Source organism: Microbacterium sp. EST19A, from assembly GCF_019969685.1.
Lineage (GTDB): Bacteria > Actinomycetota > Actinomycetes > Actinomycetales > Microbacteriaceae > Microbacterium.
This window is the reverse complement of record NZ_JAHXYZ010000002.1, coordinates 621,171-732,753: the sequence shown is the minus strand read 5'-3', so window position 1 is coordinate 732,753 and position 111,583 is coordinate 621,171. Positions and strand designations below refer to the sequence as shown.

General features: G+C 69.1%; 117 protein-coding genes, 1 tRNA gene and 1 riboswitch (2 of these 119 only partly in view). Of the genes, 68 read left to right on the top strand and 50 right to left on the bottom strand.

Annotation, left to right across the window (positions count from 1 at the left end):
- The 4 genes from LC452_RS13565 to LC452_RS13550 all read left to right on the top strand — a co-directional run.
- Positions 1–1,283 carry the 3' portion of a S8 family serine peptidase gene (locus LC452_RS13565; protein ID WP_223626192.1) on the top strand. It extends 13 nt beyond the left edge of the window, so 1,283 of the gene's 1,296 nt are visible here — the last part of the coding sequence; its start codon lies beyond the left edge, outside the window; the stop codon is at positions 1,281–1,283.
- A 38-nt stretch (positions 1,284–1,321) separates the two neighbouring features.
- Positions 1,322–2,875, top strand: a complete 1,554-nt coding sequence (locus LC452_RS13560) for an NAD(P)/FAD-dependent oxidoreductase (RefSeq protein ID WP_223626190.1) — start codon at positions 1,322–1,324, stop codon at positions 2,873–2,875.
- Positions 2,876–3,155: 280 nt separating this feature from the next.
- A complete protein-coding gene (locus LC452_RS13555; protein WP_223626188.1) occupies positions 3,156–4,031 on the top strand; it encodes a cation-transporting ATPase in 876 nt (291 codons plus the stop codon).
- A 13-nt stretch (positions 4,032–4,044) separates the two neighbouring features.
- On the top strand, positions 4,045–4,701 hold the full coding sequence (locus tag LC452_RS13550) for a DedA family protein (RefSeq protein WP_223626186.1): 657 nt from the start codon (positions 4,045–4,047) through the stop codon (positions 4,699–4,701).
- Between the two features lie 4 nt (positions 4,702–4,705).
- Here LC452_RS13550 and LC452_RS13545 read toward each other — a convergent pair.
- The 3 genes from LC452_RS13545 to LC452_RS13535 form a co-directional block, all read right to left on the bottom strand.
- Positions 4,706–4,778, bottom strand: a tRNA-Leu gene (locus LC452_RS13545).
- A 27-nt stretch (positions 4,779–4,805) separates the two neighbouring features.
- Entirely contained in the window at positions 4,806–5,324 is a 519-nt protein-coding gene (locus LC452_RS13540) for a glutathione peroxidase (RefSeq protein ID WP_223626184.1), read from the bottom strand.
- A 34-nt stretch (positions 5,325–5,358) separates the two neighbouring features.
- Positions 5,359–5,835 (bottom strand): MarR family winged helix-turn-helix transcriptional regulator, encoded by a 477-nt coding sequence (locus LC452_RS13535; protein ID WP_223626182.1) that lies wholly within the window; start codon positions 5,833–5,835, stop codon positions 5,359–5,361.
- Between the two features lie 103 nt (positions 5,836–5,938).
- Between LC452_RS13535 and LC452_RS13530 the strand changes: the two genes are divergently transcribed.
- The 3 genes from LC452_RS13530 (at position 5,939) to LC452_RS13520 (ending at position 9,156) form a co-directional block, all read left to right on the top strand.
- The gene (locus tag LC452_RS13530; RefSeq protein ID WP_223626180.1) at positions 5,939–7,186 is read left to right on the top strand and encodes an alanine racemase; all 1,248 of its coding nucleotides are present in this window, start codon (positions 5,939–5,941) and stop codon (positions 7,184–7,186) included.
- The gene (locus LC452_RS13525) at positions 7,183–8,496 is read left to right on the top strand and encodes a D-arabinono-1,4-lactone oxidase (RefSeq protein ID WP_223626178.1); all 1,314 of its coding nucleotides are present in this window, start codon (positions 7,183–7,185) and stop codon (positions 8,494–8,496) included. The genes LC452_RS13530 and LC452_RS13525 overlap by 4 nt, the downstream gene beginning before the upstream one ends.
- 93 nt (positions 8,497–8,589) lie before the next feature.
- On the top strand, positions 8,590–9,156 hold the full coding sequence (locus LC452_RS13520) for a LemA family protein (RefSeq protein WP_136054858.1): 567 nt from the start codon (positions 8,590–8,592) through the stop codon (positions 9,154–9,156).
- 21 nt (positions 9,157–9,177) lie between these two features.
- On the opposite strand, the gene LC452_RS13515 is transcribed toward LC452_RS13520, so the two are convergent.
- On the bottom strand, positions 9,178–10,083 hold the full coding sequence (locus tag LC452_RS13515) for a hypothetical protein (protein WP_223626176.1): 906 nt from the start codon (positions 10,081–10,083) through the stop codon (positions 9,178–9,180).
- Entirely contained in the window at positions 10,080–11,339 is a 1,260-nt protein-coding gene (locus LC452_RS13510; protein ID WP_223626174.1) for a winged helix-turn-helix domain-containing protein, read from the bottom strand. The genes LC452_RS13515 and LC452_RS13510 overlap by 4 nt, the downstream gene beginning before the upstream one ends.
- Positions 11,340–11,408: 69 nt before the next feature.
- Between LC452_RS13510 and LC452_RS13505 the strand changes: the two genes are divergently transcribed.
- Together LC452_RS13505 and ilvA are read left to right on the top strand one after the other, a co-directional pair.
- Positions 11,409–12,605, top strand: a complete 1,197-nt coding sequence (locus tag LC452_RS13505) for an AI-2E family transporter (RefSeq protein WP_223626173.1) — start codon at positions 11,409–11,411, stop codon at positions 12,603–12,605.
- Positions 12,602–13,831 carry a threonine ammonia-lyase gene (gene ilvA / locus LC452_RS13500; protein ID WP_223626171.1) on the top strand — a complete coding sequence of 410 codons (1,230 nt, stop codon included), beginning with the start codon at positions 12,602–12,604 and terminating at the stop codon, positions 13,829–13,831. The genes LC452_RS13505 and ilvA overlap by 4 nt, the downstream gene beginning before the upstream one ends.
- Positions 13,832–13,895: 64 nt before the next feature.
- Here the strand turns inward: ilvA and greA are convergent, their stop codons facing one another.
- Together greA and LC452_RS13490 are read right to left on the bottom strand one after the other, a co-directional pair.
- Entirely contained in the window at positions 13,896–14,387 is a 492-nt protein-coding gene (gene greA, locus LC452_RS13495; RefSeq protein ID WP_116636933.1) for a transcription elongation factor GreA, read from the bottom strand.
- Between the two features lie 95 nt (positions 14,388–14,482).
- Positions 14,483–14,869, bottom strand: a complete 387-nt coding sequence (locus tag LC452_RS13490; RefSeq protein ID WP_223626169.1) for a DUF4307 domain-containing protein — start codon at positions 14,867–14,869, stop codon at positions 14,483–14,485.
- A gap of 67 nt (positions 14,870–14,936) precedes the next feature.
- Here LC452_RS13490 and LC452_RS13485 point away from each other — a divergent pair, with 67 nt between their 5' ends.
- On the top strand, positions 14,937–15,221 hold the full coding sequence (locus tag LC452_RS13485; RefSeq protein ID WP_223626167.1) for a hypothetical protein: 285 nt from the start codon (positions 14,937–14,939) through the stop codon (positions 15,219–15,221).
- Positions 15,222–15,227: 6 nt separating this feature from the next.
- On the opposite strand, the gene LC452_RS13480 is transcribed toward LC452_RS13485, so the two are convergent.
- The gene (locus LC452_RS13480) at positions 15,228–15,956 is read right to left on the bottom strand and encodes a hemolysin III family protein (RefSeq protein WP_223626165.1); all 729 of its coding nucleotides are present in this window, start codon (positions 15,954–15,956) and stop codon (positions 15,228–15,230) included.
- Between the two features lie 97 nt (positions 15,957–16,053).
- Between LC452_RS13480 and LC452_RS13475 the strand changes: the two genes are divergently transcribed.
- From LC452_RS13475 to LC452_RS13465, 3 genes are all read left to right on the top strand, one after another.
- A complete protein-coding gene (locus LC452_RS13475; protein ID WP_223627670.1) occupies positions 16,054–16,833 on the top strand; it encodes an isoprenyl transferase in 780 nt (259 codons plus the stop codon).
- Positions 16,834–16,873: 40 nt separating this feature from the next.
- On the top strand, positions 16,874–17,998 hold the full coding sequence (locus LC452_RS13470) for an aminotransferase class V-fold PLP-dependent enzyme (RefSeq protein ID WP_223626163.1): 1,125 nt from the start codon (positions 16,874–16,876) through the stop codon (positions 17,996–17,998).
- Between the two features lie 237 nt (positions 17,999–18,235).
- Positions 18,236–19,540, top strand: coding sequence for a PhoH family protein (locus LC452_RS13465; protein ID WP_223627668.1), 1,305 nt, complete (start codon positions 18,236–18,238; stop codon positions 19,538–19,540).
- 116 nt (positions 19,541–19,656) lie between these two features.
- Here the strand turns inward: LC452_RS13465 and LC452_RS13460 are convergent, their stop codons facing one another.
- From LC452_RS13460 to xseA, 5 genes are read right to left on the bottom strand one after another with little or no spacing between them, the layout of a single operon-like run.
- Positions 19,657–21,051 carry an aspartate ammonia-lyase gene (locus LC452_RS13460; RefSeq protein ID WP_223626161.1) on the bottom strand — a complete coding sequence of 465 codons (1,395 nt, stop codon included), beginning with the start codon at positions 21,049–21,051 and terminating at the stop codon, positions 19,657–19,659.
- Positions 21,048–21,722, bottom strand: coding sequence for a carbonic anhydrase (locus LC452_RS13455; RefSeq protein ID WP_223626157.1), 675 nt, complete (start codon positions 21,720–21,722; stop codon positions 21,048–21,050). The genes LC452_RS13460 and LC452_RS13455 overlap by 4 nt, the downstream gene beginning before the upstream one ends.
- The gene (locus tag LC452_RS13450; RefSeq protein ID WP_223626155.1) at positions 21,719–22,363 is read right to left on the bottom strand and encodes a DUF4245 family protein; all 645 of its coding nucleotides are present in this window, start codon (positions 22,361–22,363) and stop codon (positions 21,719–21,721) included. The genes LC452_RS13455 and LC452_RS13450 overlap by 4 nt, the downstream gene beginning before the upstream one ends.
- Positions 22,360–22,602, bottom strand: coding sequence for an exodeoxyribonuclease VII small subunit (locus tag LC452_RS13445; RefSeq protein WP_223626153.1), 243 nt, complete (start codon positions 22,600–22,602; stop codon positions 22,360–22,362). The genes LC452_RS13450 and LC452_RS13445 overlap by 4 nt, the downstream gene beginning before the upstream one ends.
- A 36-nt stretch (positions 22,603–22,638) precedes the next feature.
- Positions 22,639–23,916, bottom strand: a complete 1,278-nt coding sequence (gene xseA / locus LC452_RS13440) for an exodeoxyribonuclease VII large subunit (protein WP_223626151.1) — start codon at positions 23,914–23,916, stop codon at positions 22,639–22,641.
- 112 nt (positions 23,917–24,028) lie between these two features.
- On the opposite strand from xseA, the gene LC452_RS13435 reads away from it, so the two are divergent.
- From LC452_RS13435 to LC452_RS13425, 3 genes are all read left to right on the top strand, one after another.
- Complete coding sequence (locus tag LC452_RS13435) at positions 24,029–25,072, top strand: 4-hydroxy-3-methylbut-2-enyl diphosphate reductase (RefSeq protein WP_374197780.1); 1,044 nt, start codon at positions 24,029–24,031, stop codon at positions 25,070–25,072.
- Between the two features lie 2 nt (positions 25,073–25,074).
- A complete protein-coding gene (locus tag LC452_RS22095) occupies positions 25,075–25,866 on the top strand; it encodes an IclR family transcriptional regulator (protein ID WP_223626147.1) in 792 nt (263 codons plus the stop codon).
- A gap of 253 nt (positions 25,867–26,119) precedes the next feature.
- Complete coding sequence (locus tag LC452_RS13425) at positions 26,120–26,644, top strand: DUF6264 family protein (RefSeq protein ID WP_223626145.1); 525 nt, start codon at positions 26,120–26,122, stop codon at positions 26,642–26,644.
- Between the two features lie 87 nt (positions 26,645–26,731).
- On the opposite strand, the gene fbaA is transcribed toward LC452_RS13425, so the two are convergent.
- Positions 26,732–27,760: a class II fructose-bisphosphate aldolase gene (fbaA, locus tag LC452_RS13420; protein ID WP_223626143.1), complete on the bottom strand. Its 1,029-nt coding sequence runs from the start codon at positions 27,758–27,760 to the stop codon at positions 26,732–26,734.
- A gap of 185 nt (positions 27,761–27,945) precedes the next feature.
- Between fbaA and glpX the strand changes: the two genes are divergently transcribed.
- Positions 27,946–28,932, top strand: a complete 987-nt coding sequence (gene glpX, locus LC452_RS13415; RefSeq protein WP_223626141.1) for a class II fructose-bisphosphatase — start codon at positions 27,946–27,948, stop codon at positions 28,930–28,932.
- A gap of 161 nt (positions 28,933–29,093) precedes the next feature.
- Positions 29,094–29,378, top strand: a complete 285-nt coding sequence (locus tag LC452_RS13410) for a hypothetical protein (protein WP_223626139.1) — start codon at positions 29,094–29,096, stop codon at positions 29,376–29,378.
- A 1-nt stretch (position 29,379) separates the two neighbouring features.
- On the opposite strand, the gene LC452_RS13405 is transcribed toward LC452_RS13410, so the two are convergent.
- A complete protein-coding gene (locus tag LC452_RS13405) occupies positions 29,380–30,657 on the bottom strand; it encodes a DNA recombination protein RmuC (protein ID WP_223626137.1) in 1,278 nt (425 codons plus the stop codon).
- A gap of 65 nt (positions 30,658–30,722) precedes the next feature.
- Entirely contained in the window at positions 30,723–31,316 is a 594-nt protein-coding gene (locus LC452_RS13400) for a 3'-5' exonuclease (RefSeq protein WP_223626135.1), read from the bottom strand.
- 59 nt (positions 31,317–31,375) lie between these two features.
- Here LC452_RS13400 and LC452_RS13395 point away from each other — a divergent pair, with 59 nt between their 5' ends.
- From LC452_RS13395 to LC452_RS13370, 6 genes are all read left to right on the top strand, one after another.
- Entirely contained in the window at positions 31,376–32,116 is a 741-nt protein-coding gene (locus LC452_RS13395) for a class I SAM-dependent methyltransferase (protein WP_223626133.1), read from the top strand.
- 43 nt (positions 32,117–32,159) lie between these two features.
- Entirely contained in the window at positions 32,160–33,233 is a 1,074-nt protein-coding gene (ychF, locus tag LC452_RS13390) for a redox-regulated ATPase YchF (RefSeq protein WP_223626131.1), read from the top strand.
- Positions 33,234–33,284: 51 nt separating this feature from the next.
- Entirely contained in the window at positions 33,285–33,641 is a 357-nt protein-coding gene (locus tag LC452_RS13385; protein WP_223626130.1) for a hypothetical protein, read from the top strand.
- A gap of 16 nt (positions 33,642–33,657) precedes the next feature.
- Positions 33,658–34,086, top strand: coding sequence for a DUF6228 family protein (locus LC452_RS13380; protein WP_223626128.1), 429 nt, complete (start codon positions 33,658–33,660; stop codon positions 34,084–34,086).
- 244 nt (positions 34,087–34,330) lie between these two features.
- Positions 34,331–34,987: a Type 1 glutamine amidotransferase-like domain-containing protein gene (locus LC452_RS13375; protein WP_223626126.1), complete on the top strand. Its 657-nt coding sequence runs from the start codon at positions 34,331–34,333 to the stop codon at positions 34,985–34,987.
- Positions 34,988–35,026: 39 nt separating this feature from the next.
- The gene (locus tag LC452_RS13370; RefSeq protein ID WP_223626124.1) at positions 35,027–35,608 is read left to right on the top strand and encodes a hypothetical protein; all 582 of its coding nucleotides are present in this window, start codon (positions 35,027–35,029) and stop codon (positions 35,606–35,608) included.
- Here LC452_RS13370 and LC452_RS13365 read toward each other — a convergent pair.
- Positions 35,590–36,771, bottom strand: coding sequence for a hypothetical protein (locus LC452_RS13365; RefSeq protein WP_223626122.1), 1,182 nt, complete (start codon positions 36,769–36,771; stop codon positions 35,590–35,592). The two genes, LC452_RS13370 and LC452_RS13365, sit on opposite strands and share 19 nt — an antisense overlap.
- Positions 36,772–36,913: 142 nt before the next feature.
- Here LC452_RS13365 and LC452_RS13360 point away from each other — a divergent pair, with 142 nt between their 5' ends.
- Positions 36,914–37,483 carry an alpha/beta fold hydrolase gene (locus tag LC452_RS13360; RefSeq protein ID WP_223626120.1) on the top strand — a complete coding sequence of 190 codons (570 nt, stop codon included), beginning with the start codon at positions 36,914–36,916 and terminating at the stop codon, positions 37,481–37,483.
- 21 nt (positions 37,484–37,504) lie between these two features.
- Here LC452_RS13360 and LC452_RS13355 read toward each other — a convergent pair whose 3' ends face one another.
- Entirely contained in the window at positions 37,505–37,849 is a 345-nt protein-coding gene (locus LC452_RS13355; RefSeq protein WP_223626119.1) for a LysR family transcriptional regulator, read from the bottom strand.
- An 82-nt stretch (positions 37,850–37,931) separates the two neighbouring features.
- Here LC452_RS13355 and LC452_RS13350 point away from each other — a divergent pair, with 82 nt between their 5' ends.
- The 3 genes from LC452_RS13350 to LC452_RS13340 all read left to right on the top strand — a co-directional run bounded on the left by LC452_RS13350 (position 37,932) and on the right by LC452_RS13340 (position 40,538).
- Positions 37,932–38,129 carry a hypothetical protein gene (locus LC452_RS13350; RefSeq protein WP_223626117.1) on the top strand — a complete coding sequence of 66 codons (198 nt, stop codon included), beginning with the start codon at positions 37,932–37,934 and terminating at the stop codon, positions 38,127–38,129.
- Between the two features lie 62 nt (positions 38,130–38,191).
- The gene (locus LC452_RS13345; protein WP_223626115.1) at positions 38,192–39,856 is read left to right on the top strand and encodes an ABC-F family ATP-binding cassette domain-containing protein; all 1,665 of its coding nucleotides are present in this window, start codon (positions 38,192–38,194) and stop codon (positions 39,854–39,856) included.
- Positions 39,857–39,866: 10 nt separating this feature from the next.
- Entirely contained in the window at positions 39,867–40,538 is a 672-nt protein-coding gene (locus tag LC452_RS13340; RefSeq protein ID WP_308116486.1) for a DUF1345 domain-containing protein, read from the top strand.
- A gap of 4 nt (positions 40,539–40,542) precedes the next feature.
- Here LC452_RS13340 and LC452_RS13335 read toward each other — a convergent pair whose 3' ends face one another.
- The 4 genes from LC452_RS13335 to LC452_RS13320 form a co-directional block, all read right to left on the bottom strand.
- On the bottom strand, positions 40,543–41,196 hold the full coding sequence (locus LC452_RS13335; RefSeq protein ID WP_223626113.1) for a hypothetical protein: 654 nt from the start codon (positions 41,194–41,196) through the stop codon (positions 40,543–40,545).
- Positions 41,197–41,270: 74 nt separating this feature from the next.
- Positions 41,271–41,906 carry a hypothetical protein gene (locus LC452_RS13330; protein WP_223626111.1) on the bottom strand — a complete coding sequence of 212 codons (636 nt, stop codon included), beginning with the start codon at positions 41,904–41,906 and terminating at the stop codon, positions 41,271–41,273.
- A gap of 140 nt (positions 41,907–42,046) precedes the next feature.
- Positions 42,047–42,346, bottom strand: coding sequence for a Fe-S cluster assembly protein HesB (locus LC452_RS13325; protein ID WP_223626109.1), 300 nt, complete (start codon positions 42,344–42,346; stop codon positions 42,047–42,049).
- 107 nt (positions 42,347–42,453) lie between these two features.
- Positions 42,454–42,942, bottom strand: a complete 489-nt coding sequence (locus LC452_RS13320) for a GNAT family N-acetyltransferase (RefSeq protein ID WP_223626107.1) — start codon at positions 42,940–42,942, stop codon at positions 42,454–42,456.
- A 95-nt stretch (positions 42,943–43,037) separates the two neighbouring features.
- Here LC452_RS13320 and LC452_RS13315 point away from each other — a divergent pair, with 95 nt between their 5' ends.
- Positions 43,038–43,583, top strand: a complete 546-nt coding sequence (locus LC452_RS13315; RefSeq protein ID WP_223626106.1) for a Dps family protein — start codon at positions 43,038–43,040, stop codon at positions 43,581–43,583.
- 27 nt (positions 43,584–43,610) lie between these two features.
- Here LC452_RS13315 and LC452_RS13310 read toward each other — a convergent pair whose 3' ends face one another.
- The gene (locus LC452_RS13310) at positions 43,611–44,135 is read right to left on the bottom strand and encodes a DUF6328 family protein (protein ID WP_223626104.1); all 525 of its coding nucleotides are present in this window, start codon (positions 44,133–44,135) and stop codon (positions 43,611–43,613) included.
- A 69-nt stretch (positions 44,136–44,204) separates the two neighbouring features.
- Between LC452_RS13310 and LC452_RS13305 the strand changes: the two genes are divergently transcribed.
- Positions 44,205–44,408, top strand: coding sequence for a hypothetical protein (locus LC452_RS13305; RefSeq protein WP_223626102.1), 204 nt, complete (start codon positions 44,205–44,207; stop codon positions 44,406–44,408).
- Positions 44,409–44,423: 15 nt separating this feature from the next.
- Here LC452_RS13305 and LC452_RS13300 read toward each other — a convergent pair whose 3' ends face one another.
- Positions 44,424–45,014, bottom strand: coding sequence for a 1-acyl-sn-glycerol-3-phosphate acyltransferase (locus tag LC452_RS13300; protein WP_223626100.1), 591 nt, complete (start codon positions 45,012–45,014; stop codon positions 44,424–44,426).
- Between the two features lie 23 nt (positions 45,015–45,037).
- Entirely contained in the window at positions 45,038–45,637 is a 600-nt protein-coding gene (locus tag LC452_RS13295) for a carboxymuconolactone decarboxylase family protein (protein WP_223626098.1), read from the bottom strand.
- Between the two features lie 79 nt (positions 45,638–45,716).
- Between LC452_RS13295 and LC452_RS13290 the strand changes: the two genes are divergently transcribed.
- Positions 45,717–45,863, top strand: a complete 147-nt coding sequence (locus tag LC452_RS13290; protein ID WP_223626097.1) for a hypothetical protein — start codon at positions 45,717–45,719, stop codon at positions 45,861–45,863.
- A gap of 33 nt (positions 45,864–45,896) precedes the next feature.
- On the opposite strand, the gene LC452_RS13285 is transcribed toward LC452_RS13290, so the two are convergent.
- Entirely contained in the window at positions 45,897–47,378 is a 1,482-nt protein-coding gene (locus tag LC452_RS13285; protein WP_223626095.1) for an MDR family MFS transporter, read from the bottom strand.
- Positions 47,379–47,544: 166 nt separating this feature from the next.
- Here LC452_RS13285 and LC452_RS13280 point away from each other — a divergent pair, with 166 nt between their 5' ends.
- A complete protein-coding gene (locus LC452_RS13280; RefSeq protein ID WP_223627664.1) occupies positions 47,545–49,602 on the top strand; it encodes an ABC transporter ATP-binding protein in 2,058 nt (685 codons plus the stop codon).
- Positions 49,603–49,646: 44 nt separating this feature from the next.
- On the opposite strand, the gene LC452_RS13275 is transcribed toward LC452_RS13280, so the two are convergent.
- From LC452_RS13275 to LC452_RS13245, 7 genes are read right to left on the bottom strand one after another with little or no spacing between them, the layout of a single operon-like run.
- A complete protein-coding gene (locus LC452_RS13275) occupies positions 49,647–50,420 on the bottom strand; it encodes an SDR family NAD(P)-dependent oxidoreductase (RefSeq protein WP_223626093.1) in 774 nt (257 codons plus the stop codon).
- A 21-nt stretch (positions 50,421–50,441) separates the two neighbouring features.
- Entirely contained in the window at positions 50,442–51,389 is a 948-nt protein-coding gene (locus LC452_RS13270; protein WP_223626091.1) for a glycosyltransferase family 2 protein, read from the bottom strand.
- A 23-nt stretch (positions 51,390–51,412) separates the two neighbouring features.
- Positions 51,413–52,549: a cysteine desulfurase family protein gene (locus LC452_RS13265; RefSeq protein ID WP_223626089.1), complete on the bottom strand. Its 1,137-nt coding sequence runs from the start codon at positions 52,547–52,549 to the stop codon at positions 51,413–51,415.
- A gap of 4 nt (positions 52,550–52,553) precedes the next feature.
- Positions 52,554–53,405, bottom strand: coding sequence for a carboxylating nicotinate-nucleotide diphosphorylase (nadC, locus tag LC452_RS13260; protein ID WP_223626087.1), 852 nt, complete (start codon positions 53,403–53,405; stop codon positions 52,554–52,556).
- Complete coding sequence (nadB, locus tag LC452_RS13255) at positions 53,405–54,943, bottom strand: L-aspartate oxidase (protein WP_223626085.1); 1,539 nt, start codon at positions 54,941–54,943, stop codon at positions 53,405–53,407. The genes nadC and nadB overlap by 1 nt, the downstream gene beginning before the upstream one ends.
- On the bottom strand, positions 54,940–56,277 hold the full coding sequence (nadA, locus tag LC452_RS13250; protein ID WP_223626084.1) for a quinolinate synthase NadA: 1,338 nt from the start codon (positions 56,275–56,277) through the stop codon (positions 54,940–54,942). The genes nadB and nadA overlap by 4 nt, the downstream gene beginning before the upstream one ends.
- The gene (locus tag LC452_RS13245) at positions 56,274–56,990 is read right to left on the bottom strand and encodes an NUDIX domain-containing protein (protein ID WP_223626082.1); all 717 of its coding nucleotides are present in this window, start codon (positions 56,988–56,990) and stop codon (positions 56,274–56,276) included. Before LC452_RS13245 ends, nadA begins: the two co-directional genes overlap by 4 nt.
- A 264-nt stretch (positions 56,991–57,254) precedes the next feature.
- Here LC452_RS13245 and LC452_RS13240 point away from each other — a divergent pair, with 264 nt between their 5' ends.
- The 13 genes from LC452_RS13240 to LC452_RS13180 all read left to right on the top strand — a co-directional run bounded on the left by LC452_RS13240 (position 57,255) and on the right by LC452_RS13180 (position 73,594).
- Positions 57,255–58,946 (top strand): ABC transporter substrate-binding protein, encoded by a 1,692-nt coding sequence (locus tag LC452_RS13240; protein WP_223626080.1) that lies wholly within the window; start codon positions 57,255–57,257, stop codon positions 58,944–58,946.
- A gap of 40 nt (positions 58,947–58,986) precedes the next feature.
- Positions 58,987–59,982: an ABC transporter permease gene (locus LC452_RS13235; protein ID WP_223626078.1), complete on the top strand. Its 996-nt coding sequence runs from the start codon at positions 58,987–58,989 to the stop codon at positions 59,980–59,982.
- Positions 59,975–60,958 (top strand): ABC transporter permease, encoded by a 984-nt coding sequence (locus tag LC452_RS13230; protein WP_223626077.1) that lies wholly within the window; start codon positions 59,975–59,977, stop codon positions 60,956–60,958. Before LC452_RS13235 ends, LC452_RS13230 begins: the two co-directional genes overlap by 8 nt.
- On the top strand, positions 60,955–61,806 hold the full coding sequence (locus LC452_RS13225; RefSeq protein ID WP_223626075.1) for an ABC transporter ATP-binding protein: 852 nt from the start codon (positions 60,955–60,957) through the stop codon (positions 61,804–61,806). The genes LC452_RS13230 and LC452_RS13225 overlap by 4 nt, the downstream gene beginning before the upstream one ends.
- Positions 61,803–62,666, top strand: a complete 864-nt coding sequence (locus LC452_RS13220) for an ABC transporter ATP-binding protein (protein WP_223626073.1) — start codon at positions 61,803–61,805, stop codon at positions 62,664–62,666. Before LC452_RS13225 ends, LC452_RS13220 begins: the two co-directional genes overlap by 4 nt.
- Positions 62,667–62,825: 159 nt before the next feature.
- Positions 62,826–62,921, top strand: a riboswitch (glycine riboswitch).
- 151 nt (positions 62,922–63,072) lie between these two features.
- Positions 63,073–64,257 carry a glycine cleavage system aminomethyltransferase GcvT gene (locus tag LC452_RS13215; RefSeq protein ID WP_223626071.1) on the top strand — a complete coding sequence of 395 codons (1,185 nt, stop codon included), beginning with the start codon at positions 63,073–63,075 and terminating at the stop codon, positions 64,255–64,257.
- A complete protein-coding gene (gene gcvH / locus LC452_RS13210; RefSeq protein ID WP_223626070.1) occupies positions 64,254–64,631 on the top strand; it encodes a glycine cleavage system protein GcvH in 378 nt (125 codons plus the stop codon). The genes LC452_RS13215 and gcvH overlap by 4 nt, the downstream gene beginning before the upstream one ends.
- Positions 64,632–64,692: 61 nt before the next feature.
- The gene (gcvP, locus tag LC452_RS13205) at positions 64,693–67,539 is read left to right on the top strand and encodes an aminomethyl-transferring glycine dehydrogenase (RefSeq protein ID WP_374197779.1); all 2,847 of its coding nucleotides are present in this window, start codon (positions 64,693–64,695) and stop codon (positions 67,537–67,539) included.
- A 220-nt stretch (positions 67,540–67,759) separates the two neighbouring features.
- A complete protein-coding gene (locus tag LC452_RS13200; RefSeq protein WP_223626066.1) occupies positions 67,760–69,406 on the top strand; it encodes an ABC transporter substrate-binding protein in 1,647 nt (548 codons plus the stop codon).
- A gap of 94 nt (positions 69,407–69,500) precedes the next feature.
- Positions 69,501–70,430, top strand: a complete 930-nt coding sequence (locus LC452_RS13195; RefSeq protein WP_223626064.1) for an ABC transporter permease — start codon at positions 69,501–69,503, stop codon at positions 70,428–70,430.
- A complete protein-coding gene (locus tag LC452_RS13190) occupies positions 70,420–71,361 on the top strand; it encodes an ABC transporter permease (RefSeq protein WP_223626063.1) in 942 nt (313 codons plus the stop codon). Before LC452_RS13195 ends, LC452_RS13190 begins: the two co-directional genes overlap by 11 nt.
- Before the next feature lie 8 nt (positions 71,362–71,369).
- Positions 71,370–73,025 carry an ABC transporter ATP-binding protein gene (locus tag LC452_RS13185; RefSeq protein ID WP_308116476.1) on the top strand — a complete coding sequence of 552 codons (1,656 nt, stop codon included), beginning with the start codon at positions 71,370–71,372 and terminating at the stop codon, positions 73,023–73,025.
- Positions 73,026–73,054: 29 nt separating this feature from the next.
- On the top strand, positions 73,055–73,594 hold the full coding sequence (locus LC452_RS13180; protein ID WP_223626060.1) for a PH domain-containing protein: 540 nt from the start codon (positions 73,055–73,057) through the stop codon (positions 73,592–73,594).
- A gap of 7 nt (positions 73,595–73,601) precedes the next feature.
- Here LC452_RS13180 and LC452_RS13175 read toward each other — a convergent pair whose 3' ends face one another.
- Positions 73,602–74,408, bottom strand: a complete 807-nt coding sequence (locus LC452_RS13175) for a CPBP family intramembrane glutamic endopeptidase (protein ID WP_223626058.1) — start codon at positions 74,406–74,408, stop codon at positions 73,602–73,604.
- A 101-nt stretch (positions 74,409–74,509) separates the two neighbouring features.
- On the opposite strand from LC452_RS13175, the gene typA reads away from it, so the two are divergent.
- Together typA and LC452_RS13165 are read left to right on the top strand one after the other, a co-directional pair.
- Entirely contained in the window at positions 74,510–76,423 is a 1,914-nt protein-coding gene (gene typA, locus LC452_RS13170) for a translational GTPase TypA (RefSeq protein WP_223626056.1), read from the top strand.
- 194 nt (positions 76,424–76,617) lie between these two features.
- Positions 76,618–77,496, top strand: coding sequence for a phospholipase (locus LC452_RS13165; RefSeq protein ID WP_223626054.1), 879 nt, complete (start codon positions 76,618–76,620; stop codon positions 77,494–77,496).
- Positions 77,497–77,517: 21 nt separating this feature from the next.
- On the opposite strand, the gene LC452_RS13160 is transcribed toward LC452_RS13165, so the two are convergent.
- Positions 77,518–78,066, bottom strand: coding sequence for a helix-turn-helix domain-containing protein (locus LC452_RS13160; protein ID WP_223626052.1), 549 nt, complete (start codon positions 78,064–78,066; stop codon positions 77,518–77,520).
- Between the two features lie 105 nt (positions 78,067–78,171).
- Here LC452_RS13160 and LC452_RS13155 point away from each other — a divergent pair, with 105 nt between their 5' ends.
- From LC452_RS13155 to LC452_RS13125, 7 genes are all read left to right on the top strand, one after another.
- Positions 78,172–78,903, top strand: coding sequence for an AzlC family ABC transporter permease (locus LC452_RS13155; RefSeq protein WP_223627662.1), 732 nt, complete (start codon positions 78,172–78,174; stop codon positions 78,901–78,903).
- Positions 78,900–79,214 carry an AzlD domain-containing protein gene (locus LC452_RS13150; RefSeq protein ID WP_223626051.1) on the top strand — a complete coding sequence of 105 codons (315 nt, stop codon included), beginning with the start codon at positions 78,900–78,902 and terminating at the stop codon, positions 79,212–79,214. Before LC452_RS13155 ends, LC452_RS13150 begins: the two co-directional genes overlap by 4 nt.
- 49 nt (positions 79,215–79,263) lie before the next feature.
- Positions 79,264–79,674 carry a histidinol dehydrogenase gene (locus LC452_RS13145; RefSeq protein WP_223626049.1) on the top strand — a complete coding sequence of 137 codons (411 nt, stop codon included), beginning with the start codon at positions 79,264–79,266 and terminating at the stop codon, positions 79,672–79,674.
- Positions 79,675–79,683: 9 nt separating this feature from the next.
- Positions 79,684–80,004, top strand: a complete 321-nt coding sequence (gene fdxA, locus LC452_RS13140) for a ferredoxin (protein ID WP_223626047.1) — start codon at positions 79,684–79,686, stop codon at positions 80,002–80,004.
- 3 nt (positions 80,005–80,007) lie between these two features.
- Complete coding sequence (dapC, locus tag LC452_RS13135; RefSeq protein ID WP_223626044.1) at positions 80,008–81,120, top strand: succinyldiaminopimelate transaminase; 1,113 nt, start codon at positions 80,008–80,010, stop codon at positions 81,118–81,120.
- A 191-nt stretch (positions 81,121–81,311) separates the two neighbouring features.
- Positions 81,312–82,601: a citrate synthase gene (locus LC452_RS13130; protein ID WP_223626043.1), complete on the top strand. Its 1,290-nt coding sequence runs from the start codon at positions 81,312–81,314 to the stop codon at positions 82,599–82,601.
- A 13-nt stretch (positions 82,602–82,614) separates the two neighbouring features.
- The gene (locus LC452_RS13125; RefSeq protein WP_223626040.1) at positions 82,615–83,097 is read left to right on the top strand and encodes an SRPBCC family protein; all 483 of its coding nucleotides are present in this window, start codon (positions 82,615–82,617) and stop codon (positions 83,095–83,097) included.
- A gap of 94 nt (positions 83,098–83,191) precedes the next feature.
- Here the strand turns inward: LC452_RS13125 and LC452_RS13120 are convergent, their stop codons facing one another.
- Positions 83,192–84,571 carry a DEAD/DEAH box helicase gene (locus LC452_RS13120; RefSeq protein WP_223626039.1) on the bottom strand — a complete coding sequence of 460 codons (1,380 nt, stop codon included), beginning with the start codon at positions 84,569–84,571 and terminating at the stop codon, positions 83,192–83,194.
- 239 nt (positions 84,572–84,810) lie between these two features.
- A complete protein-coding gene (gene dapD, locus LC452_RS13115; protein ID WP_223626037.1) occupies positions 84,811–85,764 on the bottom strand; it encodes a 2,3,4,5-tetrahydropyridine-2,6-dicarboxylate N-succinyltransferase in 954 nt (317 codons plus the stop codon).
- 65 nt (positions 85,765–85,829) lie between these two features.
- On the opposite strand from dapD, the gene dapE reads away from it, so the two are divergent.
- From dapE to LC452_RS13100, 3 genes are all read left to right on the top strand, one after another.
- Positions 85,830–86,903, top strand: a complete 1,074-nt coding sequence (gene dapE / locus LC452_RS13110) for a succinyl-diaminopimelate desuccinylase (protein ID WP_223626036.1) — start codon at positions 85,830–85,832, stop codon at positions 86,901–86,903.
- Positions 86,885–88,102, top strand: a complete 1,218-nt coding sequence (locus LC452_RS13105) for a hypothetical protein (protein ID WP_223626034.1) — start codon at positions 86,885–86,887, stop codon at positions 88,100–88,102. The genes dapE and LC452_RS13105 overlap by 19 nt, the downstream gene beginning before the upstream one ends.
- Positions 88,103–88,195: 93 nt before the next feature.
- Positions 88,196–88,369, top strand: coding sequence for a DUF3117 domain-containing protein (locus tag LC452_RS13100; RefSeq protein WP_017203323.1), 174 nt, complete (start codon positions 88,196–88,198; stop codon positions 88,367–88,369).
- Positions 88,370–88,438: 69 nt separating this feature from the next.
- Here the strand turns inward: LC452_RS13100 and LC452_RS13095 are convergent, their stop codons facing one another.
- Positions 88,439–89,077, bottom strand: coding sequence for an O-methyltransferase (locus LC452_RS13095; protein ID WP_223626032.1), 639 nt, complete (start codon positions 89,075–89,077; stop codon positions 88,439–88,441).
- Positions 89,078–89,167: 90 nt separating this feature from the next.
- On the opposite strand from LC452_RS13095, the gene LC452_RS13090 reads away from it, so the two are divergent.
- On the top strand, positions 89,168–89,539 hold the full coding sequence (locus tag LC452_RS13090) for a twin-arginine translocase TatA/TatE family subunit (RefSeq protein ID WP_223626031.1): 372 nt from the start codon (positions 89,168–89,170) through the stop codon (positions 89,537–89,539).
- A gap of 13 nt (positions 89,540–89,552) precedes the next feature.
- Here the strand turns inward: LC452_RS13090 and LC452_RS13085 are convergent, their stop codons facing one another.
- From LC452_RS13085 to LC452_RS13070, 4 genes are read right to left on the bottom strand one after another with little or no spacing between them, the layout of a single operon-like run.
- The gene (locus LC452_RS13085; protein WP_223626029.1) at positions 89,553–90,047 is read right to left on the bottom strand and encodes a YcxB family protein; all 495 of its coding nucleotides are present in this window, start codon (positions 90,045–90,047) and stop codon (positions 89,553–89,555) included.
- Positions 90,048–90,085: 38 nt separating this feature from the next.
- Positions 90,086–91,207 (bottom strand): Mrp/NBP35 family ATP-binding protein, encoded by a 1,122-nt coding sequence (locus tag LC452_RS13080; protein WP_223626027.1) that lies wholly within the window; start codon positions 91,205–91,207, stop codon positions 90,086–90,088.
- Complete coding sequence (locus tag LC452_RS13075) at positions 91,204–91,734, bottom strand: DUF1003 domain-containing protein (protein ID WP_223626026.1); 531 nt, start codon at positions 91,732–91,734, stop codon at positions 91,204–91,206. Before LC452_RS13075 ends, LC452_RS13080 begins: the two co-directional genes overlap by 4 nt.
- Before the next feature lies 1 nt (position 91,735).
- Positions 91,736–93,004: a magnesium transporter MgtE N-terminal domain-containing protein gene (locus tag LC452_RS13070; protein ID WP_223626024.1), complete on the bottom strand. Its 1,269-nt coding sequence runs from the start codon at positions 93,002–93,004 to the stop codon at positions 91,736–91,738.
- 86 nt (positions 93,005–93,090) lie between these two features.
- Between LC452_RS13070 and LC452_RS13065 the strand changes: the two genes are divergently transcribed.
- From LC452_RS13065 to LC452_RS13045, 5 genes are read left to right on the top strand one after another with little or no spacing between them, the layout of a single operon-like run.
- Positions 93,091–93,840, top strand: coding sequence for a general stress protein (locus LC452_RS13065; protein WP_223626022.1), 750 nt, complete (start codon positions 93,091–93,093; stop codon positions 93,838–93,840).
- A complete protein-coding gene (locus LC452_RS13060) occupies positions 93,837–94,469 on the top strand; it encodes a DUF4870 domain-containing protein (RefSeq protein ID WP_223626020.1) in 633 nt (210 codons plus the stop codon). Before LC452_RS13065 ends, LC452_RS13060 begins: the two co-directional genes overlap by 4 nt.
- Positions 94,469–95,119 (top strand): alpha/beta family hydrolase, encoded by a 651-nt coding sequence (locus tag LC452_RS13055; protein WP_223626019.1) that lies wholly within the window; start codon positions 94,469–94,471, stop codon positions 95,117–95,119. The genes LC452_RS13060 and LC452_RS13055 overlap by 1 nt, the downstream gene beginning before the upstream one ends.
- Before the next feature lie 16 nt (positions 95,120–95,135).
- Positions 95,136–95,873: a metallophosphoesterase gene (locus tag LC452_RS13050; RefSeq protein ID WP_223626017.1), complete on the top strand. Its 738-nt coding sequence runs from the start codon at positions 95,136–95,138 to the stop codon at positions 95,871–95,873.
- The gene (locus LC452_RS13045) at positions 95,870–96,256 is read left to right on the top strand and encodes a VOC family protein (RefSeq protein WP_223626015.1); all 387 of its coding nucleotides are present in this window, start codon (positions 95,870–95,872) and stop codon (positions 96,254–96,256) included. Before LC452_RS13050 ends, LC452_RS13045 begins: the two co-directional genes overlap by 4 nt.
- Positions 96,257–96,280: 24 nt before the next feature.
- On the opposite strand, the gene LC452_RS13040 is transcribed toward LC452_RS13045, so the two are convergent.
- From LC452_RS13040 to LC452_RS13030, 3 genes are read right to left on the bottom strand one after another with little or no spacing between them, the layout of a single operon-like run.
- Positions 96,281–97,189, bottom strand: coding sequence for a phosphotransferase (locus LC452_RS13040; protein ID WP_223626013.1), 909 nt, complete (start codon positions 97,187–97,189; stop codon positions 96,281–96,283).
- Between the two features lie 8 nt (positions 97,190–97,197).
- A complete protein-coding gene (locus LC452_RS13035) occupies positions 97,198–98,640 on the bottom strand; it encodes an aminopeptidase P family protein (protein WP_223626011.1) in 1,443 nt (480 codons plus the stop codon).
- Between the two features lie 37 nt (positions 98,641–98,677).
- Positions 98,678–99,700, bottom strand: coding sequence for an endonuclease/exonuclease/phosphatase family protein (locus LC452_RS13030; RefSeq protein WP_223626009.1), 1,023 nt, complete (start codon positions 99,698–99,700; stop codon positions 98,678–98,680).
- A gap of 64 nt (positions 99,701–99,764) precedes the next feature.
- Between LC452_RS13030 and LC452_RS13025 the strand changes: the two genes are divergently transcribed.
- Both LC452_RS13025 and LC452_RS13020 read left to right on the top strand, forming a co-directional pair.
- Positions 99,765–100,634 carry a PHP domain-containing protein gene (locus tag LC452_RS13025; RefSeq protein WP_223626008.1) on the top strand — a complete coding sequence of 290 codons (870 nt, stop codon included), beginning with the start codon at positions 99,765–99,767 and terminating at the stop codon, positions 100,632–100,634.
- A gap of 63 nt (positions 100,635–100,697) precedes the next feature.
- Entirely contained in the window at positions 100,698–101,633 is a 936-nt protein-coding gene (locus tag LC452_RS13020) for a DUF817 domain-containing protein (RefSeq protein ID WP_223626006.1), read from the top strand.
- On the opposite strand, the gene LC452_RS13015 is transcribed toward LC452_RS13020, so the two are convergent.
- Positions 101,620–103,143, bottom strand: a complete 1,524-nt coding sequence (locus tag LC452_RS13015; RefSeq protein WP_223626004.1) for a DEAD/DEAH box helicase — start codon at positions 103,141–103,143, stop codon at positions 101,620–101,622. The two genes, LC452_RS13020 and LC452_RS13015, sit on opposite strands and share 14 nt — an antisense overlap.
- 192 nt (positions 103,144–103,335) lie before the next feature.
- Between LC452_RS13015 and LC452_RS13010 the strand changes: the two genes are divergently transcribed.
- A complete protein-coding gene (locus LC452_RS13010) occupies positions 103,336–104,049 on the top strand; it encodes a ferritin-like fold-containing protein (RefSeq protein WP_223626002.1) in 714 nt (237 codons plus the stop codon).
- Here the strand turns inward: LC452_RS13010 and LC452_RS13005 are convergent.
- Genes LC452_RS13005 through LC452_RS12990 form a run of 4 tightly spaced genes read right to left on the bottom strand, consistent with a single transcriptional unit; the run spans position 104,046 to position 105,502 of the window.
- Positions 104,046–104,459, bottom strand: coding sequence for an NUDIX domain-containing protein (locus LC452_RS13005; RefSeq protein WP_223626000.1), 414 nt, complete (start codon positions 104,457–104,459; stop codon positions 104,046–104,048). The genes LC452_RS13010 and LC452_RS13005 overlap by 4 nt on opposite strands.
- Positions 104,449–104,964: a hypothetical protein gene (locus LC452_RS13000; RefSeq protein ID WP_223625998.1), complete on the bottom strand. Its 516-nt coding sequence runs from the start codon at positions 104,962–104,964 to the stop codon at positions 104,449–104,451. Before LC452_RS13000 ends, LC452_RS13005 begins: the two co-directional genes overlap by 11 nt.
- A gap of 18 nt (positions 104,965–104,982) precedes the next feature.
- On the bottom strand, positions 104,983–105,270 hold the full coding sequence (locus tag LC452_RS12995) for a hypothetical protein (protein ID WP_223625996.1): 288 nt from the start codon (positions 105,268–105,270) through the stop codon (positions 104,983–104,985).
- A gap of 7 nt (positions 105,271–105,277) precedes the next feature.
- Positions 105,278–105,502, bottom strand: coding sequence for a DUF3107 domain-containing protein (locus LC452_RS12990; protein WP_223625994.1), 225 nt, complete (start codon positions 105,500–105,502; stop codon positions 105,278–105,280).
- Positions 105,503–105,651: 149 nt separating this feature from the next.
- Between LC452_RS12990 and LC452_RS12985 the strand changes: the two genes are divergently transcribed.
- Positions 105,652–108,861, top strand: a complete 3,210-nt coding sequence (locus tag LC452_RS12985; RefSeq protein ID WP_223625993.1) for an ATP-dependent DNA helicase — start codon at positions 105,652–105,654, stop codon at positions 108,859–108,861.
- On the top strand, positions 108,825–111,583 hold the 5' portion of the coding sequence (locus LC452_RS12980; protein WP_223625991.1) for an ATP-dependent DNA helicase. 787 nt of this gene lie beyond the right edge of the window; 2,759 of the gene's 3,546 nt are visible here — the first part of the coding sequence; its start codon is at positions 108,825–108,827; the stop codon falls past the right edge of the window. Before LC452_RS12985 ends, LC452_RS12980 begins: the two co-directional genes overlap by 37 nt.

Here is a 111,583-nt window from a genome sequence, read left to right as displayed (position 1 = left end):
GGATGCTGCGCAATGTCACGGCCCTCGCGGTCGTGGCGGCATCCGTCCTGCTCCTGGGCGCCACGGCGACGCCCCCGCCGATCCCCGACGATCCCGCCGACCCGGTGCGCGCCTCGGAGTACTGGCTCGACGGCGCTCGCATCCGTGAGGCGTGGAACACGACCCGTGGCGAGGGCGTCACGATCGCGGTGATCGACACCGGCATCGGCAAGGTTCCGGAGACGTTCGGCGACGCGGTGGTCGGCGGCACCGATGTCTCGGGCACCGGCACCGCCGACGGTCGCACACCGGTCGGAGCCGTCGACGGCAACCACGGATCCTGGGTGGCGTCGCTCGCCGCGGGACGAGGCGCGGCTGACGGGACCGGCATGATCGGCGTCGCTCCCGAGGCGAACCTGCTCTCGATCTCGGTGGGGTTCGGCGCCGCCGCGGCGGTGCCGTTCACCGAGCAGGTGGCGAAGGCGATGCGCTGGGCGGTCGACAACGGCGCCGACGTGATCAACCTGTCGTTCACCACGAACACCCTCGACTGGGACAAGAGCTGGGACGACGCCTTCCTCTACGCGTTCGACCACGACGTCGTGGTGGTCGTCGCCGCCGGCAACCGCGGCAGCGGCACGAACATCATCGGCGCTCCCGCCACGATCCCGGGCGTGCTGACGGTGGGCGGCGTCGACCAGACCGGCACGGCCAGCATCGAGGCGTCGACGCAGGGAATCACGATCGGCATCTCCGCACCGAGTGAAGGACTGCTCGGGGTCTCCGCGAACGGCGAGGTCGTGTCGTGGAGCGGCACCAGCGGTGCGGCTCCGATCGTCTCGGGGATCGCGGCGCTGATCCGCTCCGCGCATCCGAACATCAAGGCGATCGACGTCATCAACCGGATCATCAAGACGGCCATGCCCGTCGCGGATGCGAAGAAGCCGCAGGACCCGCTGTACGGCTACGGACTCGTCGACGCCGCGGCCGCGATCTCGGCCGACATCGCCCCGGTCGACAAGAATCCGATGGGCGATCTGGCCGAGTGGATCCACTACTTCCGCCGCGCGGAGACCGAACCGCAGCCCGAGCCGACGATCACGCCGATCGCGGTCGCGCCGCTGCCGGACGCCGACGCGCCGACGGATGCCGGTTCACCGCTGCTTCCCAGCGCTGATTCGCTCCGCTACGGTACCCTGCCGCTCATCGCGCTCACAGTCCCTGGTATCCTGATAGCGCTTGGCGTCACCGCAGCTGCCCGGCGCATCCGATCGGCGCGCGTTTCTCGTACGCCACATTCCTGACTCCAAGGAGTTGTTCCCCTGTGCCTCAGAACAGCACTGTGCCCAAGATTCTGATCGTCGGTGGAGGCTACGCGGGCTTCTACAGCGCGTGGAAGCTCGAGAAGCACCTGCGCAAGGGCGAAGCGGAAGTGACCATGGTCGACCCGCTGCCGTACATGACGTACCAGCCGTTCCTCCCCGAGGTCGCCGCGGGCTCGATCGAGGCTCGCCACTCCGTGGTCGCGCACCGCCGCCACCTGAAGCGCACGAACGTGATCACCGCCAAGGTGACCAACATCAACCACGCGGAGAAGACCGCGACGATCACGCCGCCGATGGGTGAGCCGTACGAGTTCGCGTACGACCAGATCGTCGTCACCGCCGGTGCCGTCTCGCGCACCTTCCCGATCCCCGGCATCGCCGACAACGCGATCGGCCTCAAGACCATCGAAGAGGCCGTCGCGATCCGTGACCGCCTCATGTCGAACTTCGACAAGGCCGCGTCGCTGCCTGCCGGTCCCGAGCGCGACCGCCTCCTCACGGTCATCGTCGTCGGCGGTGGCTTCGCCGGCATCGAGGTGTTCGCCGAGCTGCGCTCGCTCGCCTCGTCGCTCGTGTCGAAGTACCCGCAGCTGACCTTCGACGACACGCACTTCCACCTCATCGAGGCCATGGGACGCATCATGCCCGAGGTGTCGCTGAAGACCAGCGAGTGGGTCCTGAAGGATCTCGCGAAGCGCGGCGCGTACGTGCACCTCGACACGCAGCTCACGAGCGCGGTCGACGGCAACGTCGAGCTCTCCACGGGTGAGGTCCTGCCGACCGACCTGATCGTCTGGACCGCCGGTGTCATGGCGAACCCGACCGTCGTGCGCGGCGGCGACCTGCCCGTCGAGGAGCGCGGTCGCATCCAGACCCGCGCCGACCTGCGCGTCGGCACCCCCGAGGCCTTCGTCGAGGGTGCCTGGGCCGCCGGTGACGTCTCGGCCGTCCCCGACCTCTCCGGTGGCGGCGTCGGCGGCTTCTGCGTGCCGAACGCCCAGCACGCGGTGCGTCAGGCGAAGCTCCTCGCGAAGAACATCGTGGCGGTCCTCCGCGGCGAGACCCCGCGCGAGTACTTCCACAAGAACATGGGCGCCGTGGCCGGTCTCGGCCTGTACAACGGTGTCTTCCAGTCCGGCAAGCTCGCGCTCAAGGGCTTCGTCGCCTGGGTCGCGCACCGTGGATACCACGGCCTGGCGATGCCGACGTGGGAGCGCAAGTTCCGCGTCGTCTGGGGCTGGTGGAACAACCTGTGGCTCGGCCGCGACATGGTGAACCTCGAGACGGTGCAGAACCCGCGCTACGTCTTCGAGGAGTTCGCCGCCCGTCCGCGTGCGGCTGCTCCTGCAGCTCCTGCGGCTCCTGCGGCTCCCGCCTTGCCCGGATCGCATTCGTCGGAGCCGGCGACGACCATCGCCGCCGCCGAGAAGACCCCGGATGCCGACGAGCCGGTCTCCGACGACGCCCCGGCCGCGAAGCCGGAGGGCGAGAAGGCTCCGGCTGCCAAGAAGGCCCCGGCGAAGAAGGCTCCGGCCAAGAAGCCCGCCGCCGAGAAGGTCGCCGCCAAGTAGTCCTTCGGCACTGCACGCTCGAACAGCCCTCCCGTCCGGGAGGGCTGTTCGCGTCTGTGGAGGCGACGCATAGGTCGGATCGGTAGTGTCGTGCGCGCAAGGGGAGTACTCCCGTCTGCGGCGGCGTCGTCATTACGGACATGAATCGTGTCCCGGCCCGTCGGCCCGCGAGGGCGGAGGAGACCTTGGCACCCGCGATGCGGGCTGCCTCGACTCTTGCCGTCGTCCGACGTCGTGGAATCCCGGTGGGCCGCTCCACTCCACGAAAGGGACCACGACCATGGGAAAGCTCTCCCGCCTGATCGGCCTCGCCTCCGACGCTCTCGAGAAGAACAACGGCTCCGCGCGCGGCGGCAGCCCCGCGGACGGCTCCCGCTCGTCGACGGATTGGGGCGGTGTGCTCCGGGGTGCGGTCGACGCCGTGCGAGGACCGTCGGATGCTGCCCCGCGCACTGCGGGATCCCGCACCGACGCCGCGATGCCGCCTCGGACCTCCGCCGACCCCTACGCACCGCCGCCCGCTCCCGGCGCCGGTGCAGCAGCCCGCGCCGGCTCGTCCGCAAGCGAGGCCGACCGTGCGGCGATCGCGCGCTACGACTACCTGCTGAAGACCGCCGACCCGCAGAGCGTCGAGCAGATCCACCGCGAGGCGTTCGCGCGCCTGACGCCGCAGCAGCGGACGCTCGTCGAAGAGCGGATGCGCGATGAGCTCGCACCGGGGGAGCGGCCGCGCTCCTCCTCGCCCGACGACCTCGCCCGCGCGGCGGGTCGAGCCGAAGCGATGCGACCTGGACGGATGCGCGGCCTGCTTTCTCGGGTACGCGGCGGCGGCGCGGGTGGTGCGGCCGTCATGGCCGGAGGGGCGGCGGTCGGTGTACTCGGGGCGGTCGCGGGTGGTGCGGTGCTCAGCTCCGTGGCCGGCCCGCTTCTGGAGCAGGCGGCGGGGCTCGGAGTCGATTTCACCGCGCTGGCCGAGGGCGTCGATCTGGAGGCGCTCGCCTCGGGCGTCGACATCGGGGGTTTCACGGGCGGTGCGGAAGAGCTGATGGGATCCGCGGGCGAGACGGTGTCGGGCCTCGGCGAGACGGCCACCGGCTGGGGCGAGAAGCTCGGCGACCTCGGCATCCCGGGGATCGGCGACATCTTCGGCCGTTGACGGTCGAGCATCGATGACCGCCGATCACGGCTTCACCGGACTCACCGGCTTCGCCGCCGACATCCTCACCGCGCTCGGCGACGTCGGGGTGGGCGTGCTCGTCTTCCTCGAGGTGCTCGTACCGCCGATCCCGAGCGAGGTGATCCTGCCGTTCGCGGGGTACCTCAGTCAGAGTGGGCAGCTGCACCTCGGCTGGCTGTTCTTCTGGAGCACTCTGGCATCGTGGCTGGGAGCCCTGCTGCTGTATGCGCTCGGTGCGGCGATCGGCATGCAGCGTGCGGTGCGTCTGCTCGCCGGGACCCGGCTGGTCAGCCGCTCCGACCTGGAGCGGGGAGCGGACTGGTTCGCGCGCAGAGGTGGGTGGACCGTGCTGGTGGGACGCATGGTGCCGGGTGTGCGCAGCCTGATCTCGATCCCGGCCGGAGCGTCCCGCATGGGCATCGTGAGGTTCAGCGTCTACACGATCATCGGGAGCGGGCTCTGGAACGCGCTGCTTCTCGGCGTGGGCGCCGCCCTCGGCACGCAGCACGAGCAGCTGGAGCACTATCTCGGCTACCTCGACTACGTCGTGTACGCCGCGATCGCGGTCGCGCTGGTCGTGCTGGTGGTGCGACGGGTGCGCGAGTCCGCCGGCGTTCGGCGGCAGACCCCGGATTCCGGGGAAAGCTGACGGGTGCCCCCGCTGGGACTCGAACCCAGACTGAAGCGATTTTAAGTCGCCTGCCTCTGCCATTGGGCTACGGGGGCCACGCCGTCAGCCTAGTTGCTCGCGGTTCAGGCGATATCCGAGGCGGCGGCGGCCTCGGGAGCCTCGCGCGTCCACTCGCGGATGGTCTCGACGATCTCCGGAGCGTCCGGAAGGGTCGTCGGGCGGAAGCGCTTGATCCGCCCGTCCGGATTCACGAGGAACTTCTCGAAGTTCCATTTCACGCGGCCCGCTTTCCCATCGGCATCCAGGGTCTGGGTGAGCTCGCGGTACAGGGGGTGCGCCGACCGGCCGTTGACCTTCACCTTCTCGGTCATCGGGAACGTCACGCCCCAGGTCGCCGAGCAGTACTCCGCGATGGCGTCGGAGCTCCCGAGCTCCTGAAGGAACTGGTTGCTCGGGAAGCCGACCACCGTGAAGCCTTCGTCGCCGAACGTGCGCTGCAGCTCCTCGAGCTGTTCGTACTGCGGCGCGAGCCCGCACCGCGAGGCGACGTTCACGACCAGCGCGACCTTGCCCCCGGTCAGCTCGCCGAACGTGCGGTGTTCGCCGCGCAGCGTGGTGACCTCGATATCCTGCAGATCCATCTCGGCATCTCCCTCTCTCATCGAATGGTTCGCGTCAGGCGGGGATGCCCGGGCGGACGTGCTCCGGACGCGGGAAGGCGTTCAGCCTCTCGCGAAGGTCGTGCAGACGGGTGACGAGGTCATGCGCCTCGTCGGGCTCGAGGTCGATGGCCTCGGTCATGCAGCCCTCCAACCAGCCGAGCTCAGCGACGATCTCGTGGCTGCGAGCGGTCGGCGTGACGCGCACACGCCGTCGGTCGGCCGGTGATGTCTCCCGCTCGATGAGCCCGGCGGTCTGCATCCTGCTCAGCAGTCCGGCGACGCTGCTGGTGTCGAGCATCAGTGCCGCGGAGATATCACCCGGCGTCTGCTCGCCCTCACTCCAGAGCAGGCCGAGCACCATCAGCTGCTGATAGCTCAGACCCCAGGGGGAGAGCAGCTCGCGGTAGAGCTGCAGAGTCGCGTTCATCGTCGAATACAGCGCCAGGCAGACCGCCTCGTTACGGCGTGCAGCGGATTGCGTCTCGCTCATTCCGTAAGCCTTGCACACAAGTATCTTGGGTGCAAGATAACTTCGGATGCGACGGGGTGCCGCCGAACGTGATCCGGAGTCCGGGAGGTCATAAGGTGGGGGAGTGCTCGACCTCACCGAAGAACTGAGCCCCGTCCAGGGCGCCCCCTCGGTCGCCCCCGAGTGGCAGGACCCGGCCCGCTACTGGCCGCGCCTGTCCGCAGCGACACAGCACCTCCCCGCGCCCGTCGCGGTGATCGATCGGGAGGCGCTGCGGTACAACGCCATGGATCTGCTGGTGCGCTCCGGCGGCCTGCCCATCCGCGTCGCGTCGAAGTCGGTGCGGGTGCGAGCGGTGCTGGATGCCGTGCTGAAGCTGCCCGGATTCCGCGGCATCCTGGCGTTCACACTCCCTGAAGCGCTGTGGCTCGCTGAGAGCCATGACGACATCGTGCTCGCGTACCCGACGGTCGACCGCGCGAGCCTCGAGGCGCTGTTCGCCGATGAGCAGGCGGCGCGGCGCATCACGCTCATGGTCGACGACGTCGCGCACCTCGACCTGATCGACAGCGTCAGCGGTCCTGGTACCCGTCCGGAGATCCGCGTCGCGATCGACGTCGACGCCTCGTGGAAGTCCTCACTCCTCGGGCATATCGGCGTCCGCCGCTCGGCGCTCTTCACGGCCGGTGAGGTCGCCGGATTCGCGCGGAAGGTGCTCGCGCGTCCCGGCTTCCGGCTCGTGGGGCTGCAGATGTACGACGCGCAGATCGCCGGTCAGGGTGACGACGCCGGCTCCGACGCGCCCCTGATCCGCATGGTGCAGGCACGCTCGCGCGCCGAGCTGAGAGAGCGCAGGGCGGCGATCGTCGAAGCCGTCACGGCGCTGGCTCCGATGGAGTTCCTCAACGGCGGCGGCACCGGGTCGCTCGAGTTCACCGGCAGCGACGAGTCCCTCACCGAGGCGAGCGCCGGCAGCGGGCTCCTCGGCGGCCACCTGTTCGACGGCTATCGGTCCTTCCAGCCCGCACCGGCGGCCGCCTTCGCCTTCGACGTCGTGCGACGCCCGGCCGCCGACATCGCGACCGTGCTCGGCGGCGGCTGGATCGCATCCGGCCCCGCGGTGGCGTCGCGGCAGCCCAAGCCGGTGTGGCCGGAAGGGCTCCGCACGCTTCCGCGCGAAGCCGCCGGCGAGGTGCAGACGCCGCTGCAGGGGCCTGCGGCCACCTCTCTCGGGGTCGGCGACCGGGTCTGGTTCCGGCATGCCAAGAGCGGCGAGCCGGCCGAGCGGATCGAGCAGTACCACCTGGTCTCGGGCGACGAGATCGTCGACGAGCTGCCCACGTATCGCGGCGAGGGGAAGGCTTTCCTGTGACGAGGATCGGCGGCACGTGGCAGAACTGGGCGCGCTCGGCATCCGTCCGCCCCGTGCGGGTGGAGCGGCCGCGGAGCCCGGAAGGCGTGCAGCGCGCGGTCCTCGCTGCCGTGAACCACGGGCTCACCGTCAAGGCCGTCGGCGCGGGGCACAGTTTCACGGGCATCGCCGTGGCACCCGGGGTGCTGCTCGAACTCGACGACATGCAGGGCCTGGCCTCGGTGGATGCTGCGACCGCACGCGTCACGCTGCTCGCCGGAACGCGGCTGCACCGGATCCCGAAACTCCTCGCCCCGCACGGCCTCGCGATGGAGAACCTCGGCGACATCGATCGGCAATCGATCTCGGGCGCGATCTCGACGGGGACCCACGGCACCGGCGCGGGATTCGGCGGTCTCGCGACCCAGGTCGTCGGCGTCACCGTGATCACGGCCGCGGGAGAGTTCCTGCGCATCGACGAGCAGCAGAACAGCGAGCTCCTGCCGGCCGCCGCGCTCGGGCTCGGCGCCCTCGGCATCCTCGTCGAGGTGACGCTCCAGTGCGTTCCGGCGTTCGTCATGCACGCGATCGACGAGCCGATGCCGCTCGACGACGTGCTGGACGACATCGAGAACCACGTCGCGTCATCCGACCACTTCGAGTTCTACTGGTTCCCGCACACCGACGTCGCCCTCACCAAGCGCCAGACGCGTCTGCCCGAGTCGGCCGTGCGCAAGCCTCTGCCCGCGGTGGGGAAGTGGATCGACGAGACGCTGCTCTCCAACGGCGTCTACCGGGGCGTCTGCGCCGCAGGACAGCTCGTGCCCGCCGTCACCCCGCCCTTCAGCCGCCTCGCCGTGAAGCTCACCGGCGACCGCGAGTACACCGACCTGTCCCACCGCGTCCTCACGCAGAGCCGCACCGTGCGCTTCCGCGAGATGGAGTACGCGATCCCCGCCGAGAACGTCGTGGCGGCGTTCCGCGCCGTGCGAGCGCTCATCGATCAGCGGAACTGGCGCATCGAGTTCCCCGTCGAGGTGCGCTTCGCCGCGGAAGACGATCGCTGGCTGTCCACGGCCCACGGCCGGGCCAGCGCCTACATCGCGGTGCACCGGTACTGGCGCGCCGATCCGACCGAGTACTTCGAGGCCGTCGAGGCGATCATGCGCGAGCACGGCGGCCGACCGCACTGGGGCAAGCTCCACACCCAGACCGCCGAGACGTTGCGGGAACGCTACCCGCGGTTCGACGATTTCGTGGCCGTGCGCGACCGCCTCGACCCCGACCGACGGTTCGGCAACCGCTACCTCGAGCGCGTGCTCGGTGACTGACCGCGGATTGACCGGAATCGCACGCGCCATCCCCAGTACACGTGCAGACAGCGCGTCTAGGATGAGAGAAACACGAGGAAGGGTGGGCCTCTGATGGAATGGCTCGTGCCAGTACTGATCGTCGTCGGAGTGATCCTGCTCGTCGGCATCTATCTCTGGGCCACGTACAACTCGCTGGTGCAGCTGAAGGTCCGCGTCGACGAGGCGTGGAGCGGCATCACCGTGCAGCTCAAGCGGCGAGCCGACCTCATCCCCAACCTCATCGAGACGGTCAAGGGCTACGCCTCTCATGAGAAGGCGGTCTTCGAGAACGTCACCCGTGCGCGTGCCGAGACGCTGTCGGCCAGCGGTCCGGGCGAAGCGGGCATCGCAGAGGGGCACGTGCAGCAGGCGCTGCGCAGCCTCTTCGCTGTCGCGGAGGCGTACCCGCAGCTGCAGGCCAGCCAGAACTTCCTCCAGCTCCAGCAGGCGATCGTCGACACCGAAGACAAGATCCAGGCCGCGCGCCGCTTCTACAACGGCGGCGTGCGCGAGCTGAACACGAAGATCAAGGTGTTCCCGAACAACCTCTTCGCCAAGGGTCTCGGCTTCACCGAGCGCGAGTTCTTCGAAGTCGCCGACAGCGGTGCGATCTCCGAGCCGCCGCGCGTGCAGTTCTGATCTGCTGATCGGCGAATCCGCTCACCAGGCCGTCAGTTCCAGCCCGTCCGCCGTGAACGCGATGTCGCCGCGGACGCTCCAGGAGTCGGTGCGATAGGTCGTGGTGCGCTCGGCACCGTCCTGCCCGGTACCCGTGACGGTCGCGACGAGAACCCCTCCGTCGGCGGAAAACCCGGTCGCCGTCAGCGTCACCACGGGTGCCTGCTCGATCCGAAAGCGCATCTCGGTGACGGCGCGGAACTCGGTGCCCCAGGGGATGCGGATGCCGCAGCCCTCCGGCGTCGCCTTCGCGGGCGCGGTGCACGCGTCGAGGTGCGCGTCGAGCTGCTTCTGCGCGGCATCCGTCGCCTCAGGGCGCAGGGCGACCTCCAGCGCGACATCCGCGGGCTCGCCCGGAAGAACGAGGACAGTGCTCTCTCCGTCGAGGAGCGACGCCGGAGCGGCCGAGACCGTGTACCCGGCGGGGAGCAGTCCCACACCCTCGCCGACCGGGAAGGTCGCGTCTCCGATGCCGACGAAGGCGCCGATCGTCGCGGTCGCGGTCGTCGTTCCGAGCGCGGAGGAATCGACCGTCCACCGACCGTCGTCGTTCGACAGCGTCAACTGCGCCGTGCGCTCCTCGCCTCCGAGGTTGAATGCGACGTCAGCGGTCGTCGAGCCGTCGTCGTTCTCATCGACGGCGGACACCTCCGCGTCCTCGATGAGCTCCGCAGCGTCGGCGAAAGCGTCGAGGGCCGTCGAGGCGACCGGAATTCCGGTCGCTTCGACGGCCGCGGCGTCGCCGGACTCGAGCGCGCGCAGATAGGCCGTCGCCGCCTCCTCGGCCGTGGCAGGGCGGCTCGCAGCCTGCCAGATGAGCACGCCCGCCACAGCGGCGATGACCACGGCGGTGCCGCCGCCGATCAGCCACCACCGGCGCCGGCTCATGACACGCTCTCCCTGGCGTGCAGGTGGCGCTGGATCGAGGCCCCCGTGCGGCCGCGCAGCGCGTCGTGAATCGCGCCTGTGGCGTCTCCCCAGCCCGAGACCGAGATGTGCTCCAGTCCCTGCCACGATGCGGCCAGGGCGAGCTCCTCGGCGATCCGGTCGGCGTCGTCCGCGCGCGCCTGCGGCTCCCACCACGCCGACTGCACCTGCAGTGTCGACGTGGCCCGTTCGGCCTTCAGATCGACACGGGCGACGATGCGGTCGCCGACCAGCACAGGCAGCGAGTAGTACCCGAACCTGCGTTTCTCGGCGGGCACGTAGATCTCGATGCGGTAGTCGAGCTCGAAGGCGCGCAGCGCGCGGTCGCGGAACCACACCACGGGGTCGAACGGCGTCAGGACGGCCGCCGCGTCGATCTTCCGCGGCAACACCGCATCGCGGTGCCGCCATGCCGGGAGCGGTCGGCCGCCTCGTTCCCAGCCGCGCACGTGCACCGGTTCGAGGTCGCCCGCATCGACGAGGTCGAGGATCGAGCGCGCGACGGCGGCACGATCCTTGATGCGGTAGTAGTCGGCGAGATCGGACTGCGTCGCGACCCCGCTCGACCTCGCCGCGCGACGGATCAGCTCCTGGATCGCCTCGGTGCGGGGGACCTCCCGCGAGAGGATCGCGTCGGGGATGACGTGTTCGGCCAGCGCGTAGGAGCGCTCGAATCCTCGGCGTCCGCTCACAGCCACGTCGCCGGTGCGCCACAGGTGCTCGAGCGCGAGCTTGACCTCGTCCCAGTCCCACCAGGTCCCGCGCTCGCGCGGCGCATCGGCGCGAAGGTCGGCCGGTCGCAGCGGACCGCGCGTGCGCAGTTCGTCTCGCACCCACTGCACCGTGCGGGCGTTGATACTCATCCACGAGTCCTCACCGGCCCATCGCCGACGGAAGTCGTCCATGCGGAACCGCCACAGCGGCCAGTCCTCGATCGGGATGAACGTCGCCTCGTGGGCGAGGTACTCCACGTAGTGGGTGGTGCGGGCGAGGAACACACGGTCGAGCAGGGCGGGCTCGTAGGCGCCCAGACGTGAGAAGAGCGGCAGGTAGTGCGACCGCGCGAAGACGTTCACCGAGTCGATCTGGAGCACGCCGAGGCGTTCCATCACCCGATCGACATGACGCCGCGACACGGATGCCGGGCGCGCACGGGTGAAGCCCTGAGCGGCCAGAGCGATGCGGCGCGCCTGGGCGGAGCTGAGGGTGTCGGTCACGTCGTCAGCGTATCGCCGGCCGGCGACATCTCGTCGTGAGCCTCCCGGCGACCGCCGTAGACTTGGGCGATGAGCGAGGACCAGCGACCACGGCTGCGAGACCTGTTCCGTCCGCGCCCGGTCTCCATCGACCGAATCGTGACGACCGACGCCGACGAGACGGTGCCGCCGCGACTGCGCATCACGGCCGCCTACGCCTGGCGGCTCCTGCTCATCGCCGCCGTCATCGGCGTCTTCATCTGGCTCGTCATGCTGCTCAAGCTGCTGGTGATCCCGCTCATGGTCGCCATCCTCATCACGGCGCTGCTGTGGCCGGCGTTCGAGTGGATGCTGCGCCATCACTTCCCGCGCTGGGCCGCCATCGCGATCTCGCTCCTCGGCACCGCGGCCATCGTGACGGGGCTCGTCTGGCTCGTCGTCTGGCAGGTGCGCATCGAGCTCCCCGCCGTGCAGCAGAGCACCACTGCCGCACTGGACGACTTCCAGGTCTGGCTCCACGAAGGCCCCCTGCAGCTGTCCGACAAGCAGATCGCCGACTACATCGATCAGGGCCTCGCCATGATCGAGGAGCAGACCCAGGCGCTGCTGTCCGGCGCGCTGGCGATCGGCACCACCGTGGGCCACGTCGCCACCGGTGCCCTCCTCGCGTTCTTCAGCCTCATCTGCCTCCTCGCCGACGGCGGCGGAATCTGGCGCTGGACCGTCAAGCTCTTCCCGCGCAACGCGCGTCCGGCCGTCGACAGCGCCGCCCGCAACGGCTGGCGGACGATCGTCAACTACGCGCGGACCCAGTTGTTCGTCGCGACCATCGACGCGATCGGCATCGGCCTCGGCGCGTTCCTGCTGCAGGTTCCGCTCGCTCTGCCGGTGGCGGTCCTGGTCTTCCTCGGCTCGTTCATCCCGATCGTCGGTGCGGTCGCCACCGGTGCCGTCGCGGTGTTCCTCGCGCTCGTGTACAACGGCCCGTGGATCGCACTGTTCATGCTGCTGGTCGTGCTCGCGGTCCAGCAGATCGAGGGGCACATCCTGCAGCCGATCATGATGGGCTCGGCCGTGAAGGTGCATCCGCTGGCCGTCGTGCTCGTCGTCGCGGGCGGCGCGATGATCGCAGGCATCCCGGGTGCGCTGTTCGCCGTGCCGTTGGCCGCGTTCGTGAACGTCGCCGCCGTGACGTTGAGTTCGGGATCGTGGCGCACTGGCGACGTCCCGAGTGGAGATCTGATCTGGAGCACAGTGCCGCGCGAGCGGCAACGGAGGAATCGATGAGCGCAGTCCCCAGCCTGTCCGAGTTCGAGCACGCCGCTCAGAGTCTGGCTGAGGTGATCTCCCACACGCCGACGCTGCCGTCACGGGCCCTCTCCGACGTCCTCGGCGTTCCCGTCCTGCTGAAGATGGAGAATCTGCAGCGGACGGGCTCGTTCAAGATCCGCGGCGCGACGTACCGGCTCTCGAGGCTCAGCGCCGAGGAGCGCTCCCGCGGTGTGGTGGCGGCATCCGCCGGCAACCACGCGCAGGGCGTCGCGCTCGCCGCGCAAGAACTCGGCATCCCCGCCACCATCTTCATGCCGATCGGCGTGCCGGTGCCGAAACTGCTCGCCACGCGCGGTTACGGCGCCGAGGTCGTGCTCGAGGGTGAGACGGTGGCGACCTCGCTGCGCCTCGCAGCGGAGTTCTCCGAGCGCACCGGTGCCGTGCTCATCCACCCGTTCGATCACCGGGACGTCGTGATCGGGCAGGGAACGCTCGGTCTGGAGCTGCTCGACGACGCCCCCGAGGTCGACACGATCGTCCTCGGCATCGGCGGCGGAGGCCTCATCGCCGGTGTCGCCGCTGCCGTCAAGGCACGCGCCGCCGAACTCGGCCGCACCGTCCGGATCATCGGGGTTCAGGCCGAGAACGCGGCAGCGATGCCGCCGTCACTCGCGGCGGGGGAGCCCGTCGACATCGTGACGCGGCCGACCATCGCCGACGGCATCCTCGTCGCCCGCCCCGGAGCCATCCCCTTCGACATCATCAAGGACCTCGTCGACGAGGTCGTCACGGTCTCCGACGACGATCTGGCTCGTGCCATCCTCATCCTGCTGGAGCAGTCGAAGGTCGTCGTCGAGCCCGCCGGCGCCGCCGGCGTCGCGGCCATCCTCTCCGGGAAGGTCTCCGCCACCGGCACGACGATGGCAGTGCTGTCGGGAGGCAACATCGATCCCCTGTTGCTGCAGCGCGTCGTCTCGCACGGACTCGCGGCATCGGGCCGCTACCTGACGATCCGCGTGCCGCTGCCCGACCGTCCGGGACAGCTCGCGCGAGTGTCGGAGCTCATCGCCGCGGCGGGTGCGAACGTCATCGAGGCGATGCACACCCGGCACGGTCACGGACTGCAGATCAGCGACGTCATCCTCGAGCTGAGCGTCGAGACCCGCGGGCCCGAGCACTCGGAGCACACGCTCGACACGCTGCGCCAGGCCGGCTTCGAGCCGTTCATCGTTCCGGACTGAGCCGGAAGCACGAAACGCGCCCGGACATCCGAAAGGATGCCGGGGCGCGCTTCGAGGCTGGGTGTCAGCCGGTGTACGTCTCGACGTTCACGATCTCGACGGCGATCGAGCGGCCGTTCGGCGCCTCGTACGACGACTTCTCGCCGACCTTGAGGCCGAGGATGGCCTGGCCGAGAGGGCTCGCCTCGCTGTAGACGTCGAGGTCGCTGCCGCCGGCGGCGATCTCGCGGCTGCCGAGGAGGAAGACCTCTTCGCCGCCGGCGACGACCGCGGTCACGACGGTGCCGGGCTCGACGATGCCGCGGCTGGCCGGAGCCTCGCCGACCTTCGCGGTCTTCAGCAGACCTTCGAGGGTGCGGATGCGGGCCTCCTGCTTGCCCTGCTCGTCCTTGGCGGCGTGGTAGCCGCCGTTCTCCTTGAGGTCGCCCTCTTCGCGGGCGGCCTCGATGCGCTTGGCGATCTCGTCGCGGCCGGTGGTGGACAGATGCTCCAGCTCGGCGACGAGCCGGTCATATGCTTCCTGCGTGAGGAAGGGAACCTGAGCGTCGGTGGACATGACGAAGCTCCTTCTTTCGGATCCCACCGGATACTGCGGGGGATATGCCAAGACGCCCCGGCACGTTGCCAGGGCGTCGTCTGTCTGCGATGAGTCTAAGCGACCCAGCAGGTGTTCACCAAACCTGTGGTGGCCGCGGACACGGTCGGAACGACGGTCGACATCGCCTGTGTATGGCTGTCTCCGGCGGGGATCTCGACGACCTTCCAGCCGACGACGCCGAACTCCTCGTCGAGCGCCTCGACGACGCAGACGACGTCCTTGCCCTGCACGCCGCTGACCTGGAACCGCACGTCGACGGTGTGCTCGTCGACGAGCTCGAAGCCGAGATCGTCGGCATCCACCGAGCTCATCGACTGGGCGACGATCATCCAGCCGAACGCCCCCACCACGAGCAGTGCGACGATGCCGGCGATGATCCACGGCGTCCGCCGCGTGCGCGTGCGGCCGTAGCGTTCGTCGAGCTCTTCTGCGGTCGTCACGGGGCGGTCTTCCGGTCGTTAGGCTGGTGATACCAGGTTATGCGACCTGAGTAGGAAAGGCCGACACATGCGCTCTCTGTCCGAGACTCCGATGCCGACGCCCACCATGACGGTGGCTCCCGAAGCGGTGACTCCCGGCTTCGTCGGCTTCGCGGTGATCGTGGTCATCGTCATCGCGGTGATCCTGCTCATCTGGGACATGAACCGTCGTATCCGGCGCGTGCGCTACCGCGAGGAAGTGCGGGACGAGCTCGATGCCGAAGAGGCGGCCCGCGCGGCCGACGAGGCGACCGAGACCGACGCCGATCTGCCGATCACCCGCGAGGGCGACGACGATCCGCGCGCGACCTGAGGGGCGTCAGGCGCCGAGTGAGGGGCTGAGCGGGGCCAGCGTGATCAGCAGGCACGCGGTCCAGTGGCACAGGAACGCGAGCACCGTGCAGACGTGGAAGATCTCGTGGAAGCCGAAGCGCCCGGGCCACGGGTTCGGCTTCTTCAGGGCGTAGACGATCGCCCCGCCGGTGTAGAGCAGACCGCCGATGATGACGAGGATCATCATCGAGGCGTTGGCCGCGAGCAGATCCGCCATGAACATCACGGCCGCCCACCCCATCAGCAGGTAGAGCGCCACGTACAGCCAGCGCGGCGCATGGATCCAGAAGACGCGGAAGAGGATGCCGACCACGGTTCCGCCCCAGACCAGCCAGAGGAGCAGAGCGCCCTTCTCCGGAGGGAGCGCCAGCGTCGCGAGCGGTGTATAGGTTCCGGCGATCAGCAGGAAGATGTTGGCGTGGTCGATCCGCTTCAGGATCAGCTTCACCTTCGGCTTCCAGTCGAACCGGTGATACAGCGCCGAGTTGCCGAACAGCAGCAGCGAGCTCGCCATGAACACGGCCGCCGCCCACTTCGCCGCTCCGCTCTCGGCGACGACGATGAGCACGATGCCCGCGACGATCGCGACGGGGAAGACGCCGGCGTGGATCCATCCGCGCCAGGTCGGCCGGATCTCGACCGCCGCATCCGCCGCGGCCACCTCGAGAAGCGGCAGCTGGGGGAGTTCGGGTTCGGTCGGCTCGGGAGTGCTCACGTGCTCACTCTAGGTGGGTGCGCATGCCGCGGATGGCACATATCCTCAGCCTCCGCACACAGTGCGCGGAGGCCCGACACGGTAGCGTAGGTGGGTGATGTCACGCGAGAGCCCGGGGCGCGGACCGCTGTACCGGCTCTACACCAGCCGGCTGCGACGCCAGCTCGATCCGGCGTCCGTACCGCACCACGTCGCGATGATGATCGACGGCAACCGGCGGTGGGCCCGGCAGCTCGGTTTCGCCACCCCGGCAGAGGGTCATCGGGCCGGTGCGGCGAAGATGCGCGAGTTCCTGGGCTGGTGCGATGAGCTGGGCGTGCGAGTCGTCTCGCTGTACCTGCTCTCCAGCGACAACCTGCGCAAGCGGGACTCCGCCGAGCTGGCCGACCTCATCGAGATCATCGCGGAGCTCGCGGAGGCGGTTTCGCAGGAGCAGAACTGGCGGGTGCAGCACGTGGGCCGCTCCGACATCCTCCCGACGGAACTCGCTCGTGTGCTCGCCGAGGCCGAGGCGCGCACGAAGGACCACACCGGGCTCCATGTGAACCTCGCCGTCGGCTACGGCGGGCGGCACGAGATCGTCGACGCGGTCCGCAGCATTATCACGAAGCACGAGGCATCGGGCGGCACGCTGGAAGATCTCGCGGCGCATCTGACTCCGGAGATGATCGGCGAGCACCTGTACACGGGCGGTCAGCCCGACCCCGATCTCGTGATCCGCACCAGCGGTGAGCAGCGGCTCAGCGACTTCCTGCTGTGGCAGAGCGCGCACAGCGAGTTCTACTTCGTCGAGGCGCTGGGGCCCGACCTGCGACAGGTCGACTTCCTGCGCGCGATCCGCGACTTCGCCGACCGCGACCGCCGCTTCGGCCGCTAGCGCGTTCCGGGGGCCCTGGTACCCGTGCCAGACTGACGCGGTGAGTACTTTCGACGACTACGTCGGCACGTTCGACAACGAATCCGGCTACCTGAACTGGGCCGCTTTCGGTCCGCTCTCGCCGTCGGTGCGCGAGGAGATCTTCGCCGACGCCGATCTGCTGGGCAGCGGGCGCCCCTCGTCGCTCTCGCTGGTCTGGGAGCGCGTCGGGCAGGCGCAGGAGCTCGTCGCGGAACTGCTCGGCGCCGAGCCCGCGGACGTCACGCTGCAGCCGTCGTCGACGCAGGGTCTCATGCACGCCCTGTACGGGACGACCGGCGCGGTGATCGCGAGCACGGCCGAGTTCCCGAGTGTGAGTCTGACCCTCGAGCGCGCATCCGCCGCGTCCCATCGGGCGCTGACGCCGCGTTGGATCACGCCCGACGACGGACGCGTGACTCCGGATGTCGTCGCCGAGGCGCTCGACGACGAGGTCACGGCGCTCGCCGTCAGCCTCGTCGACTTCCGTACGGGCTTCCGCGCCGACCTCGCCGCACTGCGCGAGCTCATCGGTCCCGACCGACTGCTCATCGTCGATGCCGTGCAGGCGTTCGGGGTCGTCGACGTCGACTACACGGCGGCCGACGTCGTGGTCGGACACGGGTACAAGTGGCTGCGTGCCGGACGCGGCAGTGCGTTCGCGTGGTTCTCGTCGCGGGCGAGGGAGCGCATCGCTCCGGTGCTCTCGGGCATCAGCGGAACCGCAGGCCTCTCCGTCGACGAGCTGCTCGCGCCGACGCCCTCCGCGCAGGCGTTCACGGTGAGCCCGCCTGACACGCTCGCCGCCGGCCGGCTCGCGATCGGGGTCCGCGATGTGCGCGATGCCGGTGTCGCGGCGATCGAGGCGCGGATCGCGGAGCACGTCGACACGATCGTCGAGATCGCCGACCGTCACGGGATCGCCGTCACCTCCCCCCGAGAGCGCGGGTCCCGCGCAGGCATCGTCGTGCTCTCACCCGAGGAGCCGGCCCGTCTTGCCGCGGCTCTCGCGAACGCCGGCATCGTGGTCACGGCGCGGGGCTCATCGGTGCGCATCGCGGCGCATGCCGGCACCGACGCAGCCACCCTGCAGCAGTTGGACGAGGAGCTCGGCGCGTTCGGAAACGAGACGTTCACAAGCTCGTAAGAATCGCCCGCGTGTCGACACACGGTTAAGCCCTCTCGGAGTCGTACGTTCTAGGCATCGGGCAAGGAGCCCGGTCGAGTCGGCCTTCCGGTTGACGACTCGTGGCCCCAGGTCGACTCGTTCTCAGGCGGGGATCAATCCCCGGGTCGGGAGTGGGTCGTGACCACACGTACAGCGCAGCAGTCCACCAGCACGGCGCAGCAGTCCACCCGTAAGACGACGAGGAGCGCTTCGTCGATCGAGCCGGATCAGGACCTGCGCACCTATGTGCTCGACACGTCGGTGCTGCTGAGCGATCCGCAGGCGTTCTTCCGGTTCGCGGAGCACTCCGTGGTGCTCCCCGTCGTCGTGATCACCGAGCTCGAGGGCAAGCGCCACGACCCGGAGATCGGCTACTTCGCCCGTCAGGCGCTGCGTCACCTCGACGACCTGCGCATCGAGCACGGACGACTGGACTTCCCGGTCGAGGTCGGCGAGGGCGGCACCCTGCGGGTCGAACTCGCCAACACCGATCCGTCGGTCCTGCCGGCCGGCATCCGCCTGAGCGACAACGACACCCGCATCCTCTCGGTCGCGATGCACCTCGCACAGGACGGTCAGGATGTCACGATCGTCTCGAAGGATCTGCCGATGCGCGTCAAGGCGGCATCTCTCGGCATCCGCGCGGAGGAGTACCTCGCCGAACAGGCCGTGGATTCCGGATGGACGGGCATCTCGACGCTCGACCTCAGTGGCGACGAGATCAGCGACCTCTACGAGAGCGAAGTCGGCATCAGCGAGGACGCCAGGGGCATCCCCGTGAACACCGGCCTGATCATCCACTCGGAGCGAGGTTCGGCTCTCGGCAGAGTGACCGGCGATGGCGAGTACCGTCTGGTGCGCGGCGACCGCGACATCTTCGGGATGCACGGGCGCTCGGCCGAGCAGCGGATCGCGATCGACCTGCTGCTCGACCAGGAGGTGGGCATCGTCTCACTCGGCGGCCGAGCCGGTACCGGAAAGTCGGCGCTCGCGCTGTGCGCCGGACTCGAAGCGGTGCTGGAGCGACAGCAGCAGAAGAAGATCATCGTCTTCCGTCCGCTCTTCGCGGTCGGCGGGCAGGAGCTCGGATACCTCCCCGGCGACCAGGGCGAGAAGATGGGACCCTGGGGTCAGGCGGTGTTCGACACGCTCGGCTCGGTGGTCTCGGGCAACGTCGTCGAAGAGGTCATCGAGCGCGGGCTGCTCGAAGTGCTCCCGCTGACGCACATCCGTGGACGCTCCCTGCACGACGCCTTCGTGATCGTCGACGAGGCGCAGTCGCTGGAACGCAACGTGCTGCTGACCGTGCTCAGCCGCATGGGCCAGAACTCGCGCGTCATCCTCACGCACGACGTCGGTCAGCGCGACAACCTCCGGGTCGGACGACACGACGGCATCGCCAGCGTGATCGAGACTCTGAAGGGGCACGACCTGTTCGGACACGTGACGCTGATGCGCTCAGAGCGCTCGGCGATCGCAGCACTCGTCACTGAACTCCTGGAGGGCGGAGAGCTCAGCTGACGATGGCGGGAGAGCGGATGCCGTGACTTTCGGCATCCGCTCTTCTTTTCAGCCCCGAAGACGACGGATGCCGCGAGGACCAGGTCCCCGCGGCATCCGCTCGTGCGCGTCCGGACTCAGCCGGGGTGCGTCATCGAGAGCAGGTCGAGCTTCTCGTCGAGCTGCTCGAGGGTGAGGTCGCCGCGCTCGACGTAGCCGAGGTCGATCACGGCGTCGCGCACCGTGATGCCGTTGGCGACCGAGTGCTTGGCGATCTTCGCCGCCGCTTCGTAGCCGATGAGCTTGTTCAGCGGCGTCACGATCGACGGGCTCATGCCCGCGAAGGCCGCCGCGCGCTCGACGTTCGCCTGCAGGCCGTCGATCGTCTTGTCGGCGAGCACCCGCGAGGCGTTCGACAGCAGACGGATCGACTCGAGCAGCGCGGTGCCCATGACCGGGATCGCGACGTTCAGCTCGAAGGAACCGGATGCTCCGGCCCAGGCGACCGTGGCGTCGTTGCCGATCACGCGAGCGCAGACCATCAGCACGGCCTCCGGCACGACCGGGTTGACCTTGCCGGGCATGATCGACGACCCGGGCTGCAGGTCGGGGATGTGCAGCTCGCCCAGACCCGTGTTGGGGCCTGAGCCCATCCAGCGGAGATCGTTGTTGATCTTGGTCAGGGAGACCGCGATCGTGCGGAGGGCGCCGGAGGCTTCCACGAGTCCGTCGCGGTTGGCCTGCGCCTCGAAGTGGTCCTTGGCCTCGGTGATCGGCAGCTCGGTCTCGGCAGCGAGCAGCGCGATGACCTTCTGCGGGAACCCGAGCGGGGTGTTGATGCCGGTGCCGACGGCCGTGCCGCCGAGCGGGACCTCAGCGACGCGGGGGAGCGCCGACTGCACGCGCTCGATGCCGAGGCGCATCTGGCGGGCGTAGCCGCCGAACTCCTGGCCGAGCGTGACGGGCGTCGCATCCATGAGGTGCGTGCGGCCGGACTTGACGGCATCCTTCCACAGCTCCGCCTTCGCCTCGAGGGCGACGGCGAGGTGATCGAGCGAGGGGATGAGGGTGTCGATGAGCGCCTGGGTGACGGCGATGTGCACCGAGGTCGGGAACACGTCGTTCGACGACTGCGACGCGTTCACGTGGTCGTTGGGGTGCACGGTCGACCCGAGGATGCGCGTCGCGAGGGTGGCGAGCACCTCGTTCATGTTCATGTTCGACGACGTGCCGGAGCCGGTCTGGTACGTGTCGACCGGGAACTCGCCGTCGTGCGCACCCGAGGCGACCTGATCGGCAGCCTGTGCGATGGCGTCGGCGATGGCGCCGTCGAGGGTGCCGAGCTCCTTGTTCGCCAGGGCGGCGGCCTTCTTGATGCGCGCAAGGGCCGCGATCTGAGTCGACTCCAGACCCTTGCCCGAGATCGGGAAGTTCTCGACGGCACGCTGCGTCTGCGCGCCGTACAGCGCGTCGACGGGCACCCGCACCTCGCCCATGGTGTCGTGTTCGATGCGGTAGTCCTGCTCGGTCATTCCGAACCCTCCTTGGTTGCGGGGATGGACCCCTCGGTATCGATTCCTACCGTGATCACCGGCGACGCGGTGCCCTCGGCCAGGCGGTAGTTGGCGCCGACGATGCCCAGACGGCCCTCGGTGACGGCGGTGCTGATCAGCTCGGACGACTGCAGCAGATCGCGCACGGTGTTGCGCAGGTGCTCCTCGCCGACGAGTTCGGCGTCGATCTCGGCGACGGTGGTGCCGCCGTTCTCGGCCAGCACCTTCCGGGCGGCGGGCACGATCGGGGCGATGAGGCGCCAGATGTGAGGGGGGAGCGGAGCCGCGTCGATCGCGGTGCCGTCGATCGCGGCGCGCACGGCGCCGCACGAGTCGTGCGCGAGGACGACGATGAGCGGCACTTCCAGCACGGCGACGGCGTATTCGAGACTCGCGACGATCGACTCGCCCAGCACCTGACCGGCGTTGCGCACGACGAACAGGTCGCCGAGGCCCAGGTCGAAGATGATCTCGGCCGCCAGGCGCGAGTCGGAGCAGCCGAAGAGCGTCGCGACCGGATGCTGGGCCGCGGCGAGGTCCTGACGGCGCGCGCCGTCCTGGTTCGGATGCTGGGGCTCGTCGCGCACGAAACGGGCGTTCCCCTCCTGCATCTGCTTCCAGGCTGCGGCGGGGGTGAGCGGGTGCGTCATGAAGCCTCCGAGAGGGCGCGGATCTGCGGCACGAGGGATTCTGCGAGGTCGGCGGTCGATGAGGCGGAGCGCGAGCCGTACAGGAGCACGTAGTCGTCTCCGGCCTGCGTGCCGATCGCATAGGAGACGTTGGCGTTCGCTCCCGCATCGCCGAGCTTGTACACGTCCCAGTCGAGTCCGCCGATGCTGACCTCGTCGGTGGGCGCGTTGCCGTTCAAGCGCTGCGGTGCCCACGAGGCGTCGGCGTCGAAGGCCTGGGCGATCTTGATGAAGCCGCGTTCGTCGTCGGCGGCCGGTGCGAGGGTGATTTCCCACACGACCGTGGCGCCGCTCTGCAGCTCGGCAGCGTTCACGCGCCAGAACCCGTCGACCTCGGGGACGATCGCCGGGCTGTCCATGGTCGATTCGACGCCTTCGGCGATACCCGTTACGTCGATCTTCTCGGCGGCGACCGGCTCGCCCCGCGGGACGGCGAAGATGATCACAGCGACGACGGCCACGGTCACCAGCAGCGCGGCGATGAGGTTTCGGAAGGTCTGGCTGCCGCGGTACGCCTTGCTGGATGCGGCCTTGCGCGCGGCGGTCTCGTCCGGTGTCTCGGGGCGTCCGAGCTCGGCGACGATCGGGGCGGGCTTGCTCATGATGCGCTGCCGGCGGAGTCGGAGTCGGATGCCGCGGCCCGAGCGGCGTCGAGACGGCGCTTCGCGCCCAGCAGCCACTCCTCGCAGCGGGCGGCGAGGGCTTCGCCGCGCTCCCAGAGGGCGAGCGAATGCTCGAGCGTGGGGGAGCCCTGTTCGAGCTCGGCGACGACGGTGACGAGTTCATCGCGGGCTGCCTCGAACGACAGCGTCTCGACGGGGATCTCGTTCAGGGCGCTCACTCCTCCATCTTACGGCGTGCGTGAACGGTGCCCGGCTCAGGAACCTTCCGCGATCTCGCCTTCGGAACGGGCGGCCACCGAGCCGTGGTCGACCGTGATCGTCAGGGCGCTGCCGGCCGGAGCATCCGCCGCGTCACGCAGGATCACGCCGCCTTCGAGGTGCGCGATCGCGTAGCCGCGTGCGAGGGTCGCCGCCGGCGACAGTGCTCGCAGCGAGGCCCGGAGCTCGCTGGTGCGGCGACCGGCGGTGTCGAGCTGCCGGGTGAGCGTGTCGCGTCCGCGCGACTGCAGCAGCCACAGCTCCTGCGCCCGCGCGTCGATGATCGGCGCGGGAGAGCGCAGGACCGGTCGGGAGCGCAGCTGCTCGAGCTGTGCGATGTCGTGGGACAGCCGCTGGGTGAGGCGCGATGTCGCCCGAGAACGCAGCTGGGCGATGAGGGCGCGCTGCTCGCCGACATCCGGTACCACGCGCTTCGCGGCATCCGTCGGGGTCGACGCTCGCAGGTCGGCGACATCGTCGAGGAGCGGGTGGTCGTTCTCGTGGCCGATGGCGCTGACGACCGGGGTGGATGCCGCGGCGACGGCTCGCACGAGTCGCTCGTCGCTGAATCCGAGCAGCGTCTGCGGATCGCCTCCGCCGCGGGCGATGACGATGACGTCGACCTCGGGATCGGCGTCGAGCCTCTTCAGCGCGGCGAGGGTGTCGGGCACGCAGCGGTCGCCCTGCACCGCCGCGTACTCGGTGCGGAAGCGTACCTGCGGCCAGCGCAACTCGGCGTTCCTCCGCACGTCCTTCTCGGCGTCGGACCGCTCGCCGGTGATCAGGCCGATGACGTGGGGGAGGAACGGCAGGCGCTTCTTGCGCGACGAGTCGAACAGGCCCTCCTGACGCAGCTGCAGTCGCAGCTTCTCGAGCCGCTCGAGCTGATCGCCGAGACCCACGTGCTTCATCGCGGAGACGGCGAAGCTGAAGTCGCCGGACTTGACGAAGTAATCGGCCTTCACGGCCGCCACGACGTGGTCGCCGACGCCGAGGTCGGAGGGGATGCGGCCGCGGACGCTCGACCAGATCCGGATGGAGATCTGCGCGTCGGACTGCGTGTCCTTCAGACGCGCGAACACATTGCCGGCCCGGACGTTCCAGGAGGTGATCTCGCCCTCGACCCACACGGTGTTCCACCGGGCGATGAAGTCGCGGATAGTCGCGTTCAAGCGCGCGACCGAGGTGGGCGCGTCGGACGTGGAGTCCCGGGGCGCGACGGCGTCGGCCGGAGGCGTCTCGCCCGGACCCGCCGCCGCTTCGAAGACTGTCATGTGCTCCCGTTCCGTGCCGTCGTGCCGTCTGGCGGCACCCCGGCCTTCCCCAGGAGGACGCCGGTAGAATCAAGGGGTGACTTCGACTGCCGTTCATCTCCCCATCCCGCGCATCCCACGAGTACGTGCGGCCGCCGGGCGGCTTCAGGATAACCCGATCGTCGGACACAAGCGGATTCTGCTGGCCGCTCCCCGTGGCTACTGCGCCGGGGTCGACCGGGCCGTCGTCGCGGTCGAGAAGGCGCTGGAGCGCTACGGCGCACCCGTCTACGTGCGCAAGCAGATCGTGCACAACATCCATGTCGTCTCCGAACTCGAGGAGAAGGGCGCGATCTTCGTCGAAGAGGTCGATGAAGTCCCCGCCGGAGCCCACGTCGTCTTCAGCGCGCACGGGGTCTCGCCGGCCGTGGTGAACGCGGCATCCGATCGAGGACTGCACGCGATCGACGCCACCTGCCCGCTGGTCACGAAGGTGCACCGCGAAGCCGTGCGTTTCGCCCGGGACGACTTCGAGATCCTGCTCATCGGCCACGAAGGTCACGAAGAGGTCGAGGGCACGGCGGGCGAGGCCCCCGAGCACGTGACGATCGTCAATTCGCCGGCCGAGGCCGACACCGTGCAGGTGAAGGATCCGTCGAAGGTCGTCTGGCTCTCTCAGACGACGCTGTCGGTCGACGAGACCATGGAGACCGTCAACCGTCTTCGGCTGCGCTTCCCCGAGCTCCACAACCCGCCGTCCGACGACATCTGCTACGCCACCCAGAACCGGCAGGTGGCGATCAAGAAGGTCGCGACGAACGCCGATCTGGTCATCGTCGTCGGATCCTCGAACTCCTCGAACTCGGTGCGCCTCGTCGAGGTCGCCCTCGAATACGGCGCCAAGGCGGCGTATCGTGTCGACTACGCCGAAGAGGTCAAGCAGGAATGGCTCGACGGCGTGGAGACCGTCGGCGTGACGAGCGGGGCATCCGTTCCCGAGGTGCTCGTCCGCGAGGTCCTCGAAGCGCTGAGCGACGCCGGTTACCGCGACGTCGAAGAGGTGAAGACGGCCGAGGAGGATCTGATGTTCTCTCTTCCCAAGGAGCTGCGCCAGGATTCCACCGGCCAGCGCGACGCGCGGGCGCTCGGCGGCCGTGCTTCAGGAGGAGGCGCGTAGCGGTGAACACGGCGGAGGGTGAGCCGACCCTCATCGGGTCCGTGCAACGCGCGCTCCGCCTCGTCGACATCGTCGCGAACTCGCCGCGACCGCTTCCCGCGAAGATGCTCGCCGCCGCAACCGGACTGACGCCCGGGACGACGTACAACCTGGTCCGGACGCTCATCCATGAGGGGTATCTCTCCTCCGAGCCCGACGGTCTCGTGCTCGGCACGCGATTCCCGGCCTTCCAGCAGCAGATCGATTCGCGCGGGGTCTTCCTCGCCCGTGTGCGCGGCGCCCTCCGCGAGGTGACCGAGGTGGTCGGCGCGACGGCGTACCTGTCGCGCTTCGATGACGGCGAGATGCACCTGGTCGACATCGTCGACGCCGTGCACAACCCGCGGGTGGAGCTCTGGGTGGGACTCCAGTCGAGCGCGCACGCCACAGCACTCGGCAAGCAGATCCTGGCGGAGCTGCCCGACGAGCACCGCCTCGACTATCTCGCGCGTCATCGACTCGAGGAGCTGACCCCCCGGACGATCAGCGATCGGAAGACCTTGCTGACGCAACTCGAGCATTCGCCCGGGTGGGTGCTCGATGAGGAGGAGTACGCCATCGGGGCGACCTGCGTCGCCGTGCCGGTGATCGCACCGAACATCACCGCGTCGCTGGCGATCTCCCTGCCGTCGGACCGCGCGGTCGTGGATCGGGAACTGGTCTCGAGCCTCCAGAGGATCGCCCGCAGGCTCTCCCTGCAGCTCGGCGCGGACTCGTTCGACACGGGGCCGCCCGATGTCGAGTTCACTATCTGAAGATTCCGCTCTAGCGCCGTCGGCAGATACTTTCCTATGATCAGAAAAGTAGGCGTCTGTGCAAACGGCACTACAGGTTCGCGGAGGGTCCCCAGCTCTGCGTCGAACCCACTTGGATGACGAGCGTCCCCAGCGTTCCGAATCCGCGGCCCCGAGGAGTCCCCACTCCTCCGGGGCCGCCATCATTTTCGGAGGCTTTCAGCTGTTCCGACTCCTGTGAGCCGCTCAGAGCCGCGAGGATTAGCATGGCGGGATGACCGATCAGCGCCCGCAGTACGGCGAACTCGCGACGCCCGAGGAGCAGCGGAGGGCGGCCGGCCTCCCACCCCTGGAGGAGATCGTCGCGGAGCCGGTTCTGACGGCACCGGCGTCGGAGCCCGCTGTCGACGCCGCGCCCCGCCGCCCGCATCCGGTCGACCGCGTCGTCACCGTCGGACTGCTGGCCTACGGCCTGTTCAACGTGATCTTCACGGCAGTGTCGTACCTCGACCTCACACGGGTGATGAACGAGAGCATGAGGATCCTCGGGATCGACGGGGAGTTCACGAACTACGAGCAGGGCAAGCTCTGGGGCTCCATCGCCGCCGTCGTGCTCGTCGTCGGCTGGGCGATCACCGCCTGGGCCTCGATCCGGCGCCTCCGCAGCGCGAAGATCACGTGGTGGGTGCCGCTGGTCGGCGCGGTGGTGACGATGCTCATCACCTCGATGTGCCTGGCGGTGCCGATGTTCGGCGACCCTGCCTTCATGTCGTACGTCCAGAACATGGGCGGCAGCTGACGCGGACCCGTGCACGCAAGGAGGGGCCCCGCCGAACGGCGGGGCCCCTCCTTGCCTGTCGACCGGGTCAGCGACCCCGACGCGAGGTCAGCTCTTCGACTGGCCGTACGAGCCGAGCTGGCGGGTCGACTCGACGACGCGGGCGGCCATCGCGGTCTCCGCGACCTTGCCCCACGCGCGCGGGTCGTACTGCTTCTTGTTGCCGACCTCGCCGTCGACCTTGAGGACGCCGTCGTAGTTCTTGAACATGTAGTCGGCGATCGCCCGCGTGTACGCGTACTGCGTGTCGGTGTCGATGTTCATCTTGATGACGCCGTTGGCGACCGCGAGGGCGATCTCGTCGTCGGTCGAGCCGGAGCCGCCGTGGAAGACGAGGTCGAGCGGCTTCGCGCCCGTGTTGTACTTCGCGGCGACCTGCTCCTGGATCTCGCCCAGCAGCTCGGGACGCAGCTTCACGCCACCCGGCTTGTAGACACCGTGGACGTTGCCGAAGGTGAGGGCGGCGATGTAGCGGCCCTGCTCGCCGAGTCCGAGCGCCTGCACGGCCTGGTCGACGTCGGCGAAGGTCGTGTAGAGCGCCTCGTTCGATCCTTCGTGCGCGACGCCGTCCTCTTCGCCGCCGACGACGCCGATCTCGACCTCGAGGATCGCGTTGATCGCCTTCATGCGGGGGAGGAGGTCCTTGGCGATCTCGATGTTCTCCGCGAGCGGGACAGCCGAGCCGTCCCACATGTGCGACTGGAAGATCGGGTTGCGGCCGGCCTTGACCTCTTCTTCGGAAGCGGCGATGAGCGGCTCCACGAAGCCGGCCAGGGCGTCCTTGGGGCAGTGGTCGGTGTGCAGTGCGACGGTGACCGGGTAGTTCTTGGCGACCTCGGTGGCGTAGCGGGCGAAGGCGAGCGCGCCGGTCGCGCGGGCCTTCACGGTGTGGCCGGCGAAGTAGTCGGCGCCGCCCGTGGTGACCTGGATGATGCCGTCGGAGCCGGCCTCGGTGAGACCCTGTAGGACGGAGTTGATCGTCTGCGAGCTGGACACGTTGAAAGCGGGGTACGCGAAGCCGCCGGCCTTTGCGCGGTCGAGCATTTCGGCGTACTGGTCCGGGGTGGCGACGGGCATGAGAACTCCTGCGTATAGGTGAGCCGGGACAGCAGTCACTCTATCGGGGTGCGTGAGCGGATGCCGCAGCGCAGGGACCGGCCTGACGCGGGCTCTCCTGCGCACATGTTAAGAATCGAGATTCCTTCATGCGAAATCGGACGAAAGCCGGGCTGTTCGCAACGCGCGATGGCTAGGCTGACCGCATGGTGAGTCTGACAGCGGATCTGAGCCCTCTTCATCCCGACCGTAACCTCGCGATGGAGCTGGTCCGCTCCACGGAGGCTGCGGCCATCCGCGCCGTGCCGTTCATCGGTCGCGGCGCGAAGGAAGCGGCGGACGGAGCCGCGGTCGACGCGATGCGGGCGTTCCTCGGCACCGTCGACTTCCAGGGCAAGGTCGTCATCGGCGAGGGCGAGAAGGACAACGCCCCAATGCTCTTCAACGGAGAGGTCGTCGGCACCGGTCGCGGGCCGCTGTGCGACATCGCGGTCGACCCGATCGACGGCACGTCGCTCACTGCCGCGGGCCGGCAGAACGCGCTCTCGGTGATCGCAGTCTCCGATCGCGGCACGATGCTCGACGCGTCTTCCGTCTTCTACATGGACAAGCTCGTCACCGGACCGGCCGGCGTCGGCGTCGTCGACATCCGCCTGCCCATCGGCGAGAACATCCGCAAGCTGGCGGGCGCACTCGGCAAGCCGGTCGACGAGATCGTCGTCTCGGTGCTGAACCGTCCGCGTCACGAGAAGCTGATCCAGGACATCCGCGACGCGGGTGCCGGAACGCGTCTGATGAGCGACGGCGACGTCGCCGGCGGGATCAACGCCGCCCGGCATGATGCGCGCACCGACATGTGCGTGGGCGTCGGCGGCAGCCCGGAGGGCATCGTCACCGCCTGCGCGATCAAGGCGCTCGGCGGGCACATCCAGGGGATCCTCTGGCCGCGCGATGATGACGAGCGTCAGCGCGGCATCGACGCCGGTCTCGACATGGACAAGGTCTACGAGGCCGACGATCTGGTGCAGGGCAAGAACACGATCTTCGTCGCCACCGGCGTCACCGACGGCCAGCTCGTCGCGGGTGTGCGCCGAGAGCGCGGCTTCGTCTACACCGAGAGCGTCGTGCTCCGCGGAGCGTCCGGCACGCTGCGCCGGATCGCGTCGGAGCACCTGGTCTCCAAGTGGCTCTGAGCCCGCGACTCTGATCGTCGGACGCGGCCCATCGTTATCGACCCGGTATCGGGTCGTTTCGTCGTGATCCCCGCTTCCGGGGAGTGCCGTGTCACAATTGTCACTGGGTTTGTCGCTGTCGACGGAGCCGCCAGGCACCGCAGGCGCAGGAGGGCGAACAGATGACAACGCAGCACACGAGCGGCTCCAAGGCCGCCCCGACGAAGATCGTGACGACGAATACGGGGCGCATCCTCCGGGTGAGCGCGGACGCGGAAGTCATCGCGCCCGCTCCGACCTCGCCGCCGCCGACGGCGGTCAGCGATCCGGCCCGTCGCGCCGACGTGCTGTTCCGCAAACGCCTCGACGAGGGTCACGAGATCAGCGCCTGGTGGATGATCGGCGCCTTCCTCGCGACGAGTGGCCTCGTCATCGTCTTGCTGAGCGGCGTTCCGGGCGCTGCCTGACCTACGCGCCGTCCAGACGCGCGCGCACGTCGCCGACGTCGGCACGCACCGTGATGGTCGAGGCGTCGTCGTCCGACGCCGCCTCGTCTGATTCGTCGTCGTCGTCGATACCGACGAGTTCCGGCGCGCTGAAACGCCGGGTGACTCCGGCGGTCACGGCGGGGGCGGTCGCAAGACCCGACGCATCGATGCCCGGGAACTGTCGTGCCGTCACGAGGACGCGCGTCTCGAGGGATCCCGCGAACTTGTTGTAACTGTCGACGGTGCGCTCCAGCGCTCGGCGCAGATCGTCGGCGTGACCCGCCAGCGTGCCGAGCCGCTCGTAGAGCTGTGTTCCGAGGTTCAGCAGCGTGCGCGCCTCGGTCGACACCTCTTGCTGGGTCCAGGTGTAGGCGACCGTCTTGAGCACGGCCCAGAGGTTCACCGGCGAAGCCAGCGCCACGCCCCGGCTGAAGGCGTAGTCGAGCAGGGTCGGGTCCTCATCGATGGCGGCGGCCAGCAGCGACTCGCTGGGCAGGAAGCAGATCACGAATTCCGGGCTGGCGTCGAGGCCCGACCAGTACGCCTTCTTCGCGAGCGCGTCGATGTGGGCGCGGACCGCCTTCACGTGCCGCTGCATATGCGCACGCCGCTGAGGCTCGTGCGCGTCGCCGGCGGGCAGGGCCGAGGCCTCGAGGTAGGCATCGAGCGGGACCTTGGCGTCGACCGCGATCGACGTGCCGCCCGCGAGGCGCACGACCATGTCGGGGCGGCCTGTTCCGCTGTCGGAGGAGATCGTCGACTGGAGGTCGAAGTCGACGTGCCGAGTGAGCCCGGCCGCCTCGACGACCCGCCGCAGCTGCGTCTCGCCCCAGACGCCGCGCGTCGCCGTGGAGCGCAGGGCTCCGGCGAGGGACTCGGTCGTCGCGCGGAGCGCCTCGTCGGACTCCTGGGCCCGGCGCAGCTGCTCGGCGAGGGTGCCGAACTGCGCCTGACGCTCCTGCTCGATCGCGGTCACCTTGGACTGCATCTGCTGCAGGCTCTCGCGCACCGGTGCGAGCGCCGTGAGCACGGCGTTCTGCTGCTGCACGCGCAGCGCCTCCGCCCGCTGCTCGGTGCGGGCGTGCTCGACGGCATCACGGTAGAGGTCGTACTGACGGTCGCGGTCGTCGCGTGCGGCGGCCAGCTCTGCTTCGGAGCGCGCGAGGTCCGCAGCCCCGCGTCCGGCGCGCAGGAACCAGCCCACGGCGACACCCGCCGCGAGTGCGGCGAGGACCAGAACGAACGAGAGAGCATCCATGTGTCTCATGATGCGGCCGGCATCCGACATTGCGGCGCCGCCCCGCTCAGGCGCGGTGATCCTCGTCAGGCGACGGCGCGCTCCAGGGCGGGCGCAGCGGGCTCCGTCACGCGCAGGCTCAGCGTCTCGGCGAGAGCGTGGACGTCGGCCGCGCCGTGGCGACGTGCGGCGTCGATCACGATCTGCGCGCAGGCGCGGGCGTCGGCCAGGGCATCGTGATGCGAGAACTCGGCGAATCCCGCAGCGGCCGCAGCCATGGGCAGACGGTAGGAGTCGAGCTGATACGTCTTGCGCGCGACCTGCAGGCTGCAGAGCGAACGATACGGCGGGCACAGCATGCCGGTGGCCTCCGCGGCCCGTCGCAGCACGTTGAGGTCGAATCCCGCGTTGTGCGCGACGAGCACGTCGGCGCCCGCGAAGCCGCACAGCCGGTCGAACTGATCCACCCAGGTCGCGGCGGAGAGCACGTCGGACGGCTGGATGCCGTGGATGCGCACGTTCCACTCCTGGAACTCGTCGTGGCCGGGCGGCGGCTGGATCAGCCAGCCGGCAGTGGCGACGACCTCGCCGCCGCGCACGCGGACGAGTCCGACGGAGCAGGCGGAGGCGGGGCTGGAGTTCGCGGTTTCGAAGTCGATCGCAGTGAAGTCCAGTGGCACGGTTCCACTCTCCCTCGCGATTTCTGCGACCGATCGCAGGCTCGCCGTAGGCTGGCGACATGACGGACGAGCAGGCGACATCCTTCGGCGTACAGGCCCACAGCTACGAGGTCGGACGCCCTGAGTATCCCTTCGACGCCGTGGCGTGGATGCTCGACGCCCTGCCGCACGGGTCGCGTCGGATCGCCGATGTCGGGGCCGGAACAGGCAAGCTGACCCGCACGCTCATCGGTGCTCCGGATGCCGAGGTCGTCGCGGTCGATCCCGATCCGGAGATGCTCGCGACGCTGCGCACCGCGGTCCCCGGCGTTCCGGCGTTCGTGGGAACGGCCGAGAGCCTGCCGCTGCCGGATGACAGCGTCGATGCCGTGGTGCTGGGGCAGGCCTGGCATTGGGTGGAGCCGGTCGCGGCATCCGCAGAGATCGGGCGCGTCGTGCGGCGCGGAGGAGTGCTCGGGCTCATCTGGAACATCCGGGATGAGAGCGTCGACTGGGTGCGACGGCTCACGGAGATCATGCACGGCAGCAATGCCGAGATCATGCTCGCCGCGGGAGACCCGGTCGTCGCGGCACCGTTCGGCCCTCTCGCCCAGGAGCGCTGGGAGTGGGTCCGTCCGATGACGCGGGGTCTGCTGCACACGATGGCGTCATCGCGCAGCTATGTGATCACGGCATCCGACGAGGAGAAGTCGCGCATCCGACGGGACATGGACGCGCTGTTCGACGAACTCGGTGTGCACGGTGATGACACGATCGATTTGCCTTACGTGACGCGAGCGTTCCGCGCGGTGCGGGACTGACGACGCAGGATCGCGCCGGAACCGACAGGTAGACTCGTCCTCCGTGGCTCTCACTATCGGCATCGTCGGCCTGCCCAACGTCGGCAAGTCCACCCTCTTCAACGCACTCACCAAGAACGACGTGCTCGCGGCGAACTATCCGTTCGCGACGATCGAGCCGAACGTCGGCGTGGTGAACCTGCCCGACCCGCGTCTCGACACACTCGCCGAGATCTTCAGCAGCGAGCGGATCCTGCCCGCAGCCGTGTCCTTCGTCGACATCGCCGGCATCGTCCGCGGTGCGAGCGAGGGCGAGGGCCTGGGGAACAAGTTCCTCGCGAACATCCGTGAGGCCGACGCCATCGCCCAAGTGGTCCGCGGCTTCTCCGACGACGACGTGGTGCACGTGGACGGCGCCGTGAATCCGGCATCCGACATGGAGACGATCAACGCCGAGCTGATGCTCGCCGATCTCGAGACCGTCGACAAGGCGATCAGCCGTTACGAGAAGGAAGTGCGCGGCAAGAAGATCGAGCCGGTCGTGCTCGAGACCGCCATCGCGGCCAAGGACGCCCTCGAGCGCGGGGTGCTGCTGTCGGTCGCCGGCATCGACCTGGCGCCGATCCGCGAACTCGGACTGCTCACCGCGAAGCCCGTCATCTTCGTCTTCAACGTCGATGAGGGCGTGCTGACCGATGCTGCGCGCAAGGCGGAGCTCGCCGCCCTGGTCGCGCCCGCGAAGGCCATCTTCCTCGACGCGAAGATCGAGTCCGAGCTCATCGACCTCGACCCGGAGGATGCCGCTGAACTGCTGGCATCGACCGGACAGGACGAGTCGGGACTCGATCAGCTCGCCCGCATCGGTTTCGACACGCTCGGGCTGCAGACGTACCTCACCGCAGGTCCGAAGGAAGCTCGTGCCTGGACGATCCCCAAGGGGTCGAAGGCTCCGCAGGCGGCGGGTGTCATCCACACCGACTTCGAGAAGGGCTTCATCAAGGCCGAGATCGTCTCGTTCGAGGATCTCGTCGAGACCGGCTCTGTCGTGGAGGCCCGCGCGAAGGGCAAGGCGCGCCTCGAGGGCAAGGACTACGTCATGAAGGACGGCGACGTCGTGGAGTTCCGCTTCAACAACTGAGGCGGGGTGCCCTTGCCGTGCTTGCCGGCGTTCATCTGCCAACATGTGATCATGCGCCGCGCAGCCACGCTCACCACGACCCTCGCCGCTCTCTTCCTGGCTGTCAGCGCGCTTGCGGGGTGCACCGCCTCGACCGCACCGCAGGCGGCTGACCCGACGCCGACGGCCGGCCCGACGCCGACCCACGTCTACCCGACCGAGCTCCCCGAGTGGGCGCGCGCGTCCGCCCCCTGGATCATCTACCCGGACGGCTTCAAATGCGGCGGCACCGAGGGATGTCCGAACGACTACCGTGCGCTCATCGGCGAGCCCGGCCCCGTGCTGCCTGAAGGCGTCGAGTACTACGACCCGGCGAAGCACGACTGCAAGGTCGTGGCTCCTCTGGGCGTGGACTGCTTCGACAACTGAAGGGGGCGGCGGAAGCATGACAGTGGATCCGGTGCGTCTCGGCACGGCCAGCGAGTTTCTCGAGCTCAGTGCTCCGTCGGGTCGAGCGGGGCAGGGCCTCGAGTCTCTGACCGCACGAGTCGTCGGTGTGGACCTCGATGCACGTGCAGGAATCTACATCCAGTTCGACGTCGCTCAACTCACGGGTTTCTTCGTCGCCATGGAGCAGAACTGGCGCGGCTGGGAGGGGGAACGACGTTTCGAATCGGTGGAGAGCGACCTCATCATGTCTGCTCGTCACGACGGTCGGCACATCGAACTCGTGGTGTCACTCAACCCGAACCACTATCCCGGACCCGGGTGGAAATGTGATGTGCCCATTCTGATAGAGCCCGGTGAGCAGCTGACCCACTTCGTACGCGACCTTCGGGATTTCCTCGCCGCCGGCGTCGATCGGTTGACCTGAGTCTGCACCGAGCACGAAACGCGATGTGTCGCACTTGCGGCGGATCCTCCGCGAGCAGGAGACTGTCGGCGGCGTCGCCGATGTCGTCTGGTCCTGGCGGCCGTCCTGATCCGGAAGAAGGAGCACCCGCATGCATGGTGAATCCGGCGCGATCCACCTCCTGGGCGGAGGCAGAGACGAAAGCACGATCGCCGCACTCGTCTCGGATTTCGTTTCAGACGTCCGCGCATCATGCGGGGCGACGATGGATGCCCCGCGCGTCCACGTGCTCCTGGTGCTGGAACCTGACGACGAGGAGAGCGTCGACCGTTATCGGGGCCTTGTCGAGAGCGCCGGAGCCGAGCCTGTCGTGCACGCCATCGTCGAAGGCGAGATCTTCGATCTTGTCGCCATCGACTCTGCCGACGGAGTCTTCGTGGGAGGAGGACTCACGCCGGCCTACCACGCCGCGTTCACGACGATCGCGCCGCGAGTGCGTGAGCGCGTCGCCTCCGGGATGCCCTATCTCGGGTTCTCGGCCGGGTCGGCCATCGCTGCAGCGGCGGCCATCCTGGGCGGCTACCTCCTCGACGGCGTGGCCGTGTGCGACGAGGATGCCGGCGAGGAACTGGACGATGTCACCGTCGCGCCCGGCCTCGCTCTGGTGCCTTTCGCCGTCGACGTCCACGCGGCGCAGTGGGGGACCGTGTCCCGGCTCATCGCAGCGGTGGATGCCGGACTCGTGACGACCGGTGTGGCGATCGATGAGGACACCGTCGTGCGATGGCGTGCCGGGGAACCCGCCACGGTCCCGTCTGTCTTCGGGAAGGGTGCGGCCTGGCAGGTCACCGTGGCCGACGGCGCCGGATCCACGGGTATGGTCGTGAACCGGCGACAGGAAATGCCGCCGACCGGAGGGTGAGCCATCCGCGTCATGGGACGTGGCTCGTGAAGGAGACTCATGGGATCGAACAAGGTGCGCGTTCGTCTGCACGAAGCGACGGCGACCACGTCCGTCGTGCGCGTGCAGCGGAGACCGAAGCACGCCGACCGCCTCGACGGAATCGTCCTGCGCGTCGGAAAGAGATGGGCACTGATGGCTCGGACGGTCGACGGCGGCTACCTGGACGGACTCGTCGCGTTTCGTGTGAAGGACGTGAAGCGGATCTCGGATGACGAGTCACTGGCGTCAGCGTTCGCGAAGACTTTGCCTGAGTGGCCCCCGTCCTACTCGGATCCGCTCGATCTCGACTCGACGGTCGGCCTGCTCAACGGATTCGGTCAGGGCGGGCGACTGATCGGGATTCAGAAGGAGAAGGAGCGCGACGCGCTGTGGATCGGGATCCTCGATCAGATCCTCGGCCGATTCGTCTACCTCCACGAAGTGCGGCACGACGCCGTGTGGAATCCTGAGCCGCTGGGATATCGCCTGAGGTCGATCACGGCGGTGGAGATCGGACGCCGCTACTTCTCGGCGCTCACGGCCATCGCCGGCGAGAGTCCCGAGCATCCCGATGCGACGATTCACGTCGTGCGACGCTGACCCGCGATCCAGGTGTGATTGACGACCGCTGCGCTGACGGCCGCGCGATAGCTCTCCGCCTCGGGTCCCCTGTACAGATCTCGCGGACGATAAGGCGAGCGATCACTGTACGGAGCGCTGTCCTGAATGCGCGTGGCGAGTTCTGACAGATACTCGGAGCCGCCGACGAGGTAGGCGTCGACTTCGGCGTCATCGAGGCGGACCAGCACGGAATCATCGACCATGGCGCTGTACGTGTAGCGGGCCTGGAGGTACAGGACTCCCCGCTGCTCGACCAGGAACCAGGCGCCCGCCGCGTGATCGACGTACTGCATGGCGTCTCGATCCTCGGCGATCCGCGCGGGATCGCCCCACTGCTCGACCGGAGGTATCGGCTCGAGCCGGTGTCGCATCGCGTCGTTCATGACGAAGTAGCCGAAAGTGGCAGCGGAACCTCGGATCAACGTGAAGCAGATGATCCGTCGGCAGGTCCTGCAGGTGAGCTGGGTCTCCACACGATCGAGAAGACCGGAAGCGTGCAACGACTGAAGATCCCTGAGCCTCACCCAGTGAGCGTCTTCCGTGAGAAGTCCGGCTGCGAGCGCCTCAGAGAGCGCTTCGACAGTGCCGTCCACGTCGACGCCTCGGTCGCGACCGTCACCGCGCACGAGGAGTTCGCTGCAGGTCGGGCAGCCGTCATCATCGGGCCGACAGGCGAGACCCGGCTTCGCGTGGGTGACGACGATGCGGCGTAGATTCCCCGGTGCGTTCCAGCCGCCTTCGCCTTCGAAATCGAGTCGCGCGTATCCGTCATCCAGGATGAGATACGGCTCTCGCATCCCCGCGAAGTGACGCGGGGCTCCCGTGGCATTCAAGAGGTCATCGAGCATGGCATCGTTGTCAGCGCCGACGATCCAGTCCGACAGAGTGAGCCCAGGTGGGGAAGCCGGCCCGATCTCGAGCAGCACGGCCGCAACCTCGCCGTCGCGCAGGATGATCGCGCCGCCTGACGAGAACAGCAGCCGCCGCGATCGCAGCGCCGGTTCCCCGATGAGTCGATCCGTGACCGCGACGGGTTCGCCCCCGAGCTCTGCGGCCAGCGCGCGCACCGCCGGATCGCCCTCCGGCTTCCCCAGCGCGTCGAGCAGGAGGGGGAACCGCGTCGTCTCATGCCACCGTGCCATCGGACCATTATCCGTGGAGTGCCGCAGACGGCATCCGGATAGGCTGGAAGGAGGCGGCGCGAGCCGCGGTCCGGCCGCAGGCGTCCGCCGAGTTCGTTCCGCCTGCGCTTCCGACACCGACGGCACGAGGAGATTGACGCCGATGACCGACACCCAGATTTTCGAGCCCGAGGGCCGCGCCATCCCGTTCGTGGATGAGGGCGACGGTCCGGTCAAGCTCGTGCTGATCCAGGAGCAGGGTCTGGCGACCGATGTGCTGGGCATCGTCGGGCACTACCTCGCTGAGGAAGCCGGATTCCACGTGCTGCGGATCGGCTATCGCGACGGCGACGCCGACGTCTCGCTCGAGGAGCGCGTCGACGACGTGCTCGCGGTGGTCGACCACGTCGGTCTGACCGACACCTGGATCGGCGGGCACGGTTTCGGTGGCACGATCGCCCGTGCGCTCGCCGCCTCCCACCACGAGCGGGTGAACGGACTGCTCCTGCTCGGCGTGGAAGAGAACGAGATCCCGGTCGCACCGGTGATCCCCGTGCTCATCATCCAGGGCTCCGACGACACCACGACGCCATCCGCCAACGGCGAGCGTCTGCAGTCGACCGTGCCCGAGCGCGCGAGTGTGAAGACCATCACCGGCGGCGACCACTTGTTCCCGATGACGCACCCGATCGAGACCGCGGTGAACATCGAGGAATACCTCGACTGGGATTGAGGCGCGGACCGCCTCGAGTCGTCAGCGTCCCTGGCGCTTCTTGTACGGCTTCGGCTGACCCTTCACCACGGGCGCGCGTCCCTTGCCCTTGGAGGCCTTCGCCTTACCTCCGGCGGGAACGAGCGGCTTCGCGGCCGGTGCCGGCGCTGCGGCGATCCGCTCTCGTGCCTCGTCGAGCAGGAGCTCGCCCGCCGGTGTCAGGCGCGTGTCGCCTCCGCGTATGAAGAGCGGGTGCCCGACCTCCTCTTCGAGCTGCTCGATCGATGAGTAGACAGCGGCCAGAGAGACGTTCAGGGATTCTGCCGCCCGGGGGAAGTGCAGCGTCTCGGCGACGGCGACGAAACGCCGAAGTTGAGTGAGTTTCACGGGGGAGCAGTCCTTTCCCGCATGGATCGCGGCAGGTCTTCAGCGTACGCGTCTTCGATCGTGATGTCGGCGTACGCTGAGCATGCCGCCGATCGAAGGGTTCGCCGTGTCCGACCACCACGACCATTCCGCGCACGAACACATCCCCGGCCCGGGGGAGCCGACCGTCCCGGAACTCGAAGACGACGAGACGATCGCTCCGCGGCCGGAAGAGGAGATCGCCGACGCCCTCCGTGCGAAGCCCGACCTGGACGACCACAGCGCGCGTCATCCCGGCTGAGGGCCGACAGTCGACGCGGATCGCGTGCGATCCGACCGTCCGCCCGATGACAGGATTGAGTCATGACCGCAACACTCGTGGCCCAGGGCTTGGCCGGAGGGTACGGCCACCGCACCCTCTTCGACGCGCTCGATCTGACCGTCGCCCCCGGGGATGTCGTCGGAGTGGTCGGAGCCAACGGCGCGGGAAAGTCCACACTTCTCCGCCTGCTCGCAGGTCTCGACGAACCTCAGGCCGGCAGCATCGCCCTCGCCCCGGCGGACGCGTTCGTCGGATGGCTGCCCCAGGAGCACGACCGCATCGTCGGCGAGACGATCGCCGCGTACATCGCCCGTCGCACCGGATGCGCCGCCGCGACCACCGCGATGGATGCCGCCGCCGTCGCACTCGGCGACCCGTCGCTCGCAGCCCCGGGCGTCGACCCCGCCGACGCCTACTCGACGGCCCTCGACCGGTGGCTCGCCAGCGGCGCCGCCGATCTGGATGAACGACTCCCGGCCGTGCTCGCCGACCTGGGCCTGGAACTCGACGGCGGCGCTGCAGACGAGATCCTGATGACCTCGCTCTCCGGCGGTCAGGCAGCTCGCGTCGGGTTGGCGGCGCTGCTGCTCTCGCGGTTCGACATCGCGCTGCTCGACGAGCCGACCAACGATCTCGACCTCGACGGCCTCGAGCGGCTGGAGGCATTCGTCCGCGGGCTGCGCGGCGGAGTGGTGCTGGTCAGCCACGATCGAGAGTTCCTCGCGCGCTGCGTGACCCGAGTGCTCGAGCTCGATCTGGCGCAGGGCTCGAATCGCGTCTTCGGCGGCGGTTACGACGCGTACCTCGAAGAGCGGGCGACGGTGCGCCGCCAGCAGCGCGAGAAGTACGACGAGTTCGCTGAGAAGAAGGCCGACCTCGTCGGGCGGGCGCGGACCCAGCGGGAGTGGTCGAGTCAGGGTGTGCGGAACGCGATGAAGAAGGCGCCCGACAACGACAAGATCCGGCGCAAGGCGGCGACGGAGTCCAGCGAGAAGCAGGCGCAGAAGGTGCGGCAGATGGAGAGTCGCATCGCGCGGCTGGAAGAGGTCGATGAACCCCGCAAGGAGTGGCAGCTCGAGTTCACCATCGCCTCCGCTCCGCGTTCGAGTTCGGTCGTCTCGACGCTGAGCTCGGCGGTCTTCCGCCAGGGTTCGTTCACTCTCGGCCCGGTGTCGCTGCAGGTGAACGCGGGGGAGCGCATCGGCATCACGGGTCCCAATGGTGCAGGCAAGTCGACTCTGCTGCGCGCGCTGCTCGGTCAGCAGCATCCGGACGAGGGCACGGCGAGTCTCGGAGCGAGCGTGCAGATCGGAGAGATCGATCAGGCTCGCTCTCTCCTTGCCGGCTCTCAGCCGCTCGCTGCGGCCTTCGAGGAGCTCGTGCCCGAGATGGCCACCGGCGAGGTGCGCACGCTCCTCGCCAAGTTCGGGCTCAAGGCAGATCACGTGAGTCGTCCCGTCGACGAACTGTCACCGGGGGAGCGCACGCGCGCGGGGCTCGCTCTCCTGCAGGCCCGCGGCACCAACGTGCTGGTCCTCGACGAGCCGACGAACCACCTCGATCTCGCCGCCATCGAGCAGCTCGAGCAGGCGCTCGAATCCTACGAGGGGACGCTGCTGCTGGTGACTCACGACCGGCGGATGCTCGCCGCCGTGCACACCGATCGACGGTGGCGCGTCGAAGCCGGTCGGGTGACCGAGCTCTGACGCGGGCTGAATCCGGGCGCCCCGGCGGATAGCATCCGAGGATGGCTGCAATCACCGTTCGAGAGCGAGTGCGCCTGCGCGCGCTCGCCTCGATCATCCTCGGCGGCATCGCCGGAGTATCCGTGGCGTTCCTCTACGGCCCGGCCCCGGGCTTCTCGCCGGCTGGGGCGCCTTCGCCCTCGTCAATGTCGTCTGGGTCCTCTGCCTGGTCTGGCCGATGGGACCGACCGAGACGCGGAAGCATGCGACGATCGAAGCGCCCGGTCGGCGAGTGGCTCGGCTGATCTCGGTCATCGGCAGCCTGGTTAGCCTTGCCGCGGTGCTGAGCGTGATCATCCAGGCGCAGAACGCGCCGGGGAGTGAGGAATACCTCCTCGCGGGTATCGCCGTGCTGAGCGTCGCGACCTCCTGGCTCCTCATCCAGGTCGACTACGTGCTGCGGTACGCGCGGATGTACTACTCCGATGCGCACGGTGGCATCGACTTCAACCAGGACGAGCCGCCGCAGTACACGGACTTCATCTACTTCTCGCTGGGCCTCGGTATGACCTATCAAGTCGCCGACACCAACGTCACCACGAACGCCATCCGCCGCGTCGTCATCGCCCAGACTGCTCTCGCCTACCTCTTCGGCACTGTCATCCTCGCCACGATCATCAACCTCGTGGCCGGGCTGCACTGACCTCTCAGAGGTCGCTGAAGTCGTCGGCGAGCCCGAAGATCTTCGACACCGTGTCGCCGTCGAGGGCGAGCATGACGTACTCGACGCCTACTTCGCCCGGCCGGACGAGCGAGGCGGTACCCGGGACCTCGCGCGTGCCGACCGCGAGGTAGTCGTTCACGCCGTCGCCGTCGTCATCCATCGGCAGTTCCTCGGCGCCGGCCGCCAGAGCTTCTTCGCGCGTCGCGCCGATGCCGATGCCATCCGCGACGGTGAAGACGACCCCCGGGGTGTCGGCGCTCCCGATCCACAGCGCGGCAGGGCCCGACTCGGCGACGTTCAGACGGACGGCGCCGTCCCAGTCGTAGGACGTGAATCCGTACTCATCCGGTCCCTGCGGCGCTGGCACGGGGCCGACGATGTCGCCGAGAGCCGCGAGTACGGCCTCATGGTCGGCGTAAGCGATCAGTGGTCCGTCATCGATCGAGAGACCGTCGACGGTCACCAGAGCGTTCGCCTCCGACGACGTCGCGGAGGGAGACGGCGAGGGGGCGGCCGAGCTCGGCGCGGCGCTGGGCGAGCCACTGGGCTGCGGTTCCGCCGGCGCGCATCCGGACGCGACGACGGCGAAGACCGCCAACGCGGAGACGAGCAGGGTGCGGGGCGCGCGAGTTCTCATGCGTCGATGCTAGAGGCCGGTGGCTTCGATCCCGTGCGACGTGCGGGGCTTCCGGAATACGCGGCGCCGCCGGCTCAGAGGTCGCTGAAGTCGTTCGCCCCGTTGGAGAGTTCGCCGACCACATCATCGGTGATCTTCAGCTGGATGTACTCGACACCCTCTTCTCCGGGTCGGGCGAGGGAGACCGTGCCCGGTACCTCTCGGTGCTCGATCGAGAGGTAGTCCGCGATTCCGTCTCCGTCCTCGTCCCAACCGGCTTCGGCGCCGGCGGCCATCGCCTCTTCGCGAGTCGAACCGAGGCCGATGCCGTTCGCAAGGACGACGGTCAATCCGGTAGCGGTGTCAGCAAACGTGAGGCTGATGCTCGTGCCGCTCACGACCGAGGCGGAGACCGGGCCCCAGTCGTAGAAAACGATGTCGTAGGCCGGGTCGGGCTGCTCGGGTTCGGGGCGTGCCCCGAGGAGCTGCTCCAGCGCCGCCAGCGTCTCCTCCGGTTCTCGAGTCGAGAGCAGTGTGCCCCCGTCGATGCTGATGCCGTCGACCGAGACGTCCACCGTGTGCTCCGCCGTGGTGGGCGACGGCGAGGGCGTCGGAGCGTCCGCTTCGGACGACGGGCTCGGAGCGGGAGAGGCGGATGTCGCCGGAGCGCACGCGGTGAGGAGGAGAGCGGACGCCACGAAGGCGATCAGAGGAAGAGGATACTGACGCATGCATGAATGCTACGGGCGGAGAGGCGATGTTCCGGAGAGTCGTTCGATCACATTCCGAAATCGTGATGCTCCCGAGATCGTCCCGCGAAGACGACGGATGCCGCGACCCCCTGAGGGCCGCGGCATCCGGAAGTCTTCGCTCAGGCGACCTGGGGCATCACGGCGAAGGAGACGGCGCCCTCGTCGTCGACACCGGCGTCGAGCACCTTGTCGTCGAGGGCCGATGCGGCCTCCTCGTCGAGGAAGAGACGTGTGCCGGAGACCTCCACGACCTGGTCCTGGGGTTCGGGATCGGCGGTCACCAGGACGGCCAGTCGTGCGCCGCCTTCCGCGCCGGGGGTGGCCGTGGAGTGGATGCGCAGGCCGGCATCCGGGGCTTCGGTCTGACGACTCACGAGGGTCGAGACGATGGCGGTGGCGTTGTCGGTGAGGGTGAGCACGAGACTCTCCTTCCGGTTGGGGCATGCCGCGGTCGCGACACGTCCGGGCCACGATGCCCGACCTGACCGATCGACTCAACCCCCTGGCCGGGATTGCCAGGAGGCTCTCAAGGTCGCAGTCGCTTCCGGAGGAACACCTGCTCGGTCCCGTCGCCGTCGGGAATCCGCTCGTGCTCTTCGTAGCCGCACGCCTCGTACAGCCGCAGGTTCGCCTCGCTGAGGCTGCCGGTGAAGAGTTCCGCCACGTCGGCCCCCGACGACTGCTCGGCTGCGTCCAGCAGCATCCGCCCGATCCCCTCGCCCTGCATGTCGGGAGCGATCGCGATGCGCCCGATCAGGAGCAGACCGTCGCGCTCGACGAAGCGGATGGCGCCCACCAGTCGTCCGTCGAGCCGGGCGACGAAGCCGGACTCGGAGCGGAGTTCCGCCTCCAGCTCTGCGAGCGTCTGCGTCAGCGGCGGCATGTCGACGCTGCCGTAGATCGCCGCCTCCGACACGAAGGCCGCTCGCTGCACCGTCAGCACCTCTCCCGCGTCGCCGTCGCTGATCGCGCGGATGTCGACTTCTGATCGTCCGTCTTGCTGGTCCTCTGGCACGTACTGTCCTTTCTTTCCCCCCGTCACATTCGGGGCACGCGCGCACCGGTGTCAACCCCCTCGGCGCACGGCGCGGCGGCCGTTAGCGTCGGGTCATGGCTGAGACGAAGACGACCAAGAAGACTGCCGCCCCGACCAAGGGCGGAGCGAAGACGACGCGGCGCCAGAACGCCGAGAAGGGCTTCACGGCCTCCCCGGATCTCGCGGCGAACCTGCAGGCCGTGCTCGTCGACCTGCTCGAACTCGCGACCCAGGGCAAGCAGGCCCACTGGAACGTCGTCGGGCGCAATTTCCGCGACACGCACCGTCAGCTCGACGAGATCATCGATGACGCCCGCACCTTCAGCGACACCGTCGCAGAGCGCATGCGGGCGCTCCACGCGGTCCCGGACGGGCGCAGCGTGACCGTATCGGCCACGACCACACTGCCCGAGTTCCCGGCCGGCGAGGTGTCGACATCCGAGACGATCGACCTCATCACCGTGCGCCTCGAAGCCGTCGTGTCGACGATGCGCGATGTGCACGACGACGTGGATGAAGCGGACCCCACGTCGGCCGACATCCTGCACGCGGTCATCGAGCGCCTCGAGCAGTTCGCGTGGATGGTCAGTGCCGAGAACCGGAGCCCCGCGGGCCGCTGAGCCCGAGACGGTTCCGCACCGCTCGGGTCAGTCCTCCCGGGGCTCGGCGTAACGACGCCCGCGCATCATCCGCGGCAGCGCGAGCCACAGCGCCACGACCAGGATGAGTGCGGCGACGAGCGCGATGATCCCCGCCGTGCGGTTCACCGTGAAGTCGACGATCAGGGTGGTCACGCCGATCGTCAGGGCTCCGATCACCACCAGGTCGATCCTGACGATGCGTGCCGCGATGCGCACGAGCTCGGGCTTGCGCCGATGGCCGAAGAGCGCGCGGTGCATGCCCACCGGAGCGAGCGCGAGGATGGTCGCGATCGCCGCGAGTGCCACCAGCACGACGTACACGTCGCGCTGCAGCTCGTCCATGTCGGTGAAGCGCGGTTGGAAGGCCACAGCCAGGAGGAAGCCGGTGAGGATCTGCGTGCCGGTCTGCATCACCCGCAGCTCCTGCAGGAGCTCGAGCCAGTTCCGATCCGCCCGTTCGTTCGGGGTCTCGTCGCGACCGTCCACGCGGTCATCGACGTTGGGCTCGTCCGGGGGCAGATCGGCTGTCATGATCTCAGTGTTGTGCTCGTGATCCGCTGATGTCCAGCCTGTCGCCCTGACTGTCGGAAAGAAGGAATGATGACGCTTCCCCCGATCGACGAATGGTGGTCGGAACTCTCTCCCGACGCCCAGCAGTCCGTGCTCGACAGCGACTCCCCGCACCTCGATGAGACGGTTCGTGAAGAGATCCGCCAGATCACCGGGGCCGTCGTCGGGATGGTTGAGCAGCTCTCCGCGAAGGATCGCGGATACGCGCGCGCCCACGCCCCATCGGACGACTGACCGGATCGCCGCGCGTCACCCGGCGTCAGGACCGGCTGCCGGGATCTCCTCGCGCAGGCGCGGTTCGGTGCGGCGCTCGGGGCGCAGACCGCTCTTGTCGGCGTAGAACGCGCGGATCCGATCCATGTCGGCCGCCACGTCGCCGGTGAGGTCGAGCGTCGGGCCGAGACCGGAGGTCATCGTCGTGCGATCGACGAAGCCCAGGGTTACCGGCATCCCCGTCTCCCGCGCGATCCGGTAGAAGCCGGACTTCCAGTACTCGTTGCCGCCGCGGGTGCCGTCCGGTGTGACGACGAGGCCGAACACCTCGCCGGCGTGCACCTGGCCGACGACGTCGTTCACGACGCGAGCCGGATCGGAGCGATCCACCGGAATGCCGCCGAGGCGTCGCATGATCGGACCGCGCCAGCCGCGGAAGAGACTGCTCTTGCCCAGCCAGTGCACGTCGATGCGGAGGCGCCAGGCGATGGCGAGCATCAGGACGAAGTCCCAGTTGGACGTGTGCGGCGCGCCGACCAGCACCGTCGGGCGCGTCGGTGCGGCCTCGCACACGAGCGTCCAGCGGCTGAGCGCCCAGAAGACGCGGGCGAGGAGACGTTTGAGCATGCCTCAACCGTAGGCGAGAGCGGCTAGAGATCCGCTGTCGGGCGGGAGCTGTCGGACGCCGGGCGTGTCAGCGCCGCGGCGATCATCGGGTCCAGCCCGGGCACCTCGTCTACGGGCACGGCGAGGGCGAGCAGCGCGCGACTGAAGTAGTTCCTCGCGGACGCGGCCAGAGTGATGTCGACGATCTGCCTGTCGGAGTACCCGGCATCGCGCAGCGATCGCGTGTCGTCGTCGGTCATCGATGCGGGGTCGGTCGACAGCCGCGCCGCGTAGTCGACGACGACCTGCTCGGCGGGCGTGAATCCGTTGTCGTCTCCTCGCGCGAAAGCGTCGAGGCCGGCCGCGTCGAGGATGCCGGCGCGCAGCGACTTGCGGCCGTGGGCGAGCAGGCAGTGCGTGGAGCCCATGGCTCTGGCTGCTCCGAGCGTCGCCGCCTCGTAGACGCGAAGGCCGATCGACGGCACGATCGCCTGGATGAGGCTCTCGAACGCGGCGTGCGCTTCGGGATTCATCGCCATCGCCTGCGTATGGGAGAAGACGAAGCCGTCATCGTCGACGTCGTCCGCGTACATCTGGGCGACATGACCCTCTGCCGCGCTCGGATCCGGGGGAGTGATGATCATGCGGGAACGATACGCCGCGAGAATCCGGCACGGAAGAGCAACCGGCGCCACCCGTGTCCGACAGGCGTACCATCGAAGGATGACGAAAACGCAGCAGGACTCCGTGGAGCAGGACGCGCCTCTCGCGCCGCTGCCGCTCGCGGACGCCCTGAACCTGCTCGAGGCGGATGCCGCCGGTTATTGCAGCGGTGGCGTCTGCCATCTCCCTGCGCCGAAGACGCAGTAGACGGCAGACGCCACCAGGAGTGATGCGCAGCGGTCAGTGACCGCCGTGGAACCCTTCGCCCGCGTCATCGGCGGGCTTGCGCACGAACGGGCTCAGCGCCACCGCTGCGAGCGAGATGATCGCCGCGATGAGGAACGCCATGCGTGCTCCAGGAGCACCGGCGGTCGCGGTCGACAGCCCCTCGGTCTCACCCGCGTGCAGGATCGCGGAGTAGGTGACCGTGAGCAGTGCGACACCGGCCGCTCCACCGACCTGCTGCAGCGTGTTCAGCACGGCAGAGCCGTGCGAGTAGAGCGAACGCTGCAGCGAGCCGAGCGACGCGGAGAACAGCGGCGTGAACGACATCGCCAGGCCGACCGACATCGCAGCCTGCACGATGATCAGCACCCACCACACGGTGTGCTCGCCGACGGTCGAGTAGTAGAACAGCGCGGCCGACACCAGCATGGTTCCCGGGATCAGCAGGGGGCGCGTGCCACGGGAATCGTAGACGCGTCCCATGATCGGACCCAGCAGGCCCATGAGCACGGAGCCCGGAAGCAGGATCAGCCCGGACTGCAGCGCGTTGAGACCTGCGACGTTCTGCAGGTACTGCGGCAGCAGGGTGAGCGTTCCGAACATCGACAACGCGAGGATCGTCATGATGATGACCGAGAACGTGAAGTTGCCGGCCCGGAACACCCGCAGGTCGAGCAGCGCGTCATCGACGCGCTGCAGCAGCAGTTGACGCCAGACGAACAGGCCGAGCGACACGGCGCCGACGACGAGGGCGATGATGCCGGTCGTCTCACCCGATCCGCCTTCGCCGCCGAACTGGCTGAGCCCGAACACGATGCCGCCGAATCCGAGGGCCGCGAGCGGGATCGAGAGGACGTCGAGCGGGACCTTGCGGGTCTCGCCGAGGTTCGTCATCCACTTCACGCCCATGCCGAGGGCGACGAGCGCGATGGGGAGGACGATCGCGAACAGTGCGCGCCAGTTGAACGTCTCGAGGACAGCGCCGGCGAGCGTCGGTCCGATCGCGGGAGCGAGGGAGATGACCATGCCGACACGGCCCATCATGCGCCCACGCGACTGCGGCGGCACGACGTTCATGATGGTGGTCATCAGCAGCGGCATCATGATGCCGGTGCCTGCCGCCTGGATCACTCGGCCGACCAGCAGCACCCCGAATCCGGGCGCGACGAGGGCGACGAGGGTGCCGAGCGAGAACGCGAGCATCGCCGCGATGAACACCTGGCGGGTCGTGAAGCGCTGCAGGATGAACCCGGTCGTCGGGATCACGACGGCCATGGTCAGCATGAACGCGCTCGTCAGCCACTGGCCGAGCTCGGGCGGGATGCCCAGGTCGGCGTTCAGGTGCGGGATCGCGATCCCCATCGTCGTCTCGTTGAGGATCGCGACGAAGGCGGCGACCAGCAGCAGCCAGATCACGCGCATGTCGCTGCGAGAGATCTCGCCGGACGCGGGTGCGGTGCTGGTGGTCGGAACGGAGCCGGTATCGACGGCAGACATAGGCGGCCTCCTGGGCGACGAGATGAGGGGGGTGGTGCGAGAGATCGCGTGAGTCTCTCAGCGTAACCACAGGGTCGGACATTTCATTCCGATCCCGGCGAAATCCGCCGACAGCGGATGGCGCGGCCCCGACGTCCTCGGCGCTGAGTACGCTGGCGCCATGAGCATGGGCGGCGGTATGGGCGGCGGAGGGCGCGGCGGCGGCTTCCGCGGGGTCGACGAGAACGCGCAGCGGAGGCAGAACGCCGAAGCACCGCGGATCAGCGGGCTGGGCGCGCGGGTCGTCACGCTGTTCCGTCCGTATCGCTGGCGGATCTTCTTCACGGGCATCCTCGTGGTGGCCGGAGCGGCCATCGCCGTGATCCCGCCGCTGATCGTGCAGCGCATCTTCGACGATGCTCTGTTCCCGGTCGACGGCGGCAGCCCGCAGCTCGAACTCCTGGCCTGGCTCGTCGCGGCGATGATCGGGCTCTTCCTGTTCTCGGCGGTGCTCGGCGTCGCGCAGACCTGGTTGACGGCGACGGTCGGCAACAGCGTGACCGGCGACCTGCGCGTGAAGCTCTTCGAGCACCTCCAGGCGATGGAGCTCGGCTTCTTCACGCGCACCAAGACCGGAGTGATCCAGTCTCGCCTGCAGAACGACGTGGGCGGTGTCTCCGGCGTGCTCACCAACACGGTCACCAGCATCCTGGGCAATGTCGTGACGGTCGTCGCCTCGCTCGTGGCCATGATCCTGATCGACTGGCGGCTCACCCTCATCGCGGTCGTGCTCATGCCGTTCCTGATCTTCGTGCAGCGTCGCGTCGGCCAGGTGCGCGCGCGCATCGCGGGGGAGACGCAGGAATCGCTGTCGGAACTGACCTCGATCACGCAGGAGACGCTGAGCGTGTCCGGCATGCTGCTGTCCAAGGCGTTCAACCGGCAGCGCACGGAGTCGGCGCGCTATCAGGCCGAGAACCGCAACCAGGTCGTGCTGCAGGTGCGCCGGGCGATGAGCGGTCAGGGCTTCTTCGCCGTCGTCCAGGTGCTGATGGCCAGCGTGCCGGCCGTGATCTACCTCGTCTCCGGCTATCTGATCGCCGGCGGCACCGGAGCGATCACGGCGGGAACCGTCGTCGCGTTCACGACCGTGCAGGCTCGACTGCTGATGCCGCTGATGGGGCTCATGCGGGTGTCGCTCGATCTGCAGACGTCCTCCGCGCTGTTCGCCCGGATCTTCGAGTACCTCGACCTCGTGCCCGAGATCGAGGATGCTCCCGACGCGATCTCGGTCGAAGAGGCCCCCGGTCCGCGCGGACGCATCGAGTTCTCGGACGTCGTGTTCCGCTATCCGGATGCCTCGGCCGAGGCTCGTCCGACCCTCGACGGCGTCTCGTTCGTCGCCGAGCCCGGACAGCATGTGGCGTTCGTCGGGCCCTCCGGCGCCGGCAAGACGACGATCCTGTACCTCGCGCCCCGGCTCTATGAGGCGAAGGGCGGAGCCGTGCTCTTCGCCGGTGCCGACGTGCGCTCTCTGACGCAGGAGTCGATCATCGACCACGTCGGCATCGTGTCGCAGGAGACCTACCTGTTCCACGCCACGATCCGCGAGAACCTGATGTACGCACGACCCGGGGCGAGCGAGGACGAGCTCATCGCGGCCTGCGAGGCGGCGAACATCCACCACATCATCGCGGGATTCGAAGACGGGTACGACACGATCGTCGGCGAACGCGGGTACCGGCTCTCCGGCGGCGAGAAGCAGCGCATCGCGATCGCGCGGGTGCTGCTGAAAGATCCGCCGGTGCTGCTCCTCGACGAGGCGACGTCGGCTCTCGACACGGTGTCGGAGCGGGTCGTGCAGGAGGCTCTCGACGAGGCTGCGAAGGGACGCACGACGCTGTCGATCGCGCACCGCCTGTCGACGGTCATGGGCGCCGACGTCATCCACGTCGTCGAGGCCGGCAAGATCGTCGAGTCGGGCACGCACGCCGAACTCCTCGCCCATGACGGCCTCTACGCCGAACTCGCGGCGCAGCAGGTCGCGGCCTCGCGGGTGCTGGCCACCGAGGCTGTCGTCGAGGAGTCGGTGACGGGCGGCCTGCGGGCGGCGCTCGAAGACCGTCGCGCCGACCGTGCGCCGGTCGACTCGGCGGGAGCGGATGCCGTCGCCGCCCTCACCGCAGCGGTCCCGCTGCTAGCCGAGCCGCGCGTCGACGAGCGCGTGTACCCGCCGGAACACTGACCGGGCCACCACTCGACGGCCTCCGCTGATCCACGGTTCCGGGCTCAGTGCACGGAGAGTCCGCCGTCGACGAAGAGCGAGTGGCCGGTGACGTAACCCGAGCCCGCGCCGGCCAGGAACACCGCGGCGCCGGCGAAGTCGCCCGGCAGGCCGTTGCGTCCGATCATCGTGCGGGCGGCCAGCGCGGCGATCTTCTCGGGGTCCTGCTGCAGGCGCGCGTTGAGCGGCGTGAGCACGAACCCCGGCACGAGCGTGTTGCTCGTCACGCCGGTGCCGCCCCACGCCTCGGCCTCGGAGCGCATGAGCGACTCCACCGCGCCCTTGGACGCGCCGTAGATGCCGCTGCCGACGAACGCGCGGTGCGCCTGGTGCGAGCTGATGTGGATGAGTCGTCCGTAGCCGCGCTGAGCCATGCCCTGGGCGTAGCGCTGTCCGAGCAGGAACGGCGCGAGGGCGTTGACCGTCATCGTCGCATCCCAGTCCGCCTCGGTGATCTCGGCGTACGCCGGCCGGATGTTGATGCCCGCCGAGTTCACCAGGATGTCCGGTTCGCCGAAAGGCTCGGTCGCCTCCTCGGCGAGGGTGTGGATTCCTTCGCGGGTGCCGAGGTCGCCCACGACGCCGGCGACGCGGCATCCGCTCTCCTCGAGCTCGCGCACGGTCTCGTCGATGCGCTCGCGGCCCCGGGCGACGATGACCGTCGATGCGCCGGCGCGGGCGAGAGCCGTCGCGATGCCGCGGCCGATTCCCGAGCTGCCGCCGGTCACCACGGCGGTGCGGCCCTCGAGCGAGAACAGGGAGGCGAGGTAGTCGTTCATGGGTTCACCGTTCTCGTTCGATCACCAGGAGAGCGCCGCCGCGATGGCCTCGTCGGGGGAGGCGTCGGCGAACTCGGGCAATGCCTGCAGCTCGTCGATGAAGGCGGCGACCTCTGCGGCGTAGGCAGGGTCGTCGTGAGTCGCCGCGATGTCGAGCAGCGACGGCATGTCCATGGCGAGGATCAGGTCGAGCCGCGCGGTCACGGCCGCACGATGACCGGCATCCTGCAGCACACGGATGCCTCCGCGCAGCGCCGCGAGGTAGTCGAGCAGCACCGGCAGCTGCGACTTCCCCTGCGTGATCGAGGTGCCGTCGGGGCGCACACGCCACCGCACGACGACGTCGGGGATCACGTCGAACGATCGGGCCCGCGTGTACATCTGCTGGGCGACGATCTGGTCCTCGTACGCCACGCCCTCGGGAAAGCGGAGGTCTTGCCAGAAGCCCGTGCGGCTGATCTTCGACCAGGCCACGATGTTCGACACCGCGCGCGGATGCTGAGCGAGCGAGGTGCCGAGACGGGCCGGATCCGTGGCCGCAGAGATCCACGGCTGCACGCGACCGGCGTTGTACGACTCGCCGTGCGGGCGCAGGCGCACGTAGGCGCCGGCCACGAAGTCGCTCCCGGTCTCGGTGAGCGTTCCGGTGAGGCGCGACAGCGCGTCGGGTGCGAGTTCGTCGTCTCCGTCGAGGAATCCCAGGTGGGGCGTGTCGACGAGTGCGAGGCCGACGTTGCGGGCGGCGCCCAGTCCGCGAGAGGCCTCGTGCCGCACCACGGTGAATCGCGGGTCGTGGGCGGCGGCAGCGGCGAAGATCGCTCCGGTGGCATCGGCCGAGCCGTCGTCGATGAGGATCGCGCGCCAGCGCTGCTCGGTCTGCGCGCGGAGTGAATCGAGGGCGGCCGGGGCGAACGCGGCGATGTCGCGTCCGGGGACGATCATCGTCACGATCGGGGCGGATGCAGTCACCAGCCGAGTCTATGGGCCGTGCGTCAGCCGGAGACCGCCTGCACGGATTCGGCGACGAGGGCCGCGAGACGCTCCGGGGCATCGCCGAGGAGAGGGGCACGTCCGAAGGTGAAGCGCACCGACGTCTGCGCGACCTCGGGTGCGATGCCGCAGGCGAGGAGCACATGCGAGGGTTCGTCGCTGCCCGCCGCGCACGCCGAGCCGCTCGAGGAGATGACGCCCCGTCGCTCGAGCTCCAGCAGCACGGATTCGCCGCTCGTGCCCGCGAACGTGAAGCTCGCGGTGCCGGGCAGCCGGTGCACGGGATCGCCCGTGAGCGTCGCCTGAGGAACGGAACCGAGCACCCCGGCGATGAACCGTCCGGTTGCCGCGGCCACGCCGGCGGAGACCATCGCCCGCTCGGCCTCGGCGAGGTCGAGCGCCGTCGCCAGCGCCACCGCCCCGGCGACGTTCTCGGTTCCGGAACGGCGTCCGCGTTCCTGACCTCCGCCGTGCAGCAGCGGCTCCAGCGGCACTCGTCCGCGCACCGCGAGGGCACCGATTCCCTTCGGCGCGCCGAGTTTGTGCCCCGCGATCGACACGGCATCCGCGCCGAGGTCGCGCAGTGACAACCATCCCGCCGACTGCACGGCGTCGAGATGCAGCGGGACCCCTGCCGCGCCGGTGATCGCCGCCAGCGCCGCGGCATCCTGGATCGTGCCGATCTCGTTGTTCGCGTGCCCGACCGAGACGAGCGCCGTGTCGTCGCGGATCGCGTCCGCCAGTGCCTGCGGGGCGATTCGTCCCGCAGAGTCGACCGGCAGCATCGTCACCGTGACCGAGTGGAAGCGCCGCAGGTACTCGGCCGATTCGAGGATCGACTCGTGCTCGATCGGCGACACGACGAGGTGCCTCCGATCCCGCTCCGACGCCGCGAGGACGATGCCCTTCACCGCGAGGTTGTTGGCCTCGGTGCCCCCCGCGGTGAAGACGACGTCGCTGCGGCGCATGCCCAGGACCGCGGCCACCCGCGCGCGGGCGTCGTCGAGCGCGCTCGCCGCGGCCTCGCCGGCGGTGTGGTGGCTGGACGGATTCCCGAACACCCCGGTCAGGTACGGGTCCATCGCCTCCCGCACCTCCGGGCGGACGGGAGAGGTGGCGGCGTGGTCGAGGTACAGCATGGGCTCAGTCGATCCGCAGGTCCAGGCCCAGGTCGAGCGCCCGCGCCGAATGCGTGAGCGCGCCGACCGAGATCACGTCCACGCCGGTCGAGGCGATGTCGTGCACGGTGTCGAGGTCGACCCCGCCCGATGCCTCGACCGTCGCGCGGTCGCCGATCAGCGCGACGCCTTCCCGCAGCTCGTCGAGCGAGAAGTTGTCGAGCAGCACGGTGTGAGCGCCTCCGTCGAGGACCGCCGGGATCTGATCGAGCCGGTCGACCTCGACGACCACGTGCGTCGTGTGCGGCAGTCGCGACAGCGCCTCGCGCAGGGCGGTGGCGAGGTCGAGCCCTGAGCGCTTCAGCACCGCGAGGTGGTTGTCCTTCGCCATCACGGCATCCGACAGCGAGTAGCGATGGTTGCGCGCGCCGCCGGACAGGACGGCGTGCCGCTCGAACGCCCGCAGCCCCGGTGTCGTCTTGCGGGTGTCGGCGATGCGTGCGCCGGTGCCCTCGATCGCCCGCACGTAGGCGGCGGTGAGCGTGGCGATGCCGCTCATCCGCTGGGCGAAGTTCAGCGCGACGCGTTCGGCGGTGAGGATGCTGCGCGCCGAGCCCGACACCGAGGCGAGCACGTCGCCGGGGGAGAACTCGTCTCCGTCGCCGACATGCAGGTCGACCGTCAGCGCGGGGTCGGTCAGGGTGAACGCGGTGGCGAAGACCTCGCCGCCGCTGAAGACGCCCGCCTCCCGGGCGACGAGGTCGGCGGTGGCGGTCGCCTCGGCGGGGAGCAGCGTCGTGCTGGTGAGGTCGCCCCAGGGAGCGTCCTCTTCCAGAGCGGCGCCGACGACGCGCGTGAGGATGGCGGGGGTGAGCATCAGACGGTCTCCAGGATCGGTGCGGTGGTGCGGATCTCGGCATCCGAGAGCCGATAATGGGCGCCGACCGAACCGGTCCGCGCGAGCGCGGCGGACGCCGTGGCTTCGGCGAGCAGCAGCAGATTCGCATCCTCGTGCTCGGTGACGGTGTGCGGCGCGGTTGCGACGGCCCGCCACGCCCGCACGGTGTCGAGGGCGTGCCGCAGCCCTTCGTCGGACCGCAGCAGACCGACGTGGTCCCACATCAGCTGCTGCAGCGCCGCGCGGGTGAACGGCACCCTCTCGCTCCCGTGGCGGTATTCCCCGGACACCGACGCGGGATCGCTGGAGTACGGCGACCGGAGCGGGGACGAGTCGGGCCACGGCGTGCCGAGAGCCGCGGCCGCCCTCGCACCGAAGACCGCGCCTTCGAGGAGGGAGTTCGAGGCGAGGCGGTTCGCACCGTGCACGCCTGTTCGCGCGACCTCGCCCACCGCGAAGAGCCCGGGGATCGTGCTGCGGCCGTGCAGGTCGGTGACGACTCCGCCCATCAGGTAGTGGGCGGCGGGTGTGACCGGGATGGGCTCGGCCGCCCAGTCGAAGCCGCGCTCCCTCGTCACCCGGTCGATGGTCGGGAACCGCTTCGCGAGGGTCTCGCGGCCGAGCATCGTCGCGTCCAGTCGCACGGGCGCACCCTGAGCCGCTGCCCGCCGAGCGATCGCCCGCGAGACGACGTCGCGCGGCGCGAGCTCACCGTCGGGGTGGCTGTCGAAGACGAACCGTCGCCCGTCGTCATCGATCAGAGTCGCCCCCTCGCCGCGTACGGCCTCGGAGATCAGGAAGGCGGGACCCGTCGCCAGGATCGTCGGGTGGAACTGCACGAACTCGAGGTCGTCGAACGCCGCTCCTGCACGCAGGGCGGCCGCGATGCCGTCGCCCGTCGTGCCCACCGGGTTGGTGGTGTGCGCGTAGAGATGCCCGGCACCACCGGTCGCGAGGATCACCGCATCGCCCGAGAGCGCGGAGGCCACTGCCGCCGGCGCGGACGGCGCGTCGATCAGCAGACGGATGCCGCGCACGGCGTCGCCGGCCACGATGAGCTCCGTCACGAATGCATGTTCGATGACGAGGATCGGCGAGCGGCGCACCGCGGCCACGAGCGCTCGGGAGATCGCCGCCCCGGTCGCGTCGCCGCCGGCGTGCACGATGCGGGAGTGGCTGTGCGCGGCCTCGCGTCCGAGCATCAGCACGCCGTCCGCATCGCGGTCGAAGGCGACGCCTCGGGCGATCAGCTCGGCGATCCGGTCCGCGCCGTCGGCCACGAGGGCGTCGACGGCAGCCGCATCCGAGAGCCCCGCGCCGGCGGCGAGAGTGTCGGCCGCGTGCTGCTCCGCGGAGTCGCCCGTGCCGTACACGCCCGCGACACCGCCCTGCGCGTAGCCGGTGCTGCCGTCTCCGAGCTCGCCCTTGGTGACGACCGTCACCGCGTGGCCGGCTTCCTGCGCGTGGAGGGCGGCCGTGAGCCCGGCGATGCCGGAGCCGACCACGAGGACGTTCATCGTGCGCCGACCGTCACGGGCGGCTTCGCCGCCAGCATCCGCTCCAGCGCCACCCGGGCGGGGTCCGCGACGTCGGCGGACACGGTGATCCGGTTGGGCGTGCGTCCGGCGACGAGCTCTTCGAGCACCCAGGCCAGGTATCCCGGGTGGATGCGGTACATGGTGGAGCACGGGCACACGACCGGGTCGAGGCAGAAGATCTCGTGCTGCGGGTACTGGGCAGCGAGGCGGCGCACGAGGTTGATCTCGGTGCCGATCGCGAAGGTCGTGGGCTCGGTGGCGGCGTCGATCGCGCGGCGGATGTAGTCGGTGGAGCCGGCCTCGTCGGCGGCATCCACGACCTCCATCGGGCACTCCGGGTGCACGATGACGCGGACGCCGGGGTGCTCAGCACGCGCCTGGTCGATCTGCGCGACGGTGAAGCGGCGGTGCACCGAGCAGAAGCCGTGCCAGAGGATCACGCGGGAGTCGACGAGCTCCGTGGCCGACGATCCGCCGAGCGGCCGGCGCGGGTTCCACATGGGCATCTGCTCGAGCGGCACGCCCATCGCCTTCGCGGTGTTGCGCCCCAGGTGCTGGTCCGGGAAGAACAGCACGCGGTGCCCGCGCTCGAACGCCCACTCGAGCACCGTCTCGGCGTTCGACGACGTGCACACGATGCCGCCGTGCCGCCCGACGAAACCCTTGATCGCCGCGGAGGAGTTCATGTAGGTGACCGGGATGACGGGCACCCGGCCGTCGGCATCCGCGGTGTCGAGGTCGCCGAGCACGTCGGCGAGCTGCTCCCAGCACTCCTCGACCTGATCGATGTCGGCCATGTCGGCCATCGAACAGCCGGCGGCGAGGTTCGGCAGGATCACGGCCTGATCGGGCTGCGAGAGCAGATCGGCGGTCTCGGCCATGAAATGGACGCCGCAGAACACGATCGCCTCGGCATCCGTCCTGCCCTTGGCGGCCGTCGCGAGCTGGAAGGAGTCTCCGACGTAGTCCGCGTGCCGCACGACCTCTTCGCGCTGATAGAAGTGGCCGAGTATCACCACGCGGTCGCCGAGGGTCGCCTTCGCGGCCTCGATGCGCGCGTGCAGGTCGTCTTCGGCGGCCTCGCGGTATTCGGCGGGAAGCTCACCCTGGCGCGGGGATCCGGTGGGGATGACATCGCCCATCGAGGAGCCCGGGCCGTATCCGGGGCGGGAGTCGAAGTCCCACGGGCCGGCAGCGAGATCGGTCGCGCAGGTGGCATCGGTCGACGCGCCAGCGACGATCGCCTGGATCGCGTGGTCGACGGAGGGATCCAGTGCCGGAACCGCGGGCGTGGGAACGAAGGTGATGCTCATCGGGTGCTCGTTTCTTCGGAACCGAGCGGGCCGCGGTCGGCCAGCTCGACATCGGTGTTGTAGCGGTACAGACGTGCAGGTCGGTGACTTCCGGTGCGGAAGCGGTCGGTGGGGAGCAGGTTGCCCGCGGCCTCCACCTGGCGGCGGAAGTTGGCCGGGTCCAGGTGCTTGCCGAGGATCGCCTCGTACGCCTCGCGGAGGTCGGCGAGGGTGAACTCGGCGGGGAGGAATCCGTGCGCGACGCGGCTGTAGCCGACCTTGTTGCGCAGCCGCCAGAGCGCGTACTCGATGATCTTCGCGTGGTCGAAGGCGAGCTCGGGGAGAGCCGTGATGTCGAACCACTGCACGTTCTCGGGGGCTCTGCCGGATGCCCGATGCGCGGCGCTCTGTGCGACGACGTCGTCTTGGCGGAGCAGCGCCCAGTACACGATCGAGACGACCCGTGTGGGGGAGCGGTCGACGGCGCCGAAGGCGTAGAGCTGCTCGAGGTAGCTGGGGGCGAGGCCCGTGGTCTCGCCGAGCGTGCGTGCCGAGGCGTCGACGGGCGACTCAGCCGCGGTGAGCCAGCCGCCGGGCAGCGCCCACTGATCGGCGAAGGGCTCACGGGTGCGCAGCACGAGCGGCAGCGCGAGGACCGCGTCGCCGTTCTCCGCGCGGCGCAGCGTGAGGATCACCGTCGAGACGGCGACCCGGATGCCGCGAGTTTGAGTCATGAGTACCTTAACCTCCGTGATCGATCTTAGTGTCCTCACGACCCTTAGTGCGCGCAGATGACGGTTTTTCTCGTCGAGTCCGAAACGTTATCTCGGGAGCGGGTGGAGGCTTGTCCACCGCGACGGGGTTTGTTAGGTTACTGTCCTAACAAACCCCACGAGGTCGGCCACCCGCTCCTCTCGGGTTTGCACGAACCCCAGACGGGGTTCAGCTCCAACCGGAGAAATCCCTCCTGCAGTGCAGCACCGAGAGGAAACAGAAGAATGATCCGTAACGGAAAGCGCAAGATCGCGCTCACCGCCGTCGCAGGGGCATCCGTCCTGGCCCTGGGCCTCACCGCCTGTGGCACCGGCGGCAGCGGCGATGACGGCAACGCCGACGGCGACCGGGCCCTTCGCGTGTGGGCCGGCAGCCAGACGCCGATCACCGCCAACTACAACCCGTTCGCGCCGACCGTGCTCCACGGTGCGCTCGGTCCCATCTACGAGCCGCTGTTCTTCTTCAACAAGACGGCGGACTCCGAGCCCGTGGGCCTGATCGGCGACTCGTACGAGTACAACGAGGACGGCACGGTGATCACCATCACCATCAAGCCCGACCTCAAGTGGAGCGACGGCGAGCCGCTCACCGCCGCCGACGTCGCGTTCTCGTTCAACTACGAGGCCAACAACCCCGAGGGCAACGGACTCGTGTCCGCCGAGGCCACCGACGACACCACCGTCGTGCTGACCTACTCGGCCGCGCAGTACACCACCGAGTTCCAGCGACTCGGCTCGACCTACATCCTTCCCGAGCACATCTGGGCGGATGTCACCGACTTCGCGAACTTCGCGAACGAGGAGCCGGTCGGGTCCGGCGCGTACGTCGTCGACAAGACCACCAGCGAGTCGTACACGCTCGTCGCGAACGAGAACTTCCGCGACGCCGACAAGCTCGGCGTCAAGAAGGTCCAGTACATCGCCGTCGACAACAACCAGACGGCGCAGGACCTGCTCGCGGCCGGTGAGCTCGACTGGACGGGCATGTTCATCCCGAACCCGGATGACGTGACCGCCAACGGTGCGATCGACTGGGTCAACACCCCGCAGGACCCGACGGTCCTCTACACCTGCTCCAACGCCGAGCTCGGCTGCACCGGTCCGCAGACCGACGTCGCCGTGCGTCAGGCTCTCAACGCGGCCATCGATCGCGCCACCATCAAGGACAAGGCGTTCGTCGGCCTCACCGGCGACATCTCGCCGACGTACGCGCTGCTCCCGCGTGACGAGAAGTGGGTCGCGGATTCGGCCAACGAGGTCAGCCCGCAGGAGGCGAACGCCGCCGAGGCGGGCGAGATCCTCGAGGCCGCCGGCTACGTGAAGGACGGCGACTTCTACGCCAAGGACGGTGTGCCGCTCGAGCTCACGCTGACCTCGGTCGACGGCTGGACGGACTACAACGACGCCGCCAAGCTGATCTCCGAGCAGGCCGCGGCCGCGGGCATCAAGGTCACCGCATCGACCGTGCAGTGGCAGGAGTTCTCCGACTCGCGTCAGGGCGGCGACTTCCAGCTCATCGTCGGCGGCATGATCGGCACCTCGGTCGCCGACCCGTTCCAGATCTACCGCGACTGGTTCGGCGGAACGGCCGTCCAGTCGACGAGCCCCGTCGGCACCGAGGTCCCGGCCGGACGCTGGAACTTCAGCCGTTACAACAACCCCGTGGTCGACACCGCGATCCAGGCGGCGATCAGCACGGATGACGAGGCGACCAAGAAGGAGCTGTACGGCACGATCCAGACCGAGATCGTCAAGGATCTGCCGTACATCCCGCTCGTGATCAACGCCACCCAGACCTTCTACAACACGAAGGACTACACGGGCTGGCCGACGGAGGAGGACCTGTACGCCTTCCCGCCGTCCTGGGGTGCGATCGCGGCAGGTTACGTCCTGACGCAGCTGCAGCCGGTCAAGTAAGCAGAAGGGACGGGGAAGCAGGAAGTCAGGAAGAAGTGACATGAAGTTCTATGCACGAAGAATCGGGTTCTACGCGTTCACGCTCTGGGCCGCGATCTCCATCAACTTCCTGCTTCCCCGTCTCATGCCGGGGAACCCCGCTGACATCATGATCGCCAAGATGCAGCGGGCCGGCGGTGAGATCTCCGAGACCACCATCCGGAACATCAAGCTGCTGCTCGGCGGCGACGATTCCTCCCTATGGGAGCAGTACCTCGCCTACTGGGGTCGCATGTTCCAGGGCGACCTCGGGGTCTCGGTGACGAAGTTCCCCACTCCGGTGACGGAGCTGATCGCCGGCGCGATCCCGTGGACCCTGGTCCTCGTGGGGACGACGACGATCATCTCGTTCATCCTCGGCATCGTGCTCGGCGCCTGGGCGGGGTGGAAGCGCGGAACCTGGGTCGATCATCTGATCCCGGCGACGACCGTGCTCCAGTCGATCCCCTATTTCTGGATGGCTCTGATCCTCGTCGCGGTGTTCGCGGTCGGGCTGGGCTGGTTCCCGCTCTTCGGCGGGTACGACGTCTTCGACTTCCCGAACGGTCCGGAGCCGACCTGGGCGTTCCTCTCCGATGCGTTCGCCCACTCGATCCTCCCTGCGCTCACGATCGTGATCAGCTCGGTCGGCGGCTGGATGTTCGGAATGCGCAACATGATGGTCGCCACCCTCGCGGAGGACTACGTCCTGACCGCCGAGGCGAAGGGACTCCGTCCGCGGCGCATCATGACGACGTACGCGGCCCGCAACGCCGCGATCCCGTCGATCGCCGGCTTCTCGATCACCCTGGGCTTCGTCGTGGCGGGCTCGATCGTGATGGAGCAGGTGTTCACCTACCCCGGCATCGGCAAGCTGATGTTCCAGGCCGTGACCAACAACGACTACTCGCTGATGCAGGGTCTGTTCCTCGTCATCACCATCACGGTGCTCGCCGCCAACTTCTTCATGGACCTCGTCTATGGCTTCATCGACCCGAGGGCTCGCCAGAATGTCTGATCCGCAGAACACCGCCGGGCTCCTGACCGTCGAGGAGACGCCGATGACCGCGCCCGCCAGCACGGTCTCGCTCGCCACCCAGCAGGGCCGCAAGCGCCGGGTGCTTCCCAGCACCTCGCCGAAGTTCATCGTCGGCTCGATCCTCGTGCTCGTGATCGTGCTGTTCGCGATCATCGCGCCGATCTTCTCGCAGGACCCGCGCAGCACCGCGAACCCGGCCCTGCAGCCGCCGTCGGCGGAGCACTGGCTCGGCACGACCAAGCTCGGCAACGACATGTTCGCCCAGCTCGCGATCGGCGCCCAGGGCTCCCTGCTCATCGGCGTCGTCGCCGGCGGCATCGCGATCGTGCTGTCTCTCATCTTCGGCGTGCTCGCCGGGTACCTCGGCGGCTGGCGCGAGGATGCGCTCGCCCTCCTCACGAACGTCATGATCGTGATCCCCGGACTCCCGCTGGTCATGGTGATCGCCTCGTTCGTGCCGCAGCGCAGCTGGCAGCTCGTGGCCTTCGTGCTCGGCATCACCTCCTGGGCGGGTGCGGCGTACGTGCTGCGCCTCCAGACCCGATCGCTGCGCACCCGCGACTACGTGTACGCGGCGAAGGTCGCGGGCGAGCGCTCGTTCCGGGTGATCCTCGTCGAGATCATGCCGAACCTGCTGCCGCTGCTGACGGCGCAGTTCCTCTTCGCGATCATCTTCGCGATCCTCGGAGAGGCCGGCCTCTCGTACCTCGGGCTCGGACCGAACTCGTCGATCACGTGGGGCTCGATCCTCAACGACGCGCAGTCGGGTCAGGCGCTCGGCCGCGGAGCATGGTGGTGGTTCGTGCCACCCGGCCTCATGATCGCCGTCCTCGGCGCAGGCCTCGCGCTCATCAACTTCGCGATCGACGAGGTCATCAACCCGAAGCTCCGCAATGCGCCGGATGCTGCCCGGCGTGTGCGCAAGGCCGCCAAGATCAAGGGGGTCACCGCATGAGCGAGGCTGTGTTGACGGCGACGAATGTGTCGATCGAGTATGAGGTCGATCCGCCGGTGAAAGCGGTGCGTAACGTCTCGCTGACGTTGCATCGGGGCGAGATCCTGGGGTTGGCGGGTGAGTCGGGCTGCGGGAAGACGACCCTCGCCTACGGCATGAACCGGCTGCTCAAGGCGCCGGCGCTGATGACCAGCGGTGAGATAGTGTTCCATGATCGCGACGGGCATGACATCGACATCGTGGGGTTGGATGGTGATGGTCTGCGGGCGTTCCGGTGGGACAAGATCTCGATGGTGTTCCAGGGGGCGATGAACTCGCTCAACCCGGTGATCGATGTGAAGGCGCAGATCTTCGACATCTTCGACACCCACCGCCCCGGCATGTCGCGCAAGGACAAGACCGCCCGCGCCGAAGAGCTGCTGACACTGGTGGGGGTGGATCCGTCCCGGTTGACGAGTTTCCCGCATGAGTTGTCGGGTGGGATGCGGCAGCGGATGATGATCGCGATGGCGTTGGCGTTGGATCCGCAGGTGATGATCATGGACGAGCCGACCACGGCGTTGGATGTGGTGGTGCAGCGGGGCATCATCCGGGAGATCATGCGCCTGCGCGAGCGGTTGGGGTTCGCGGTCATCTTCATCACGCATGATCTGCCGATGTTGATCGAGATCAGTGATCGGATCGCGGTGATGTTGCAGGGGGAGATCGTGGAGCAGGGGACGGCGGAGGAGATCTACCGGTCCCCGCAGCACGCGTATACGAAGAAGCTGCTGTCGAGTTTCCCGTCGCTGAAGGGTGATCGGGGCGATTTCGTCCGCACGGGCGTGAGCCAGGAGGGCAGCCGATGAGCGTTCAGATGGATGCCGTGCGTGGCACGGGCACGTTGGAGGCACGGAACCTGACCAAGGACTTCCACCTGCGCTCCGGGTTCAAGACCACCACCCTGCATGCGGTGAAGGACGTGTCGTTCACGTTGGCGCCGGGGCGCACGGTCGCGCTGGTGGGGGAGTCCGGGTCGGGGAAGTCGACGATCGCGCGGATGCTGATGAAGCTGGAGACCCCCACGAGCGGGGACATCCTCCTCGACGGTGCTCCGTCCGGCACGCGCGGCCGGGCGTTGGAGCGGTATCGGTCGGATGTGCAGATGGTGTTCCAGGACCCGTTCGCGTCGTTGAACCCGTTCCACACGATCGTGCATCACCTGGAGCGGCCGATCCGGCTGCATCACCCCAAGCTCAGCAGCGCGGACGTGCGTGCGCGTGCGGTGGAGTTGTTGGAGCGGGTGCGGCTCACGCCGGGGGAGAGCTTCGCGGAACGTCGCCCGCACGAGCTGTCCGGTGGGCAGCGGCAGCGTGTCGCGATCGCCCGTGCCCTCGCTCCGGGGGCACGGTTCATCGTGGCCGATGAGCCGGTGTCGATGCTCGACGTGTCGATCCGGCTCGGGGTGCTCAACCTGCTCGCCGAACTGCAACGCGAGGAGAACCTCGGCGTCCTCTACATCACCCACGACCTCGCGACAGCCCGACACTTCTCCGACGAGATCATGGTCCTCTACAAGGGCGATGTCGTCGAACGCGGCCCCGCGGACGAGGTCATCCTCAACCCGCAACACGACTACACCAAGACCCTCCTCGGTGCCGCACCCGAACCCGACAACCTCGGTCGCCTCCGCGACGAAGTCCGCGCCGAACTCGGCATCGTCGGCTGACAGCATTCGTTCGGGTCGCAGTTCTTGTCGCCGGCATCCGTTCCGGTCGCGCTTCTTGCCGCCTCGCGACGCTCGAGACGGCAGAAACTGCGACCGGAACGCGCCCTCGCCCGCGCAGTGCTCGGGCTAGACTGAACCCCACAACTGAAGACAGGCCGAATGACCCCCGCGGGAGAGCCCCGGCGAACGCAGCCGGGCACCGAAGGAGCAAGCCTCCCCGCCAATCTCTCAGGTAACGCGTACCGCGCGGTTCCGGCCACTCTGAAAAGCGATTTCGAGCGAAGCGAGAAATCCGCCGACGGTGAAAGCCCCCCAGCGCGGGCGAAGCTCTCAGGCCCATGACAGAGGGGGAGTTCCGAGGAACGTCGATGACGCCGTTCCGCCCGATCCAGCCCGGGAGAACTCCATGTCCGACCCCCGCTACACCCCGCTGCGCGAACGCCACGAGGCGCTCGGAGCATCGTTCACCGACTTCGGCGGCTGGCAGATGCCGGTGCGCTACACGTCCGACCTGGCCGAGCACCACGCTGTCCGTCAGGCTGCCGGGATCTTCGACATCTCGCACATGGCGGAGTTCCTCGTCACCGGTGAGAGCTCGGCTGCGTTCCTCGACTACGCGCTCGCGGGTCGCCTCTCCACGATGGCCGTGGGCAAGGCGAAGTACTCGCTGATCCTGTCGGAGTCCGGGGGGATCGTCGACGACGTGATCGTCTACCGCCTCGCGGAGGATCGCTACCTGGTGATCGCGAACGCCGGGAACCGCGGATTCGTCGACGCGGCCTTCGCCTCGCGCGTCCGGTCGTTCCCCTCCCTGATCGAGCGTGAGGGCCCGGCCCGCGCCGAGGGCGAGGAGCGCAGCTTCGCCGGCTTCCTGGGCGACCGCGGCGTCGACGTCGAGGACGTGTCGGACTCGTACGCGCTGATCGCGGTCCAGGGACCGACGGCCGAGGCCATCGTCTCCGCCACCGAGGGCATCACCGACCTCGGCACGCCCTGGGCCGAGCAGAAGTACTACGCCTGGGCCGATGCTCTCTTCCTCGGCGAACCGCTGTTGATCGCTCGCACGGGCTACACGGGCGAGGACGGCTTCGAGCTCCTCGTTCGCGCCGAGGATGCGGCCGCCCTCTGGGATGCGCTCGTCGTCGCCGGTGCCGCGCACGGTCTCGTCCCGGCCGGCCTCGCGGCGCGTGACACGCTGCGGCTCGAGGCAGGTATGCCCCTCTATGGGCACGAGTTGAACCTGGAGACGAAGCCCGTGCAGGCCGGACTCGGGCGCGTCGTGGTGTCCGACAAGGACAGCTTCATCGGAAAGGATGCCGTCGGCGCGGCATCCGATGCCCCGGTGCTCGTCGGACTCGTCGCCGAAGGAAAACGCGCCGGACGCGCCGGCTACGCCGTGGTCGATGCCGACGGCACGGCGCTCGGCGAGATCACCAGCGGCGCCCTCAGCCCCACCCTCGGCCACCCCATCGCGATGGCCTACGTCGATCCTTCTTCCGCTGAAGAGGGAACCGCAGTATTCCTTGATGTGCGGGGGACCAAGATCCCCGCGACCGTGACCGCTCTGCCTTTCTACCGGAGGACCAAATGACCGACCTCAGCGCACTGAAGTACACCGACGAGCACGAGTGGATCGCGGCTGACGGTGGCACGATCACCGTCGGCATCACCGACTACGCGGCCGAGAAGCTCGGTGACGTCGTCTTCGTCGAGCTCCCCGCTGTCGGCACCGAGCTCACCGCCGGCGCGGTCGTCGGCGAGATCGAGTCGACGAAGTCCGTCGGAGAGCTCTACGCCCCGGTCGCCGGCACGGTCGTCGAGATCAACGACGCGGTCGTGGACGACCCTTCGCTCGTGAATGCCGAGCCCTTCGAGGGCGGCTGGCTGATCAAGGTCTCGGTCGCCGACGGAGCGCTCGACGGCCTGCTCGACCGCGATGCGTACGTCGCACTGACGGAGGGCTGATCCACCCGTGGTCTCTTTCGCCGATCGTCACATCGGACCCACCGAAGCCGCACAGCGCACGATGCTGGACGCGCTCGGCATCCACCCTTCGACAAGCTCAGGGACCGAGCAGGCGGGAGACGCCGTCGAGGCGCTGATGCGCCAGGCCGTGCCGTCCTCGATCTTCACCGGACCGTCGGGCGCCCTCGACTCCACGATCCCGGCAGCGGCGAGTGAGACCGAGGCGCTGGCGGAACTGCGCAGCCTCGCGTCGCGCAACGCGGTGAACCGGCCGATGATCGGCCTGGGCTACTACGGCACGATCACGCCGCAGGTGATCCAGCGCAACGTGCTGGAGAACCCGTCCTGGTACACGGCGTACACGCCCTACCAGCCGGAGATCTCGCAGGGCCGTCTGGAGGCGCTCATCAACTTCCAGACGATGGTCGCCGAGCTCACCGGGCTCACGACGGCCAACGCCTCTATGCTCGACGAGTCCACGGCGGTCGTCGAGGGCATGCTGCTCGCCCGACGGGGCTCCAAGTCGGCGTCGAACGTGTTCGCGGTCGACGCCGACGCATTCCCGCAGACGAAGGCCCTGCTGGCGACCCGAGCGGATGCCGTCGGCATCGAGCTCATGCCGGTCGACTTCGCGGCCGGCGGAGAGCTGCCGGCCGAGCTGTTCGGCGTCTTCGTGCAGTACCCGGGCGCGTCCGGACGGGTCTGGGATCCGTCGGCGGTCATCGACGCCGCACACCTGGCCGGCGGCCTTGCCGTGGTCGCCGCCGACCTGCTCGCCCTCACGCTGATCGCGTCGCCCGGCTCGCTGGGCGCGGATGTCGCGGTCGGCACGACGCAGCGCTTCGGGGTGCCGATGGGCTTCGGCGGTCCGCACGCCGGGTACATGGCCGTGCGCGCCGGCCTCGAACGGCAGCTGCCCGGACGCCTCGTCGGTGTCTCGGTCGACGCCGACGGCAAGCCCGCCTACCGGCTCTCGCTGCAGACCCGCGAGCAGCACATCCGCCGCGAGAAGGCGACGTCGAACATCTGCACCGCTCAGGTGCTGCTCGCCGTCATGGCGGCGATGTACGCGGTCTACCACGGGCCTGACGGGCTCAAGGCGATCGCCTCGGACGTCGCGACGAAGGCCGCGCTGCTGCGCGACTGGCTCGTCGAGGCGGGAGCAGACGTCGTGCACGACGCGTTCTTCGACACCGTCTCCGTGCGCGTGCCGGGCCGCGCGGCCGAGCATCAGGCGCAGGCGCACCAGGGGCACGGCATCCTCATCCACGCGGCGGATGCCGACACGATCAGCTTCGCCGTCGATGAGACGACGACGATCTCCGAGCTGCATCAGCTCGCCCAGGTGTTCGGCGGCACGCAGGAGCGGGTGTTCGGAGTCGTCGACCGGCATGATGCGCTCCCCGCGCAGCTGCACCGTCAGGACGAGTATCTGACCCATCCGGTCTTCCACGCGCACCGCAGCGAGACCGCGATGATGCGCTACCTCAAGAGCCTCGCCGACCGCGACTACGCGCTCGACCGCGGCATGATCCCGCTCGGGTCCTGCACGATGAAGCTCAACGCCGCGACCGAGATGGCCGCGATCACGTGGCCCGAGTTCGCCGGCATCCACCCGTTCGCTCCGGCATCCGACGTGCAGGGCTATCTCGATCTCATCGAGCAGCTCGAGGGCTGGCTCGCCGAGGTCACCGGGTACGACGCCGTCTCGCTGCAGCCCAACGCGGGCTCGCAGGGCGAGTTGGCCGGCCTCCTGGCGATCCGCGGCTACCACCTCGCGAACGGCGACGAGCAGCGCACCGTGTGCCTGATCCCGTCGTCGGCGCACGGCACCAACGCCGCGTCCGCGGTGCTCGCGGGCATGAAGGTCGTCGTCGTGGCCTGCGACGAGCTCGGCAACGTCGACCTCGACGACCTCCGCGCGAAGATCGCCGCGCACGCCGACTCCCTGTCCGCTCTGATGATCACCTACCCGTCCACGCACGGCGTGTACGAGCACGACGTCGTGGAGATCACGTCCGCAGTGCATGACGCGGGCGGACAGGTCTACGTCGACGGCGCCAACCTCAACGCGCTGCTCGGCTACGCGCGCTTCGGTGACCTCGGAGGCGACGTCTCGCACCTCAACCTGCACAAGACGTTCGCGATCCCGCACGGCGGCGGCGGACCCGGCGTCGGCCCTGTCGCCGCGAAGGCGCACCTGGCCCCGTTCCTGCCGTCGCATCCGCTCGCGCAGCGCGCCGAGCACTTCGGCGGGTTCACCTTCGAGGGCGGTGCGGTCTCGGCGGCGCCCTACGGCTCCGCCGGCATCCTGCCGATCTCCTGGGCGTACGTGCGGATGATGGGGGCTGACGGCCTCCGCCGCGCGACCTCGGCCGCGGTGCTCTCGGCGAACTACATCGCCGAGCGCCTCCGCGAGCACTACCCGGTGCTCTACACGGGCGAGAACGGCCGGGTCGCGCACGAGTGCATCCTCGACCTCCGTCCGCTCAAGGAGGCCACGGGCATCACGGTCGACGATGTCGCCAAACGCCTGATCGACTACGGCTTCCACGCGCCGACCATGTCGTTCCCGGTCGCGGGCACCCTCATGGTCGAGCCGACCGAGTCGGAGGACCTCGGCGAGATCGAGCGCTTCATCGAGGCCATGATCATGATCAAGGCGGAAGCGGATGCCGTCGCCGCAGGGCGCTGGCCGGCCGACGACAACCCTCTCGTGCATGCGCCGCACACCGCGGTGTCGCTGATCGCGGGGGAGTGGAGCCACGCCTACACCCGGGAGGACGCCGCGTACCCCGTGCACGCGCTCGTCGCCGGGAAGTACTGGCCTCCCGTGCGACGCATCGATCAGGCCTACGGAGACCGCAATCTCGTCTGCGCCTGCCCGCCCGTGGAGGCCTTCGCCTGACACCGGCGCACTGATCCGAACGGAGTCGCGCTCCTCGCCGGGGAGCGCGGCTTCGTCGCGTCTTTCCGGGGGTGTTTCACGGATGTTACGTATGGTCACCACTCAGTAACAGTTCGTTAGCTGAGTGCAGCCGGGCGGTCATCCGCGGGTTACGCTCGACTATCCCTGCGTGCCCGATGATGCGTGCGCAGACTCAGTACTGTCCACAGGAGGACGCAAAGTGAAAAGAAACAGGATTGCCCTCGCGGGCGCCGCATTGCTCGCCATCGGCGCCATGGCGCTGGCCGGTTGTGCCGGAGGAACCGACGACACCGCGGACGAAGGATCGACCGGATCGTCTTCGGCCATCATCTCCGCCAACGGCGGCGAGCCGGAGAACGCGCTGATCCCGACCAACACGAACGAGGTCAACGGCGGCAAGATCCTCGACTCCGTCTTCGCGGGCCTCGCGTTCTACGACGGCGACGGAGCCCTCGTCAACGACATGGCCGAGTCCATCACGGTCGATGCCCCCAACAAGGTCACCGTGAAGCTGAAGGAGGGCAACAAGTTCACCAACGGTGAAGATGTCGTCGCCCATAACTTCATCGACGCGTGGAACTACGGCGCACAGCTCTCCAACGCACAGCTGAACCAGTCCTGGTTCGCCGACATCGTCGGCTTCAACCCGGACGCGGACTCTGAGCTCACCGGCCTCACCGAGGTCGACGACCAGACCTTCACGATCGACCTGAGCAGCGACGTCGCGTCCGACTTCGTGACCCGTCTCGGCTACTCCGCGTTCTACCCGCTGCCCGACGTGGCGTTCGAGGACATGGAAGCCTTCGGCGAGAACCCGATCGGCAACGGCCCGTACATGCTCGCGAGCGAGGGTGCGTGGCAGCACGACGTGCAGATCGACCTGGTCAAGAACGAGGACTACAAGGGTGAGCGCGTCGCGCAGAACGGCGGCCTCACGCTGAAGTTCTACACCGCTCCTGAGGGCGCGTACGCCGACCTCCAGGGTGGCAACATCGACGTCATCGACCAGATCCCCGAGAGCTCGCTCCCGGTGTTCGAGGACGAGCTCGGCGATCGTGCGACCAACCAGCCGGCGGCGATCTTCCAGTCGTTCACCATCGGCGGACAGCTCGCGCACTTCTCCGGCGAGGAGGGCACGCTGCGTCGTCAGGCGATCTCGATGGCCATCAACCGCGACGAGATCACCGACAAGATCTTCGCGGGCACCCGTACCCCCGCCAGCGACTTCACCACCCCGGTGATCGACGGCTGGAGCGACAGCGTTCCCGGATCCGACGTGCTCAAGTACGACCCGGAGAAGGCGAAGGAGCTGTGGGCTGAGGCCGACGCCATCTCGCCGTGGTCCGGCACGTTCCAGATCGCGTACAACTCCGATGGCGGACACCAGGTGTGGGTCGACGCGGTCTCGAACTCGCTGAAGAACACGCTCGGCATCGACGCATCGGGTGCACCGTACGTCGACCTCGCCACGCTGCGCGCAGCGGTCAACGCCCGGGACGACGCGGGCAACCGCACGATCCAGACGGCGAACCGTTCCGGATGGCAGGGCGACTACCCGGCGGTGTACAACTTCCTCCAGCCGCTGTACGGCACGGGCGCGTCGTCGAACGATGGCGACTACTCGAACCCCGAGGTCGACGCACTGCTGGCCGAGGGTGCGGCGGCGACCAGCGCCGACGACGCCAACGCGGCGTACGAGAAGGTCCAGGAGATCCTGTTCAAGGACCTCCCCGTGATCCCGCTCTGGTACCAGAACTCCATCGGCGGTTTCGGTGAGAACGTGGACAACGTCACCGTCGGCTGGAACTCTGTTCCGCTCTACTACCAGATCACGAAGGCCGAGTAGGCTCCAGGAGTGATCGACAGCGAGGCGGTGGCGACGACGTCACCGCCTCGCGTCGTGCGCTCCGGCTGATTCCCTCTCCACGAAAGGAGTAAGGATGCTCGCCTATACCCTGCGGCGACTTCTGCAGCTGATCCCGGTCTTCTTCGGCGCCACGCTGCTCATCTATGCGCTCGTGTTCCTCATGCCGGGCGACCCCATCGCGGCGCTCTTCGGCGACAAGCCGCCGAGCCCGCAACTGCTCGCGACGATCCGCGCGCAGTATCACCTGGACGACCCTTTCCTCGTCCAGTACTTCTACTACATCACCGGCGTCTTCCAGGGCGACATGGGGAACACCTTCTCGGGCGAGTCCGTGAGCACCGTGCTCTCGCGCACTCTCCCGATCACGGGACGACTGGCTCTCATGGCGATCGCGATCGAGTTCACGCTCGCGATCATCATCGGCACCCTGTCGGCCCTGCGCAAGGGCAAGTTCTTCGATCACATCTCCCTGATCATCTCGCTGGTGTTCCTGTCGATGCCGATCTTCGTGGTCGCCTTCCTCGCCCAGTACTTCTTCGCCATACAGCTCGGGTGGTTCCGCCCGACCGTGGGCGGTCAGAACAACTGGGGCGATCTGTGGCTGCCCGCGATCGTGCTCGGACTGAGCCTGTACGCGACGAGCATGCGCCTGATGCGCGGCTCCGTTCTCGACACTCTGAATCAGGACTGGGTGCGAACCGCCTACGGCAAGGGCCTTTCGCGCAGCCGCGTGATCCCCGTGCACGTGCTGCGCAACTCCCTCATCCCGGTGATCACCAACTCCGCGACGAACTTCGGGGTGCTCCTCGTCGGAGCGACCGTGACGGAGTACATCTTCAACATTCCCGGTGTGGGGCAGACCCTGTTCCAGGCGACGCTGCGACACGAGGGCCCGACCATCGTGTCCTTCGTGACGGTGTTCGTCATCATCTACGTTCTCGTCAACCTGCTCGTGGACCTGCTCTACGGGCTGCTCGACCCGAGGATCCGCTATGTCAAGTGACCGTCCCACCCACTACGTCGCTCCGGTGGTGGCCGAACAGCCGCCGACGGATGCCATCCACGTCAAGGGCAAACCCGCCAGTCTCTGGCGGGATGCCTGGACCGACCTCCGACGACGCCCGTCGTTCTGGATCTCGCTCGGAATCGTCTTCATCATCCTGGTGATGGCCTTCTGGCCGACGCTGTTCACCCAGACCCCGCCGAACAACCAGTGCGAGCTCGCGAACTCCAATGCGGGTCCCGCGGCCGGGCATCCGCTCGGCTACACGTTCCAGGGCTGCGACATCTGGTCGCGCATCGTCTGGGGATCGCGCACGTCGATCAGCGTCGGTCTTCTCGCGACCATCATCAGCTCCACGCTGGGCCTGATCATGGGAGCATTCGCCGGCTACTACGGCGGCTGGCTCGACGCGGTTCTCTCCCGCGTCGGCGACATCTTCTTCTCGATCCCCTACATCCTCGCGGCTGTCGTCGTGATGACGGTGTTCGCCCAGTACCGCAACGTCCTGACCCTCGCTCTCGCCATCGGCGGGTTCGCATGGGCGGCGACGGCGCGTGTCGTCCGGGCGGAAGTGCTCCGGGTGAAGCAGGCGGACTTCGTGATGGCATCGGCCGCGCTCGGCAAGTCGCGCTTCGGCACGCTTCTGTCGCACGTGATCCCGAACGCCTTCGCTCCGCTCCTCGTGCTGGCGACGCTGGCCCTCGCCGGCGGTATCGTCGCCGAGGCCACGCTGAGCTTCCTCGGTGTCGGGCTCGGAAGCGACGTCATGTCGTGGGGCAATGACATCAGTCAGGCGCAGCGGTCATTGCGTGTCGCGCCGATGGCACTGATCTATCCGTCGATCGCGCTCACCATCACCGTGCTCGCGTTCATCCTCCTGGGTGAGCTCATCCGAGACGCCCTCGACCCGAGGGCGAGGGCACGCCGATGAGCGAATCGATGGCAACACCGCTGCTGAGCGTCCGCGACCTCTCGGTCGCGTTCAACACGCAGAAGGGCACACGCGAGGTCCTGCACGGGATCAGCTTCGATGTGATGGCTGGCGAGACCGTCGCCATCGTCGGAGAGTCCGGTTCGGGCAAGTCGACGGCCGCGACGTCGATCATCAAGCTCCTTGCGGGGAACGGCCGGATCACCTCCGGCAGCATCACGCTCGAGGGGCAGGAGCTCACCACTCTCTCCGAGCGGGAGATGGAGCGGGTGCGCGGCAAGGCGATCGGCTATGTGCCGCAGGACCCGATGTCGAACCTCAACCCGGTGTGGAGCATCGGCTTCCAGGTCGAGGAGGCCGTTCGTGCGAACGGTCTCGCTCAAGGCCGCGCCGCCGTCCGCGCGCGCGCGATCGAGGTGCTCCAGCAGGCAGGACTGGCCGACGCCGCCAAGCGGCTTCGGCAGTTCCCGCATCAGTTCTCCGGCGGAATGCGCCAGCGCGCGCTCATCGGCATCGGATTGGCTGCAGACCCGCAGCTGCTGATCGCAGACGAGCCGACGTCGGCGCTCGACGTCACCGTGCAGCGCGTGATCCTCGACCACATGGCGAGCCTGACGCGCGACCGAGGCACCTCCATGCTGCTCATCACTCACGACCTCGGCCTCGCGGCGGAGCGTGCGGAGCGGCTGATCGTGATGCAGAACGGCGAGATCGTCGAGTCGGGGCCGAGCAGGGACATCCTGCAGAACCCGCAGCATCCGTACACGAAGCGCCTCGTCGCCGCGGCGCCGAGTGTGGCGTCGCAGCGGATCCAGGCCGTCGTCGAGGACCGCGGCGTGGAGACGCTCGAGGACCTCGCCGACATCCCGCCGACGGTGCGCGTCTCCGCACTCACCAAGGACTACCGCATCCGTCAGGGTGGTTTCCGCAGTGAGCAGTTCCGTGCGGTCGACGACGTCTCCTTCGAGATCCCTCGGGGCAAGACGCTGGCACTGGTCGGCGAGTCGGGATCGGGCAAGTCGACCGTGGCGAAGATGGTGCTCAAGCTGGAGGACCCCACGTCCGGCACGATCGAGATCGACGGCATGGATGTGTCCGGGTTCTCCCGTGCGCAGTCGTTCGGACTCCGTCGTCGGATGCAGCCGGTCTTCCAGGATCCCTACGGATCGCTCGATCCGCTGCGGAACCTCGAGAACACGATCGCCGAGCCCCTGGAGATCCATGGGGTCGGCGACCGTGCATCCCGTCGTGAGCGCGTCCGCGAGCTGCTCGATCAGGTGTCGCTGCCGCAGGACCTGGCGACCCGCTACCCGAGCGAGCTCTCGGGCGGACAGCGTCAGCGTGTCGCGATCGCCCGGGCGCTCGCGCTCAAGCCCGACATCGTCGTGCTCGACGAGGCGGTCTCGGCTCTGGACGTGCTCGTGCAGGCGCAGATCCTGAAGCTCCTCGCGGACCTTCAGACCGAGCTCGGCCTGACGTACCTGTTCATCACGCACGACCTCGCCGTCGTGCGCGTCTCCAGCGATCTCGTCTGCGTCATGGAGCGCGGCAAGGTCGTCGAGCAGGGCACGGTCGACGAGACCTTCGCCAACCCGAAGCAGGAGTACACGAGTCGTCTGCTCGAGGCGATCCCCGGTGCGACCATCCCTCTGGGCGGCATCTGATCGTGGCGTCTGGAACCTCACCTGAGGGCGTGCGGACGTTCCGCTCGCCCTCAGGGCCGGTCGTGATGGTCGGAGCGATCCTGCTGGCGCTCTTCCTCCTCGGCGACGCCGTCGTGCGCGGGGGATGGGCGCAGACGCTGTTGCTCGCGCCCTGGGTCCTGCTCGGGCTCTGGATCGTCTACGAGATCAGTTTCGTCTCGATGGTGCGCATCCACGATGACGGCGTCCTGGTGCAGAACATGCTGCGGCGCACGAGCTTCGGATGGAGTCGGGTGCGCGATGTCGACCTCCGCTGGCAGCTGGTCTTCTCGCTCGATGACGGTTCCGATGTCACCTCCTACGGCGGACCGGCGCACGCCCGACCTGTCCGAAGCAAGATGCGTGCGGATGACGAGGCCAAGGCCCCGGCGGCGCTGCGCGCGCTGACGGACATCCGGGACAGGTGGGAGTCCTCGGCCTCAGGGTCGGACTCGCCGATCCGACGCCAGTGGGACATCCCCGCGCTCGTCGGCCTCGGAGTGATCGCCGTCTGGGCTGTCGCCGCGATCCTCATCGCGAACGCCGGCTGACCGCGGCTCAGCCCGGCAGCCCGAACAGCTCGGGCCAGGTCGCCGCGGCCCACGGATAGCCGACGAACACCGTCGCGTCGATCAGGAAGTGCGCGACGAGGAACGGCAGCAGTCGCCCGCTGCGCTGGAAGAGCCAGCCGAACAGCAGGCCCATCGCGAGATTGCCGATGAACGCGCCGGGCCCCTGGTAGAGGTGATAGCTCGCCCGCAGCACCGAGGTGGACACGATGATGACCCACGGGCTCCAGCCGAGCTGCTTGAGCCGCACGAAGAGATACCCGAGCACGACGAACTCCTCCTGCAGGGAAGCCCGCGCGGCGGCGAGCAGGAGGACCGGTACGGTCCACCAGTAGGAGTCGAGGCCGGCGGGGTTCACGGCGACGAACAGCCCGAGAGCGCGTCCCACGATGTACAGGGCGAGGCCGGGGATCCCGATCGCGAGTACGAGCAGGATGCCGCGTCCGGCATCCGCCCCGACCTTCCGGCCGTCGAGTCCCAGCCGCTCCAGGTGCGGGCGGCGCGACTGCCAGAGCAGGAAGCACACGAGCAGCACGGGCACGAGCGAGAAGCCGATCGACAGGACCTGGTAGATGAGGTCGAAGATCTCGCGGTCGCTCCGTGAGGGATTGAGGGTCGCCGTCTGATCAGCGAGCGGGGTCTCGTCCGTGAGGCGATAGGCCAGCTGCACGATCGCGTAGACGGCGGACTGCCCGAGCCCGAGTGCGAGCACGATCGCGATCTCCCACCAGATCCGCGCGCGAGAGGGCGCAGGATCGTCGAAAAAGGCGGGTTCCTGGGCCGGTCGCAACGTCACGATCACGATGCTACGACCTCCGCTCAGGAACGAGCCCTGAGCTTGCGTTATCCTGGAACGTCGGCTTCCCGACGAAACCCCCACCTCTTTAGGACTTCTGCATGGCGCACGCCCTCCGCTCTGACCTCCGCAACGTCGCAATCGTCGCGCACGTCGACCACGGCAAGACCACCCTCGTCGACGCCATGCTGCGTCAGACGGGCTCCTTCGGCGAACACGCGCACGTCGACGAACGTGCCATGGACTCCAACGATCTGGAGCGCGAGAAGGGCATCACGATCCTCGCGAAGAACACGGCGATCACCTACAAGGGTGAGCACGCCACGGACGGCGAGGTGACGATCAATGTCATCGACACCCCCGGCCACGCCGACTTCGGCGGCGAGGTCGAGCGCGGCCTGTCCATGGTCGACGGCGTCGTGCTGCTCGTCGACGCGAGCGAGGGCCCGCTGCCGCAGACCCGCTTCGTGCTCCGCAAGGCGCTCGAGGCCAAGCTGCCCGTGATCCTCCTGGTCAACAAGACCGACCGTCCCGATGCCCGCATCGCCGAGGTCGAGGAAGAGGCGCACGATCTGCTGCTGGGCCTCGCGTCCGACCTCGTCGACGATGTGCCCGACCTCGACGTCGATGCGCTGCTCGACGTGCCGATCGTGTACGCGTCCGGCCGCAATGGCGCCGCGTCGCTCAACCGTCCGGACAACGGCACCCTGCCCGACAACGATGACCTCGAGCCGCTCTTCGGTGCGATCCTCGAGCACATCCCGGCTCCGTCCTACGACGACGAGGCCCCGCTGCAGGCGTGGGTCACGAACCTCGACTCGAGCCCGTTCCTCGGTCGCCTCGCTCTGCTGCGCGTCTTCAACGGCACGCTCAAGAAGGGCCAGACGGTCGCCTGGGTCCGCGCCGACGGCACGCACCAGAATGCCCGCATCACCGAACTCCTGAAGACCCGCGCTCTCGAGCGCTACCCGGCGGAGTCCGCGGCCCCCGGCGACATCGTCGCCATCGCCGGCTTCGAGGACATCACCATCGGCGAGACCATCGCCGACCCCGAAGACGTCCGTCCGCTTCCGGCGATCACGGTCGACGACCCCGCCATCTCGATGACGATCGGCACGAACACCTCGCCGCTCATGGGCAAGGTCAAGGGCCACAAGCTGACCGCGCGCATGGTGAAGGACCGCCTCGACAAGGAGCTCGTCGGCAACGTGTCGCTCAAGGTCGTCGACATCGGGCGTCCCGACGCCTGGGAGGTGCAGGGTCGAGGCGAGCTCGCCCTGGCGATCCTCGTCGAGAACATGCGCCGCGAGGGCTTCGAGCTGACCGTCGGCAAGCCGCAGGTCGTCACGAAGCAGATCGACGGCAAGACGAACGAGCCGTTCGAGCACCTCACGATCGACGCGCCCGAGGAGTACCTCGGTGCGATCACGCAGCTGCTCGCGGGTCGCAAGGGCCGCATGGAGGGCATGTCGAACCACGGCACCGGCTGGGTGCGCATGGAGTTCGTCGTCCCCTCGCGCGGCCTCATCGGCTTCCGCACGGAGTTCCTGACGACCACCCGCGGCACCGGCATCGCCAACGCGATCTCGCACGGCTACGAGCCGTGGGCCGGTCACATCACGACCCGTCAGAACGGCTCGATCGTCGCCGACCGCATGGGCGTCGTCACCCCGTTCGCCATGATCGCCCTGCAGGAGCGCATGTCGTTCTTCGTGCAGCCCACGCAGGAGGTCTACGAGGGCATGGTCATCGGCGAGAACTCGCGCGCCGACGACATGGACGTGAACATCACCAAGGAGAAGAAGCTCACCAACATGCGTGCAGCGAGCTCCGACACGTTCGAGTCGATGACCCCGCCGCGTCAGCTGACGCTGGAGGAGAGCCTCGAGTTCGCCCGTGACGACGAGTGCGTCGAGGTGACGCCCGAGGTCGTGCGCATCCGCAAGGTGAACCTCGATCAGAACACCCGTGCACGCGAGACCGCGCGTCTCAAGCGTCAGGATGCGAACGCCTGACGCTCGCTTCCCGCGTGCTCTGCAGAGGGCCCCACACCGCCGAATCGGCGCGTGCGGGGCCCTCTTCTCATGAAAATCCCAGGTGAGGGATTGTTTTCGTTCAGGTTGGCAAGGCAGACTCGAGCACTTGCGCCTGGGACGAGCTCCCGATGAGTCTCCTGCAAGGGCGTACGACGACCCGAAAGTCGAACCCTATGCTTCATGAATCCCGTGCGCTTCGGCGCGCCTCCGCAGCGGCATCCGCCCGCGTCACCACCCGCCGCCCGATGATGATCCTCGGAACGGCTGCCGCCACTCTCCTCGGCATCACCCTCACCGCCGGCATGGTCTCGGTGCCGGCAGCCGGCTCGGAGATGCCCGATCCGACCGCCGTGGTCGCGCAGCTGGTCACCGGTGCGGAGCCCGTGGCGAAGGTCGCGGACGATGCGGCGATCCCGCTGGTCGAGGCGAAGGATGCCGTGCTGACCGCCGAGGCGCTGGCGTACGACGTCGCCGCCTCCGGTCTCGACGTGAGCGCAGCGCCCGCCGTCGACGTGTCGGAGCTCCAGAGCGACATCGACGCGCTGGACGATCGCGATGCCCTGTCCTCTCTCGTGGTGACCGTGCTCGCCGGCCAGGTCGAGGCCGAGACGAAGTCACTGGTGTCCGACACGGCGACGCTGCAGGAGGCGTTCACCGCGGCGCAGGAGAAGAAGGCCGCGGACGACGCCGCCGCCGCTGCCGCCGCGCAGGCGGAGGCTGCCGCCGCCGCGCTCGCCTCCGCGAACACCGTCGACGGCGCGAAGGCCACGGCACAGCAGCTGATGTCCAGCCGCTACGGCTGGGGAGGGGATCAGTTCTCCTGCCTCGACTCGCTGTGGAACAAGGAGTCCGGCTGGAACTACCAGGCGTACAACCCCAGCGGCGCCACCGGCATCCCGCAGGCGCTCCCCGGCAGCAAGATGGCGTCGGAGGGCAGCGACTGGCAGACGAACGCGGCGACCCAGATCGCGTGGGGCCTCGGCTACATCTCGTCGGTCTACGGCACACCCTGCAGCGCGTGGGGTCACTCCCAGGCGATGAACTGGTACTGACCGTCAGCGCGCCCCGAGCATTCAGCGCAGTTCGGAGATGAGGACGGCGCTGGTGCCCGGCGCCGTGGCCTCGAAGATGTGCGGGGCATCCCCGGCGTACGTCAGGTAGTCGCCGGGGTTCAGCGTGATCGGCTCCGCGACGGGGCCGATCCGCGCTCGCCCGGCGATCAGCACGACGTGTTCGATGGTTCCCGGGTGGTGCGGGTCGGACATGCGGGGGTCGCCGGGCTCAGCCTGGATCAAGTAGACGTCGCGGCGCGCACCCGGGGGGCTGGCCGAGAGCAGCGTCGCGCTGTACGCCGCCGCCGACGACGGCACGCCGGCCAGGTCGTCCGCGCGGATGAGGGTGGGCGCGTTCGCCTGCTGGTCCACCAGCACCGCGAACGGCACGCCGAGTGCGACCCCCAGCGCCCACAGCGTCTCGACGCTCGGGTTGCCCGCGCCGCCTTCCAATTGGGAGACGGTCGCCTTCGACACCCCTGCCCGTCGGGCGAGTTCGGACACGGAGATGCCTGCGGCCTCGCGCTCGCGGCGCAGAGTACGGGAGATGCGCGTTCGGAGATCCTCCATGCGTTCATCATGTCAAACGATCGTTCGCTTGACTATGCAGCGCGCGATGTTCAGAATGATAGTCATGTGTTCACCGAATCGAACGATGTCGGATCGGCGGGACGGATGACCGCCGAGCGCGAGGTCTGGCGCGAAGCCCTCGGCGTCGTGCTGGCGACGAGCGCCTACGGCATCTCCTTCGGCGCGCTGGCTGTCGCATCCGGTCTCGACGTCTGGCAGACCTGCGTGCTGAGCCTGCTGATGTTCACCGGCGGATCCCAGTTCGCCTTCGTCGGCGTCTTCACCGCCGGGGGCCTCGCGGCGCTCCCGTCGGCCGTGGCCTCGGCAGCCCTCCTCGGCGTGCGCAACGTGGCGTACGGCATGCGCATGTCGCCGATCGTCGGCGGCGGACCGGTGCGCCGTGCCGCTGCCGCTCACTTCACGATCGACGAGTCGACGGCCGTGGCGATCTCGCAGACCGTTCCGCGACTCCGTCAGGTGGGCTTCTGGGTGACGGGCATCGGCATCTTCGTCGGGTGGAACATCACGACCCTGGTCGGCGCCCTCGTCGGCGACGTGCTCGGCGACCCGAAGACCTGGGGACTGGATGCCGCAGCCGCGGCCGCCTTCCTCGCGCTCCTCTGGCCGCGGCTCAAGCAGCGGCAGGCGATCGCGGTCGGCATCGCCGCCGCCGTCGTGGCAGCAGCCCTCACGCCGTTCCTGATGCCGGGCCTGCCGGTGCTGATCGCCGCCCTCGTCGCCATCGTCGTCGGCTGGTTCAACTGGCTCGGTCGCCCGTCCGGTGGCCCCGCGCCGCAGGCGGGCACGACGGATGCCGGAACGGAGGGGATGTCATGAGTCTGTGGAGCGCCGTTCTGCTGGCCGCGCTGATCTGTCTCGCGCTCAAGGCCATCGGCTACCTGGTGCCGCCGAAGGTGCTCGAAGCGCCCCGACCTGCCCGAATCTCCGACCTGCTCACGGTCGCGCTCCTCGCCGCCCTCGTCGCGGTGCAGACGCTGGGCGACGGGCAGGCGATCACGGTGGACGCCCGCGTGCCGGCACTGCTCGTCGCGGGTGGGCTGCTGTGGCTGCGGCAGTCGTTCCTCGTGGTCGTGGTCGCGGCGGCGCTGGTGGCGGCGCTCCTGCGGCTCTTCGGGCTCGCCGCGTGACGATGGCGCTCCACGCCGGATCCACAGCCCTCGCCGGTAAGATCGACGGGTGCGCGTGAGCTGGGTGTCGAGAGTCCTGTCCTGGGTCGCTGCCGCCCTGGTGGGCGGCGTCTACGGCATCGCCGGCACGATCGGGCACAGCCTCATGTGGGGACCGATACCGGTCGGGATCATCGTCGGCGCGATCGCCTGTGCGGCGATCCTCATCGCGGTCCGCGCGCTCACGCACGACAGAGGCGCCGCCGTCGCGGCCGGCCTCGGCATGATCGGGATGCTGGTGCTCATCTCGGGCGTCGGCCCTGGCGGGTCCGTCGTCGTGGCGGACTCTCTCGCCGGACGGATCTGGACCTATCTGGTCGCCGGTCTGGTGCTCCTGGTCGTCGCGTGGCCGTCGTTCTCACGGCTTCCGGTGCGCACCGAGGCCCAGGCTGCGGAGGAAGCGGTCAGCCGCGAGTCGTAGACTGGGGGAGTGACGTATGTGATCGCCCTCCCGTGCGTCGATGTCAAGGATCGCGCCTGCATCGACGAGTGCCCCGTTGACTGCATCTACGAGGGTGAACGCTCGTTGTACATCCATCCGGACGAGTGCGTCGACTGCGGCGCCTGCGAGCCCGTGTGCCCCGTCGAAGCGATCTACTACGAGGACGACCTGCCCGACGAGTGGCAGGACTACTACAAGGCCAACGTCGAGTTCTTCGAGGAGATCGGCTCTCCCGGCGGCGCCGCGAAGGTCGGCGTCTACCCGTTCGACCACCCGGTCATCGCCGCTCTCCCTCCTCAGGGCGAGTAGTCCGTGAGCGTCCGCGACCTCGCCGACTACCCGTGGGACGCCGTCGAGCCGTTCCGTGACCGCGCGGCGAAGCATCCGCAGGGTCTCGTCGATCTGTCCGTCGGCTCTCCGGTCGATCCGACTCCGGAGATCATCCGTCGTGCTCTGGCGGAGGCGACCGACGCGCACGGGTATCCGCAGACCCTCGGCACCCCCTCGCTGCGCGAGGCCATCGTCGCCTGGTACGCGCGTCGTCGTGGCGTCGCGGATCTGACCGTCGCCAACGTGCTCCCCACGATCGGCTCCAAGGAGCTGGTCGCGCTGCTGCCGACGCTGCTCGGCCTCGGTGCCGGTGACATCGTCGTGCATCCCCGCGTCGCCTATCCGACGTACGAGGTCGGAGCTCGCGTCGTCGGGGCCGTACCCGTCGCCGCGGACGACCCTGCGGACTGGCCCGAGGGCGCGAAGCTCATCTGGATCAACACGCCAGGGAACCCGGACGGCCGCACCTGGACCGTCGACGAGTTGGCCGTGGCCGTGGAGCGCGCGCGGGAGCTCGGGGCCGTGCTCGCGAGCGACGAATGCTACGCCGAGCTGGGATGGGACGGCCCGTGGGCCACGGAGCCGATCCCGTCGATCCTCGACCCCCGAGTGACCGGCGGCAGGCGATCCAACCTGCTCAGCGTGTACTCGCTGAGCAAGCAGTCCAACCTCGCCGGCTACCGCGCCGCCTTCGTCGCCGGCTGCGCGCACATCGTCGGCGAGCTGCTCGCCGCGCGCAAGCATCTCGGTCTGATGCCGCCGGCGCCGGTGCAGCACGCCATGGCTGTGGCGCTCGGCGACGACGAGCACGTCGCGGTGCAGAAGGAGCTCTACCGTGAGCGGCGCGACGCCCTGCGTCCGGCTCTGGAGGCCGCAGGCTTCCGCATCGACGGCTCCGAGGCCGGCCTGTATCTCTGGGCTACCGAAGGCCGCGACGCCTGGGAGTCGATGGAGCGCCTCGCCGATCTCGGCATCCTCGCGGGCCCCGGGCCGTTCTACGGATCGGATTCCGGGCAGCACGTGCGGCTGGCGCTGACAGCCACGACCGCGCACATCGCCGAGGCGGCGCGACGGCTTCGTGAAGATCGATTGTAGATTCTCTCCTCAGACCTGTCGTCTGTTTGGCGGATGTCACAGTAGGCCTGCGTGACTACTAGGCTGTAAAGGCGATTCGGTCGTGACCCGACCTGGTGCTTCGGTGCCGTGACATCGCCAGTTCCGGCTTGATCAAGATCTTGTCCACACCGACGCGACGCGCGACGGGCGGACACCAGGAGGAGGTCCGCGTGAGCGCAGCGGCAGACCAGACGGCGAAGCTGACGATCGGCGACACGACCGCCGAGTTCCCGCTGGTGCGCGGCACGGCAGGCAACGACAGCATCGATTTCTCGACGCTGACCCGGCAGACCGGTTACACCGGTCTCGACTACGGTTTCGTCAACACCGCCTCGACCAAGTCCGACATCACGTTCATCGACGGCGACAAGGGAATCCTGCGCTACCGCGGCTATCCCATCGAGCAGCTGGCGGGCAACACGAGCTACCTCGAGGTCGCCTGGCTGCTCATCTACGGCGAGCTGCCGTCGGCCTCCGAACTCGCCGAGTTCGACGAGAAGATCCGTCGCCACACGCTGCTGCACGAAGACCTCAAGCGCTTCTTCTCCGCGCTGCCGCACACCGCGCACCCGATGTCGGTCCTGTCGTCGGCGGTGGCCGCCTTGTCGACCTACTACGAGGGTCAGACCGATCCGCACAACCCCGAGCATGTCGAGCTGAACATGATCCGCATGCTCGCGAAGCTGCCGGTGATCGCGGCGTATGCGCACAAGAAGAGCGTCGGCCAGGCCTTCCTCTACCCCGACAACTCGCTGAGCTTCGTGGACAACTTCCTGAAGCTGAACTTCGGAGTCCACAGCGAGGAGTACGAGGTCAACCCGGTCATGTCGAAGGCGCTCGAGCTGCTGCTCATCCTGCACGAGGACCACGAGCAGAACGCGTCCACGTCGACCGTCCGACTGGTGGGGTCCACGGGTGCGAACCAGTTCGCGTCGATCTCCGCCGGCATCCAGGCGCTCTCCGGCCCGCTGCACGGCGGCGCGAACGAGGCCGTGCTCAGCATGCTCGGCCAGATCCGCGACTCCGGACAGAGCGTCGCGCGCTTCGTCGAACGGGTGAAGAACAAGGAAGAGGGCGTGAAGCTGATGGGCTTCGGCCACCGGGTCTACAAGAACTACGACCCGCGCGCCAAGCTCGTCAAGGACGCGGCCGATGAGGTGCTCTCCTCGCTCGGAGTGACCGACCCGCTGCTCGACCTGGCCAAGGAGCTCGAGGAGCTTGCCCTCGCCGACGACTACTTCCGCGAGCGTCGTCTCTACCCCAACGTCGACTTCTACACCGGCGTCATCTACAAGGCGATGGGCTTCCCGACTCGCATGTTCACGGTGCTCTTCGCGATCGGCCGCCTCCCGGGCTGGCTCGCGCAGTTCCGCGAGCTGCAGCTCGACCCGCAGACGAAGATCGGTCGCCCGCAGCAGCTGTACACGGGTTCGCCGGAGCGCACGTTCCAGACCCGCTGACACTCGGCATCCGATGCCCGTCGTCAGCGCTGAGACCGTCGTCCCGGTCGATCCCGCGACGGCGTTCGCGGTCTCGCAGACGACGGGGGCGGTCCGTCGCCGCTGGGACCCGTTCATCAGCGAGCAGCATTTCCTCGATGAGGCGGATGCCGCCGCCAAGGGCGTGCGCACGTTCACGCGGCAGCGCTTCGGCTTCGCGATGGTGAGCAGCTACGTCTCCTACGCGCCGCCGACGAACGTCGGCATGGTCATGGAGAGCGGACCGTGGTTCTTCGAGAAGCTCGGCGGCGGCTGGCGCTTCACGGCCGTGCCCGAAGGCACCAGAGCGGTGTGGAAGTACAACTTCACGTGCCGGCCCGCCTGGCTCGCCCCGATCGCGGAGTGGATCGGTGCGCGGATTCTCGGGTTCGAGATCCGGCGCCGGCTGGCCGGGTTCGCCCGCGGCTGCAGCGATCCCGTCGTCCTGGACGCGGTGCGGGCCACACGCCAGGACTGATGCGTCCGGGTACGCGAAACGGCCGCCGGCACGAATGCGCGGCAACCGTTCACGGTGTCGTGGAGGGCGACCTCGGGCCGCCCTCCACGGAAGCTCAGCGGCCCTGGTAGCCGCGTCCGCCCTGACCCTGACGCGCGGCACCGCCCTGGCGGGACTGGCCGCCCTGGCCCTGACCGCCCTGTCCGGAGCGCGGACGACGACGGCGTGCGGGGGGAGTGGATGCTCCGGCACGCTCTCCGCCGGCCGGACGCTGCTTGGCCTGACGCTGCGGCTGCTGTGCCTGGACGGGTGCCGGGCGCACGTGCGGAGCACGCTCGGGAACGAGCCCGGTGATGGCATCCTGCGTGGCGTTCTCGAGCGGTGCGTCGATCGCAGCCTTGCGCAGGAGGTCCTTGACGTCGCGGCGCTGCTCGGGGAGCACGACCGTGACGACGGTGCCGGCGGCGCCGGCGCGAGCCGTGCGACCCGAGCGGTGCAGATACGCCTTGTGCTCGACGGGCGGGTCGACGTGGACGACCAGGTCGACATTGTCGACGTGCACGCCACGGGCGGCGACGTCGGTGGCCACCAGCACGCGCACGCCGCCGTCGGCGGGAGCGGTCGAGAAGGCGCTGAGGTTGCGCTCACGGGCGTTCTGCGACAGGTTGCCGTGCAGATCGACGGCCGGGATGCCGGCTGCGGTCAGCTGCTTGGCGAGCTTCTTGGCCTGGTGCTTGGTGCGCGTGAAGAGGATGCGACGACCGGTGCCCGACGCGAGGTCGCGCACGAGCGCGGTCTTGTTGTCGGTCGAGTCGACGACCAGCACGCGGTGGGTCATCTCGCCCACGGGCACGCTCTCTTCGTCCACCTCGTGGCTCACGGCGTTCGAGAGGAAGCGGCGGGCGAGCGTGTCGATGCCGCGGTCGAGCGTCGCGCTGAACAGCAGACGCTGGCCTCCGGCGGGCGTGGCCGTCAGGATGCGGGTGACGCCCGGGAGGAATCCGAGGTCGGCCATGTGGTCGGCCTCGTCGAGGACGGTGACCTCGACGGCGTCGAGGTGCACGACACGCTGCTTCATGAGGTCTTCGAGGCGACCCGGGCAGGCGACGACGATGTCGACGCCGCTGCGCATGGCCTGCTCCTGCGGACGCTGGCTGACGCCGCCGAACACGGTGGTGACGCGCAGGCCCTTGGCCTCGGCGAGCGGAGCGATGGTCGCCGCGATCTGGGTGGCCAGCTCACGGGTCGGGGCCAGCACGAGGGCGCGGGGGTGGCCGGGGCGGCTCGAACGCGCGGATGCGGCGATGCGCGCGACGAGCGGGAGTGCGAAGGCGATGGTCTTGCCACTGCCGGTGCGGCCGCGGCCGAGAAGGTCGCGTCCGGCGAGGGAATCGGGAAGCGTGTCGCGCTGAATCGCGAACGCCTCGGTCTTGCCGTCCTTTGCGAGGACGGCGGCGAGGTCGGCGGGCACGCCGAGATCGAGGAAGGAAGTCATAGGGGTATATCTCCGAGATTGCACGCACGAACCATCAGGGCCGGGTGCGGAAGGTGGGCGACGGCGCGGGATCGCGCATCGTTTCGCCGTTCGAAATGGCCAGAACCAGGCAAGTGGCGCGGGAGCGTGTCGACGACGCAGACGTTTCGCAGAGCGAGGGGCGTCACGTCGACAGTATCACGCACAAGCTGTGAGCCGGCCCGCCACGCGGGCCGTGCCCTCGCGGTCGTGTGGGGAGGTCAGGCGTGCAGGGCCTCGTTGAGCGTGACGCCGGTGCCCGCACGACGGACGGCCTCGACCGCGCCGCTCAGCGAGTTGCGGCGGAACAGCAGCCCGTCCTGACCGGAGAGCTCGGCGCCCTTCACCGTCTTCCGGCCGCCGTCGGGGGTGGCCGGTCCGTCGACGAGCACGATCTTGGTCCCGGCGGTCACGTACAGTCCTGCCTCGACCACGCAGTCGTCGCCGAGCGAGATGCCGATGCCGGCGTTCGCGCCCAGCAGGGTGCGGGAGCCGATCGAGACGCGGTGCGAACCGCCGCCCGAGAGGGTGCCCATGATCGACGAACCGCCGCCGATGTCGCTGCCGTCGCCGACGACGACTCCCTGGGAGATGCGCCCCTCGACCATCGAGGCACCGAGCGTGCCGGCGTTGAAGTTGACGAAGCCCTCGTGCATGACGGTGGTGCCGGGGGAGAGGTGCGCTCCGAGGCGCACGCGCGAGGCGTCGGCGATCCGCACGCCGGCCGGCTGGACGTAGTCGGTCAGACGCGGGAACTTGTCGAGCCCCTGCACCTGGATGCCGGCGCGCTGCAGCAGCGGACGCAGGCGGGCCGCGTCTTCGGGGTGCACGGGACCCGCGTTGGTCCACGCGACGTTCGGCAGGTGGCCGAAGATGCCGTCGAGGTTCAGCTCGTTCGGTCGCACGACGAGGTGCGAGAGCGCGTGCAGGCGCAGGTAGGCGTCGGCGGTGGACGCCGGAGGCTCGTCGAGGTCGATCTGCAGCTGCACGACCTCGACCGTGACGTTGCGTCGCTCGTCGGGGCCGGTGAGCGACTCCCACGTGGCGACCGCGGCGGCGGCGTCACCGGCGGACGGCGATCCGCTGCCGACCTCGGGGTACCAGGCGTCGAGGACCGTGCCGTCCCCGGCGATCGTGGTCAGTCCGATGCCCCACACGCTGCGCGATTCACTCATGCTTCCACGCTATCGCGCTCGTCGATCGGCGATGTCACGCATGACGGTGTAAGTAGGCTGGTGGCATGGTGCTCGATCTGAACGCGTCGTCCGTGGAACTCACCCGCGCTCTCTGCGACATGCCGAGCGTCTCGGGAGACGAGAAGCCTCTCGCTGACGAGATCGAGGCGGCCCTCGCCCCGCTCGCGCATCTCGAGGTGATCCGGCACGGCAACACGATCGTCGCGCGCACGAACCTCGGGCGTTCGCAGCGCGTCGCGATCGCCGGCCATATCGACACCGTGCCCATCAACGCGAACGTCCCCACGCGGGACATCGAGATCGACGGCGTCCCCTACCTCTGGGGACGCGGGACCGTCGACATGAAGGCGGGCGCCGCGGTGCAGCTCAAGCTCGCCGCAGAACTCACCGATCCCGTGATCGACATCACGTGGATGTGGTACGACAACGAGGAGGTCGAGGCGTCGAAGAACGGCCTCGGACTGCTCGCGGCCGTGCGTCCCGATCTGTTCCAGGCGGACTTCGCCATCCTCGGCGAACCTTCCAACGGCGAGGTCGAGGGCGGATGCAATGGCACGCTGCGCGCGATCGTGCGCACGACCGGCGTCCGCGCGCACGCCGCACGCGCCTGGATCGGGGAGAACGCGATCCACCGTGCGGGTCCCATCCTCACCCGCCTCGGCGAGTACCGCGCCAAAGAAGTCCCCGTCGACGGTCTCGTGTACCGCGAGAGCCTGAGCGCCGTGCGGATCACGGGCGGCGTCGCCGGCAACGTCATCCCCGACGCGTGCGAGGTCGAGGTGAACTACCGTTTCGCCCCCAGCAAGTCGGCCGCGGACGCCGAAGCGCATGTGCGCGGTGTGCTCGCCGGGTTCGACGTCGAGATCACGGATGCCGCCGAGGGTGCACGTCCGGGCCTGGATGCCCCGATCGCGCAGCAGTTCGTCGCGGCGGTCGGCGCGGAGCCGCGACCGAAGTACGGCTGGACCGATGTCGCGCGCTTCTCCGCCCTCGGCATCCCCGCGGTGAACTACGGCCCCGGCGACCCCCATCTCGCCCACCACGACGAGGAGCGCGTGCCGCTCGCGCAGATCGATGCCGTGGAGCGGGGCCTGCGCGCATGGCTCACCTCGCACTGAGCGCAGCCCGTCGCTGGGCGCAGGCGCCTCTCGCGCTGCGCATCGCCATCATCTACCTCGTCGCCCGGCTGATCACCACAGGGTTCTTCATCGCGGCGGCATCCCTCTCGACGTCGCTCTCTCGCTTCGGAGCGGATGCCGGTCTCACCGACTTCGTCGTGGGATGGGACGCGCAGTGGTACTGGCTCGTCGCGGAGAACGGGTACCCGGCGGACCTGCCGCTGACGGAATCCGGTGATGTCGCGGAGAACGCGTGGGCGTTCATGCCGGTGTTCGCATACGCGGCGAAGGCGCTCGGCTTCGTGTTCGGGTCGTGGGGTGCCGGCGCCTTCGTGCTGTCGCTCGTCGCCGGGTACCTCGCCTGCCTGGCGCTGCACCGGCTGCTCCGCGATCGCATCGGCGGCTCTGCCGCGACCTGGGCGGTGGTGTTCTTCGCCGCGGGCCCGCTCGCCGCGATGTTCCAGGTCGGCTACGCGGAGACGCTTTTCCTGCTGCTGCTGTTCCTTGCCCTGGATGCGATGACGCGCCGGCGCTACGTCTGGCTGTATCTGCTCATTCCGGTGATGGCATTCACCCGCCCGGGGATCCTCGCGTTCGCGCTGTACATCGGACTGCACGGCATCGTGCGGTGGTTCCGTCGTCGAGACGACCCGCTCGCCGGCCGCGAGATCGCGCACATCGTCGCTCTCGGGGCGCTGGCGGTCGCGACGGGTTTCGCGTGGCAGCTGATCGCCGGGTTCGTCACGGGCGACCCCGGGGCGTATCTCGCCACGGAACTCGCGTGGCGTCGTCACTGGATCGTCGGCGGTGTCGAGGGATTCATCCCCTTCGAGGGATGGGTGCAGGCCTCGCAGTTCTGGTTCGGGCAGTGGGGGCTCCCGACGTGGGGCGGCCCGGTGGCGGTGGCACTGCTGGTCGTCGCGGCGGGCGCCGCGCTGCTGCACTCCCCGCAGGTGCGCGCGGTGGGGAGCGATCTGCGGCTGTGGAGCGCCAGCTACCTGCTCTACCTGCTCGCCGTCTTCTTCCCGCAGTCGAGCACCTTCCGGCTGCTGTTGCCGCTGAGTCCGATGTGGGGAGCGGTCGCCGTGCCTCGCTCGCGATGGTGGCGCCTCGGCGTGCTGGCCCTCTGCCTCGTCGGGCAATGGCTCTGGATCTTCCCCATGTACGCCCTCGGGAACACGTTCTGGCAGGTGCCCTGAGAGGTAAAGCTCGATGCTTTTCTTCACAGGTGACGTCCAGGTGCCGATGACACCGATAAACTCATTCCATACCACCGAGGAAAAGGAGCCACGATGGCAGCGATGAAGCCGAGGACCGGAGACGGACCCATGGAGGCCGTGAAAGAAGGGCGACTCATCATCGTGCGCGTTCCGCTCGAAGGCGGCGGCCGTCTGGTCGTCTCTGTGAACGACGCCGAGGCCAAGGAACTTCACGACGTGCTTGCCGCCGTCGTGGCACCGGCCTGATCGACCCGGATCCGCTCTGCGGATCTGCGAGGGCGATGGATCTTCGGATCCGTCGCCCTCTTCTCTGCGTCAGCGCGTGTCGGAGAGACTGACCAGCTGCAGCAGGCCTTCACCCGCAGGCGACACCGTCGCGAGCACGGCCGACGACTCCTGGGTCTCCTGCACGAGAGACCGGTACGCCGAGGTGATCTCGTCGCGCTGCACCGGGTCCGCCACGCGGCCGCCGCCGAGCACACGCGGAACGAGCACGATGCCGCCCGTGCGGGCGAGCCGCAGTCCGTGCGCGACGTAGGCGATGACGTTCTCGGGGTCGGCGTCGACCAGCACGATGTCGTAGGAAGCCTCGTTCATGCGGGGGAGCACGTCGGACGCGCGACCGGTGATGAAGCGGGCTTTCGTCGAGGGGATCTTCGCGTCGGAGAACGCCTGACGCGCAGCTGCGAGGTGCTCCGGCTCGTTGTCGATCGAGGTGAGCACCGCCTGCGGTGCCCCGCGCAGCAGCCACAGACCCGACACGCCGGCACCGGTGCCGATCTCGACGATCGAGCGGGCGGCGGTCGCGGCGGCGAGCACGGCGATCTGCGAGCCGACGACGGCGCTGATGGGAGCGGCGCCCAGTTCGATCGCGTGTGCCCGCGCACGGGCGATGGCATCCGGCTCGACGATGGACTCGCGGAGGAAACGCGCGTTCGCTTCGTGCTCGCTCATGGCCTGCCTTTCCGTGCGTGCGCTGTGATTCCTTCCAGCGTATTCGCTCGCTGTGCGCAGGGAGCGCAGGCGCGGCGGTAGCCTGGGGACATGACGTTCGGGCTCACCTTCGAGAAGCTGCTGCTGATCGGCCTCATCGCTGTTCTCATCATCGGTCCCGAACGTCTTCCCAAGGCCGCTGAGAGCTTCGCCCGGATGGTCCGCAAGGTCGGCGAGTACGTCCGCGACACCAAGTCCCGCGTGCGCGACGAGATGGGTCCGGATCTCGACGACGTCGACTGGCGCAAGCTCGACCCGCGGCAGTACGACCCCCGCCGCATCATCCGCGACGCGCTGATGGAGGAGCCGCAGCCCGCCGCAGCGATGAAGGCGAAGTCGACCATCATGGAGCCGGTGGCTCCGCGCGCTCCGCAGCAGTTCAGCGCCGAGAACCGGCCTCCGTACGACCCCGAGTCCACCTGACGCGCCTGTTCGCCTAGACGATCTTCGACCGCAGCGTCGTGACGTCGTCGTCGCTCAGCAGGGCACGCGGGATCGCGGTCGCGACCGACGTGTCGCGCACCTTCAGCAGCACGGCGTCGGTGCCCACCCTGATTCCCTGGAACGTGTCGTACGCGATCACCGAGCGGCGGTCTCCGCTGCCGACCCGCAGCACGTCCTCCTCGAGCGACACCCACACGAGCGTCTGCGGAGGCATGGCTCTGCGCAGCGCGTGGCGGGTGCTGGAGACCGACATCACGATCGCACCGATCGCGAGTGCGACGATCAGCGGGGGCATCCAGGCGGCGAATCCGCCGTCCTCGGTGCCGGAGGCGATCAGTCCGGACAGGTTGACGATGCTCACGACGAGGGCCGCCGCCAACAGAACCCACATGATGATGGCGGACGGGCGCGTGAGCGAGTAGATCGCCGCGTCTCGGGCCATCCTCCGCAGCAGGCGCTCGTCGATCGTCAGGGAACGAGGGGGCATCGTGCCATTCTCCCACGGGGCCCTCGTGCGTCGACGGCTCAGCCGATCGACATCGGGAGGGAGCGGCCGGAGAGTCCGCGCCCTTTCCGGGCGAGGACGCGGGCGAGCTCGCGGATCGTCGTCGCGGAGGCATCCGTGGAGTCGGTCGTGACGATCGGGATGCCGACGTCGCCGCCTTCGCGCAGCGCCGGGCTCAGCGGGATCGAGGCCAGGAGCGGCACCTCGTCGCCGCCTTCCGACAGGGCCGCCGCGACGGCCTCGCCACCACCGGAGCCGAACAGGTCGACCACGGTGCCGTCGGGAAGCGTGTAGGCCGCCATGTTCTCGACGACGCCGATCACGCGCTGTCCGGTCTGCCGGGCGACCAGTCCGCTGCGGATGGCGACCTCGGATGCCGCGGTCTGCGGCGTCGTCACGACGAGAACCTCCGCGTGCGGCAGCAGCTGGCCGATCGAGATCGCGATGTCACCCGTTCCGGGCGGCATGTCGATGAGGAGGATGTCGAGGTCGCCGAAGAAGACGTCGGTCAGGAACTGCGAGACCGTGCGGTGGAGCATCGGCCCTCGCCAGGCGACCACGGCCTCGCCGTCGCGGAGGAACATGCCGATCGAGATGGTCTTCACACCGTGCGCGACCGGCGGCAGCATGAGGTCGTCGATGCGTGTGGGCTGGGTCCCCGCGGGGATGCCGAGCAGACCGGGAATCGAGAAACCGTGCACGTCGGCATCGACGAGCCCGACCGCCAGTCCCTGTTCGGCGAGGGCGACGGCGAGGTTCGCGGTGACCGTCGACTTGCCGACGCCGCCCTTGCCACTGGAGACGAGGATCACGCGGGTGAGCGAGTCGGGGCCGAAGGGCATCTGCCGCGCCGGACGCCCGTCGCGGAGCTTCTCCGTGAGCGCCTTGCGCTCGGCCGGCGTCATCACTCCGACCGAGACATCGACCGACCCGATTCCCGGAACGGATGCCGCGGCCAGTCGCACGTCCGACTCGATCTTCGCTGCCGCGGGGCACCCCACGATCGTGAGCACGATGCCGACGCGGGCCCGGTCACCGTCGACCTCGATCTCGCGCACCATGTCGAGGTCGCCGATCGGACGACGCAGCTCCGGATCCGTGACCGCGGCGACGGCGGCACGGACGCTGTCGGCGGGCGTCATGACGAGCGGCTGTCGGCGGACTTCTCGTCGGCGGCCTTGTCGTCGGCCTCGCCGAGTTCCGCGAGCAGCGCCTTCAGCTCGTTCCGCAGCACGTCGCGCGTCACCAGCTGCGAGTTGCGCTCCTCGAGCGCCATCCGCAGCGCCACGATCTCCCGGGCGAGGTACTCGGTGTCGGCGAGGTTCCGCTCGGCGCGCTGGCGATCCTGCTCGATCTGCACCCGGTCGCGGTCGTCCTGGCGGTTCTGCGCGAGCAGGATCAGGGGCGCGGCGTACGAGGCCTGCAGCGAGAGCATGAGCGTCAGGGCGGTGAATCCGAGGGCGGCGTCGTCGAAGCGCAGCGGATCAGGGCTCAGCGTGTTCCAGAGGATCCACGCCACGCAGAACAGCGTCAGCATCAGCAGGAATGCCGGAGTGCCCATCGCGCGGGCCACCCACTCGGTGAAGCGGCCGAAGCGATCGCGCGAGGTCGGCCGGGCGCGCGTGGTGCCGCGGCCGAGGGGCGCATCGAGACGTGCGGAGCGTGCCATCTCAGCGCACCTCCTTGGCGGGCGTCGTCGTCTCGTCGCTGTCATGCGAGCGCCAGTCGTCCGGCAGCAGGTAGTCGAGCACATCGTCGATGCTGACCGCGCCGACGAGGCGACGTGCGGCATCGACGACGGGCAGCGAGACGAGGTCGTAGCTCGCCAGGAGACGCGCGACCTCGGCGGCGGACGCGTTCGCGGGCACGGGCTCGAGACTGTCGTCCATGATCCCGCCGAGACGTTCGTGCGGCGGGTACCGCAGCATCCGCTGGAAGTGCACCATGCCGAGCAGGCGACCGGTCGGAGTCTCGAACGGCGGAAGCGTGACGAACACGGCAGACGCGAGGGCCGGATGCAGCTCGTGCCGACGGATCAGCGCGAGCGCCTCGGCCACCGTGGCATCCGCCGAGAGGATGATGGGTTCCGGAGTCATCAGACCACCGGCGGTGTCCGGGCCGTAGCGCAGCAGCATCCGCACGTCTTCGGCTTCTTCCGGCTCCATCAGCTCGAGCAGCTGCTCGAGCCGCTTGGGAGGCAGCTGGGCCAGGAGGTCGGCGGCGTCGTCGGGTTCCATCTGGTCGAGGATGTCCGCGGCGCGTTCGTCGCCCAGCCAATCGAGGATGTGCACCTGATCGTCTTCGGGCATCTCTTCGAGCGCATCGGCGAGCCGGTCGTCGGAGAGCTCTTCGGCGACCTCGATCATGCGCTTCTGCGGCAGATCCAGGAGGGTGTTGGCGAGGTCGGCGGCGTGCAGCTCGGCATACGATGCGACCAGCTGCTCGGCGGACTGCGACTCGCCGGGCGCGATCTTCTCTGCGACCTCGCTCCACGCGGCGAAGGTCGTCGGGCCCTTGGCGAACGGCGAGGCGCTGGTCTTCGGGCGGCGGAGGAACAGCTGACTCACGGCCCATTCGCCGAGGCGGTTCGGCTCGATCGCGACGTCTTCGATCACGGCTGTGCCGCTGCCGTCGACGAGGTTCACACGACGGCCGAGAAGCTCGGCGAGCACACGCACCTCACCGGCGCGGGGTGAGAACCGCCGCACGTTGATGAGGCCCGTGGTGATGACCTGGCCGGCACGGATCGACGTGACCCGCCCGATCGACAGGAAGACCTGTCGGCGGCCGGGGATCTCGACCACGAGGCCGATGACGCGAGGAGCGGAGGTACTTCGGTACACGATGACGACGTCGCGGACTTTGCCGAGCCGGTCGCCCTGGGGGTCGAAGACGGCGCACCCGGCCAGGCGCGCGGCGAAAACCCTTTGTGTGCTCACCTCCCCAGCGTAGTGCGCAGGTCCTGAGCACGCCGTGCGGGTTGCGCACCACGTCCCGCCGGGGCAGAGCGTGGAAGAATAGCCGGATGAGCATGCTGAACCGCCCTGTGAGCGGCACCGAGACCGGCGAGATGGTCGCGTCGACGCGCGACTACGAGAGCGCGCAGAAGACGGTGTCGAAGCTCATCGCGGGGGAGGTGCCCGCGCGTGACATCGCGATCGTCGGGCAGAGCGTGCGCACGGTCGAGCGGGTGACCGGAAAGCTCGGCTACGCCGCCGCCGCACGCTCCGGCGCGATCAACGGCGTGCTGCTCGGACTGTTCCTCTCCGCGATCCTCGTGCTGGGCAACCCCGAGGTCCCGATCCAGTTGTTCGTCGGCTTCGTCTTCATCGGCGTGGCCCTGGGGATGCTGCTGAGCCTGGTGACCTACGCGATCGTGCGGAGGCGCCGTGACTTCGCGAGCGTCACCCAGTTCGCCGCGGACCACTACGAGGTGACGGTGATGCCGACGTCGCTCTCGAAGGCCCGGCAGGTGCTCGGCTCGGCTCACGTCGCCCCGGTGCGTCCTCCGGTGAACCTCGACGAGCCGCCGCGGTACGGCGAGCGGGTCCCCGCCGGGACGCCCGCGCCGGCGCCTGCGCCCGCACCGGCGTCCGACCCCGCGCCCGCTCCTGAGCCGGTCGCCGAACCTGCTCCCGGCCCCGTGGTCCCGCCGCGGCCCGCGGATCCCGTCGCCCAGCCGGGGGAGGCATCGCCGGAGCAGCCGACCCCCGGCCCGGTCGACGAACCCGGTGTGGCGACCCAGGCCGAGGGACCGCAGGACGACGCTCGATGAGTGCCCAGGAGCCGACGACTCCCGGCGGGTTCGCACCGCCGCCGCCTCCCGCTCCGCCGGTCGCACCGGCGCCGGTGCCTCCTGCAACCGCGGCGCCTGCTCCCGCGTACGGGACTCCTCCCGCGTACCCTGCCCCGTCGTACCCTGCCCCGTCGTACCCCGCACCGTCGTATTCCGCGAACGGAGCGCCGGCGGGATACCCCGTGCCCGGCTACCCCGCTCCGCCGGCGGCCGTGCCGCCACGGGGCCTGCTGCCGTGGGTCCTCGGGTTCCTGATCCTCGTTCCGTTCCCGTTCGTCGGCGGCCTCGCCTCCGGGATCGCGATGGCCGTGAGCGGAGGCGCGTCGCGACGCGCCGGTGGTCCCGCTCGGGAGAACGCGCGAAGCGCGTTGAACTGGGGTCTCACCTACCTGATGGTGTCGACCCTGCTCCTCATCCTGCACTTCGTGCTGCTCGTCGTGCTCACCGCGCAGGCGCCGACGACGAGCTTCTACCCGCTCGGCATCCCGATCACCGTGTACTTCGCCGTGTCGATCATGCACCTGGTCGTGGTGATCATGGGCACCGTGCGCGCGTCGTCGGGCAAGGTCATGCGCGTGCCGTTCGCGATCCCGTTCCTCCGCGCCTGATGGTCGACATCGCCGTCCAGCTGCCGACGGGACCCGCGATCGTCTCAGCGGACTGGTCTGCCGGAGGCAACGGCACGACGGTGATCGTGGCGCATGGCGCGGGCACCGGCAAGGATCACGCGTTCCTCACCGGATTCACCGGCGCGCTCGATGAGCTCGGGTTCTCGACGCTGCGCTTCAACTTCCCGTATGTCGAGCAGGGACGGCGGATGCCGGGGCCGGCGGCGCACGCGATCGCGACCTGGAACGCGGTGGTGACCTTCGCCCGCACGACGGACCCCGGCGCGACCATCTGGGCGACGGGCAAATCCTACGGCGGACGGATGGCGTCGATGGCCGTGGCGGAGGGACTCGTCGTCGACGGGCTCGCCTATCTCGGGTACCCGCTCCATGCCCCCGGCAAGCCGGAGAAGCCCCGGATCGAGCACCTGCCCGCGATCGATGTGCCCCAGCTCTTCGTGGAGGGGACGAACGACCCGTTCATCCAGCCGATCTCCCAGTTCGAGGATGCCGTCGCGACGTGTCAGAACGCCGAGGTGGTCTGGATCGACGGCGGCGGACACACGTTCGAGGTCAAGGGGCGCAAGCGGCCGGCATCCGACATCGGCGCGTCGCTCGCGCCCGTCGTCGCGGAGTTCGTCCGCCGCTGAGTGCGAGGATGGCCGAGTGAGCTTCGAACGCGTCGCCCTGATCTCGGACATCCACGGCAACCTGACGGCCCTCGAAGCCGTGCTCGCCGACATCTCGGCGCGCGGCATCCAGCGGATCATCAATCTCGGAGACACCGCGGGCAAGGGCCCGCGCGGTGAGGATGCCGTCGCCCGCTGCCGGGAGGTGTGCGAGGTGAACGTCCGGGGGAACTGGGACGATTTCCTCCCCGGCATCCCCGACGACGGTCCGCCGGAGATGATCTGGTGGCGCGACGAGCTCACCTCCGCCAGCAGAGCGTGGCTGTCGGAGACTCCTCTCAGCGTGGACATCGAGATGAGCGGACGTCGCATCCGGCTGTTCCATGCGTCGGCCGAGAGTCCGCATGTGCGGGTGCACTTCCACCACACCCCCGAGGAGTTCGCGGCGATGTTCGAGAACACCGACATGACCGGCGACGGTCCGGTGCCGGACGTGGTGGGGTATGCCGACATCCACGATGCCTACATCGAATCCGTCGACGGACGCACCCTGTTCAACGTCGGCAGCGTCGGCAATCCGCTGGATGAACCCACGCCGTCGTATGTGATCCTGGAGGGCGGCTCGTCGGCGTCCGACCCGTTCAGCGTGCAGTTCGTGCGCGTTCCCTACGACATCGAAGCCGAGATCGCCGTCGCAGAGGAGCTCGGCATGCCGATGCGCGACGTCTGGGCTGTCGAGTTGCGCACCGCGGTCTTCCGCGGGAGGCAGTCGTGAAGGGCATCCACCATGTCGAGATCTGGATCGCCGACCTCGACGCCGTCGCGGGTTCCTGGGACTGGCTCTTCACCTCGCTCGGCATGGAATCCACGGGGTCATGGTCGGACGGGCGGACCTGGGATGCCGGCGGCGCGTACGTCACACTGACCCTGTCGCCGAATCTGTCGGCTGCCGAGCACGATCGCCGTCGCCCCGGAATGAACCACCTCGCGCTCTGGGGCGGGCCTCGTGCAGAGGTCGACGCCGTGATGTCCGCAGCCCCGACGCACGGGTGGCGACCGCTCTACCAGGATCGCTATCCGCACGCCGGCGGGCCTGACCACTACGCCGGGTGGCTGGAGAACGCCGAAGGGTTCAAGATCGAGCTCGTCGCGGAGTGACTCGCCTTCGACCTGCCGCTCGGCTCAGCCCGTGAGGGCCGCGAGCTCCTCGTCGGCGAGGAGACGGTGCATCGTCGAGAGGCCGAGAGCAGCCATCGGAGGGTTCGACGTCTCGTAGTACCAGCCCAGTCCCATCGCCTGCTGGAACGCCCACGCGGCGCCGCGCCGCCACTCGAGATCGTCCGCGCCGACAGCCGCACGCAACGTCTGCCGCGCCGGAGCGTCGAGAAGGTGCCACGCGGCGACGAGGTCGAGAGCGGGGTCGGCCGGGCCGAAGCTCCCGCTGTCGAGAACACCCGTGAGCCGTGACTCGCCGTCGCACTCCGTGACGAGCAGGTTGAACGGTGTCAGGTCGCGGTCGCTCATGACATCCGCCCCGGCCCGGGGGAGAGCACGCAGCCTCGTCCACAGCGCAGTCGCCGTCGGCACATCGAGCAGGCGCCCACTGCGTGCGAAGCACTCGGTCATCCACTCGTCGTGATCGGCGAGGTCTCCGCCGCGACCTCGGCCGTCGAAGATGCGCCCGCGCACCGGAACCTCCCGCAGCGAGTCGACGAGGGTCGCGAGATCTCGTGCGAGCGACTCCGATCCCGCGTGCCGGTCGTGATGCGCTGTCTCGCCGTCGAGCCACGTGTGCAGCGACCACGCGGAGGGGAACTCCTCCGAAGCCGATCCGACACCGATCGGTCGTGGAGCGGGGAACGGACACGCCGCAGCCATCTCGGCCATCGCGGCGGCCTCGGCGGTCAACTCCGCCGCGGTCGCACCGAGCAGGGCAAAACGCGCGACGAGCTCATCGCCCACCCGGATGATCGTGTTCACGGTCCCGGTGCTGCGCACCCGGTTCCGCGGCAGCTCACGGAGCTCGGGGAACTCCCGGGCGATCAGTCGTGCGGCGACCCCGTCGTCGAGCGGGAGCTCGCCCTCGTGCATCGGCCGGATCAGCTCTGCAGCCGGGCGATCCAGGCCTCGACCTCGTCCGCCGTGCGCGGGATGTCCGCCGACAGATTCACCGGGCCGTCCTCGGTCATCAGGATGTCGTCCTCGATGCGCACGCCGATGCCGCGGAACTCCGCCGGCACGGTGAGGTCGTCGATCTGGAAGTACAGACCCGGCTCGATCGTGAAGACCATGCCCGGCGCCAGGATGCCGTCGTAGTACATCTCCCGCCGTGCCTGCGCGCAGTCATGCACGTCGATGCCGAGGTGGTGCGAGGTGCCGTGCACCATGTAACGGCGGTGCTGCCCGCCGGCATCCGCGTCGAGAGCCTCCTCGGCGGTGACCGGGAGCAGGCCCCACTCGGCCGTGCGGGCGGCGATCACGGTCATCGCGGCGGCATGCACGTCGCGGAACCGGACGCCGACGCGAGCCGCGGCGAACGCCGCATCCGCCGCCTCGCGCACCGTCTCGTACACGCGGCGCTGCACCTCGGTGAAAGTGCCCGACACCGGGAGCGTGCGGGTGATGTCGGCGGTGTAGAGGCTGTCGGCCTCGACGCCCGCGTCGACCAGGATCAGGTCGCCGGGCACGACGGTGCCGTCGTTGCGGGTCCAGTGCAGGTAGCAGGCGTGCGGGCCGGAGGCCGCGATCGTGTCGTAGCCCTCTCCGTTGCCGTCCTCGCGCGCACGACGGTGGAAGACGCCTTCGACGACGCGCTCGCCGCGGGCATGCTCGACGGCCTGGGGCAGCTGGCGGATGATGTCGTCGAAACCCTTCGCGGTGATCTCGACCGCGTGACGCATCTCGGCGATCTCGAACTCGTCCTTGATCAGGCGCAGCTCGGAGACGACGCGGGTGAGGTCGTCGTCGTCGTCGAGCACCAGCTCGCCGTCGACCGGCATGTACTCGTGCAGATGCTCGGTCGTGATCGCGAGATCGGCGGCGACACCGGCGAGAGAGGGACGCGGGCCGATCCAGAACTCGCCGACGGTGGCGTCGGCGTAGAACTCGGTCGTGGTGCGGTCCGCACGCTCGCGGAAGTACAGGGTGACGTCGTGTCCGGCATCCGTCGGTTCGAAGACGAGCACCGAGTCGGGTTCGGCATCCGACGCCCAGCCCGTGAGGTGCGCGAACGCGGAGTGCGCGCGGAACACGTAGTCGGTGTCGTTGCTGCGCTGCTTCAGCGATCCTGCCGGGATGACGAGCCGCTTGCCGGGGAAGGCGGCGGAGACGGCCGCGCGACGCGTCGCAGCGAACGACGCCTGCGCACGCGGCGACGGAAGGGTCTCGGGGCGCTCGGCCCAGCCTGTGGAGATGGTGTCGAGGAAGCCCTGCGGGAAGGGCTGCTTGCGGTTGGTGCTGCTGTTCTCGACGGTCTCGGTCGTGACCTCGGCGGGGATCTCTACGGCGGCTTCTGCGATCGTGTCGCGCTCTCCGGTGCTCATCCCTCCAGTCTGTCATCTGAGGGACGGATGCGGGAGCTCAGCCGGCCGGCTCCAGCTGCACGACGAGGGCGCGGTGGTCGCTTCCCCCGGCGTCATCCAGCACGACCGAGCCCGACGGATTCCAGTTCTGTGAGGCCATCACGTGGTCGATCGGCGCTCCGGCGAGCGGAGGCAGCGAGCTCGGCCAGGTGCCGGAGAGCCCGTTGCCGGTGCGCGTCGCCACGTCCCTGCAATAGCCGATGTCTCCGCCTTCCAGGCCGAGCGGCGCCATGTGGTCGACGGTCGCGTTGAAGTCACCGGCGAGGATGAAGTCGCCCTGCGGGCACTGGTCGGCGATCCACTGCAGGTCGCTGCGCCACTGCTCCATCTCCTCCATGCGCGGTGCCACGGCGTGCACGGCGACGATGGTGGGGCCCGACCCGTCGATGGGCATCAGTACAGCGCTCGGCACCGAGCCGGTGTTGCTGCTGCCGTCCTTCGACGACTCGATCACCGAGTACTCGCCGAGATCGGGGGCGACGAGCACGGTGGTCTGCCATGACTGCGGCCCGTCGACCACGTCCGGACGGAACTGCACGTGGTGCACCCACATCGGGTGCCCCTGCTCGCGGAGCATGAGGGCGATCTGCTCGCCGACCGCCTCGGTCGTCTCGGGCAGGGCGACGATGTCGGCGCCCTGCTGCAGGATCTGCTGAGCGATCTGGTCGGCGGACACGGCCTCACCCGCCGTGTTCCAGGTGAGGACGCGGACGCTCTCCTCGGTCTTCTCGGGAAGGGCGGAGGCACCGAAACCGCGCGTCGCCCCCACGATGCCGACCGCGCCGGCTCCGAGCAGGGAGACGATGAGGATGGATGCGGCGAATCCTCGCAGCGGACGGGCGAGCAGCAGCAGGAGCGCGACCACGGCGACGGCAAGGAAGCCCGCCAGCACCAGGCCTCGGACCGACACGAGCTGAGCGAAGGGATACGTCTGCTCGAGGTGGAAGAACTGGGGCCACACCACGATGGCCGCCGCGATCGCGAGCAGCACGGTGAGCAGAATCCCCAGTAGTCGAAGCATCCCGACAAGCCTAGAAGTGTCGGCTGTGAAGTCCCTGCCGCCTCGCGCTCGGTACGCTCAGAGGATGGCCATTCCGTCCCCCGGGTTCGCCGGTCCCGCCGACCTGCACCTGCACTCCAACCATTCCGATGGTACGGAGAGTCCTGCCGAGGTGGTCCGTCAGGCGCACGCGCACGGCGTGCGGACCCTTGCGCTCACGGATCACGACCGCTCCACGGGATGGGCGGAGGCCGGTGATCAGGCCGTGGAGCTCGGCATGACGTTCCTCCCCGGGATGGAGCTCTCGGCGAAGCACGAGTGGCGCAGCGTGCACGTGCTCGGCTACCTCTTCGATCCGCTCGACGCCGCGCTGGTCGCCGAGACCGACCGGATCCGCGGGGACCGCATCGGCCGCGCCGAGCGCATCGTCCGCAACATCGGCCGCGACTACGACCTGCACTGGGACGACGTGGTGGCTCAGACCACCCTCGACGCCACGGTCGGACGCCCGCACATCGCCGACGCGCTCATCGCCCGTGGCATCGTGCGAGACCGCACCGAGGCCTTCGACGGCATCCTGCATCCGCGAGAGGGCTACTACGAGCCGCACTACGCGCCGAACCCTCTCACCGCCGTGCGGCTGATCACCGAAGCCGGGGGAGTGGCCGTCATCGCGCACCCCGTGACGGGTCGCGACATGATGATGCCCGTGTCGTACATCGAGCGGCTGATCGCCGCGGGGCTCGGCGGATTCGAGATCGACCATCGGGAGAACACCGAGGCCGGTAAGCGGAAGCTCCGCGAGATCGCCGCAGCGCACGACCTCATCGTCACCGGTTCGAGCGACTATCACGGCACGGGCAAGCCCAACCGTCCGGGCGAGAACACCACGTCCGACGAGATGGTCGCCCGGATCATAGACCGCGCGACCGGAACCGCCCCGCGCCGTCACTGATCCTCGGCATTCTGTCGGGAGACTCCCTGCGGCCTGTCGAGTGGCGGGGATACTGTTCCCGGCATGCAGCGAGCGACTTCCCTGGAGCGCCGCGTCGATGCCGCAGCGAACCGCGTGCTCCTCGGCGCTCCGGCGAACGGCGTCCGCGCGGGTCTCGTCGAGTTCACGGTGTTCGTCCTGAAGCAGGCCTGGGCCTGCATCTTCGGTGCCGCGCTCCTCGTCGTCATCCTCGTCGCGCAGCTCTGGTATCCGGACGACGCCCCTCTCGCCCGCAACGACGTGCTCACGATCGCCGCGGTGCTCATCCAGGTCGCGATGCTCGTGTTCCGGCTGGAGAGCGGGAGGGAACTGTGGGTCATCGTGCTGTTCCATCTCACCGGGACGGTGATGGAGCTGTTCAAGACCGACGCGGGGTCGTGGGCGTATGCCGCGGACGGCATCCTCCGGATCGGCGGCGTCCCGCTGTTCAGCGGCTTCATGTACGCGGCCGTCGGGTCGTACATGGTGCGGGTCTATCGCCTGTTCGATCTCGGCTTCACCCGGTATCCGCGGCGGTGGATGACGGCCGTCCTCGCCGTGGCGATCTACCTCAACTTCTTCACGCACCACTGGTGGTGGGATGCGCGGTGGGTGCTGCTCGCGGCCGTGCTCGTGCTCTGGCTGCCGACCGTGATGCACGCGCGAGTGTGGCGCCGCACTCTCCGGCTTCCGCTGCTCCTGGTGTTCGGCGGAGTGGCCGTGTTCATCTACCTCGCCGAGAACATCGGCACCTGGGCCGGCGCCTGGGCGTATCCCGACCAGGTCGAGTCCTGGCAGCCGGTGTCGCTGAGCAAGCTGAGCTCGTGGTTCCTGCTGATGATCATCTCGGTGGTGCTGGTCGCGTGGGTGTACCCGCCGCAGGTGCCCGCCTCCCTGATGGCCACGACCCGGGGAGACGACAGAGGGGCGGATGCCGCTCGCGCAGCATCCGCCCCTCCGAAGTCGATCAGGCGCCGGTGACCGGAGCAGCACCCGGTGCGCCGGAGCCGCCGCGACGGCGACGACGGCGACGCGCCGGAGCCGGCTTGCCGTCGTGGTGCTCCTTGCCCTCACCGTCGTGCGTACCGCCGCCGTCCGCGCTGCGGTCAGCGGCCTGAGCGGCACTCCCGTCTCCGGCGGACCCCTCGGCCCCGCCCTCGACGAAGGTGGAGCCGACCGGGTTCTCGCTGTTGCGGCGACGGCGACGACGACGCGTGCCGCCCTCGTCCGTGCCCTCGGCCGCGGCATCCGCTGCGCGCTCGGGACGACGCGTGCGCTCGGTCTTCACCGTCTGCGTCTTCGGTGCCGTCGTGAGACGGCCCTTCGTGCCGGCGGGGATGTCGAGGTCCTCGAACAGCTGCGGGCTCGACGAATAGATCTCGACCGGCTCGGGCTGGCCGAACTCGAGGGCGCGGTTGATGAGGGCCCACTTGTGCAGGTCCTCCCAGTCGACGAAGGTCACCGCGATGCCCGTCTTCCCCGCGCGGCCGGTGCGGCCGGCGCGGTGGAGGTACGTCTTGTCCTCGTCGGGGATCGTGTGGTTGATCACGTGGGTCACGTCGTCGACGTCGATACCGCGGGCGGCGACGTCGGTCGCCACGAGCACGTCGCGCTTGCCGGCCTTGAACGCCGCCATCGAGCGCTCGCGCTGGTCCTGTCCCATGTCGCCGTGCACGCCGCCCACGTTGAAACCGCGGTCGCCCAGCTCGTCGACGAGGCGCTGCGCCGCACGCTTGGTGCGCGTGAAGATCACGGTCTTGCCGCGGCCCTCGGCCTGCAGGATGCGGGCGATGATCTCGTCCTTGTCCATGGAGTGCGCGCGGTACACGAGGTGCTTGATGTTGGCCTGCGTGAGACCCTCGTCGGGGTCGGTCGCGCGGATGTGGATCGGGTTCGACATGAAGCGGCGGGCGAGCGCGACGATCGGGCCGGGCATGGTCGCCGAGAACAGCTGCGTGTGGCGGACCGCGGGGACCTTCTGGAAGATCTTCTCGATGTCGGCGAGGAAGCCGAGGTCGAGCATCTTGTCGGCCTCGTCGAGCACGACCTCGGTCGCGTTCGAGAGGTCGAGCAGGCGCTGCCCGGCGAGGTCGATCAGGCGACCGGGGGTTCCGACGACGATCTGCGCGCCGGCCTTGAGCTGGTCGATCTGACCCTCGTAGGCCTTGCCGCCGTAGATCGCGACGACGCTCGTCGAGCGGTTGCTGGTGAGCAGGTCGATGTCCTCGTAGACCTGCACCGCGAGCTCGCGGGTCGGGACGACGATGAGCGCCTTCACACCGTGCTCGGGGTCGTTGCCGAGACGCTGGACGACGGGGATGCCGAAGCCGAAGGTCTTTCCGGTTCCGGTCTTGGCCTGGCCGATGATGTCCTGGCCCGGAAGGCCGAGGGGGATGGTCTGCTCCTGAATGGGGAACGACTCGATGATGCCCTTGGCGGCGAGTGCGTCGACGATGTCCTGGTCGACACCGAGTTCAGCGAAAGTTGTCACTTGTTCAATTGCCTGTCCGGCGACCCTCTGGATCGCCACGTAAACGGATCCACGCCGTCTCTCATGCCACAGGCGCGGGGGCCCGCTCCGACGGCGGGACACGCCCAGCCTACCCGAGGGTCGGTCAGGGCCAGGAAGAGCGTCCGCGCCCGAGTATTGTGAACGACGTGGTGAACTCGACCGGGAGGCCTCGTGGTTAAGTGGTTCTGGCAGCGCGATGCGGCGCCCCGCCGTACGTTGGCGCTCCGCAGCCGAGGCGATCAGGGCGACGCGACCCGCGTCGACTTCGCCGAACTGGCGCCGGAGCTCAGTCGCTTCCTCGGCCAGGCCGCCTACCTCCAGCTGGGCTACTTCGAGACCCTCACCCGGTTGATCCGTGCGACGCCGGAGCTCTCCGAGAAGGAGTCGCTCTCCCGGGCGGCCGGTGCGGCGCTCACCAAGCACCGCGCGATCGTCGACCTGATCGAGGAGCGGGGCGACGAGCCCACGCAGCTGATGCTCCCGTTCCGCGAGAACCTCGACGCCTTCCGCCGCAAGACGATCGGAGCGCGTCCGCGTGAGACGCTCCTCGCGGTGTACATCACCGCCGGCATGCTGGACGACTTCTACCTCGCGCTCGCCTCGAGCTACGCCGACACCGGTCGCCGGGTCGTCGAGATCCTCCGTGAGGACGATGCCCGTCACGAGATCGTCGCGATCATCCAGGAGACGATCGAGAGCGACGAGGAGTGGCGCTCGCTGCTGTCGATGTGGGCGCGACGGCTCGTCGGCGACACGATCCTGGTGTGCCGCTCGGCGTTGCGGCCCGAGCGTCTCGCGGCCGACGACGAGCGGATCGAGCCCGTCTACACCGAGCTGATGGGCGCGCACGCGCGCCGGATGGATGCTATGGGCCTGGCCTCCTAGGCCACGCGCATCCGCGCGAAGGCCTGCAGGACGATCTCTCGCGCCTCCTCGGGTACGAGCGGCTCGTCTGCGAGCTCGGCCATCGGGACCCACCCGGGCCGATACTTGTTGTCCTCGCTCTCCGCGAGGGCTTCCGGCCCTCCGAGAGTCGGCTCTCCGGGCAACGCCGTCAGGAGTAGGTAGTGCGCCCGCCGGTCGTCGTGATCGACAGTGGCGATGTCGCCGGTCACCGTCCCGACGAGCCCCGTCTCCTCGGCCAGTTCGCGCACTGCCGCCTGGGCGGGGGTCTCTCCGGCCTCGATCCCGCCACCGGGAAGCACCGTGTACCGTCGGCCGCCCTTCAGCCGCCTCATCAGCAGCACGCGGGAGCCGTCGAAGCACACGCAGACGGCGCGTTCCTCAGGGCGCATGGAGTCCGTCGATCGCGCGCATCCGCTCGAGCCTGGTGGTGAGTCGCCAGGCGATCAGGAGCGGGATCGCGCCGAGCACGCCGAACGACATGTCGATCAGCTGCCAGCCCAGGGGGATCCCGCGGATGCCGCCGGCGATCAGGGCGAGCGGGATGATCCCGGCGCAGGCGATCACGCCGAACTGGATGACCCAGATGTTGCGCACCGGGTCGATGAACGGGCCGATGAAGACCACCGCGAGGACGAGGTGCGCGTAGGCGAGCCAGTCCGTGCCGTACGAGATGAACGGGTAACGTCCGTCGACGTCGACCAGCGCGGATGCCACGCGATCGACCCACGCCACCGCGTCGGGGAACCAGTCCACGGCGGGGCTCGAGTGGAGGATGTCGGAGCCGATTCCCAGCTCGACCCGCAGGGGGAACGCGGTGACTCCGCTGACGAACAGCCCGAGGATCATGATCGCGATGCAGATCCGGATCCCTCGCAGCGTGCTCCGCTCGCTCACGTCACCCCGGTCGTCGGATCAGATCCCGAGCGCGGCCTTGGCCTCGGCATCCGATCGGCGACGCACGGCGACGATCGCCACCGTGGCGAGGACCGCCGCGGCGACCGCGCCGAGCACGCTCGCGAGCCAGAGCCAGATGCTGTCCTCGCCGACTCCCGCCCACTGCAGGGCGGTGTAGACGATCGCCGACACGGCGGTCGCGATGCCCGGAGTCACGGCGACTCCGCGCAGTTCGCGGCCGCCGATCAGGTAGTGGGCGCCGATGCCGAGCGCACACGCGCCGATGAGGGCGAGGAGGATGTACATGTCCTGGTCAGGCGACGAAGCCGACGCGGCGCGATTCCTCGGTGCCCAGCTCGATGTAGGCGAGGTTCGCCGTCGGGACGAGGTACGAGTTGCCCTTGACGTCGGAGAAGTTCAGGTGCGTCGTGCTCTGCTCGAGTGCGGCGGAGACCTGCGTGCGGACCTCGTCCGCGCTCGCGCCGGTGTCGAAGCTCAGCTCGCGGCCGGTGTTGATGATGCCGATGCGGATTTCCACAGTGCTCCTTGAAGTTCGTCGGACGTGCCAACTCTACCCCGCACGCACCGGCCCGGATCGGCCGCCGGAGCCGGTTTCGCCGTGAGCGCACATCGCATGCGGGGCCGGGCGCGACGACGATGTCCGCGCGCCCCGATACCGTGGAGGGCATGACACCGGATGCTGCGCAGCGAGCCGTCGTCGCCGCCGCGACGAGTGCCTCCGGGGTCATCATCGGCGCGCCGGGCACGGGCAAGACGCGCACCCTCGTCGACCGGGTCGTGCATCTGCTCGACACCGAGGGGATGCGGCCCGAAGAGGTGCTCGTCCTCACCCCGAGCCGCCAGGCCGCGACCGCGCTGCGCGACCGGATCGGCGTGCGCATCGGACAGGCGACCCCCGGGCCGCTCGCGCGCTCGCTCGGCTCCTTCGCCTTCCAGCTGGTGCGCGGGGCGATGGTGCGCGCGGGGTCGGAGCCGCCGGCGCTGCTCACCGGCGCCGACCAGGACCGCATCATCGCCGAGCTGCTCGCGGGAGACGCCGAAGACGATCGCATCCCGTGGCCCGAGGCGCTCAGCGCGTCGGTGCGCGCCTCGAAGGGGTTCCGCTCCGAGCTGCGGGCGTTCCTCGCCGAGTGCACCGAGATCGGGGTCCATCCCGATGAGCTCCGCCGGTCGGGCAACGACGTCTGGGCCGCGGCGGCCGAGTTCCTCGTCGAGTACCGTGCGGTCCTCGACGCGCTGCGCTCGGCACACCGCGACGCCGCCGACCTGCTGAGCGAGGCGAGCGCGATCCTGCAGGAGGCGGAACCTGCGGCGCTCGGTCCGCTCGCACCCCTTCGCGTGGTGCTCATCGACGACGCGCAGGAGCTGACGCGCGGCGGCATCGCCGTGGTGCGGGCATTGCGCACACGGGGGATCGCGGTGCTCGCGTTCGGCGACCCGGACATCTCCTCCGGTGCGTTCCGCGGGGCCAGCCCCGAGCTCTTCGCGCAGCTCGCGGGTGTGCTCGGAGACGTGCACGTGCTCGACGGGTCGCACCGCCAGAAGCCGTCTCTCACCGCCCTGACCCGCACGGTCACCCAGGCGATCGGCGTCTCCGGGCGGGTCGAGCACCGCCGCGCTCCCGCTTCGCCGGCCGAGGAGGCCGACGCTGCCGTCACGACGTTCATCGCCCCGTCGCCCTATGAGGAGCTCGATCGCATCGCCGGAGTCATGCGCGACTGGCACCTCAGCGAAGGCCTCCGGTGGGACCGGATGGCGGTCATCGCCCACGACACGCGGCAGGTGACGACGCTGGAGACCGAACTGGCGGCACGCGAGATCCCCACGCGGGCCGCGGGCGTGCAGCGGCCGCTCGGCAGTGAGGGGATCGTGCGCGACATCGTCGAGATCGTGCGGCTCGCGCTGACCCCGGTGGACGAGCGCACCCCGGCCGCGCTGGAGGAGGCGCTGCGCACGCCCTTCGGCGGGATGGATGCCATCGGGCTGCGGCGCCTGCGCGCGCGTCTGCGGCACATCGAGCTCGAGCAGGGCGGCTCGACACCCGCACGAGAGCTGCTGCGGATGGCGATGGCGAACCCCGCTCACCTGACCTTGATCGACGCGGCCGAATCGCGCACGGCGGCACGGTTCGCCGAGACGATCGAGGCGCTCTCCCGCGCGGCGGCCGAGGGGGAGACGATCCACGACCTGCTGTGGCGGGTGTGGGATCAGGCCCGCGCTGTCGACGGTCGCCGCCTCCATGTCGCCTGGCGTGAGATCTCGCTGCTGCCGACCGGAGCCGAGACCGCGAGGTCGCTCGATGCGCTGGTCTCGCTGTTCGACGCCGCGAAGCGTTTCGTGGAGCGGACGCCGAACGAGAGCCCCGAGACCTTCGTCCGGGACATCCTCGACAGCGAGGTGCCGGAGGACTCCCTCTCGACGCCGGATCGACCCGGCAAGGTCACGCTGCTGACACCGGCGACCGCCCTCGGCACCGAGTTCGACGCGGTGGTCGTCGCGGGCGTGCAGGACGGCGTCTGGCCGAACGTGCGTCTGCGCGGAGGGCTGCTGCAGACCTGGCGTCTCGCCGACGAGGTGGAGGCAGCTCGCACCGGGGTGGCGATCGAGGCGCCCGGGGTCGTCGACCGACGCCGCGCGGCCCTGCACGACGAGCTCCGGCTGTTCGTGCGGGCGATCTCCCGCGCGCGCGACCGGCTCCTCATCACGGCCGTCGACGACGACGACATGACGCCGAGCGCGTTCTTCGGCTTCCTGCCCGCACCGGAGCCGCCCGAGCGTCATGTCTCCGCCGAGCATCCGCTCACGCTGCGCGGCATGGTCGCCCGCCACCGCCGCACATTGACCTCCGTGCCCTCGGAGCCGCTGCGGCGCGAGGCGGCAGGGCAGCTCGTCGTTCTGGCCGGCGAGGGTGTGCCGGGCGCTGATCCTGCCGAATGGTACGGCGTGACACCTCCCTCCACGGATGCGCCCCTGCGCGACCTCGAGGTCGCCGGCGCGCGGGTGTCGCCCTCGAAGATGGAGTCCTACGAGGAGTGCGGCCTGAACTGGGTCGTCTCGGCGCTCGGCGGCGATACCGTGATGCCACCGAGCGCAGGCATCGGCACGATCGTGCACGAGGCGATGGAGCGGGTTCCCGACGGCGACCTCGAGCAGATGCGCGCGATCGTCGCCGAGCACTGGCCCGAGCTCGACTTCGAGACGGAGTGGATCGGTCGCAAGGAGCGGCGGCGCGCAGACCTGTACGTCGATCGGCTGCACTCCTACCTCGGCGATGTGCGCGGCGATCGGGGGGAGGTCATCGGCAGCGAGGTCGAGTTCCGCTTCGCCGTCGATCTCCCCGACGGCGACGAGACCCCCGCCGTGCACCCGGTCGGCGAGGACCGCGCGAACCAGGCGATCATCCACGGATACATCGACAGGGTGGAGAGCTATCCACCCGGCTTCGGTGAGCACTCGCACGCGCGCGGCCGCGGCTGGGAGCCCATGGCGGGCGATGACGGCGCGCCCACCGTGGTGGTCGATCTGAAGACCGGGAAGACCGATCCCGAGTCCGATTCCGGTGTGCTCGAGCATGCCCAGCTCGCCGCGTACCAGGTCGCCGTGCAGCAGGGGCTGATCGAAGGGGCGCCGCCCGGATCTCTCGCCGGCGCGCGCCTCGTCATCGTCTCGAAGACCCTCGCCAAGAGCGACTACCGCATCGCCCACCAGCACACGCTCGGTGACGAGTCGCGTTCGGCCTTCCTGCGTCGAGTGGCGGGCGCGGCGCGCGGTATGTCGGCCTCGAGCTTCACGGCGCAGGTGGAGTCGCACTGCGCCGACACGCAGCGCCGGGTGCACCCGTGCCGCATCCACACGGTGCCGGCGGTGAGTTCGTGACCGGGTGGTCGACGGAGGGGAGCCTGTCTGCGGTCGACATCGCCACGGCCCTCGGCCAGCCTTCGCCCACCCCCGCGCAGCAGCGCGTGATCGAGGCGCCGCCGGAGCCGGCGCTGGTCGTGGCCGGAGCGGGCAGCGGCAAGACGGAGACGATGTCGGGCCGCGTCGTCTGGCTCGTCGCCAACGGGCACGTGCTGCGCGACGAGATCCTCGGCCTCACCTTCACGCGCAAGGCGGCCGGTGAGCTCGCGGAGCGGATCGGCACGCGGCTGGCCGTGATCGACGAGTACGGTCGTCGGGGTCTGCTGCCGCACCTCGCCGAGATCGTGCGTGGCGACGCGCTCCGCCGCGTGAACGAGGCCGTGCCCGGACGTCAGCGCGAGCTCGTGCGCGCACACGTGCTGGATGAGCTCGCCGCGGGGTTCGGCACCGGCTGGGATCCCGCGACGCCGCGCGCCGCAGAGGATCTGATGATCCGCCCGCGTGTCTCGACCTACAACGCGTTCGCCGACGGCATCGTCCGCGAGCACGCGGCACGGATCGGTCGTGACCCCGACGTCGCGATGCTCAGCCAGGCAGCGTCGTGGATGCTGGCGCGCGAGGTCGTGCTCCGCAGCGACCTGCCCGAGCTGGAGAACATCGACTTCGCCCTCGGCACCGTCATCGACGCCGTGCAGCGACTGGCCGGCGATGCACTCGACCATCGCGTCGAGCTCGACCTCGCCGAGCGCATCGCCCGCGACCAGGCGCTCGCGTTCGCTCCGTACCGTTCGAACGCCGACGTGGAGAAGGCCGCGTCGAACCTGCTGAGCCTGCCGACACTGGCCGACCTCGTGCGCGACTATATGGCAGAGAAGGAACGGCGCGGCGTGCTCGACTTCGCCGACCAGGTGGGCGGCGCGTACGACATCGTGGAGTCCGCCCCCGACGTGCGGGCCGATCTTCGCGAGCAGCATCGCGTCGTGCTGCTCGACGAGTACCAGGACACCTCGGTCATCCAGACCCGTTTCCTCGCCGAGCTCTTCCGGGATTCCGCGGTCATGGCGGTCGGCGATCCGCACCAGTCCATCTACGGGTGGCGCGGAGCGAGTGCCGACAACCTGTATGCGTTCTCGAAGACGTTCTCGAGCACCGGCACAGCGCAGACCTACAGCCTCATGACGAGCTGGCGCAACGACCGCGGCATCCTCGACATCGCCAACAAGGTGCTCGAGCCTCTGCAGCGCCCGGGACTCGACGTGCCGCCGCTCGAGCCTCGCCCCGGTGCAGGACAGGGCGGGGTGACAGTGCGGTTCCCGTTCACCGTCGACGACGAGGCCGCGGCCGTCGCCGAGTGGTTCGAGCAGCGCCGCGCCGCGCACGCCGCACGGGATGGCGGCCGTGCACCCGGGCAGAACCCGCACACCGGCGCGATCCTGTTCCGGTCGAAGCGGCACATGCAGACCTTCGCCGGAGCGCTCGCCACCCGAGGCATCCCGCATCGCATCCTCGGACTCGGCGGACTGCTCACGACCCCGGAAGTGGTCGACGTCGTCTCCACGCTGCGGGTCGTGCACGATCCGACGGCCGGGTCCGCGCTGATCCGCCTGCTCACCGGCCCCCGTTTCGGCGTCGGCGTGGCCGACATGGGTGCGCTCTACGACCTCGGTCGCGCCCTCTCCGAGCGCGACACCGACATGGCGCCGCTGCCCGAGGAGGTGCGCGCCCGGCTGCGGTCGTCGCGCGGTGCCGACGAGGCCGTGTCGATCATCGACGCCGTCGACGTCGTGCGCGCGGTGCGCGACGACTACCGCATGCTCGAGGAGATCACCCGGGACGGCCGCGCGCGGATCCGCGCGGCCGGCGAGATGCTCGAACGGCTGCGGCGCGCATCGTCTCAGCCGATCCCCGAGCTGGTCCGGCTCATCGAGCTCGAGCTGCGGCTCGACATCGAGTTGGCGTCCAACGAGACGAGGGGGCCGGCGCGGATCGCCGCGACGCAGCTCCGTGCCTTCGCCGACGAGGTGCGCGCCTTCCTCGCCGCCGACGATCGCGGCACCATCGGCAGCCTGCTCGCCTGGCTCGACAAGGCGGAGAGCACCGACGAGCTGATGCCGCGGCCCGAGCCGCCGGAGCCGGGGGTCGTGCAGCTGCTCACGATCCACGGCTCGAAAGGTCTGGAGTGGGACGCGGTCGCCGTCGTGCGCCTGGTGGTCGACGAGCTGCCCAGCCGCGTCTCCGACACGTCCGGCTGGTTCGGCTTCGGCGTGGTGCCGTTCGCTCTGCGCGGCGACCGCGACGCACTGCCGCGCTTCGAGTGGGATCCGGTCGAGGCGATGGGGGAGGAGCCCGACCCGGACAAACGGCAGAAGCTCGCGCAGGCGTCGCTGTCGGGTGGCGCGACCAAGGCCAACCCGCAGGGCGGAGCCCTCAAACGGTTCAAAGACGCCTACCGCGCATATCAGCAGCAGGAGGAGCGGCGCCTCGCCTACGTCGCCGTGACGCGCGCTCGCACCGATCTGCTGCTCAGCGGAGCGCACTGGGCGGGGCAGAAGGCCCCGCGCACGCCGAGCCCCTACCTCGTCGAGGCCATCGAGGTGCAGGGGCTGGATCCCATCGACCCGGTCGATCCCGACGAGAATCCGTATGAGGGTCCGGGATCGACGCTCCGCTGGCCGCTCGATCCGCTGGGAGCGCGTCGAGGCGCCGTGACCGCGGCGGCGGCCGCTGTGGAGGACGCTGC

Excerpts from the sequence above, each read along its gene's own strand:
- LC452_RS13555 (WP_223626188.1), top strand. The coding sequence starts at position 3,156 with ATGGGAAAGCTCTCCCGCCTGATCGGCCTCGCCTCCGACGCTCTCGAG.
- LC452_RS13550 (WP_223626186.1), top strand. The coding sequence starts at position 4,045 with ATGACCGCCGATCACGGCTTCACCGGACTCACCGGCTTCGCCGCCGAC.
- LC452_RS13540 (WP_223626184.1), bottom strand. The coding sequence starts at position 5,324 with ATGGATCTGCAGGATATCGAGGTCACCACGCTGCGCGGCGAACACCGC.
- LC452_RS13535 (WP_223626182.1), bottom strand. The coding sequence starts at position 5,835 with ATGAGCGAGACGCAATCCGCTGCACGCCGTAACGAGGCGGTCTGCCTG.
- LC452_RS13520 (WP_136054858.1), top strand. The coding sequence starts at position 8,590 with ATGGAATGGCTCGTGCCAGTACTGATCGTCGTCGGAGTGATCCTGCTC.
- LC452_RS13515 (WP_223626176.1), bottom strand. The coding sequence starts at position 10,083 with ATGAGCCGGCGCCGGTGGTGGCTGATCGGCGGCGGCACCGCCGTGGTC.
- LC452_RS13505 (WP_223626173.1), top strand. The coding sequence starts at position 11,409 with ATGAGCGAGGACCAGCGACCACGGCTGCGAGACCTGTTCCGTCCGCGC.
- ilvA (WP_223626171.1), top strand. The coding sequence starts at position 12,602 with ATGAGCGCAGTCCCCAGCCTGTCCGAGTTCGAGCACGCCGCTCAGAGT.
- greA (WP_116636933.1), bottom strand. The coding sequence starts at position 14,387 with ATGTCCACCGACGCTCAGGTTCCCTTCCTCACGCAGGAAGCATATGAC.
- LC452_RS13485 (WP_223626167.1), top strand. The coding sequence starts at position 14,937 with ATGCGCTCTCTGTCCGAGACTCCGATGCCGACGCCCACCATGACGGTG.
- LC452_RS13475 (WP_223627670.1), top strand. The coding sequence starts at position 16,054 with ATGTCACGCGAGAGCCCGGGGCGCGGACCGCTGTACCGGCTCTACACC.
- LC452_RS13460 (WP_223626161.1), bottom strand. The coding sequence starts at position 21,051 with ATGACCGAGCAGGACTACCGCATCGAACACGACACCATGGGCGAGGTG.
- LC452_RS13455 (WP_223626157.1), bottom strand. The coding sequence starts at position 21,722 with ATGACGCACCCGCTCACCCCCGCCGCAGCCTGGAAGCAGATGCAGGAG.
- LC452_RS13450 (WP_223626155.1), bottom strand. The coding sequence starts at position 22,363 with ATGAGCAAGCCCGCCCCGATCGTCGCCGAGCTCGGACGCCCCGAGACA.
- xseA (WP_223626151.1), bottom strand. The coding sequence starts at position 23,916 with ATGACAGTCTTCGAAGCGGCGGCGGGTCCGGGCGAGACGCCTCCGGCC.
- LC452_RS13425 (WP_223626145.1), top strand. The coding sequence starts at position 26,120 with ATGACCGATCAGCGCCCGCAGTACGGCGAACTCGCGACGCCCGAGGAG.
- fbaA (WP_223626143.1), bottom strand. The coding sequence starts at position 27,760 with ATGCCCGTCGCCACCCCGGACCAGTACGCCGAAATGCTCGACCGCGCA.
- glpX (WP_223626141.1), top strand. The coding sequence starts at position 27,946 with ATGGTGAGTCTGACAGCGGATCTGAGCCCTCTTCATCCCGACCGTAAC.
- LC452_RS13410 (WP_223626139.1), top strand. The coding sequence starts at position 29,094 with ATGACAACGCAGCACACGAGCGGCTCCAAGGCCGCCCCGACGAAGATC.
- LC452_RS13405 (WP_223626137.1), bottom strand. The coding sequence starts at position 30,657 with ATGGATGCTCTCTCGTTCGTTCTGGTCCTCGCCGCACTCGCGGCGGGT.
- LC452_RS13395 (WP_223626133.1), top strand. The coding sequence starts at position 31,376 with ATGACGGACGAGCAGGCGACATCCTTCGGCGTACAGGCCCACAGCTAC.
- LC452_RS13385 (WP_223626130.1), top strand. The coding sequence starts at position 33,285 with ATGCGCCGCGCAGCCACGCTCACCACGACCCTCGCCGCTCTCTTCCTG.
- LC452_RS13380 (WP_223626128.1), top strand. The coding sequence starts at position 33,658 with ATGACAGTGGATCCGGTGCGTCTCGGCACGGCCAGCGAGTTTCTCGAG.
- LC452_RS13375 (WP_223626126.1), top strand. The coding sequence starts at position 34,331 with ATGGATGCCCCGCGCGTCCACGTGCTCCTGGTGCTGGAACCTGACGAC.
- LC452_RS13370 (WP_223626124.1), top strand. The coding sequence starts at position 35,027 with ATGGGATCGAACAAGGTGCGCGTTCGTCTGCACGAAGCGACGGCGACC.
- LC452_RS13365 (WP_223626122.1), bottom strand. The coding sequence starts at position 36,771 with ATGGCACGGTGGCATGAGACGACGCGGTTCCCCCTCCTGCTCGACGCG.
- LC452_RS13360 (WP_223626120.1), top strand. The coding sequence starts at position 36,914 with ATGACCGACACCCAGATTTTCGAGCCCGAGGGCCGCGCCATCCCGTTC.
- LC452_RS13350 (WP_223626117.1), top strand. The coding sequence starts at position 37,932 with ATGCCGCCGATCGAAGGGTTCGCCGTGTCCGACCACCACGACCATTCC.
- LC452_RS13345 (WP_223626115.1), top strand. The coding sequence starts at position 38,192 with ATGACCGCAACACTCGTGGCCCAGGGCTTGGCCGGAGGGTACGGCCAC.
- LC452_RS13335 (WP_223626113.1), bottom strand. The coding sequence starts at position 41,196 with ATGAGAACTCGCGCGCCCCGCACCCTGCTCGTCTCCGCGTTGGCGGTC.
- LC452_RS13330 (WP_223626111.1), bottom strand. The coding sequence starts at position 41,906 with ATGCGTCAGTATCCTCTTCCTCTGATCGCCTTCGTGGCGTCCGCTCTC.
- LC452_RS13315 (WP_223626106.1), top strand. The coding sequence starts at position 43,038 with ATGGCTGAGACGAAGACGACCAAGAAGACTGCCGCCCCGACCAAGGGC.
- LC452_RS13310 (WP_223626104.1), bottom strand. The coding sequence starts at position 44,135 with ATGACAGCCGATCTGCCCCCGGACGAGCCCAACGTCGATGACCGCGTG.
- LC452_RS13305 (WP_223626102.1), top strand. The coding sequence starts at position 44,205 with ATGACGCTTCCCCCGATCGACGAATGGTGGTCGGAACTCTCTCCCGAC.
- LC452_RS13300 (WP_223626100.1), bottom strand. The coding sequence starts at position 45,014 with ATGCTCAAACGTCTCCTCGCCCGCGTCTTCTGGGCGCTCAGCCGCTGG.
- LC452_RS13295 (WP_223626098.1), bottom strand. The coding sequence starts at position 45,637 with ATGATCATCACTCCCCCGGATCCGAGCGCGGCAGAGGGTCATGTCGCC.
- LC452_RS13290 (WP_223626097.1), top strand. The coding sequence starts at position 45,717 with ATGACGAAAACGCAGCAGGACTCCGTGGAGCAGGACGCGCCTCTCGCG.
- LC452_RS13285 (WP_223626095.1), bottom strand. The coding sequence starts at position 47,378 with ATGTCTGCCGTCGATACCGGCTCCGTTCCGACCACCAGCACCGCACCC.
- LC452_RS13280 (WP_223627664.1), top strand. The coding sequence starts at position 47,545 with ATGGGCGGCGGTATGGGCGGCGGAGGGCGCGGCGGCGGCTTCCGCGGG.
- LC452_RS13275 (WP_223626093.1), bottom strand. The coding sequence starts at position 50,420 with ATGAACGACTACCTCGCCTCCCTGTTCTCGCTCGAGGGCCGCACCGCC.
- LC452_RS13265 (WP_223626089.1), bottom strand. The coding sequence starts at position 52,549 with ATGCTGTACCTCGACCACGCCGCCACCTCTCCCGTCCGCCCGGAGGTG.
- nadC (WP_223626087.1), bottom strand. The coding sequence starts at position 53,405 with ATGCTCACCCCCGCCATCCTCACGCGCGTCGTCGGCGCCGCTCTGGAA.
- nadB (WP_223626085.1), bottom strand. The coding sequence starts at position 54,943 with ATGAACGTCCTCGTGGTCGGCTCCGGCATCGCCGGGCTCACGGCCGCC.
- nadA (WP_223626084.1), bottom strand. The coding sequence starts at position 56,277 with ATGAGCATCACCTTCGTTCCCACGCCCGCGGTTCCGGCACTGGATCCC.
- LC452_RS13245 (WP_223626082.1), bottom strand. The coding sequence starts at position 56,990 with ATGACTCAAACTCGCGGCATCCGGGTCGCCGTCTCGACGGTGATCCTC.
- LC452_RS13240 (WP_223626080.1), top strand. The coding sequence starts at position 57,255 with ATGATCCGTAACGGAAAGCGCAAGATCGCGCTCACCGCCGTCGCAGGG.
- LC452_RS13235 (WP_223626078.1), top strand. The coding sequence starts at position 58,987 with ATGAAGTTCTATGCACGAAGAATCGGGTTCTACGCGTTCACGCTCTGG.
- LC452_RS13230 (WP_223626077.1), top strand. The coding sequence starts at position 59,975 with ATGTCTGATCCGCAGAACACCGCCGGGCTCCTGACCGTCGAGGAGACG.
- LC452_RS13225 (WP_223626075.1), top strand. The coding sequence starts at position 60,955 with ATGAGCGAGGCTGTGTTGACGGCGACGAATGTGTCGATCGAGTATGAG.
- LC452_RS13220 (WP_223626073.1), top strand. The coding sequence starts at position 61,803 with ATGAGCGTTCAGATGGATGCCGTGCGTGGCACGGGCACGTTGGAGGCA.
- LC452_RS13215 (WP_223626071.1), top strand. The coding sequence starts at position 63,073 with ATGTCCGACCCCCGCTACACCCCGCTGCGCGAACGCCACGAGGCGCTC.
- gcvH (WP_223626070.1), top strand. The coding sequence starts at position 64,254 with ATGACCGACCTCAGCGCACTGAAGTACACCGACGAGCACGAGTGGATC.
- gcvP (WP_374197779.1), top strand. The coding sequence starts at position 64,693 with ATGCTGGACGCGCTCGGCATCCACCCTTCGACAAGCTCAGGGACCGAG.
- LC452_RS13195 (WP_223626064.1), top strand. The coding sequence starts at position 69,501 with ATGCTCGCCTATACCCTGCGGCGACTTCTGCAGCTGATCCCGGTCTTC.
- LC452_RS13190 (WP_223626063.1), top strand. The coding sequence starts at position 70,420 with ATGTCAAGTGACCGTCCCACCCACTACGTCGCTCCGGTGGTGGCCGAA.
- LC452_RS13185 (WP_308116476.1), top strand. The coding sequence starts at position 71,370 with ATGGCAACACCGCTGCTGAGCGTCCGCGACCTCTCGGTCGCGTTCAAC.
- typA (WP_223626056.1), top strand. The coding sequence starts at position 74,510 with ATGGCGCACGCCCTCCGCTCTGACCTCCGCAACGTCGCAATCGTCGCG.
- LC452_RS13165 (WP_223626054.1), top strand. The coding sequence starts at position 76,618 with ATGCTTCATGAATCCCGTGCGCTTCGGCGCGCCTCCGCAGCGGCATCC.
- LC452_RS13160 (WP_223626052.1), bottom strand. The coding sequence starts at position 78,066 with ATGGAGGATCTCCGAACGCGCATCTCCCGTACTCTGCGCCGCGAGCGC.
- LC452_RS13155 (WP_223627662.1), top strand. The coding sequence starts at position 78,172 with ATGACCGCCGAGCGCGAGGTCTGGCGCGAAGCCCTCGGCGTCGTGCTG.
- LC452_RS13150 (WP_223626051.1), top strand. The coding sequence starts at position 78,900 with ATGAGTCTGTGGAGCGCCGTTCTGCTGGCCGCGCTGATCTGTCTCGCG.
- LC452_RS13125 (WP_223626040.1), top strand. The coding sequence starts at position 82,615 with ATGCCCGTCGTCAGCGCTGAGACCGTCGTCCCGGTCGATCCCGCGACG.
- LC452_RS13120 (WP_223626039.1), bottom strand. The coding sequence starts at position 84,571 with ATGACTTCCTTCCTCGATCTCGGCGTGCCCGCCGACCTCGCCGCCGTC.
- dapD (WP_223626037.1), bottom strand. The coding sequence starts at position 85,764 with ATGAGTGAATCGCGCAGCGTGTGGGGCATCGGACTGACCACGATCGCC.
- dapE (WP_223626036.1), top strand. The coding sequence starts at position 85,830 with ATGGTGCTCGATCTGAACGCGTCGTCCGTGGAACTCACCCGCGCTCTC.
- LC452_RS13105 (WP_223626034.1), top strand. The coding sequence starts at position 86,885 with ATGGCTCACCTCGCACTGAGCGCAGCCCGTCGCTGGGCGCAGGCGCCT.
- LC452_RS13100 (WP_017203323.1), top strand. The coding sequence starts at position 88,196 with ATGGCAGCGATGAAGCCGAGGACCGGAGACGGACCCATGGAGGCCGTG.
- LC452_RS13095 (WP_223626032.1), bottom strand. The coding sequence starts at position 89,077 with ATGAGCGAGCACGAAGCGAACGCGCGTTTCCTCCGCGAGTCCATCGTC.
- LC452_RS13090 (WP_223626031.1), top strand. The coding sequence starts at position 89,168 with ATGACGTTCGGGCTCACCTTCGAGAAGCTGCTGCTGATCGGCCTCATC.
- LC452_RS13085 (WP_223626029.1), bottom strand. The coding sequence starts at position 90,047 with ATGCCCCCTCGTTCCCTGACGATCGACGAGCGCCTGCTGCGGAGGATG.
- LC452_RS13080 (WP_223626027.1), bottom strand. The coding sequence starts at position 91,207 with ATGACGCCCGCCGACAGCGTCCGTGCCGCCGTCGCCGCGGTCACGGAT.
- LC452_RS13075 (WP_223626026.1), bottom strand. The coding sequence starts at position 91,734 with ATGGCACGCTCCGCACGTCTCGATGCGCCCCTCGGCCGCGGCACCACG.
- LC452_RS13065 (WP_223626022.1), top strand. The coding sequence starts at position 93,091 with ATGAGCATGCTGAACCGCCCTGTGAGCGGCACCGAGACCGGCGAGATG.
- LC452_RS13060 (WP_223626020.1), top strand. The coding sequence starts at position 93,837 with ATGAGTGCCCAGGAGCCGACGACTCCCGGCGGGTTCGCACCGCCGCCG.
- LC452_RS13055 (WP_223626019.1), top strand. The coding sequence starts at position 94,469 with ATGGTCGACATCGCCGTCCAGCTGCCGACGGGACCCGCGATCGTCTCA.
- LC452_RS13040 (WP_223626013.1), bottom strand. The coding sequence starts at position 97,189 with ATGCACGAGGGCGAGCTCCCGCTCGACGACGGGGTCGCCGCACGACTG.
- LC452_RS13035 (WP_223626011.1), bottom strand. The coding sequence starts at position 98,640 with ATGAGCACCGGAGAGCGCGACACGATCGCAGAAGCCGCCGTAGAGATC.
- LC452_RS13030 (WP_223626009.1), bottom strand. The coding sequence starts at position 99,700 with ATGCTTCGACTACTGGGGATTCTGCTCACCGTGCTGCTCGCGATCGCG.
- LC452_RS13025 (WP_223626008.1), top strand. The coding sequence starts at position 99,765 with ATGGCCATTCCGTCCCCCGGGTTCGCCGGTCCCGCCGACCTGCACCTG.
- LC452_RS13020 (WP_223626006.1), top strand. The coding sequence starts at position 100,698 with ATGCAGCGAGCGACTTCCCTGGAGCGCCGCGTCGATGCCGCAGCGAAC.
- LC452_RS13005 (WP_223626000.1), bottom strand. The coding sequence starts at position 104,459 with ATGCGCCCTGAGGAACGCGCCGTCTGCGTGTGCTTCGACGGCTCCCGC.
- LC452_RS12995 (WP_223625996.1), bottom strand. The coding sequence starts at position 105,270 with ATGTACATCCTCCTCGCCCTCATCGGCGCGTGTGCGCTCGGCATCGGC.
- LC452_RS12985 (WP_223625993.1), top strand. The coding sequence starts at position 105,652 with ATGACACCGGATGCTGCGCAGCGAGCCGTCGTCGCCGCCGCGACGAGT.